This window comes from Brevibacillus fluminis (genome assembly GCF_052072235.1).
Taxonomy (GTDB): Bacteria; Bacillota; Bacilli; order Brevibacillales; family Brevibacillaceae; genus Brevibacillus_D; species Brevibacillus_D fluminis_A.
This window is the reverse complement of sequence record NZ_CM125436.1, coordinates 75,172-185,942: the sequence shown is the minus strand read 5'-3', so window position 1 is coordinate 185,942 and position 110,771 is coordinate 75,172. Positions and strand designations below refer to the sequence as shown.

General features: G+C 50.5%; 136 protein-coding genes and 1 pseudogene (2 of these 137 only partly in view). 12 read left to right on the top strand and 125 right to left on the bottom strand.

The genetic code is table 11. The features are described 5' to 3' along the window. From ACTID9_RS01040 to ACTID9_RS00900, 29 genes and pseudogenes are all read right to left on the bottom strand, one after another. A protein-coding gene (locus tag ACTID9_RS01040) for a hypothetical protein (RefSeq protein WP_441069421.1) crosses the window boundary here: on the bottom strand, positions 1–330 show its 5' portion. 108 nt of this gene lie to the left of the window's left edge; the window shows 330 of its 438 coding nt (coding positions 1–330); the start codon lies at positions 328–330; its stop codon lies beyond the left edge, outside the window. 15 nt (positions 331–345) lie between these two features. After that, the gene (locus ACTID9_RS01035) at positions 346–1,416 is read right to left on the bottom strand and encodes a hypothetical protein (RefSeq protein WP_441069419.1); all 1,071 of its coding nucleotides are present in this window, start codon (positions 1,414–1,416) and stop codon (positions 346–348) included. Next, positions 1,379–1,900, bottom strand: coding sequence for a hypothetical protein (locus ACTID9_RS01030; RefSeq protein WP_441069418.1), 522 nt, complete (start codon positions 1,898–1,900; stop codon positions 1,379–1,381). The genes ACTID9_RS01035 and ACTID9_RS01030 overlap by 38 nt, the downstream gene beginning before the upstream one ends. Further along, on the bottom strand, positions 1,897–2,175 hold the full coding sequence (locus tag ACTID9_RS01025; RefSeq protein WP_441069416.1) for a hypothetical protein: 279 nt from the start codon (positions 2,173–2,175) through the stop codon (positions 1,897–1,899). The genes ACTID9_RS01030 and ACTID9_RS01025 overlap by 4 nt, the downstream gene beginning before the upstream one ends. Further along, positions 2,172–2,717: an HK97-gp10 family putative phage morphogenesis protein gene (locus tag ACTID9_RS01020; RefSeq protein WP_441069414.1), complete on the bottom strand. Its 546-nt coding sequence runs from the start codon at positions 2,715–2,717 to the stop codon at positions 2,172–2,174. Before ACTID9_RS01020 ends, ACTID9_RS01025 begins: the two co-directional genes overlap by 4 nt. Before the next feature lie 3 nt (positions 2,718–2,720). Beyond that, positions 2,721–3,161, bottom strand: a complete 441-nt coding sequence (locus ACTID9_RS01015; protein WP_441069412.1) for a hypothetical protein — start codon at positions 3,159–3,161, stop codon at positions 2,721–2,723. Further along, positions 3,158–3,538, bottom strand: coding sequence for a hypothetical protein (locus ACTID9_RS01010; RefSeq protein WP_441069410.1), 381 nt, complete (start codon positions 3,536–3,538; stop codon positions 3,158–3,160). The genes ACTID9_RS01015 and ACTID9_RS01010 overlap by 4 nt, the downstream gene beginning before the upstream one ends. Next, entirely contained in the window at positions 3,538–3,753 is a 216-nt protein-coding gene (locus ACTID9_RS01005; protein ID WP_441069408.1) for a hypothetical protein, read from the bottom strand. The genes ACTID9_RS01010 and ACTID9_RS01005 overlap by 1 nt, the downstream gene beginning before the upstream one ends. A 34-nt stretch (positions 3,754–3,787) precedes the next feature. Then, positions 3,788–4,840: a phage major capsid protein gene (locus ACTID9_RS01000; RefSeq protein WP_441069406.1), complete on the bottom strand. Its 1,053-nt coding sequence runs from the start codon at positions 4,838–4,840 to the stop codon at positions 3,788–3,790. Positions 4,841–4,859: 19 nt separating this feature from the next. Further along, positions 4,860–5,213: a hypothetical protein gene (locus ACTID9_RS00995; protein ID WP_441069404.1), complete on the bottom strand. Its 354-nt coding sequence runs from the start codon at positions 5,211–5,213 to the stop codon at positions 4,860–4,862. Between the two features lie 14 nt (positions 5,214–5,227). Then, a complete protein-coding gene (locus tag ACTID9_RS00990; protein WP_441069402.1) occupies positions 5,228–6,358 on the bottom strand; it encodes a hypothetical protein in 1,131 nt (376 codons plus the stop codon). After that, the gene (locus tag ACTID9_RS00985; RefSeq protein ID WP_441069400.1) at positions 6,300–8,504 is read right to left on the bottom strand and encodes a hypothetical protein; all 2,205 of its coding nucleotides are present in this window, start codon (positions 8,502–8,504) and stop codon (positions 6,300–6,302) included. The genes ACTID9_RS00990 and ACTID9_RS00985 overlap by 59 nt, the downstream gene beginning before the upstream one ends. A gap of 208 nt (positions 8,505–8,712) precedes the next feature. Continuing rightward, positions 8,713–10,128, bottom strand: coding sequence for a DEAD/DEAH box helicase family protein (locus ACTID9_RS00980; RefSeq protein WP_441069398.1), 1,416 nt, complete (start codon positions 10,126–10,128; stop codon positions 8,713–8,715). After that, positions 10,121–10,966, bottom strand: coding sequence for a phage terminase small subunit-related protein (locus tag ACTID9_RS00975; RefSeq protein ID WP_441069396.1), 846 nt, complete (start codon positions 10,964–10,966; stop codon positions 10,121–10,123). The genes ACTID9_RS00980 and ACTID9_RS00975 overlap by 8 nt, the downstream gene beginning before the upstream one ends. A 630-nt stretch (positions 10,967–11,596) precedes the next feature. After that, positions 11,597–12,235, bottom strand: a complete 639-nt coding sequence (locus ACTID9_RS00970; RefSeq protein ID WP_441069394.1) for a hypothetical protein — start codon at positions 12,233–12,235, stop codon at positions 11,597–11,599. Between the two features lie 107 nt (positions 12,236–12,342). Further along, positions 12,343–12,474 (bottom strand): hypothetical protein, encoded by a 132-nt coding sequence (locus tag ACTID9_RS00965; protein WP_441069391.1) that lies wholly within the window; start codon positions 12,472–12,474, stop codon positions 12,343–12,345. Between the two features lie 12 nt (positions 12,475–12,486). Continuing rightward, positions 12,487–12,744, bottom strand: a complete 258-nt coding sequence (locus ACTID9_RS00960) for a hypothetical protein (protein ID WP_441069389.1) — start codon at positions 12,742–12,744, stop codon at positions 12,487–12,489. 14 nt (positions 12,745–12,758) lie between these two features. Then, positions 12,759–13,127: a hypothetical protein gene (locus tag ACTID9_RS00955; RefSeq protein ID WP_441069387.1), complete on the bottom strand. Its 369-nt coding sequence runs from the start codon at positions 13,125–13,127 to the stop codon at positions 12,759–12,761. Between the two features lie 88 nt (positions 13,128–13,215). Continuing rightward, complete coding sequence (locus tag ACTID9_RS00950; RefSeq protein ID WP_441069385.1) at positions 13,216–13,368, bottom strand: hypothetical protein; 153 nt, start codon at positions 13,366–13,368, stop codon at positions 13,216–13,218. A 38-nt stretch (positions 13,369–13,406) separates the two neighbouring features. Further along, complete coding sequence (locus ACTID9_RS00945) at positions 13,407–13,916, bottom strand: YopX family protein (protein WP_441069383.1); 510 nt, start codon at positions 13,914–13,916, stop codon at positions 13,407–13,409. After that, positions 13,913–14,971, bottom strand: a complete 1,059-nt coding sequence (locus ACTID9_RS00940; RefSeq protein WP_441069381.1) for a phage Gp37/Gp68 family protein — start codon at positions 14,969–14,971, stop codon at positions 13,913–13,915. The genes ACTID9_RS00945 and ACTID9_RS00940 overlap by 4 nt, the downstream gene beginning before the upstream one ends. A 14-nt stretch (positions 14,972–14,985) precedes the next feature. Then, entirely contained in the window at positions 14,986–15,291 is a 306-nt protein-coding gene (locus ACTID9_RS00935) for a hypothetical protein (protein WP_441069379.1), read from the bottom strand. Beyond that, positions 15,288–15,602 carry a hypothetical protein gene (locus ACTID9_RS00930; RefSeq protein ID WP_441069378.1) on the bottom strand — a complete coding sequence of 105 codons (315 nt, stop codon included), beginning with the start codon at positions 15,600–15,602 and terminating at the stop codon, positions 15,288–15,290. Before ACTID9_RS00930 ends, ACTID9_RS00935 begins: the two co-directional genes overlap by 4 nt. Before the next feature lie 28 nt (positions 15,603–15,630). Next, entirely contained in the window at positions 15,631–16,020 is a 390-nt protein-coding gene (locus ACTID9_RS00925; RefSeq protein ID WP_441069376.1) for a hypothetical protein, read from the bottom strand. Positions 16,021–16,049: 29 nt separating this feature from the next. Beyond that, on the bottom strand, positions 16,050–16,283 hold the full coding sequence (locus tag ACTID9_RS00920) for a hypothetical protein (protein ID WP_441069374.1): 234 nt from the start codon (positions 16,281–16,283) through the stop codon (positions 16,050–16,052). 507 nt (positions 16,284–16,790) lie between these two features. After that, positions 16,791–17,612 carry a DNA adenine methylase gene (locus ACTID9_RS00915; RefSeq protein WP_441069372.1) on the bottom strand — a complete coding sequence of 274 codons (822 nt, stop codon included), beginning with the start codon at positions 17,610–17,612 and terminating at the stop codon, positions 16,791–16,793. Between the two features lie 37 nt (positions 17,613–17,649). Next, complete coding sequence (locus ACTID9_RS00910; protein WP_441072348.1) at positions 17,650–19,332, bottom strand: DNA cytosine methyltransferase; 1,683 nt, start codon at positions 19,330–19,332, stop codon at positions 17,650–17,652. Between the two features lie 55 nt (positions 19,333–19,387). Continuing rightward, positions 19,388–19,945: a hypothetical protein gene (locus tag ACTID9_RS00905; RefSeq protein ID WP_441069370.1), complete on the bottom strand. Its 558-nt coding sequence runs from the start codon at positions 19,943–19,945 to the stop codon at positions 19,388–19,390. A gap of 39 nt (positions 19,946–19,984) precedes the next feature. Further along, positions 19,985–20,493, bottom strand: a pseudogene (locus ACTID9_RS00900) (tyrosine-type recombinase/integrase). A 96-nt stretch (positions 20,494–20,589) separates the two neighbouring features. Here ACTID9_RS00900 and ACTID9_RS00895 point away from each other — a divergent pair. Further along, positions 20,590–20,790, top strand: a complete 201-nt coding sequence (locus ACTID9_RS00895; RefSeq protein WP_441069368.1) for a hypothetical protein — start codon at positions 20,590–20,592, stop codon at positions 20,788–20,790. 1 nt (position 20,791) lies between these two features. On the opposite strand, the gene ACTID9_RS00890 is transcribed toward ACTID9_RS00895, so the two are convergent. From ACTID9_RS00890 to ACTID9_RS00805, 18 genes are all read right to left on the bottom strand, one after another. After that, positions 20,792–20,947, bottom strand: a complete 156-nt coding sequence (locus ACTID9_RS00890) for a hypothetical protein (RefSeq protein WP_441069366.1) — start codon at positions 20,945–20,947, stop codon at positions 20,792–20,794. Beyond that, the gene (locus tag ACTID9_RS00885; RefSeq protein WP_441069364.1) at positions 20,944–21,150 is read right to left on the bottom strand and encodes a hypothetical protein; all 207 of its coding nucleotides are present in this window, start codon (positions 21,148–21,150) and stop codon (positions 20,944–20,946) included. Before ACTID9_RS00885 ends, ACTID9_RS00890 begins: the two co-directional genes overlap by 4 nt. Before the next feature lie 54 nt (positions 21,151–21,204). Then, positions 21,205–21,735 carry a Holliday junction resolvase RecU gene (locus tag ACTID9_RS00880; RefSeq protein ID WP_441069362.1) on the bottom strand — a complete coding sequence of 177 codons (531 nt, stop codon included), beginning with the start codon at positions 21,733–21,735 and terminating at the stop codon, positions 21,205–21,207. A 13-nt stretch (positions 21,736–21,748) separates the two neighbouring features. Continuing rightward, entirely contained in the window at positions 21,749–21,901 is a 153-nt protein-coding gene (locus ACTID9_RS00875; protein WP_441069360.1) for a hypothetical protein, read from the bottom strand. A 13-nt stretch (positions 21,902–21,914) separates the two neighbouring features. Beyond that, positions 21,915–22,697, bottom strand: coding sequence for a phage antirepressor (locus ACTID9_RS00870; RefSeq protein ID WP_441069358.1), 783 nt, complete (start codon positions 22,695–22,697; stop codon positions 21,915–21,917). 12 nt (positions 22,698–22,709) lie between these two features. Then, positions 22,710–23,573: a helix-turn-helix domain-containing protein gene (locus ACTID9_RS00865; protein ID WP_441069356.1), complete on the bottom strand. Its 864-nt coding sequence runs from the start codon at positions 23,571–23,573 to the stop codon at positions 22,710–22,712. A 4-nt stretch (positions 23,574–23,577) separates the two neighbouring features. Further along, on the bottom strand, positions 23,578–23,931 hold the full coding sequence (locus ACTID9_RS00860) for an HNH endonuclease (RefSeq protein WP_441072346.1): 354 nt from the start codon (positions 23,929–23,931) through the stop codon (positions 23,578–23,580). After that, positions 23,915–24,100, bottom strand: a complete 186-nt coding sequence (locus ACTID9_RS00855; protein WP_441069354.1) for a hypothetical protein — start codon at positions 24,098–24,100, stop codon at positions 23,915–23,917. Before ACTID9_RS00855 ends, ACTID9_RS00860 begins: the two co-directional genes overlap by 17 nt. 3 nt (positions 24,101–24,103) lie before the next feature. Further along, complete coding sequence (locus tag ACTID9_RS00850) at positions 24,104–24,811, bottom strand: MBL fold metallo-hydrolase (protein ID WP_441069352.1); 708 nt, start codon at positions 24,809–24,811, stop codon at positions 24,104–24,106. Next, positions 24,811–25,812, bottom strand: coding sequence for a recombinational DNA repair protein (RecE pathway) (locus ACTID9_RS00845; protein WP_441069350.1), 1,002 nt, complete (start codon positions 25,810–25,812; stop codon positions 24,811–24,813). The genes ACTID9_RS00850 and ACTID9_RS00845 overlap by 1 nt, the downstream gene beginning before the upstream one ends. Then, positions 25,813–27,798 carry an AAA family ATPase gene (locus ACTID9_RS00840; RefSeq protein ID WP_441069348.1) on the bottom strand — a complete coding sequence of 662 codons (1,986 nt, stop codon included), beginning with the start codon at positions 27,796–27,798 and terminating at the stop codon, positions 25,813–25,815. It abuts the gene before it with no gap. A 100-nt stretch (positions 27,799–27,898) separates the two neighbouring features. Beyond that, entirely contained in the window at positions 27,899–28,021 is a 123-nt protein-coding gene (locus ACTID9_RS00835) for a hypothetical protein (protein WP_441069346.1), read from the bottom strand. Positions 28,022–28,191: 170 nt separating this feature from the next. Then, on the bottom strand, positions 28,192–28,500 hold the full coding sequence (locus tag ACTID9_RS00830; RefSeq protein WP_441069344.1) for a hypothetical protein: 309 nt from the start codon (positions 28,498–28,500) through the stop codon (positions 28,192–28,194). Next, positions 28,484–28,717, bottom strand: coding sequence for a hypothetical protein (locus ACTID9_RS00825; protein WP_441069342.1), 234 nt, complete (start codon positions 28,715–28,717; stop codon positions 28,484–28,486). The genes ACTID9_RS00830 and ACTID9_RS00825 overlap by 17 nt, the downstream gene beginning before the upstream one ends. A 70-nt stretch (positions 28,718–28,787) precedes the next feature. Next, the gene (locus ACTID9_RS00820; RefSeq protein ID WP_441069340.1) at positions 28,788–28,958 is read right to left on the bottom strand and encodes a hypothetical protein; all 171 of its coding nucleotides are present in this window, start codon (positions 28,956–28,958) and stop codon (positions 28,788–28,790) included. Further along, the gene (locus ACTID9_RS00815; protein ID WP_441069338.1) at positions 28,955–29,149 is read right to left on the bottom strand and encodes a hypothetical protein; all 195 of its coding nucleotides are present in this window, start codon (positions 29,147–29,149) and stop codon (positions 28,955–28,957) included. Before ACTID9_RS00815 ends, ACTID9_RS00820 begins: the two co-directional genes overlap by 4 nt. Further along, a complete protein-coding gene (locus ACTID9_RS00810) occupies positions 29,146–29,709 on the bottom strand; it encodes a hypothetical protein (RefSeq protein ID WP_441069336.1) in 564 nt (187 codons plus the stop codon). Before ACTID9_RS00810 ends, ACTID9_RS00815 begins: the two co-directional genes overlap by 4 nt. 99 nt (positions 29,710–29,808) lie before the next feature. Next, positions 29,809–30,114 carry a hypothetical protein gene (locus ACTID9_RS00805; protein WP_441069334.1) on the bottom strand — a complete coding sequence of 102 codons (306 nt, stop codon included), beginning with the start codon at positions 30,112–30,114 and terminating at the stop codon, positions 29,809–29,811. Between the two features lie 127 nt (positions 30,115–30,241). Here ACTID9_RS00805 and ACTID9_RS00800 point away from each other — a divergent pair, with 127 nt between their 5' ends. Continuing rightward, a complete protein-coding gene (locus ACTID9_RS00800) occupies positions 30,242–30,727 on the top strand; it encodes a hypothetical protein (RefSeq protein ID WP_441069332.1) in 486 nt (161 codons plus the stop codon). A 311-nt stretch (positions 30,728–31,038) separates the two neighbouring features. Here the strand turns inward: ACTID9_RS00800 and ACTID9_RS00795 are convergent, their stop codons facing one another. Genes ACTID9_RS00795 through ACTID9_RS00785 form a run of 3 tightly spaced genes read right to left on the bottom strand, consistent with a single transcriptional unit; the run spans position 31,039 to position 31,747 of the window. Next, a complete protein-coding gene (locus tag ACTID9_RS00795; protein ID WP_441069330.1) occupies positions 31,039–31,269 on the bottom strand; it encodes a helix-turn-helix domain-containing protein in 231 nt (76 codons plus the stop codon). 5 nt (positions 31,270–31,274) lie between these two features. Next, a complete protein-coding gene (locus ACTID9_RS00790; protein ID WP_441069328.1) occupies positions 31,275–31,493 on the bottom strand; it encodes a helix-turn-helix domain-containing protein in 219 nt (72 codons plus the stop codon). 14 nt (positions 31,494–31,507) lie between these two features. Further along, positions 31,508–31,747, bottom strand: a complete 240-nt coding sequence (locus tag ACTID9_RS00785; protein WP_441069326.1) for a helix-turn-helix domain-containing protein — start codon at positions 31,745–31,747, stop codon at positions 31,508–31,510. A 154-nt stretch (positions 31,748–31,901) separates the two neighbouring features. Here ACTID9_RS00785 and ACTID9_RS00780 point away from each other — a divergent pair, with 154 nt between their 5' ends. The 4 genes from ACTID9_RS00780 (at position 31,902) to ACTID9_RS00765 (ending at position 34,652) form a co-directional block, all read left to right on the top strand. Then, on the top strand, positions 31,902–32,330 hold the full coding sequence (locus tag ACTID9_RS00780; protein WP_441069324.1) for a helix-turn-helix domain-containing protein: 429 nt from the start codon (positions 31,902–31,904) through the stop codon (positions 32,328–32,330). A 95-nt stretch (positions 32,331–32,425) separates the two neighbouring features. After that, positions 32,426–33,043 (top strand): ImmA/IrrE family metallo-endopeptidase, encoded by a 618-nt coding sequence (locus tag ACTID9_RS00775; RefSeq protein WP_441069322.1) that lies wholly within the window; start codon positions 32,426–32,428, stop codon positions 33,041–33,043. Positions 33,044–33,047: 4 nt separating this feature from the next. Continuing rightward, positions 33,048–33,449 (top strand): hypothetical protein, encoded by a 402-nt coding sequence (locus ACTID9_RS00770; protein ID WP_441069320.1) that lies wholly within the window; start codon positions 33,048–33,050, stop codon positions 33,447–33,449. A gap of 6 nt (positions 33,450–33,455) precedes the next feature. Further along, positions 33,456–34,652, top strand: coding sequence for a tyrosine-type recombinase/integrase (locus ACTID9_RS00765; protein WP_441069318.1), 1,197 nt, complete (start codon positions 33,456–33,458; stop codon positions 34,650–34,652). 316 nt (positions 34,653–34,968) lie between these two features. Here ACTID9_RS00765 and ACTID9_RS00760 read toward each other — a convergent pair whose 3' ends face one another. The 24 genes from ACTID9_RS00760 to ACTID9_RS00645 all read right to left on the bottom strand — a co-directional run bounded on the left by ACTID9_RS00760 (position 34,969) and on the right by ACTID9_RS00645 (position 57,966). Beyond that, entirely contained in the window at positions 34,969–35,814 is an 846-nt protein-coding gene (locus ACTID9_RS00760) for a hypothetical protein (RefSeq protein WP_441069316.1), read from the bottom strand. Next, positions 35,811–36,716 carry a type II secretion system F family protein gene (locus ACTID9_RS00755; protein WP_441069314.1) on the bottom strand — a complete coding sequence of 302 codons (906 nt, stop codon included), beginning with the start codon at positions 36,714–36,716 and terminating at the stop codon, positions 35,811–35,813. Before ACTID9_RS00755 ends, ACTID9_RS00760 begins: the two co-directional genes overlap by 4 nt. Then, positions 36,713–38,068, bottom strand: coding sequence for an ATPase, T2SS/T4P/T4SS family (locus ACTID9_RS00750; protein WP_441069312.1), 1,356 nt, complete (start codon positions 38,066–38,068; stop codon positions 36,713–36,715). Before ACTID9_RS00750 ends, ACTID9_RS00755 begins: the two co-directional genes overlap by 4 nt. Next, complete coding sequence (locus ACTID9_RS00745) at positions 38,049–39,188, bottom strand: hypothetical protein (RefSeq protein ID WP_441069310.1); 1,140 nt, start codon at positions 39,186–39,188, stop codon at positions 38,049–38,051. The genes ACTID9_RS00750 and ACTID9_RS00745 overlap by 20 nt, the downstream gene beginning before the upstream one ends. Continuing rightward, positions 39,185–39,979, bottom strand: a complete 795-nt coding sequence (locus tag ACTID9_RS00740; RefSeq protein ID WP_441069308.1) for an SAF domain-containing protein — start codon at positions 39,977–39,979, stop codon at positions 39,185–39,187. The genes ACTID9_RS00745 and ACTID9_RS00740 overlap by 4 nt, the downstream gene beginning before the upstream one ends. Then, positions 39,976–40,851, bottom strand: a complete 876-nt coding sequence (locus ACTID9_RS00735; RefSeq protein ID WP_441069306.1) for a hypothetical protein — start codon at positions 40,849–40,851, stop codon at positions 39,976–39,978. The genes ACTID9_RS00740 and ACTID9_RS00735 overlap by 4 nt, the downstream gene beginning before the upstream one ends. A gap of 5 nt (positions 40,852–40,856) precedes the next feature. Beyond that, positions 40,857–41,648: a hypothetical protein gene (locus tag ACTID9_RS00730; RefSeq protein WP_441069304.1), complete on the bottom strand. Its 792-nt coding sequence runs from the start codon at positions 41,646–41,648 to the stop codon at positions 40,857–40,859. Positions 41,649–41,797: 149 nt separating this feature from the next. Continuing rightward, positions 41,798–42,079: a hypothetical protein gene (locus ACTID9_RS00725; RefSeq protein WP_441069302.1), complete on the bottom strand. Its 282-nt coding sequence runs from the start codon at positions 42,077–42,079 to the stop codon at positions 41,798–41,800. Positions 42,080–42,193: 114 nt separating this feature from the next. Beyond that, positions 42,194–42,814: a hypothetical protein gene (locus ACTID9_RS00720; protein WP_441069300.1), complete on the bottom strand. Its 621-nt coding sequence runs from the start codon at positions 42,812–42,814 to the stop codon at positions 42,194–42,196. 92 nt (positions 42,815–42,906) lie between these two features. Next, positions 42,907–43,389, bottom strand: coding sequence for a hypothetical protein (locus ACTID9_RS00715; RefSeq protein WP_441069298.1), 483 nt, complete (start codon positions 43,387–43,389; stop codon positions 42,907–42,909). Positions 43,390–43,394: 5 nt separating this feature from the next. Next, positions 43,395–43,799: a TadE/TadG family type IV pilus assembly protein gene (locus ACTID9_RS00710; RefSeq protein WP_441069296.1), complete on the bottom strand. Its 405-nt coding sequence runs from the start codon at positions 43,797–43,799 to the stop codon at positions 43,395–43,397. Continuing rightward, positions 43,796–44,281, bottom strand: coding sequence for an A24 family peptidase (locus ACTID9_RS00705; RefSeq protein ID WP_441072344.1), 486 nt, complete (start codon positions 44,279–44,281; stop codon positions 43,796–43,798). Before ACTID9_RS00705 ends, ACTID9_RS00710 begins: the two co-directional genes overlap by 4 nt. Next, positions 44,281–44,457, bottom strand: a complete 177-nt coding sequence (locus tag ACTID9_RS00700; protein ID WP_441069294.1) for a pilus assembly protein — start codon at positions 44,455–44,457, stop codon at positions 44,281–44,283. Before ACTID9_RS00700 ends, ACTID9_RS00705 begins: the two co-directional genes overlap by 1 nt. A 69-nt stretch (positions 44,458–44,526) precedes the next feature. Continuing rightward, complete coding sequence (locus ACTID9_RS00695) at positions 44,527–45,435, bottom strand: type II secretion system F family protein (protein WP_441069292.1); 909 nt, start codon at positions 45,433–45,435, stop codon at positions 44,527–44,529. Between the two features lie 3 nt (positions 45,436–45,438). Next, on the bottom strand, positions 45,439–46,350 hold the full coding sequence (locus ACTID9_RS00690; protein WP_441069290.1) for a type II secretion system F family protein: 912 nt from the start codon (positions 46,348–46,350) through the stop codon (positions 45,439–45,441). A gap of 10 nt (positions 46,351–46,360) precedes the next feature. Then, positions 46,361–47,851: a CpaF family protein gene (locus ACTID9_RS00685; RefSeq protein ID WP_441069288.1), complete on the bottom strand. Its 1,491-nt coding sequence runs from the start codon at positions 47,849–47,851 to the stop codon at positions 46,361–46,363. A 12-nt stretch (positions 47,852–47,863) separates the two neighbouring features. Further along, on the bottom strand, positions 47,864–49,267 hold the full coding sequence (locus ACTID9_RS00680) for a P-loop NTPase (RefSeq protein ID WP_441069286.1): 1,404 nt from the start codon (positions 49,265–49,267) through the stop codon (positions 47,864–47,866). A 144-nt stretch (positions 49,268–49,411) separates the two neighbouring features. Further along, positions 49,412–53,272, bottom strand: a complete 3,861-nt coding sequence (locus ACTID9_RS00675; RefSeq protein ID WP_441069284.1) for an FtsX-like permease family protein — start codon at positions 53,270–53,272, stop codon at positions 49,412–49,414. 260 nt (positions 53,273–53,532) lie between these two features. Beyond that, entirely contained in the window at positions 53,533–54,222 is a 690-nt protein-coding gene (locus ACTID9_RS00670) for an ABC transporter ATP-binding protein (protein ID WP_441069282.1), read from the bottom strand. A gap of 9 nt (positions 54,223–54,231) precedes the next feature. Next, the gene (locus ACTID9_RS00665; protein ID WP_441069280.1) at positions 54,232–54,771 is read right to left on the bottom strand and encodes a TlpA family protein disulfide reductase; all 540 of its coding nucleotides are present in this window, start codon (positions 54,769–54,771) and stop codon (positions 54,232–54,234) included. Between the two features lie 21 nt (positions 54,772–54,792). Continuing rightward, on the bottom strand, positions 54,793–55,350 hold the full coding sequence (locus tag ACTID9_RS00660) for a MauE/DoxX family redox-associated membrane protein (RefSeq protein WP_441069278.1): 558 nt from the start codon (positions 55,348–55,350) through the stop codon (positions 54,793–54,795). Next, positions 55,335–57,167 (bottom strand): ABC transporter ATP-binding protein, encoded by a 1,833-nt coding sequence (locus tag ACTID9_RS00655; protein ID WP_441069276.1) that lies wholly within the window; start codon positions 57,165–57,167, stop codon positions 55,335–55,337. The genes ACTID9_RS00660 and ACTID9_RS00655 overlap by 16 nt, the downstream gene beginning before the upstream one ends. A 3-nt stretch (positions 57,168–57,170) precedes the next feature. Beyond that, positions 57,171–57,692 carry a hypothetical protein gene (locus ACTID9_RS00650; protein WP_441069274.1) on the bottom strand — a complete coding sequence of 174 codons (522 nt, stop codon included), beginning with the start codon at positions 57,690–57,692 and terminating at the stop codon, positions 57,171–57,173. A gap of 79 nt (positions 57,693–57,771) precedes the next feature. Beyond that, complete coding sequence (locus ACTID9_RS00645; protein WP_441069272.1) at positions 57,772–57,966, bottom strand: hypothetical protein; 195 nt, start codon at positions 57,964–57,966, stop codon at positions 57,772–57,774. Between the two features lie 229 nt (positions 57,967–58,195). On the opposite strand from ACTID9_RS00645, the gene ACTID9_RS00640 reads away from it, so the two are divergent. Further along, positions 58,196–58,933 (top strand): LytR/AlgR family response regulator transcription factor, encoded by a 738-nt coding sequence (locus ACTID9_RS00640; protein WP_441069270.1) that lies wholly within the window; start codon positions 58,196–58,198, stop codon positions 58,931–58,933. 37 nt (positions 58,934–58,970) lie between these two features. On the opposite strand, the gene ACTID9_RS00635 is transcribed toward ACTID9_RS00640, so the two are convergent. Further along, positions 58,971–59,711, bottom strand: a complete 741-nt coding sequence (locus tag ACTID9_RS00635) for an RcpC/CpaB family pilus assembly protein (RefSeq protein WP_441069268.1) — start codon at positions 59,709–59,711, stop codon at positions 58,971–58,973. A gap of 148 nt (positions 59,712–59,859) precedes the next feature. On the opposite strand from ACTID9_RS00635, the gene ACTID9_RS00630 reads away from it, so the two are divergent. The 4 genes from ACTID9_RS00630 (at position 59,860) to ACTID9_RS00615 (ending at position 62,308) form a co-directional block, all read left to right on the top strand. Beyond that, a complete protein-coding gene (locus ACTID9_RS00630) occupies positions 59,860–60,525 on the top strand; it encodes a PspA/IM30 family protein (protein ID WP_441069266.1) in 666 nt (221 codons plus the stop codon). Between the two features lie 73 nt (positions 60,526–60,598). Further along, positions 60,599–60,985 (top strand): DUF350 domain-containing protein, encoded by a 387-nt coding sequence (locus tag ACTID9_RS00625; RefSeq protein WP_441072342.1) that lies wholly within the window; start codon positions 60,599–60,601, stop codon positions 60,983–60,985. A gap of 21 nt (positions 60,986–61,006) precedes the next feature. Further along, positions 61,007–61,513 (top strand): DUF4178 domain-containing protein, encoded by a 507-nt coding sequence (locus tag ACTID9_RS00620; RefSeq protein WP_441069264.1) that lies wholly within the window; start codon positions 61,007–61,009, stop codon positions 61,511–61,513. A 15-nt stretch (positions 61,514–61,528) separates the two neighbouring features. Beyond that, the gene (locus tag ACTID9_RS00615; RefSeq protein WP_441069262.1) at positions 61,529–62,308 is read left to right on the top strand and encodes a DUF4247 domain-containing protein; all 780 of its coding nucleotides are present in this window, start codon (positions 61,529–61,531) and stop codon (positions 62,306–62,308) included. Between the two features lie 69 nt (positions 62,309–62,377). On the opposite strand, the gene ACTID9_RS00610 is transcribed toward ACTID9_RS00615, so the two are convergent. The 15 genes from ACTID9_RS00610 to ACTID9_RS00540 form a co-directional block, all read right to left on the bottom strand. Beyond that, a complete protein-coding gene (locus ACTID9_RS00610; protein ID WP_441069260.1) occupies positions 62,378–63,295 on the bottom strand; it encodes a DUF7916 family protein in 918 nt (305 codons plus the stop codon). A gap of 78 nt (positions 63,296–63,373) precedes the next feature. Further along, positions 63,374–64,819 (bottom strand): N-acetylglucosamine-specific PTS transporter subunit IIBC, encoded by a 1,446-nt coding sequence (gene nagE / locus ACTID9_RS00605; protein ID WP_441069258.1) that lies wholly within the window; start codon positions 64,817–64,819, stop codon positions 63,374–63,376. Between the two features lie 131 nt (positions 64,820–64,950). Then, positions 64,951–66,660 (bottom strand): phosphoenolpyruvate--protein phosphotransferase, encoded by a 1,710-nt coding sequence (ptsP, locus tag ACTID9_RS00600; RefSeq protein ID WP_441069256.1) that lies wholly within the window; start codon positions 66,658–66,660, stop codon positions 64,951–64,953. Between the two features lie 27 nt (positions 66,661–66,687). Then, positions 66,688–66,951 (bottom strand): HPr family phosphocarrier protein, encoded by a 264-nt coding sequence (locus ACTID9_RS00595; protein WP_441069254.1) that lies wholly within the window; start codon positions 66,949–66,951, stop codon positions 66,688–66,690. Beyond that, positions 66,945–67,706, bottom strand: coding sequence for a glucosamine-6-phosphate deaminase (nagB, locus tag ACTID9_RS00590; RefSeq protein ID WP_441072341.1), 762 nt, complete (start codon positions 67,704–67,706; stop codon positions 66,945–66,947). The genes ACTID9_RS00595 and nagB overlap by 7 nt, the downstream gene beginning before the upstream one ends. Further along, on the bottom strand, positions 67,706–68,875 hold the full coding sequence (gene nagA, locus ACTID9_RS00585; RefSeq protein ID WP_441069252.1) for an N-acetylglucosamine-6-phosphate deacetylase: 1,170 nt from the start codon (positions 68,873–68,875) through the stop codon (positions 67,706–67,708). The genes nagB and nagA overlap by 1 nt, the downstream gene beginning before the upstream one ends. Positions 68,876–68,888: 13 nt before the next feature. Beyond that, positions 68,889–69,386: a PTS sugar transporter subunit IIA gene (locus ACTID9_RS00580; protein ID WP_441069250.1), complete on the bottom strand. Its 498-nt coding sequence runs from the start codon at positions 69,384–69,386 to the stop codon at positions 68,889–68,891. A gap of 193 nt (positions 69,387–69,579) precedes the next feature. Beyond that, complete coding sequence (gene glcT / locus ACTID9_RS00575) at positions 69,580–70,410, bottom strand: glucose PTS transporter transcription antiterminator GlcT (protein WP_441069248.1); 831 nt, start codon at positions 70,408–70,410, stop codon at positions 69,580–69,582. A gap of 229 nt (positions 70,411–70,639) precedes the next feature. Then, positions 70,640–71,404, bottom strand: a complete 765-nt coding sequence (locus ACTID9_RS00570) for a type III pantothenate kinase (protein WP_441069246.1) — start codon at positions 71,402–71,404, stop codon at positions 70,640–70,642. A 13-nt stretch (positions 71,405–71,417) separates the two neighbouring features. Continuing rightward, a complete protein-coding gene (nadC, locus tag ACTID9_RS00565; protein WP_441069244.1) occupies positions 71,418–72,266 on the bottom strand; it encodes a carboxylating nicotinate-nucleotide diphosphorylase in 849 nt (282 codons plus the stop codon). Then, positions 72,263–73,870 (bottom strand): L-aspartate oxidase, encoded by a 1,608-nt coding sequence (gene nadB / locus ACTID9_RS00560; protein WP_441069242.1) that lies wholly within the window; start codon positions 73,868–73,870, stop codon positions 72,263–72,265. The genes nadC and nadB overlap by 4 nt, the downstream gene beginning before the upstream one ends. A gap of 125 nt (positions 73,871–73,995) precedes the next feature. Then, positions 73,996–74,412: a Fur family transcriptional regulator gene (locus tag ACTID9_RS00555; RefSeq protein WP_122920277.1), complete on the bottom strand. Its 417-nt coding sequence runs from the start codon at positions 74,410–74,412 to the stop codon at positions 73,996–73,998. A gap of 21 nt (positions 74,413–74,433) precedes the next feature. Next, positions 74,434–75,273, bottom strand: a complete 840-nt coding sequence (locus ACTID9_RS00550) for a metal ABC transporter permease (protein ID WP_441069239.1) — start codon at positions 75,271–75,273, stop codon at positions 74,434–74,436. 99 nt (positions 75,274–75,372) lie between these two features. Further along, positions 75,373–76,149: a metal ABC transporter ATP-binding protein gene (locus ACTID9_RS00545; protein ID WP_441069237.1), complete on the bottom strand. Its 777-nt coding sequence runs from the start codon at positions 76,147–76,149 to the stop codon at positions 75,373–75,375. 17 nt (positions 76,150–76,166) lie between these two features. Beyond that, positions 76,167–77,159 carry a metal ABC transporter substrate-binding protein gene (locus ACTID9_RS00540; protein WP_441069235.1) on the bottom strand — a complete coding sequence of 331 codons (993 nt, stop codon included), beginning with the start codon at positions 77,157–77,159 and terminating at the stop codon, positions 76,167–76,169. A 233-nt stretch (positions 77,160–77,392) separates the two neighbouring features. Here ACTID9_RS00540 and ACTID9_RS00535 point away from each other — a divergent pair, with 233 nt between their 5' ends. After that, entirely contained in the window at positions 77,393–77,878 is a 486-nt protein-coding gene (locus tag ACTID9_RS00535) for a PCYCGC motif-containing (lipo)protein (RefSeq protein ID WP_441069233.1), read from the top strand. A gap of 56 nt (positions 77,879–77,934) precedes the next feature. Here ACTID9_RS00535 and clpP read toward each other — a convergent pair whose 3' ends face one another. The 35 genes from clpP to rsmA all read right to left on the bottom strand — a co-directional run. Beyond that, positions 77,935–78,516 (bottom strand): ATP-dependent Clp endopeptidase proteolytic subunit ClpP, encoded by a 582-nt coding sequence (gene clpP, locus ACTID9_RS00530; protein WP_441069231.1) that lies wholly within the window; start codon positions 78,514–78,516, stop codon positions 77,935–77,937. A 23-nt stretch (positions 78,517–78,539) separates the two neighbouring features. Next, positions 78,540–78,812, bottom strand: a complete 273-nt coding sequence (locus ACTID9_RS00525; protein ID WP_441069229.1) for a hypothetical protein — start codon at positions 78,810–78,812, stop codon at positions 78,540–78,542. Beyond that, positions 78,809–79,363: a helix-turn-helix domain-containing protein gene (locus ACTID9_RS00520; protein WP_441072339.1), complete on the bottom strand. Its 555-nt coding sequence runs from the start codon at positions 79,361–79,363 to the stop codon at positions 78,809–78,811. The genes ACTID9_RS00525 and ACTID9_RS00520 overlap by 4 nt, the downstream gene beginning before the upstream one ends. A gap of 255 nt (positions 79,364–79,618) precedes the next feature. Continuing rightward, complete coding sequence (gene nadA, locus ACTID9_RS00515; protein WP_354093485.1) at positions 79,619–80,563, bottom strand: quinolinate synthase NadA; 945 nt, start codon at positions 80,561–80,563, stop codon at positions 79,619–79,621. A 121-nt stretch (positions 80,564–80,684) separates the two neighbouring features. Then, entirely contained in the window at positions 80,685–81,545 is an 861-nt protein-coding gene (locus tag ACTID9_RS00510; RefSeq protein ID WP_441069226.1) for an HAD family hydrolase, read from the bottom strand. Between the two features lie 144 nt (positions 81,546–81,689). Beyond that, on the bottom strand, positions 81,690–83,594 hold the full coding sequence (gene ftsH, locus ACTID9_RS00505; protein WP_441069224.1) for an ATP-dependent zinc metalloprotease FtsH: 1,905 nt from the start codon (positions 83,592–83,594) through the stop codon (positions 81,690–81,692). A 70-nt stretch (positions 83,595–83,664) separates the two neighbouring features. Continuing rightward, positions 83,665–84,204 (bottom strand): hypoxanthine phosphoribosyltransferase, encoded by a 540-nt coding sequence (gene hpt, locus ACTID9_RS00500; protein ID WP_441069223.1) that lies wholly within the window; start codon positions 84,202–84,204, stop codon positions 83,665–83,667. Next, complete coding sequence (tilS, locus tag ACTID9_RS00495; RefSeq protein WP_441069220.1) at positions 84,201–85,631, bottom strand: tRNA lysidine(34) synthetase TilS; 1,431 nt, start codon at positions 85,629–85,631, stop codon at positions 84,201–84,203. Before tilS ends, hpt begins: the two co-directional genes overlap by 4 nt. Next, positions 85,603–86,064 carry a threonine/serine exporter family protein gene (locus ACTID9_RS00490; protein WP_122920265.1) on the bottom strand — a complete coding sequence of 154 codons (462 nt, stop codon included), beginning with the start codon at positions 86,062–86,064 and terminating at the stop codon, positions 85,603–85,605. The genes tilS and ACTID9_RS00490 overlap by 29 nt, the downstream gene beginning before the upstream one ends. A 4-nt stretch (positions 86,065–86,068) precedes the next feature. Continuing rightward, positions 86,069–86,818 (bottom strand): threonine/serine exporter family protein, encoded by a 750-nt coding sequence (locus ACTID9_RS00485; protein WP_441072337.1) that lies wholly within the window; start codon positions 86,816–86,818, stop codon positions 86,069–86,071. 98 nt (positions 86,819–86,916) lie between these two features. Continuing rightward, positions 86,917–87,924, bottom strand: coding sequence for a protein kinase domain-containing protein (locus ACTID9_RS00480; protein WP_441069218.1), 1,008 nt, complete (start codon positions 87,922–87,924; stop codon positions 86,917–86,919). Continuing rightward, positions 87,818–88,591: a hypothetical protein gene (locus ACTID9_RS00475; protein WP_441069216.1), complete on the bottom strand. Its 774-nt coding sequence runs from the start codon at positions 88,589–88,591 to the stop codon at positions 87,818–87,820. Before ACTID9_RS00475 ends, ACTID9_RS00480 begins: the two co-directional genes overlap by 107 nt. Before the next feature lie 94 nt (positions 88,592–88,685). After that, positions 88,686–91,160: a stage II sporulation protein E gene (spoIIE, locus tag ACTID9_RS00470; RefSeq protein WP_441069214.1), complete on the bottom strand. Its 2,475-nt coding sequence runs from the start codon at positions 91,158–91,160 to the stop codon at positions 88,686–88,688. 401 nt (positions 91,161–91,561) lie between these two features. Beyond that, positions 91,562–91,939 carry a S1 RNA-binding domain-containing protein gene (locus ACTID9_RS00465; RefSeq protein ID WP_441069212.1) on the bottom strand — a complete coding sequence of 126 codons (378 nt, stop codon included), beginning with the start codon at positions 91,937–91,939 and terminating at the stop codon, positions 91,562–91,564. A 21-nt stretch (positions 91,940–91,960) separates the two neighbouring features. Beyond that, positions 91,961–92,272, bottom strand: coding sequence for an FtsB family cell division protein (locus tag ACTID9_RS00460; protein WP_441069210.1), 312 nt, complete (start codon positions 92,270–92,272; stop codon positions 91,961–91,963). 25 nt (positions 92,273–92,297) lie between these two features. Continuing rightward, positions 92,298–92,870, bottom strand: coding sequence for a spore cortex biosynthesis protein YabQ (gene yabQ / locus ACTID9_RS00455; protein WP_441069208.1), 573 nt, complete (start codon positions 92,868–92,870; stop codon positions 92,298–92,300). Then, entirely contained in the window at positions 92,867–93,151 is a 285-nt protein-coding gene (gene yabP, locus ACTID9_RS00450) for a sporulation protein YabP (RefSeq protein WP_122920258.1), read from the bottom strand. The genes yabQ and yabP overlap by 4 nt, the downstream gene beginning before the upstream one ends. Positions 93,152–93,272: 121 nt before the next feature. Continuing rightward, positions 93,273–93,566: an RNA-binding S4 domain-containing protein gene (locus tag ACTID9_RS00445; RefSeq protein ID WP_354093479.1), complete on the bottom strand. Its 294-nt coding sequence runs from the start codon at positions 93,564–93,566 to the stop codon at positions 93,273–93,275. A 12-nt stretch (positions 93,567–93,578) separates the two neighbouring features. Continuing rightward, positions 93,579–95,045, bottom strand: coding sequence for a nucleoside triphosphate pyrophosphohydrolase (mazG, locus tag ACTID9_RS00440; protein ID WP_441069205.1), 1,467 nt, complete (start codon positions 95,043–95,045; stop codon positions 93,579–93,581). Positions 95,046–95,076: 31 nt separating this feature from the next. Continuing rightward, the gene (locus ACTID9_RS00435) at positions 95,077–96,711 is read right to left on the bottom strand and encodes a putative polysaccharide biosynthesis protein (protein ID WP_441069203.1); all 1,635 of its coding nucleotides are present in this window, start codon (positions 96,709–96,711) and stop codon (positions 95,077–95,079) included. A 148-nt stretch (positions 96,712–96,859) separates the two neighbouring features. Further along, a complete protein-coding gene (spoVT, locus tag ACTID9_RS00430; protein WP_441072335.1) occupies positions 96,860–97,402 on the bottom strand; it encodes a stage V sporulation protein T in 543 nt (180 codons plus the stop codon). A gap of 229 nt (positions 97,403–97,631) precedes the next feature. Beyond that, positions 97,632–98,705, bottom strand: coding sequence for a peptidylprolyl isomerase (locus ACTID9_RS00425; protein ID WP_441069201.1), 1,074 nt, complete (start codon positions 98,703–98,705; stop codon positions 97,632–97,634). A 14-nt stretch (positions 98,706–98,719) separates the two neighbouring features. Beyond that, positions 98,720–102,292 (bottom strand): transcription-repair coupling factor, encoded by a 3,573-nt coding sequence (gene mfd / locus ACTID9_RS00420; RefSeq protein WP_441069199.1) that lies wholly within the window; start codon positions 102,290–102,292, stop codon positions 98,720–98,722. Positions 102,293–102,417: 125 nt separating this feature from the next. Further along, entirely contained in the window at positions 102,418–102,648 is a 231-nt protein-coding gene (locus ACTID9_RS00415; protein ID WP_122920251.1) for an anti-sigma-F factor Fin, read from the bottom strand. 61 nt (positions 102,649–102,709) lie between these two features. Beyond that, positions 102,710–103,288 carry an aminoacyl-tRNA hydrolase gene (gene pth / locus ACTID9_RS00410; RefSeq protein ID WP_441069196.1) on the bottom strand — a complete coding sequence of 193 codons (579 nt, stop codon included), beginning with the start codon at positions 103,286–103,288 and terminating at the stop codon, positions 102,710–102,712. 93 nt (positions 103,289–103,381) lie between these two features. Next, entirely contained in the window at positions 103,382–104,005 is a 624-nt protein-coding gene (locus ACTID9_RS00405; RefSeq protein WP_441069194.1) for a 50S ribosomal protein L25, read from the bottom strand. An 80-nt stretch (positions 104,006–104,085) separates the two neighbouring features. Further along, entirely contained in the window at positions 104,086–105,036 is a 951-nt protein-coding gene (locus ACTID9_RS00400; protein WP_441069192.1) for a ribose-phosphate diphosphokinase, read from the bottom strand. A 29-nt stretch (positions 105,037–105,065) separates the two neighbouring features. Beyond that, a complete protein-coding gene (glmU, locus tag ACTID9_RS00395) occupies positions 105,066–106,445 on the bottom strand; it encodes a bifunctional UDP-N-acetylglucosamine diphosphorylase/glucosamine-1-phosphate N-acetyltransferase GlmU (RefSeq protein ID WP_441069190.1) in 1,380 nt (459 codons plus the stop codon). A gap of 162 nt (positions 106,446–106,607) precedes the next feature. Beyond that, positions 106,608–106,895, bottom strand: coding sequence for a septation regulator SpoVG (spoVG, locus tag ACTID9_RS00390; protein ID WP_122920246.1), 288 nt, complete (start codon positions 106,893–106,895; stop codon positions 106,608–106,610). Between the two features lie 112 nt (positions 106,896–107,007). Next, positions 107,008–107,394, bottom strand: coding sequence for a RidA family protein (locus tag ACTID9_RS00385; RefSeq protein ID WP_441069188.1), 387 nt, complete (start codon positions 107,392–107,394; stop codon positions 107,008–107,010). A gap of 22 nt (positions 107,395–107,416) precedes the next feature. Continuing rightward, complete coding sequence (gene purR / locus ACTID9_RS00380) at positions 107,417–108,235, bottom strand: pur operon repressor (RefSeq protein ID WP_441069186.1); 819 nt, start codon at positions 108,233–108,235, stop codon at positions 107,417–107,419. A 57-nt stretch (positions 108,236–108,292) separates the two neighbouring features. Then, the gene (gene ispE, locus ACTID9_RS00375; RefSeq protein ID WP_441069184.1) at positions 108,293–109,171 is read right to left on the bottom strand and encodes a 4-(cytidine 5'-diphospho)-2-C-methyl-D-erythritol kinase; all 879 of its coding nucleotides are present in this window, start codon (positions 109,169–109,171) and stop codon (positions 108,293–108,295) included. A 230-nt stretch (positions 109,172–109,401) separates the two neighbouring features. Further along, positions 109,402–109,593, bottom strand: a complete 192-nt coding sequence (locus tag ACTID9_RS00370; RefSeq protein ID WP_122920243.1) for a small, acid-soluble spore protein, alpha/beta type — start codon at positions 109,591–109,593, stop codon at positions 109,402–109,404. Positions 109,594–109,732: 139 nt separating this feature from the next. Further along, entirely contained in the window at positions 109,733–110,005 is a 273-nt protein-coding gene (veg, locus tag ACTID9_RS00365) for a biofilm formation stimulator Veg (RefSeq protein ID WP_122920242.1), read from the bottom strand. Positions 110,006–110,152: 147 nt separating this feature from the next. Beyond that, positions 110,153–110,771, bottom strand: the 3' portion of a protein-coding gene (gene rsmA / locus ACTID9_RS00360) for a 16S rRNA (adenine(1518)-N(6)/adenine(1519)-N(6))-dimethyltransferase RsmA (protein ID WP_441069181.1). Its footprint extends 278 nt past the window's final position; the window shows 619 of its 897 coding nt (coding positions 279–897); its start codon lies beyond the right edge, outside the window — the gene reads right to left on this strand; the stop codon is at positions 110,153–110,155.

Here is a 110,771-nt window from a genome sequence, read left to right as displayed (position 1 = left end):
ATTTCCACTTTCATCGTAGTTTGAGAAACGCAGTCCGGTGAACACAGTCTTCCACTGTCCGATGTACCGGACGATTTCCGTTCCGGGTTGACGCAAGACAAGGTATGCTGGCATCGTATCGTCAGCGTAGTCATTTGCAATCATCGACTCGATAGTAATCGTATGCTGACGTGCACCGGACGTTTGTCCGATCGACTCGCTGCTGCCGTATCCATGTACATCCTTGCTCGTCTCACTTTCGCTGATTCGGTGGCTCTGAACCGCGAAAAGCTTTTTGCCGTCCTGTTCAATGTAGACGCCACTATTGGCGCCTGCTGCAAATTGTGTCATTTGTCATCACCCACCTTACGAATTTTGGGCCGCGACTTCACCAGTCACGCCAATTTCAAGTTCTTTCAGGCCGGCGATCACCTTGAAGTGGTATCGCGCATTTGCCTTACCAAGCGTTTGTGCGTCCGGCTCCACGGAAATCTGATCGGCATCTGGCGGGAAGATTTTCTCTTCCGCAGCCTTGGCATCAAGCACCATGTAGATCGTGTCGGCGATGTCCTGCAGGCGAGACATCTTGATGCGACTATGCTTGTTGGTGATGGCCGTCTCCACGCTTTTGATGATCTCGTCTACTGTAACGACGACAGCCGGGTCCTTCAGGCCGATCTCGTTATTCGTAGCCGTAACATAGCTGGTCGCGCCTTGGAAGATGGCGATTTTTGTCCCACTTTTCACAAAGGACATTACCCCCGCTTCTGTCTGTGTCCGCAGCGTATCAATCTGCTTGACTGTCTTCAAGGTGTAGCCATTGATCAATATGCCGCCAAAAGGAATCGACAGGTCCGGTTCGTTGGTGATCGCCGCGGTTGTTGCGGCAGCGGTAACGAACGCTGGTACAGCATTGCCGGCGTAGTCAGCAAACACGTCGTCAAAAACCCAAACACGGTACTGAGCAGCTTTTGTAGCGAGCGCTGCGTTACCGCCCAGCAACACAACAGCTCCGATGGCGTTGGTATCGCACCATGCCAGAAAGTCTTTGATTTCCGCGATCGTGGCATCAGCGGTATCGTCCACCACAAAAAAGTATGCCTCTGGTGCCTCTGCGCCTTTAATCAGAGCAGCTTTGTACGAACCTGCTGTTGGTGTTGCTCCAAGCCCGATCGTATACAGCATTTTTGGCCGCTGCAGCATCGCGCCTTCGATCATCTTAGCTAGGTTCGTACCTTCACCCACATCCGTGATTGCATCGTCCTTTGAGCCGACACGGGCCAGATCGGTAGCTGTTGTAGACTTACCGATCAAAACGATACCGCGCCCGGTTCCAAAGGACAGCTGCGAGTTTGTCATCGTAAAATTGCTTCGTAGTAAGAGCAATCCGCTCTCCTCCTTATTCAAAAGTAGAAAAGAGGCTAATGCTTGTTGCACCTGCCTCTCTCCGTTCTTTCGTGATTTTTCCTTTGTACGTCAGTTCAAACAGCGCTTGCGTGGCACCCTCATCTGGCGGCAGCTCAATCTCGCGCGAGAACTTGAGGGCAAAATCGTCCTCAAAGGCGAAAGCCTGGAACAATCCATCAAAGATGCGTCGCTTGGTTAGCTGTCCGCCATACTTGCCCGCTACCGGTATCCAACAGTACAAGTTGTACCCTTGGACTAATTCGGCCGACTTTTCATAAACGAATTGTGCGTTCGCCAAATCAACCGCCTTTAACCGCTCGTTATGTCCATAGCCAGTTGGGTTATCAAATCCGGTTTCTAACTCGAAAAAGATAACTGGCTTCTCAAGTGGGATTTTGATCCGTTCGTCATCGATGTGAATGTGGTCATCTTTTACCGACGGACGCCCTGCAATGCACCGGCAAAACGATGGAAGCGCGTTGCGAATCATATCCAAAATCTGCAATTCGATCATCGAATCCTCACAAATCCTTTGAGGCCATTCTCATCAAAATCAGCAGCAATGGCACCAAATCCATCTTGTGCCACCCCGAATAACCCATTCAGAACACCAAGCATTCCCACCTTGAACGCATCCTGTGAAACTTGAACCGTCGGATGATTCGCAACCGCTTCATTGCATTCAACCCTCGCGCAGATGAGATTCTCCATAGCCGTTTTATCCTCAATCGATAGCTGATTGAGCAATTGAACAACTTCGTCTACGGAAATTGTTTCTTTAATACTCATGTCAGCCCCGCCTCCTTTAACCGCTTTTGCATCATATCTCTGCCTATCTCCTGGATGCGTCGAGATGCTTTGAACTCCTGCACAGCCTTTCCGATGGTTGGACGCCCTTTCATATGCATGGTTCCGTCATGGACGTGGGCAAAGTAGTTGGCCACATCGCTGTCACCATAAACGCGCCAGATGCCGAGCCCAATCCTCTCTGACTTATGAGCACGCCGAAATGTACCGGTGTTCACTGAAACAGGCCAAGGCGGATCGGCACGTCCTTCCGTCTTCACGAACTGATACCACAGATAGTCAAAGTTGTTTTTGAAGACCATGGATACGCGTTTGCCGCCTTGCTTGGCTGTCGTTTTCTTAGCTGTCCTGGCTTGCCGCGCCTTCCAGTCTGGATTCATCGGACCAGAAGCAAATTCGATGGATTTTTCAAGAATCTCCTCGGCAGCCTTTGCGGATGTGTCCTCTACGGCCAATTGAACGGCACTGCTCACCTTTTGAAGCTTCGAAAGCAAGCGGGAAAAATCAACGTCAAATCCTGACATCGATCATACCCTCCTTACTAACGTCAACCAGACACCAATTTCGTTTCCGACGTACACCGGTGTCGGGTTATGAATGTGCCACACGCCATTCCACTTCAGCTGTTTTGCCCCCTCCGGAAGTTCCGGCGCGATCAGAAGATGATCGTCAAACGCAGCTGGTCCCAGCTTGTCGATGTAATGACTGTACTGCGGGATTTCTCTCCGGGATGTGGCCGTATATGGCAGCACGAATGCGAATGTATCGATCGTTTCAGCTCCGGTTGTCAGATAACCATTGTCGTTACATAGTGGAGCCGTAGGATTCGATTCATGCCAACCGGCATCCGGCTGCTGAAAGTCGCTCGACCAACACGGGCAGCGGGTTGGCTCCACATCTGAAATGAATGTGACCACCTGTCCGCGCTTTCGGGCCTGCTTCATGAGGTTCTTCGTGACCTTGTTCATCCATCAACACCGCCCAAGTACACAATCACCGGAATCTCAGGCTTCAGCCATGTCTTCAGCTTTGCCCAGCCGTTAGCGACCAGTTCATTGCCGCGTTTGGCGATCTTATCCGGATCAGGCCCGAGTTTCAGGACGCTGATGTCGAGCGTGCCGTCCAATGCATTCTCGCCAGCAGCCGCCAGAAGAAACTCACCTGCGCAAATCTCTTCGGCAGCGATCGGCAGCACCACGGCAAGAGCAGGGTCTGCATCAGGCGCAACTGCAAGCCTTTGGTCGATGATGACGCTCTGCTGCTCAATAATGGTGCTGAGCCGCTCGTCATCGTCGGTGCCCACCATGGCAAAGCGTGTTTTTATCGCATCGACGGTGCAGTACATTACTGCTCACCGGCTTCTTCTTCAGCTGCCCTTTGCTTTCGACTCGGCTTCTTCTCTTCTGGCTCCACTTCTTTCAGATGCCCCATGCGGATTTTTGTGTCGATGAACCAGTCGCGTGCGGCTTCCACATTCTGCCCAGATGGAAACTCTTGTTTCGTTTCAGGGTGAATGTACAGGCGGTTATCAGCTGTTGGTGTCACGAGAACTTTTTCCATGCAAATTCGCTCCTTTCAAATCACTTGGATTGGATTACGCGCCAACGTTCAGCACTTTACGAGATTCTGGATCAAGGACTTCGAACCCACCCGAATAGGTAATTGCGCTGCGTTCAATCTGTGTGTCAATCAGTTTGTCATACTCGATTCGCAATGGATTTGCGATGATGCGGTTCAATGCGAAACGAGTGTCGATACCGACGATCTTCTTGTCTGGCACCTTATCGCAGCGCATCGGCAGTCCACCGAGAATCTTCTGCGCCTCACCGGTTGCAGCGAACTGGAAGCCGAGCAGCGCATTGTTGAACTGCTCCAATGTCACGGTATCGGTGTACAACTCTTCCGGCATCAGGAAAATGTTCGGCATGTATCCGTCTTTAAACTTGCCCTTGAACTTCACGAATGGTTTGTACGCCATCGTGTTCGCTGTTCCGCCGAGAGAAGAGATTGCGAACGTGTCCGCACCGCTCACACCGCCGTCGCCGTTCATCAGCACCTGGATTGCCACGGCCACTTCGCTAAGAGCGAGACGATAACCGAATCGCTGGAGTTGCAGTAGATACACGTTCAGACGCTGATTTTTGATGGCCTCATACGTTCCTTCCAGCATGCGACCGTACTTGAATACGGTGATTTCTTTATCCCCAAGCGTGATTTTGGTCTTCGGCAAAGGACCACCTTGTGCGACTCGACGCAGTTCCTGATCTTCTGCAACATCTTCCCAAACAAGCGTTTTGTACGTATCACTTGTATTGAGATTCGTCGTAGTCGCCACAAGTTGATTGATGATGTTGTTTTCTTCCAGCCCCTTGCGAATGCCGGTTTCAACAACAGCAGGGAACAGCAAAAGGTTGTCAGTCCCCGTCTCAAAAAACTTACTGACCTTGTCTGAGTTTTGACCGAATGTTTTGATACCGCGTGCGGCGAGTTGCCGCTGCAGTGCAGTTGTATTCTCAAATGGTGTACCCTTGTATTCGACCGTCGGGTCCTCTTTCTCCAACACATCGTTCAGGTACAGGTTTTTCACCTGCGCCTCTTGGTACATTCCCTTTTCGATCTCGACCTTTTTCAGTTCTTTCTTTGCCATACTACCATCCCCTTTCTGATTACAGTTCAATTTCTACAGTCGTTGCCGTTGAATCTACTACCGAAACGAACCCGCGACCATTTACTGCGGTCCCAGCAGGTTTCACTTTTCCGGTGCCATCTACGACCACTCGTTGCCCAACTGCTACAGCTCCGGAATAGGATGCCTTCACGTTGCCAAAGCACTCCACGCGGCATGTTCCATCCTTTTCGACGCGGCCAAGCACACCGACAAACGTGGCTCCATCAGTCCCAAGCCCTACTTCGTTGTTACCCGTCATAGCGACCGCCTTGCCGACGTCCGTAACCGTCAGATTCGTCTTGAACGTGCGCGACCGCGCAAACACTTCTTGATTGCTTACTCCACCCAACATGTCTTATGCCTCCCCTATACCTGGTAATCTTTCAGGTTGATTTCTGCTACTGCCTTGGCGTCACCGTCGCCATCCGCGCCTTTTGTCTGCGGAGTTGGCGGGAACTTTTCGTTCACGCGCCGCTCGTAGTCTTTCTTGACATCCAGCAGCGAGTTGATGTCAGTAACACCCTTCATAATGATCTCCAACGATTTCGTGCTCTCGCCAAGCAAACCGCCAAGGCGAACAATCTCGTTTCGGGTTTCCTCGAAAAACTTCTGACCAGCAACTGCCATCGCAGCATCTGGCGCGCCTTTCAACTGCTCCTGTGCTGCCTTCAGATCGGTTTCCGCTTGCTCCTTCGCTGCCTTGACAGTAGCCAGCTCTGCTTCTACCCCTTTGGCAGCATCAGCTTTCTCTTTCCACTCATTTACAATAGAAAGAGCGTGGTCATCATCTTTGACTTCCACGCTCAGTGATTTTAGATATTCCAGCAACCCTTTCACTTGTCCATCTCCTCCCAAGTTTTTCAGTTTTTCATCATCCAACTTCTCACGGTAGCCCTTCTCTACCCCGGCGCGCGGCTGGGCGGGCACAGCGACAAAGCTCCACTCATACCACTCTTTCACGCCGACGATCCAAGTGAAGCACTTCTGGCCGTCGTAATCACGCCCGCGTAAATGGGTGCAGTCGCTGCGGTAATAGCTCTGCTTGCACACGGAGCATTGTAGATCGGTGTATGCAAACCCGACACTGACTTCTTTCAGAATGCCGGCATCAATCGCATCGATGATCGGCTGTGTTTTTTCGTTGATTGGCATGTAAGCCCAGGCAATCAGTTCATATTGAGCATCATCGACTGATTCACGAACTTCTGCTTTGTACGTTCGTGCCGTCTGGCCGAGCGCGCTCCATGAGTGGTCAAAGATTCCGGTTACACCCTTTGCCATCGTCGTCATCTGATCAAGCGCTTCTTTCGTGAAACGGTCCATATCACGATCAAGTCGAGTATCGCAGCAGAGCACCGGAAAAACATAAAGCTCATCCGCTTTAAACTCTCGCCTGGTCATGCTGTTTATAATGGCAAGATCACTTTCTGACACCGATTTAACCGCTGCGCCCACAATGCCCTTCATGTTGATACTTTTGCGAAAGATATCTTTCATTTCTTTGTTTCACCCCCTCTCTACTTTTCGACGATCTGTCAAACCTGATTAAGTTGCCGGCCTGCCGTGCTTCATCCGCTGTATCCACCGTCACCGCCATTTTCCGGCAGCGACAATGCGGGTGCGTGTCCTTCACGGTTCGCGGAGATTCGCTCAGCGGAAAGATTTTATTTGCGTACTGCCGGCACTTTGAACACGCGTCAGGTGCGATGATCCACTTCACGAAAAGAATCTCTTGAGCCTGGTATTCTTCCTCCGCAGCCTGGTCAAACATCATGGCTGCTTCCGATCGTGCTAACCTCCGCCAATACCAGCGCGGTTCGTCCAATTGCTCACCGAGTTCACGCTGAAGCGATACTGACCATCGCTCCGGATTGTCGCCAACCGTGGCGTGTCGCTCCATGACATCGATGCAGGCTTCTCTGATCTCTGCCGCTCGGGTGGTGACCAGTTGCATGCCATCAGTCCGAATTGACCGTACATAAGCTGCGTTGAAGTCGAATGTGCTCTGAACGGTCGCCGTGTCATTAATAGCCCGACGAATATCCTCGACCGCCGCTTCAAATCCTGCGGTACCGGCAGCCAGCAGTAATTGATCGTATAGAGACGTGTTCGTGGCTGTCTGGCCTACCAAAGAGTTGATGAAGTTCTGCAGTTCTTCCTCAACAGCCTGCCTGATCTCTTCCGGATCGATATTTTTACGCCCTACTGACTTGGTTGCTCGTTCCTCCATAAGACGAAACAGCCGTTCTCGGATAAGTTTCAGCTTTTGTATCGTCTTACGCTCGAACGTTGCTGCAATTTGCTCTATCTTCTTGGCATCACGCTCCTTTTGCGGCAATCGCTCCGGGTCCAAGTCAGAGTCTCCATCCTTTTGCAGTCGAGCTTTCGTTCTTGCCTGCCGCTTCCCTTTTGCCCGCTGCTCGTCAACGATTTGCTGAGCTATGTCCGATTCAATATAGCCCTGTTCCTCCAGATCACGAGCCAGCATGATGTTCTGTAGGCGCTGGTTCTCAGCGCGGGCATGGGTCAGTTCGGCATTCGCGATCCCCTCGATATCTTGCAGTGATGCCTCTGCCCACTCGATCTCGTAGTCAACCGGGTAGCCATGGAATCGGCACCACCATTCCACCACCTGCTCAATGGCCGGCTGGATCATTTCGCGCCAATCATCGATCAAAGAAGTGAGGATATCCGACTGCGCCTTTGTCATTGACTCGCGGGATGACCAAGAAAACCCGAACACGAATGGCGGAAGCCCTGTTTTGGCAACGATCTGCTCCAGGATGGTACGAACCGGTACCTCCATCTCCAACTGCTCTGCATCAGCACCGATGACGGACACTTTCACGTTTGTACCGATAAAGTCCTGAACCTTGCCCTTTCGAGTTTTTTTCATGGCTTCTGTCCAAGATTTTTTGGTCATCTCAATGAATTGCTTCGCGGCATCCGAGTTCACTCCGTCAGGCAGGTTGATATCGACGTTATATTTCAAATCGCCAAATCGCTCCCAGTTTTGTCCGGTGGCGTGGAAGATACGCGCCAAGATGTCCGTCAAAAAAGGCAACCCCGTCAGTAATCCACGCCCGTACGGATTTTTTGGGCTTGCCTCGTATGCAGAGTAAACAATCCACTCCGGTATTGGGTATGGCACAGGCTCTGGCTCCAATGGCTGACGTTCAGCGAGAACCAATTCTGTTGGGTCAGGTGTTTCTTTAACACTCACGATTTCGCCATCGATCGGTATCAAAGCGTAAATGTCAGTCTTGCCACGGACAGGTAGAATTTCTGCGGCGCTGTATCCGTTCTGAATCAAAGCGTCAGTATACTGTGATACGAACGTGGCGAACCCTCTTCCGGTCTTGCCGATCTTCACCTGCTTTCGCCAGTTATCCCATTCCTTTTGCCGTCTCGAATTCTTAGCCCCCACCCGTACAACAGGCACACCAATCAGTCGGCGTAGATTTTGGATACCGACATCAAGCACCGGGAGAGCCTCGCGCATCTGTTTGTAGAGCGCTACGTTCACCTGGTTTGGAACATACTGAGCAAACGCTGTAAACGGGTGTGACGTACCGCTACGTGTTTGGAATCCGGCATGCGGCGCCGCTTTATTCCGCCGAAATAAGCTGTTCCAAAAACCCAAAAAACTCACCTCCTCTCGATCAAAGAAAATTGAAGGAAACTGGAGCAATCGGGAGATTGTTAAAAACGCCCGAAATCGCCATTTTGTCCTCATAGGGAGGACATTTAGCATATGATCACAGATGCGCAATCGCCGAAAACGGCTGAATTTGCCCAAATTTGGACTTTTGAATTGAAGGTTACATAATGCTTATTATCGGGACTCAATTTTATCGTTCTGTTGAGCCAGCGTAGAAGAAGAAACCAGGCTTCTTGATCTCTGCAAACGCCAAAACGACCGCATCTGCCCGGTCGGGTGATTGCAGGCCACGTTTTTTCATATCCTCTTTCCGCTCCAACACCAGCCTGCCTCGGCTGGTCATTTTGTACTTGCGTGTGGTCAGCTGACTGATCAGCTTTTCATCGTATGGGAGTTCCACAACCGATTTTTTCCCTTGTATATGCTCGGAGAAGTTTTCCTCCAAGATATCACGTAGAGCGGCCCACAACTCGGTGCCCAAGTTCTCATAGTGCTCATTGTCCGTTGCCTTGCTGCCATTTCGAACCGGTATGATTTCGAACGGCAAACCATCGGCCTTTACGACTTCATTGAGCCGATCTGTTACCCCACCACCAACGCCATCGTCGTCAATCTTAACGACTACTTTGGTTATTTGCGGCCTTTCCTTCATCATCGTCTTGCCGATGCTCAAGACCCATCCAGCAGTAACCATGGTGTCTTGTTTTGTGTACGTTGAAAGAGGAAAACCCTTATTGCCGATTCGCGGTGCTATGACTGTCTCGTCATCACCAAAGCGCGCTACGTCAACACCCAAGTGCAGAACTTCTCCGGTTTCTTCCACTTTTGAATCCTTTGCCAATTCCACCACTTCAAGTGCAATGAAGGTGTCCGCCTCTTTCTTGGGGAACTCGCCTTCAACTCGTACTCGCCAGACATCGGAATCACGCCTGTATTTCCTCTCAAGCATCGCAATGTTCTCTTTGCTCGTGCGCTTGCTGGATAGGCTGGATACCTTGTGGGTTTTGTAGTCAGCCCGATCTTTATTGTGGCTGTCGTAAAAAACACCACTTGTGCGTGTGGGGTTTCCACACATGAGCAGCTTGTTTTCTGGACCAGAGAGTGTACCAAGAATGGCCTCCATGATGTTGTCAGCAATACCGGATGCCTCATCCGCGATAAAAAGCATGTAGTCCTCATGAAAACCCTGCATGTTCTCGGGACGCGTCGCGGTTTTTGCAGTAGCGAACCACCGCCCGCTATACCCTTTCATATAGACCTTCGTTTTGGTCCACTCAAGCAGCCTGCTGACTTTTGAAGATGAAAGCCACTTATCAACCTCAGCCCACAGTACATCGAACAACTGCTGCCTAGTTGGAGCTGTGCAGATTACTTTTGGAAACGGTCGGCAGCATAGAAACCAGATGATTGTCCACGACTCCAGCGCTGTTTTCCCTACTCCCTGTCCAGATCGAACAGAAACGAGTCGGCTGCGAGCTAGATCGGTCAACACTTCTCGTTGCCAATCATCAGGCTCTACTCCAAGCATGTCTTCCACGAAAGCGACCGGGTCGTCCCAGTAGAGTTCCACCAGGTCTACTACCACGCTGTATGGCTTCTTACTCATCGGTAGTCTGCCTCATTTCCCTGCGCCGAGCTGCCACTGCCTGAATGCTGCTGACCCAATCTTCAACAGTCTCCTGCTCTTCGTCATCGTTTTCACTAAGCTGACGTTCCTCCAGCTCCAGTTTTCGACGATCTTTTTCATCCATGATGCCTAGGACTTGCCGTTGCATCTTTTGAAGCTTCTCCATTGCAGCTACCGTATTCAGTAGCTTGGCTTCATTCAATGCGTCTAGGACTTCAACCTCGACCTTTTCATCAAACTCACCAGGACCATAGCCAGTACGTATCTTCTCGACGTACTTGAAAAACTGCTTCTCATCACCAAGGGCTTCCTCGATCACAGCGAGCAGCTTCTCTGAAACACGGAGATGTCTGGCGGTTGCTTTTGCAATATCGGTGCTGATTAGCTCCGCTGTTTTTTCAGTGGTTTTCTGTAGGACAGTGGTACGATGACGGTCACGTTTGGCCGTCCAATCATTCCTCGCAGCATATTCCTTCACGGTTTGGATTGGAATACTGAACTTCTCGGATAGGCTTTTGAGAGTGCATGGTTTTCTTCGGATGTCGGTAACGTATTCCTTTTCGATCTCAAGCCATGAAATATCATCAGCATTACGTTCCGTTCCATTGGAGCGTTCCTTTAGTTTCGGAACGTTCCGCGCGTTTAATTGGAACGTTCCGTTGAGTTGACCTTCCCAATCATCTTTGTTTTTCCAACCTCTGACCGTTCCCTCTGAAATACCTAGCTTATCAGCGATCTCTTTCAGCTTGATATTTCCACCATACTGCTTCCAAATCTCAAAAGCTTTTTCACGACTTGGATCTCTAGCCCGCGCCATTACATATCACCCACCTCCATGAAAAAAAGCACCATAATGGTGCTTTTCTACAATCCAACTTTATCGTGATAATTAACAATCATTGCTGGTAGCCCAAATTTGACGAAAATATAAAAGCAGCCAATGATTGATAGACTAATGCAAAACGATAACGCTCTCCCCCTTAACCTGAACATGAATCGTAACAGCATCATAATTATTACGAGGGGGATGACGAAATAAATCAGTAGTGTCTCAGCTATGGCTGCTGCTCCTGCTTGCATTATATGTTGCATAAATTCTAACGGATTGCTTTGCATTCAACTTCCCCCATCACCATTATCTACCAAACATTTTGCAAGATGGAGTCAGATTTTGTCTACTAGAATTTCCCCACTTTCTCCGGCAGGGGCCTCCGCCGTGATCTGACCCTTTGCCGCTACTGTCCCGGTATAGGAGGTGGCGCAACTCGATCAAGCATTTGCCCTTGCTTGTCTCGTAAATGGCGTTGCACTTAGGGAGGGACAGAGTAAAAGCCACCCGGTCGCCCGAGTGGCTCGTTTCATATTGCTTGGCTCCATTGTAACGCACGTCGACCGAATGGTGCTCAAAACGTAAGGACTGTAAAGTTTTGTCTAAAGTGTCAACCTTTCAAGCAGCTTCATCACTACCATACATCAGCCATGCCATCTTGATGATGACAGATCGCTTTATCTCGTAGTAGCGTTGTCGACTTACTCCAATCTGTCGTGCAATGAAATTATTTTTTTCTCCGTCCATGATCGCGTCCAGAACCGTCTTTTCCTTCTCATCCGTGATACCTTCAGAAGCGCGATCTATACGCTCTACAGCCTCCTGCAGCTTCGCTAGGCGCTTCCACTTTCTTTCCCTTCTCACTACCTCAGCATGAGTCTTATCGCCGTTTTTGCCCTTACCTTTAGGCTGAGTGGCATCAATGCCGTATGCGCCAACTGTGCCCTCTCCAGCATCCTCCAAGTAGCCCTGCAACCGATCTATTTCACGCATCATGAAGTGATAGTCCCTGATCTCTTCCTCCGTCCGTTGCAGCCACTCCATTGCCGGTTCCAAATCCGTGAATGCGAGCTGCCCATCGTGTTCTTTTAACCCTTGCTGACTGACTATGAACTTGTCCCACTCCGGGCAGTCTTCGACGTTACCGACATGTAGGTTATGGACGTTGCATGTGCTCTTTTTGCCCCAGCATGTTGCTGGACACTTCTCGCACACCTTTTCGATCAGCGTGCTTTTCTCTATGGTTTTGTCGCTCATCTTCCTTCTCCCCCAGTCCGGTTACCCGTGGTATAATATGGTTGCCAAACACATATTCGGGCTCCCGGACGGGGGCTTTTCTTTTTCACTTGAAATATTAAGTAAAATCAGCGCCGCTTGATCACTTGCACCGGTTTGTCGATGAATAATGTCAGCGGGCCGAGGCACACCATCACAACGTTGCTGCCGAATGCTACGCCCCACAAAAGGCAGTTTCTCCAGTCAAACGACTTGGTCATCTGGCTCGCTCCTTATTCGCTCCAGCAAATGACCGCCGGTTTCTCGTAAACGAAATCCTTGCCCAAGAACTCGCCAAAGGTCATTTCCTGGTAGCCGCTCTCCGTTTCAAACTTGCCCGCTCTTTCCGCAGAAACTTCTTCCACATCGTTGATCGATTCGTGGAAATCTGCTTCAACGTGGGAGTTGTGCAATTCCAACGCTTCTTCTTTCGTCTGCGCGACAATGTATGTCGGGTAGTCCTCACCTACCTGAAAAATTTTGAATTCCATGCCGATCACTCCTCCTATACCAAAGCTTCCGCTCCGTATTTTTCATACAGCTGCTTGAGCGCTTGCCGCTCGCGCTGTTCTTGTTCCTGTGCATATTTCTCAGCCGCCGCTATCCTTTGTCGTTCCTTTTCATCCTTCCACCGCTGGAGATCGTCCTTTCCGATTACTCCCTTTTCAGCAAGTTCCTCAATGATCCAAGAGTTATTGCTGATGTACATGTGAGCACGTCTTTCATTGAACACATGCGTTTCGTCCTCATTTTGTTGGATAATCATGATCCCGCCGTCCATCGTTGCGATCGTGATTGCTTCCACGTATTGACCTGCATGAATGAACCCGACCTGTTTGCCTACCAACGCCTGTGCATCATCAATGTAATACATCCAGCTTCCTCCTCATCACAATTTTTCTTGACAAAGGTCACTACAACCAAATTCATCAAAAACCGAGAATTTTACAACCAATCTCACTTCAGTCGTTCAACCCGCGAGAAACCGGACTCACCAGGACAACCTCGTGGAAAATCCCGCTTTCTTCGTATGCGAATCGGCCTGCCTCATACGCTTCCTCTGGAGTGTCGAACGTCTCCACCAATAAACCGTCAATTTTGATACCGTATCTCATGTTTCTGTGCCCCTTTCCACAATTTCTCTTTTGTAAAATCACCTACTAGCTCGGCATTGATCGCAATGATGATATGGACTATCCGCTGGCAATTCAACCAGTCCGCACTTGCTGCACCAATCGCCTCCATGCTCCAGCAGATCAGGGTTCTCATACCGGTTGCCAATTATCTCAAGGTTCATATTGGCGTTCAATCCTGAGTTTCCATCTATACAGAACCGGCACCACTGAGGCACCCATTCAACAACAGTCGCCTCCAGATTGTATTCTGGCTCTGACGAGTGCCTGAACTTGACGATGTCCGCCTCGTATATCTCTCTGCCGCTCCTGTCGCTTAGGCCAGAGAATTGCCCTATGCTGTTGGGATTCACCTCGTGCATGACTAGCATTTTACCGATATGACCAATGACTGTTACGGAGTTGCCATGCGGTGCGATGTATGCTTTTCCGTTCTTTTGGATCAAGTCGCCGTACACCCATTTCCCGTTTAGCTCACCATCCGCTATGCATTTTCCCCGAAACTTGATCTCACGTCCTGCTTGCATCATTGATCGCCTCCATTCGGAAATTCGTTCCACTCTCTGCCGTCCAGCAATCGCCCAGCTCGATCCTTTCCTACCCTGCATACCGATGTGTCAGGATCAAAATTGTGCCAGGGCTTACCTTTGATGCCAGCCGTGTTGCAAAGCAGCTCGTGTGCTGGAAGCCATTCGCCCCACTGCTTGAAGAAGAACGGCACATTCCATCTCTGGCATTGATCCCGCAGGCTCGCCAGCCAATCGGGGTGAACCGGCCTCGCTTTCGGACCAGATTCTCCACCTGCTATTACCCAATCGATTCCATGAATCAATGGCGGTTCGATCGGCTGACCCATGCATCCACACATGTATCCGTTGCAGCACCACAAGTCTTTTTCTGGACCGTACAGGCTCTCAGGCCATTCCAGATCAACCCGCCCTAACAACGGCTCGCAGCTCAGGAACCGAACTGCTGCCGGCGTTTGAAGCAGCAGCGGAATCCGCTCGTCCGCTGCTTTTTGGTTCTCAACGCTTGTCCCGAGCCAGACATTCGGAAGTGGCCACGCTTCCAGCCTTTCAGGAACACCAGGCAGATTTGTTGCTTTTCCGGGGCCGTGTATAAGTCCAGCTGCCAGGCTACAATCACCTTTGCCGAACTGTTCGTATAGAAGCATGGCAGTCTGTCCAATGGTTTCATCTCGGTCAGGCATGTTCATGTACTCTTGCATGCGCTCTGGACGCTTGGTGAGAATCTGAAAGGTATGTTGAGGCGCTAGCGCAATTGCTGCGAACACCTTGTCGATGAAGTCAAATGGCACACTCGCATGGAATAAGTCGGCCATGCTGTTAACGAATACCCGCCGCGGCTTCTTCCATTTCAATGGCTGAATCAGCCGATCAGGAAAAAACTGAATCTCGCTGAAAGGCTTTGCGTACTGCTGCGGTAGCTTCTTACCCTCCATGTACGCCTTATGCCGCATGTCATGAAGTGCAAAAGCGTAGCAATTGCGGCAACCTTCCGATACTTTGGTGCAGCCTGTAACCGGGTTCCAAACAGCGTCCGTCCATTCGATTGCTGTTCCCATCCCTTTCCCCTCCATCACGCCACTTTCTCACGATTCAAAGCAACATACTGCTTCCACTTCTCTACGTTCAATCCATACAACTCTTCAAATTCCTGCCCGACTTTCTTGAAGAACTTTCTAATCTCAGTTGTATAGTCAAGCTCGTCCCATTCCTGCTCGTACCACCAAGGACGAAACTCAGTGACATACTTGCGGTCAAAGACCTTGCCCATCGTTTCTTTCACGCAACGTTCATGTTTGGCTGGCAATGGGGAGAAGTCACCGCTATTGATCTGACGAGCGACAATCTTCAAAATCTTGTTCCGTTGACGTTTTTTCATGCCATGCCCTCCCGCAACTCAACGATTGAATCTTCGCCATATTCGAAGATGATGTTGCATTCGTCCGGTTCCAAAAATTCATGTTCTTCCTTACCGTATAGGCAATATTGCAGCAAAAGTGGTTTCAGTTTCCGCAAATCAATCCTGATTGTGGATGGTTCAGGTGTGTTGTCATCAATCCATCCGCCTTCATCCACTGTCGTCGAACTGCTGATGTGTTGTACGATCGCGTTAAGGGCTGCTTCATTCTCTTCCAACTTCTTCAGTGCATTGTATCCAAGCGTAACAGTTGCTCCGCTCAAATCTGTCATTATCTCCATCCCCTTCTCAAAAGTAATGTTATGTCAAACTACCCTCAGCCTCGAAAAATCCCGGTTCATTTTTATGCTCATCACATGCTTGTACAGCAGTCGCGATTTCTGTCCCGCCTTCTGGATTTCTTGCAAACACAAAGCCTTCTGTAGTTGCTTCCCTCTCGCAATTTACATAACAGCATTTCCTCATTTGGGACCCTCCCGTTTTACAAATCGTGTGTCTTGTTAAGTGTCCGTTAGCATCCATATCGAATCTTGGCCTGTCCTCTTCGTATTGCAGCAGTTCACGCAATCGTTCATTTTCCGCTTCCAGTTCCTCGATTCGCTTCGCTGCATAAGCGTGAATAGGATCACTCGACAGTTTCAGTAAGTCAACGATCCGCGCATTCATGGTTGGATATGTCTTTGCTTCCATTGCCTATGTCCTCCTCGCTTACCGATGTGTTAAACCACCTCTTTCGCCCAGGTTGCAAATGCCTGTAGGGTAATCTCGCTTTCCCGTCCCTTGTCACCATACTTTCCCTCGGTACAGACGAATCGGACCAACGTTTCTTCTCGGTCTGTGAACCGGTAATGTCCGTTGTAAATGTCCAGCACCTTCCGAACAGTCCGATAACGACTGCCTACAGGATGACCGTTTGAATAAACTTGTCCAACCACGATGTCCGTTTTACGCATGCTACTACCTCCGCTCACTGACCGGCTGCTTGTACAAGCTTTGCCATTGTCTCCACATCTTTTTTTGATCCGCTCTATCGCTCTTGCTCACTAACGATTATGATAAACTTCTGCCTTTATCCGATTTCGATCAAACGCCATTCTTTGCCGTTTCTGCTCAAATGATCGCAATACTTTTCGGCTCGGCAGGATGAGTGGAAAGATTTTGTTTTAACAAACCATCCGGAGCAACTTTTCTTTTTCTTGTCGATGCAGACTAAAAACATGCCCTTTTCCTCCTATACATTGTGGTAAATCAAGTTTGAAACTCGTACCCAGGCGTTACCTTCTCAGCTTCTTCCTTTGTCTTAAAGGTGAGTGTCCGTTCTCCAGTCCGACCGTAGCAGTCATATTCGACCGTTACTTCCCACCAAACGACCCCTACATCTGTGTACTGATCGTTGTACCTTGGCTCTCTTAGCACTTTGGTTACAACAGCGTCAACAAGATTCATTCGTCCTCCCCCAATCAAAGATCATCGATCGTCATCTGGCCGTCATCGAAGTTCATGAGCAGCAATTCCTCTGCGATGTTATTGCTGCCATTGACCACCTGACGGGCAGATGTAAATGTCTCTCGCCGCCAGTTTGGGTAAAGTTCGTCCAAAAGTGGATGGTCGTAGTACGAGATAATCGCCTTACCCTGAATGTTGTTCAGGATCTCTGCCAGATCACGATGCATCCTTTCCGGTTCCTCTCTGTCCGCTTCTGTCAGCGCGTAATACTTTTCTCGACCGATGTACGGAGGGTCAACGTAAAACAGTGTCGTTGGCGAATCAAACACCCTCACAATCTCCCTGAAGTCACGGTTATCGATCATGACCGTCTTCATCCGTTCGGCAAACGCCTCGATTGCCTGGCAAGCTGATTGGTAAGTCCGGGCAGTGTTATGCTCCCTGCCGTGTCTCCAACCGGTGTCAGTGGAGAAAACGGAGTCGGAGTTTCCTTTCGCGATACCTGATCTGTTCACATAGAAGAATCTCACTGCCCGTTCAAAATCGTCTGCCGGCGGTTCCTCTCGCTTCCACTTCTCGTAAAGCATGCGACTGTATGGCAATGACTCGCATGCTGCCCGCAGACGTTTTGGTTCGTTTCTGGCCACCAATAAGAAGTTGACCACTTCGCCGTCGATGTCATTGTAAACTTCAATGGTTATGGGAGGCTTTTGGGCAATCACATGCGCTGCACCGCCGAACAGTTCAACGTAGCAGGCGTGCGGTGGCATTTTGCTGATGATGTGATGCGCAACCTTGCACTTTCCCCCGAACCAAATAAGTGGTGATCTTGCCACCGTTTTCACCCCCCACTTTTACTTTCTGAGCAATATGTTAAATTGACAGTGCCAGCTGCCCGACCGGCTGCTCTTTGTATCGTTCGAACACGGCCACGTTACCGGCTCCCGCGCAATGCTCTGGCAGGTTCGCCCGTACCAGTGCTTCTGCGAATGGTGGAGGCACTGAGTTCCCGCAGCGCGCGACCTGAGCTGATTTTGGATATGCTTTGCCGTCTGCATCACGATCGATGATGTAATTGCTTGGGAAGCCCTGAGATGCAAACAACTCGTGTGGCTCGAGCATGCGCATACCGATGTCAACGATTTGATATTCAGTCCCCTCGATCGTCACCAATCCGAACCGGCCCTTTGTTGTGACCGTATGCAGCGGCACGCCTAGTTGCTGGCCGTTGTCTGCACTGCCGTAATATTTGAGTAGGAAAGCTCGAACCTCTCCGACGTGTAGCCCGCCTGCAGTAATTGTCGGCATAGGTTCTGTAACCGGTTGCCCGTCCTGGCACGTTCCACGCAGTTTGATCAAGTGAGATGTGACAAGGGCGCTTTTTCCACCGCCACCGGCCGTGATGGTCCCCGCTGGCACATCGGCGGTATGCCCGACAGATTGCCCAAACTGTCGAGAAAGAAAAGCTGTGACCATTCCCATCGCGTGAGCTGCTCCTGCCGGCCGTTTGCTTCCTGCGCCGGAGGTTATTGTGTGCAATGGCTCCGTAACATCATGACCTGTCGCTCCGGTACGAAATTTTGTGATATGTGGCACTGCGAGTACCGCTTCCGCTACCGCGAACTTGTTCCCGCCTTCCGTTACTGTTCCAACAGGTTTCTCAAGGTCGAGAACGCGCGGCTCCTGCCCCGGTCGCTCGCCATAACCCATCTGAATAAGCGCTGGACTGATCAACATATGGTGGTCGCCTGTCGTGGCGGTCCGTAGAGGTTCGTTCGCTGTGATGGTTTGCAATGGTTCGTCAACCTCTTGCCCGCGAAACTGCTCCCCCTGATGATTCACCTTGATAATGAATGGGTTAGGATTGTCGATTACAAATCGCTGGATGCCGCGTGCGATCCGGCGCAGCGTGTTCTCTGCCAGTGGCTTTTTTCGCTTGAAAATGCTCGGGCACGGAAGAGTCCAGTCAATAATCTCGGCTGCCGTCCGCCACGGCTTCAATCTCCCATGCTTTACTTCTACACTGTTTGGATCTCCGTGGGTCGGCTCCGGCCATACAATTGGGCGACCATCGCGGCGTGCAATCAGAAAGAACCGTTTCCGAATCGTCGGCGCGCCGTAATCGCAGGCCCGCAGCTCCCTCCAGTCGACCTGGTATCCTTGCCTCCGCAGCGCATTGACGAATGCGTTGAATTCTCGGCCCTTGTTTTTCGGATCCGGCGTACCATCCTTGAGCAGAGGCCCCCACGTTTTAAATTCCTCTACGTTTTCTAGCATTATCACACGCGGCTTTACTGTGGCAGCCCATCGAACGGCCACCCATGCTAGCCCCCTGATGCTTTTTTCCTTTGGCTTCCCGCCCTTGGCCTTGGAAAAGTGCTTGCAATCCGGACTGAGCCAGCACAGCCCCACCGGCCGTCCCTGCGTTACCTCGCGTGGATCAACGTCCCAGACCGACTCGCAATAATGCACTGTTTCTGGGTGATTTGCCAGATGCATTGCGATCGCTGCCGGATCGTGGTTGATTGCTATATCAACGCTGCGGCCAATTGCCATCTCAACTCCAACGCTGGCCCCGCCTCCGCCGGCGAAATTATCGACAAAGATTTCTCTATCCACCTGCACTCTGATGTTCACCGCCTTTGTTGAAAGATAACTTCTTTCCACTATTCAGATATACACGATTCCAATCTCCGTACTTCACACGAACGTTACGTGCCCCGATCCGTCCAATATCGGCATGAGACATTACTGGTTGCGTAGCAGCTCTTTCGAAATCCCAACCATGCCTCATCACTCTAGCATGCAAGGTGTGGTAGGCAATCCCGTTTTGTTCAGCGAGTTGTATGATTTTGCGCGGTATTTTTCGAATCTTCTCTGTAGCTTCTGCTGCTGCAGCTCGCCTATCCTGTAGCGGTTCTGTTGCTGCCCTTTCCATACCCCATCCGTGATTGTTCACTCGGTTCATAAACGTGCTGTACCCAATACCATTCCGCTTGGCAATCTCGACCCATTTGCGCCTGTCCGTTAGCTTTCGCAGGGGTGTCTGGATCGCTTTATCCTTCGGCCAGCCTAGTAACCGTACGCGACGATTCAAGTTCTCTGAATCAACGCCATTTTTCGCCGCTTCTGCGTATTCGTCGGGTGTGATGTAGAAGTAATGACTCATCTTTCATCCCCCTGTTTTACATAATTGAGATTGTGAAAATCATAGGTTGAATCCGTTTACCGCCGCATCCATCATGTCTTGGTTCATGCCGATGTACCGGAGAGTAATCGCCGGCGCGCTGTGATTAAAAATCATCTGGAGAGTCGCCAGGTCCTTTGTACGCTGATAAAAGTGATACCCGAACGTTTTGCGTAAGGTATGTGTCCCGATATTCGACAAGCCCGCTTGCCTAGCAGCTCCGTTTATGATTTGATAGGCTCGCACTCTGGAAATCGGCTTCTTAAACTGCCCTGAGGCAAAAAGATATTCCGTCGCAGCCTTATGCTTGGTGTATTTGTTGATTGCTTTTTGCAACTTGTCGTTTAGCAAGAACTGCTTGCGCTTTCCTGTCTTTTTCTCGGTGATCAGCAAATGCGTCTTGCCTTTCACATCGCATACACGCAACGGCAATATGTCCGATATGCGCAGCCCGGTATTGATCCCAAAAGTGAACAGAAGGCGTCCCGTTTCGACTGCTTTTTCAGAAGCTTTTTCATTCGTTTCAGCATTTTTACATCTCGGATCGGTTCTACATAATTAACTGAGGCCACCTCTTTTTTTGTCCCAAAGCTGTGTGCTAGCCTGTGGACAAGGAGTGTGATCACATGAGTGCTAAGTCGTTTTATGTTCTGATCGAATGGAAACAATCTTCATCTCAGCGCGCCGCGCTTGACGCTATGGAAATCCCCTACATCGTCGAGATTATCAACGGCCAGGTTTCTCTCGTCTTTCCCGATTTGCCCGTCAGACAATTTGCAAGGCTTCAAGAGCTGTTCGGCGAGCCCGGAAGGCGTTACCCCCGATAGGTTACTTCCTGCCGTTCCAGCTTGGCAGTCCACCACCGACCTTGTAGTTGTTGATGAACGAATTGGTGGTGGAGTTGCTGATCTGCTGCCGTACCTCTCGCTTGATGATGCAGCCACGGCGCCACGGATGATCCGGTTTCGGTTTCACTACAGTCATGGCCTTCCCGCCTTCTTTTTGCGTCTATAAAAGCCTTCAAGCGTAAATTTGGACTCGTCTTTCTCGGGCTTCGGCAAGCTCTCCATCCATGCTTTTTCTTCTGGCGTCATTGGACGGGTAATGCACTCGCTTGCGTATGAAACCGCCAATTCTGGCCGTGTTTTTTCTTTGTTCTCACGGCTCGTCGGTTTGTGATAGCTCATCTTCCTCACTCTCCCGCGCGCTGGTTCCGAATATTAGCTACAGCCCCGTTCACGTTAGGCTGCCTCCCCGATTAGTTTGTCCACCCATACTAAATAGTCGAGAACAGCTCTTTTTGTCTGAGGGACAAGATAGGCGTAATATTCAAAATCATCTTTGGGGATACTTTTGCGGCCACCGCTTTGTGCATGGAGCATGTATTGCCGAACTGTTGCTAACGGAAGGAAAAACACCTCCTGGGTTACAGCGAACTCGATCAGGAAGAAGCAAATTCCGCCCTGCTTTTCAGCGTTTTCAAGATACTCAATTTGATGCCGTTCGATGTTCTTTAGCGGAAAACTCGTTTGCTCTCGCGTGCTTTTTGCTTCAAAGAAGATTGCTCGTCCTTTGTAAATGCCATCGTAATCAACCGTAGACTTCTGATCATATGCAGCCAGTACATGGAACCCCTGTTGCCGAATGGGCTTCAATGGAGTTGGCCGTTTGTTAATCAGCGCGACACCGGCATTGTTGTATTGCTTATTTGTGAAGTTCAGTAGGCCTTCAAAAGCTTGTCCACGGTTTGCCTGACTTGATTTCCGCCTCATGCCTTCTCCTCCCTTACGCTGATCGCCGTGGGTTCCGTTGCATTTCATACCGCGCCCATTCATCCTGCAGCTCCTCGATACTCGCTTCCTCTACTGGCTTACCGCAGGCCACCGTGATTCCACGGCGGAGTAGCTTGTCCACCAATACCGCTTTCAGTAGCTTCATCCTGTTTCTCCTCCTATGCCGTTTGTTTCGTATCTTTGAACTTGTTCACGAAATACATCTGCCCCTTAGCAGTTACCTTTGTTGTCTTTGTCACACGTACGCTACCGTCTGGGTTATTGATCGTCCTTGTTCTGATCTCAAACAGCCCGAGATCCATTGCGCGCTGTGTCGGCATGTTGTAATACTCACCTTTGCGCCCGAGATACCCTTGCTCCCGCAGGTGGGCGAACAAGCGGTTTTGACCGATGTCGATTCCGTTTTGCTTCAGGATTTTTGCCAACTCACCGATCAGGATGCTCGTGTTCGACGTCTCCAGAGCCTCAGCAAAGATCACTTTGGGGCGATCCAGTTCAATACGTCTTTCTGCAGCAATCCGCTTGTCCCGCTCTTCTTTGAGTTTGGACACAACATCCAGCAGCAGGTCTGGATTGTCGAGCAACTCGTCTTTGGCGTACATACCGTGCTTGCGGATCGACGGAATGACTTCATGGGTGATCCAGCGCTTGAAGGCTTTCGCTTCCGGCTTCCGACTCTTCATCACCAAGCTGTAGAGACCAGGTTCGTTAACAACCGCCATCTCCTGCGGTCCTCCAGGGGTATTGACAATGGCAATCCCCTTTTCGTCTGGATCGAGACCGCTGTCAGGACGATCGGCTCGACCATTGATTGCCAGGCTCACGTTATCTAATCCAAGTGGTTCGCACACATCTTTTGCCACGAACCACGGCTCACCGTCTCTGACTACCACCCGCACATGCCTTTCCCGAAAATTGAATACATTCTGAAGTTCTTGCATATGTTACCCTCCTCACTTAGCTTGCTGCCTTGCCCGCATTGCATCCAAGTAGCGTTTTAATTCTGGATCGTCCAGAACAGTTTTCCGAGATGTCGCTGTGTTTGGTTCGGTTTTTTCTTGTTCGCGTTGCAACTGCCGCTGCACAGAGGCTGGTAGCTTGTCCGAAAGCAGACGAACATTCCCCTTCTTCCACGACCCACGCGTTTTCTGAGTTTGTAGCTGTTCAAAGGTGTTTATTTTCTCCTTGTTCCAGCCGTTAAGAATTGATATTGCATATGCAACGCTTTTCTTTTCCGACCTACGTAGCGCTTCTTTAACCAACTCGACATCCATCAAGCCGACGAATGCTGTTAGTTCGTCCAGTTGGTAGGCACCTTTGCAGGAAATGCCTAGCTGGTTGATCAACGACAAAAGATCATCAGATTCAGACGATATATAATTATTTGTTTCGTTTCCTCTTGTATTGTTTTGTTTATTTAATGCGGAAGGATTGCAGGAAACGCTATCGGAAACAGTGCAGGAAAGAAAGTCGGAAGCACTGTCGGCATTTATTGCTGACACGGTTTTGTTGTCGGAAAGTTTGTCGGAAATAATTGCTGACAGACTTTCGATTTTGTATGTTGCCGACTTATTGCCTTTCCTTGATAAAAAATCAATGTACCCTTTTTGTTTCAACTCATTTCGAGCGTTGGTGATGGTTCTTTCTGATAGTCCAGTTTTAACGCACAACACCGATACAGCCACCGCAAACGTATCTATCCATCCAGCCTTATTGTTTATTTGCATTAGCGCATGCCACAAAGCAATTGCAGATGTCGATAGTGGGTTTGTTTCGAGCCGATCATAGAATGCGTTAATTTCTCTTATGTAGTTCATGCCATCACCACCAAGGGCTATCGCCATAGATTTTTTGGAGATATTCTTCGAACGCTTGTCGACCGGCGCGTGTGTTATGTGCCTTCCAGTGGCAAGTCCCTGTTTGCGTTGCGGGCCCGCATGCCAAGGCGAGATTGTGAGCCTCTCCTGAGCCACCTGCGCTGCGCGGAATGATGTGGTGTACTTCTAGCGTCCAAACCTCATTCTCGTTCTTTTGGCAAAGCGCGCATCGTCCTCTGTCCCGTTTCCATACTTCATCGTATGCAGCACGCGAGATTCTACCGCGTTCCTTTTGCTTCTTCACACGCCGCTTATGATTTGGCTTCGGAACAGCCCGAACCTCATTGAACAAGCCCATTTTCATCACCAACCCTTTTGGCCAGAACCCTGTAGTTATTGATCTTGATTGGTTTCCACGCCGGAAAATTGTGCGCCATATACGCCTTTGCAAACCGTTTTAATATTTCCGGGTTTTCAAATGTGCGGTATAGGTCAGGCAGCGGAAACCATTCGGTATGTTTACTCATGGCTTACCTCTTTGCGATCCAGACCGGTTTCCCTGTGAGTTCTTGAATTTCCCGTTTAAACACTTCTTCATCGCTGTTGCTATCGCTAAGATGAAGCAGCCAAACCTCTTGTACGCTGGATAGATCATTAGCGCGGAGAAAGTCTTTGACGTTCTCAAGACTGAAGTGTGATCGCAGAAGACGTTTTTTCATGACGGCCGGAACGCGTCCAGATGCGATATTCTGATCCAGAATTTGCACGCTGTAGTTACACTCGACCATGATGTGCGTTAATCCCGAAAACTTGTACCGGCAGTAATAGCTGTCCGTGATGAACACCAGCTTCTCGCCTTCCTGATTAGCCATCAAGAACCCCAGCGGTTCGGACACGTCGTGCTCCACATCGAACGGGAGGATAGTCCATGTACCAATTTTGAACTGCTGTTTGGCCCTCGCCAGCTTTGCGCGGTGGCTGGATAGCCCCAGAGCATCTAGCGTGCCCTGGGACGCATACACGTCTACCCCAGCCTTTACGATGTCCGTCACCGCCTTACAATGGTCACCGTGCTCGTGGCTGATAAGGCAACCTGCGATATTCGTCGTTTGGAAGTTCAATGCTCTTTGAATGTCTTTGTAGCGGATACCCGCCTCCAGCAACAAGGCGGTGTATCCATCGGTTATGTGATAGGCGTTTCCGGCGCTACTGGAGCCGAGTGGTCTGATCTCGATCATCAGAAGCCAGGCCCTTCGGCAGGTTGAGCAGCAAAGAGATCAGGTTGTTGATCTTCGTGCACCCTCGACGATGTATTCTCGACGACCGTTACTTCCGATTCGATGTCGATCACTTCTTTGTTGGCGTTCTCCCGGATTTCCTGAGCTACTTCCGCTGCCGCATACTCCGTTTCGAGTTGTTTCAGGCGCAAGTAGTCATCGTCGATCTTTTGGCTGTCGATGGTGATATCACTATAGGCAGCGCGGTAAACGGTTTTCCAGCACATTTTTTCGTACCAGCCCTCGACCTGTTCCTTGCCTACCTTTTGCCCATTTTCCCACTTATCTTTTTGGCCGCCCCAAAACTCCGGACTTGCGTGGTCTGGCTTGCGCTTCAAGATATCCTTGAGGCTCATCACGACCAGCTTGTTCTTTTGAGGTTTTTGTGTGTACTGGTGATAGTAAAAGCCACCGACGATCTCTCCGCGATCAAATGGATTAGTGACCTCAAACTCGTATCCTTCGCACTCGTTCCTCCAATCTTTTTTAATTGGCCGAAACTTGTCTGTGGAGTAGACCAACTCGACAATCACGTTATCAGGTACGTCTAGGCCGTACTTTGTCGCCTTGAGTTCGATACCGCGATACCCTTCGATAAAGGCGATGTCATACTTGTTCGTATTGTTGTTCTTGAAGGGGATCAGGTTTATGTGGTTCGGCTGAGCCGGGTCAAATCCAACTCTAGCCATAGCCACGACATCGCGGGCTAACTTCTCCATGTTCACATTGGGCCAAGTGACTGGCATTGGATCGCGATATTTTTCTGCTTTTTTCAAACGTTTCTCTTCGGTTGTTCTCAAAACAGCATCCAGCGCGATGAAATAGTTTTGAGCAAGGCGCTTTTGGAAGTCGGTTAAGGCAATAACTCCAACGCTTGCGCTAAACTCGGAAACAACCTTATTCATGAAGCGCTCGGACTGCGTCAGTTCTCTTTGTGCTACTGCGTTTGTTTGGTCAGTCATCTACACCGCCTCCTTCATGTCCCGATTTGACGTTTCGACCCGCAACTGCTTGTCCTTTTCGCTGACGATGAGGCGAATTTGCTGACCGGCTGTCTGGATGAGGCTCGTCACGGCCTCTGCGTTGTCGATAAAGATTGGCGCTGTGATGCCGTAGTGTTCGGATAGCGTGTTAATGATGTCCAGACCGACGTTGATCCGCGCTGCGTTGTTCAAGCCGCCAGAGTATGGGACGCCGTTGTATGTCGTCTCGCACACTTCCGCCAGTCCACCGTTGATCTGTTGCTCGAAGAGCTTGAAGCGAGCAAACTGGAATCGGCTGTTGATCTTTTCGTCCAGAAGATTGACCTTGGTACGGATAAACTCTTCGGTGAGGAACAACTCTTGTTCAAGCCGCTCGTACTCTGCGGCCAGCTCTCTTTCGCGTGTCGCCAGCTCCGCGATACGTTGTTCAGCTGCGTGCACCTGGGCAAACTTCGCTTTCTCCCGCTCTAAGGTTTGGACTTGTGCTTTCATGGTAGCGATTTCTTCCCGGACCTTCGCCGCGGCTTCCTGTACAGATGCGCGGAGTTGGTCAATCTCCTGTTGGATGACCACAGCTTCCTGCTTCTTCTGGACGTACTGCGGATCGCTTTCCACGTCTTTGATGCCTGTTTGCAGGTCAGTCAATTCGGATTCGGCGGATTGGATTTCCTTTTCTTTCACAGCGGCTTGTTGTTCCAAAGCCGCTATCGCATCAGCCAGCACGGCATTTTCTTGCTCCAACCGCTTTGCTTCCTCCGCCGCGGCTTTTCCTTTTGCTGTGATCTGTTCCAACCGCTCTGCCTTCCGGCGGTTGAAATCAGCCTGTGCCTTCTGATGAGCAGCTTGGAGTTGTTCCTCTGGCAGCGCCTGGCCGCACGTTGGGCAGTTCGTATCGTGATGATGCTCAAACGTTTCGCTGTTGACTTCATGCCATTGCTGGCGCAGTCGACTTGCTTCCTCCTGCGTAGCAATGATACGTTGGTTATTCCGGTCGACAGACCAGCGTTTGTCGCTGATTTGCCGCTGGATGTCGTCGTGCTGACCTCTTAGGGTTGATACCACTTGCCGCTTGGCCGCTACTTGCTCCAGTGTGCCGGATTGCAGTTGGTTTTTAATCTCCAGCAGTTCGCCTTCGATTTCCCGCAACCGCTTCTCCTTGACCGCTACCTCGCCGCCGGAACGGATGCGGAACGTCTCGGCCTCTTTACTGTCGATCCGCTCTTTCAAGGCGTCGATCTCCAGTTGCAACGCTGCTTCATCTAGTCCGTCCGTGTCCGGCATCGACTTCTGGACCTCGTCAATCCGTACCGGGATCTTGTCCAGCTCCTTGTTGATCTCCGCCCGGCGCGCCGCGATGACTTTCCGGTGGTCTTCGAGGCTGCGGCCGTTTAAGATAGCCGACAACTTCGCCAACGCTTGGTTTGCGGCGATAACCTCGTCGTCGGATACGTACCCGCATACTTGCAGCAAGAGTTTGCGCCGATCTTGCCACTTCAACTGCTCGTTGAAATACGTTGGGCTTGTGAGGAGTTTGAACACATCCTCGCTGACGATCTGGTCTACACGGGACTTGTACTCGTTCATCTTCACGGGCACACCATCAACAAAGTAGTCCGTCGTATGCCCCGAGAATTCGTCGGTCGCCGAACCGCGCTTCTTCGTCCACTTTTCCGAGTACACTTTGCGCAATGTTGTTTTGCAGCCATCGATCAATAGTGTTGCTTCCACCTCATGATCCAACCCGTGAAGCACACATCCGTGCGAGTTCAGCGTCTTGATCTGAAAGTCTTTCTTGTTCTGGCTGTCCTTGTCGAACAAAAGCCAAGTGAAGGCATCGAATAAAGTCGTCTTTCCGACAGCGTTATCGCCAAACACCCGAACACTGTCACCGTTAGCTTCTAACGTAAAATTACGGATGCCCTTGAAGTTTTGTAGGACCAATTTAATCAAGGAAATTCGTTTCACACTGGTTCCTCCTACTTGTTTTTTGGAGGCGAACACGCTACGCTAGATTTACCGATTCTTGCATAGCGTTTCACCTAAGACTCCGTTGCAGCGGAGTTTTTTACTTTTCATCGCTGCACTCATCGCAAGTTCTTGGATGGCCTGGTTCTTCGAAATCATCCATATATTCACCACACACTTGGCACAGCAGACCAGACAAAATCAACTCCGCTGCTTCCCCCATTGACTCCCCTCCTCTCGTGTAGTCACGAGGCCGCCAGTAGCCCAACCTCTCTACCAGCCGTTACAGCTCCAATGACTGCTCCCGCTTGACCTCGCTATGTATAGATGGTTTCGACCACCCATCGGCAGTACAAACCGTAGCTTGTACCACCTGTGCGGAGCCGAAATCTGTTATCCCGCTGTAAACCGCTCTACGATCGATTCGGCAGCGTCAGTAAACACGCCGTGATCAAGCTTCTTCCAAACCAGTTCTTTGATTTGATCTGCGTCAGCAACATCGTAATCCTCAAGTACGCTATCCATTGCCTGCTCGAAAACATCAGCTTCTTCAAGATCGATTCGACTGTCATCGATGAATCTATCGCCGGACCGTTCGTAAGTGTCAGCAATGCGTTCATATGCTAGTTCCGCCAGTTCTGCCACCAGACCGTCCAGGTGATCGCCGGCCACATCAAATGCGGTGTCAAGCTGAGATGTCATGCTTGATCGCCTCCTGTAGCGCAGCGATTTCTTTTACGCGCCAATTGATCTCATGCTCTAACTCGCGTTTGAGAACATCCAGTTCCTCGCGATGGCGTTTCAGTCTGACATACTCCACATCCGCCGTGCGCCATTCCTCATCAACCTCGCGGTATGCCTGTTCGACATTCGCAAGCTGGCGCTGCAACTCAACCAGTTGGGGCGATATACTTTTCATACTCTTGCTCCTTTCACGTAGCTGTGGTAGGCTATCTTTATCCCGATTTTTAAAAATCGTACAGGTTTGATCAGGCCGTCTGTTCGGAGCAGGCGGTCTTTTCCATTTCCTTGATCTGCTGCGACAATTCTCGTGTAATCTGCTTGTACAACTCGTGAGCGACCAGATCGCCAGCGGTTTGAGAGTACATCATCATGCGTTGGTAAAAGTGCAACTGCATGCGCTTCGTCTGGAGATTCATCCCATAGCCCCTTTCTGCTCAATATCAGCACGGAAATGAAGAAGCCGCGCCCGATAGTTTTCGTTTTGCTGCGCTGGTGTAGTGTACCGCTTGGCTATCTCCGGCAAAAGCAACTCCGTCATCGCCGCATCATACGCATACGTGCGCTCCAAGGCTTCCAACACTTGCAGGTTACGTTCGTATGCGGTCATCGAGTAGTCACCCCCACCTGGCTATAAGCCCTCTGTCTCATCTGGATGCGATACCCTCGTCGTTTACTTTTGTCCTCGTTGCGCAGCTCGATCTCTCGCGGATCAAACCCGACTTTCGTGAAGCTAACCCTTAGATACCGGCTCACCTTTTCTGCGTCGTAAACCTCATCAAGCGCTCGCATTACGCCTTCCCGTAGCTCCTGGCAAAGGAAGTCCTCGGCAGAAGTCTTGTTTACGAGCTGAGGGATCAGCTCTCGAATCGCTCCCTCGGCCTCTCGCACCTCTTCCAACCACTTAGCTGCAACATGCAGCGGCTCCAGATTTACGTTATTGAGGTGGCCGTCTTGTCGCAGCCCAATCGATCGTTCCCACTCATAGATCAGCTCCGGGCTCCGCGTAACAATCGCCCAAATCACGATGTGATCAGCCGGGATGGATCGCTTGCCGTATATGTAATCACTGATGTTTTGCTGGCTGGTACCGACATGCTGAGCCATCGCGGTCTGTGTGATGTTGCTGACGAGCAACGACTCTCGTAACAGATCGCGTAGTATATCCATGTGTCTCTTCCCTTTCCGTAATCAATCTTGCTCTTACATCGTGTTCGTGTACTTGTTCCACTACGTTCACGGACAAGCAGTTGGTAAGCTATAAGTAGCTCATCTTCCTGACTCCCTCGACGCTGCCGAGGGGTTTTCTTTATCCAAGTGGTTCAACAGCAGTCTCGCATGCCGGGCTGTTATCCACTTTTCATCGATCGAGGAGTAGCGCCCATTCTTATATGCGTTCTGTTCAAACTCTGTGAGTATGGTTGAAGAAACGATACCTACGACTCGAGTTTTTACTCTATATCCGCTGATGTCATCGAAAACGATTACTGGGTCACGGCCCTTGGCCCTTTCTATTTCCATGAACTCTGCGATACGCGCATCCAGCTCAGGAAACGTGAGTTGCTCTTCTGACATCGTGTTCACCTCGCTTTCTTTAACTGGTAGGGATTCCCACAACTTTTGTCGAACTTGTTTGTCGGAAGAACGTGTACTTTGGCGAGTGGCGTTCTTCAAATAGCAATTAGCAGAAAGGTGAATCGCTGTGGCCAAATATTTATGGGACTTGGATTTGGAAAACATACCGCTTGGTTGGGAAGAAACATTTCGCGATGCTTTACGGATATGCCCCGATGGAGAAATTACTCCGATTTCCTACAGCTCCTATCATGGAGAAAAGTTAGAACGTTACTTGTATCACCCCGTCAAATTTCGAGACAGATTGATTGAACTGTTTAATGCTGACAAGGCCAAGGCAGTCAATTTAATGGAAAGCAACACAATTTCGGATTCATTTCTAAATCAGTTGTTTAAAATAGACGTCCGCCTATTTAACATTCTTGATGCTTGGCTTACGCCTGATGACGAAATTGAAGGTGAAATGCTTGACCCAAGAGAGATGGAACAAAAATTGCTTGACTATCGAGTGTACTTTCAATGTGAGGATGAAGAGTTAGTTGAAATCTACAACGAAAAGATTAGGGAATATATTCCACTCAGGATTTTTAGTCTTTCCGGTCGTAGACTTTAGCGATAAACTCAATCGTTTTCTTAAAATCCACTTGAGCCGATCCGCCCTTTTTCATTCGAATTGCAGTTGGTACTGATATATTCAGAGCTTCTGCAATAACAATTGCGGGCATCTGACTTAGCACCTGTTGGATGTCCACCTGTTTCACCTCGCTTCCGTATCGCACAACTGCATACAGCGTCGAGTCTTGGCGGTTACCTGTTCATGTATTTTATGGCGCGGCTCCTCTCTCAGGTTTTCTCTCCTGATCAGATCGTCGCTCGCTCCCGCTCTTCGGCGCTCTATGCAGTTGTGCGGATTTCTTGTAATCATCAAGCTGTAACCTTGACGCCGTACTCACGCTCCATCCAGTTAAGCAGCTCGTGTTTCGGGACGCGGAGCATGGCCCGTTGATCGGTTCCGATATTCATAACCGGAAAACCCGCGCGGCGTGCCATTTCATACGCGTATTTGCGATCTACGCGCAGGATCTCGGCTACTTCATCCATCTTGAGCAGAAGAGGATATGCACTGAGGTCTGCTGGTACCGGTTGTTTCTGCACTATATTCACTCCTTTGATGGCCACGTCAGTTCCAACAACAGGAAATCAACGGTGACGTGAAATGCTTTTGCCAATTTTTCTACCTGAACGATGAGTGGATTGTATGGTCGGTTTGCTTCGAATCTTTTTACAACATAGAGCGAGAGGTCTGCTTTGGTAGCAAGCTGCTGTTGTGTCAATCCAAGTTCCTTTCGCTTGTTACGAACGAACTCGAAAGCCATCATCGCCGATCACCCTTTCAGGCCGGTTTAGCTCTCATCATCTCGGAAATAACGGATTCCGTTAGTTTTTCATCAAAAAAAATCGCTACATCAACCGAAAGAATAACTGCAATTACTCGTAGCCGTTCAACGTCAAGTCGAACGTTTCCTTGCTCGATATGGCTGTATCCTTGCAAAGAAATACCTAGCATGTTCGCCATATGCGTTTTGGTTACACCTTTTGCCTCACGAATCCGGCGAACATTCACATGTACCATTTCATCACCTCCAACTAACGTTATCCGTTACCTGTATATTACTAACGAATTTCGTTAATGTCAAGCGTTATATTAAATAAATTCTCAAATTTCGTTATTTAACTACCGAACTCCGTTAGTTATTGCTAATATCAATGTATCGGGAGGTGATTTTGTGTTGGAAACAGTAGGACAGAGAATAAGAAGACTTCGGAAGGAAAAGGGCTGGACTCAGGAACAATTCGCTGTTCGCGTTAATGTTTCCGCGCAAAAAGTTTCTAACTGGGAACGAGACTATACACCTCCAGGTGCAGATGATGTTGCTAAGATAGCCGAGGTTTGCGACTCCACTTCGGATTTCATTTTGACTGGCCGTACTGATGATCCAACCCCTTCCGACAAAAGGGAAAATCTCGATGATGACCTAATCGCTCTCTACCGAACTGTCGAACGCGCATTTGCTGACTATGACAGCCTTCCTGAAGACGAAAAACAGTTCATAAAGGATGAGATAGGCCAGATGCCTGAAACGATCAAATGGAAGTTGGAAGAATACAGGAAACACAAAAAAAGGTATTTGGAGATTAAAAAGAACAAGCGATGATCAAACATAAACTACCAATAAGATCCTCTATACTTTAGGGGATATTATTTTAAACTATTAACCGAACATACGTTTGCGATTCAGGGGGGATTGTTTTGTTTAGATATTACGAGCCAACAGAACTCGAACTATGGACAGAAGATTTGTACAAATCAAATGCGATTCTAAATCCTTCAGATATTACGGTTGATAACCTCTCCAGAACCCTTGGGATACCCGTATCCGTCGCTCCAGGTATTGATGAAGAAGTCATGCGTGATCCGTTTGATCAAGATTTTTTCGTAATCTATCTAAATTCATTAAAATCCGTCGTGCAACAGAAATTATCATTTCTTCACGAGTTATACCATGGACTGCGTCATGTTGGAAACCAACTTAGGATGCCAGAAGGGCTTAGAAAGCTGCAAGAAGAGCAAGCCAATCATTTTGTCCTATACGCTGCGCTTCCTTTCTTCATGATAAAGCAGATCGAGTTGCCTCAATGCGAACATGACGTTGTCAGGATTCTTGTTACGGAGTTTGGCGTTACACGCAAGCTTGCATCACGTCGCCTTGATCAAATTAAGTGTCGCAGTTTCTACGGACAAGCTCGTGAAGAGTTTGTAAATAAACTCCGCAGCCAATATACAAAGGCGGAACCTCAGCCATATTCTGCCGCAACATTACGTCTATTAGATCAATTAAAAAAACAAACGACAAAGAAAGGGGTATAAACCCATGTCCAAGCACATTAGTGTTCTGTATGATTTCATTGATGACCAATTCGTGCCGATGAAGTACGTCGTTTATCTGGGAGCTGGGTTCATCAACTGGGATAAAAACAACAGCATGTATATCCCTGTTGAAGCTCATTTTCGTCTCCAAGAACCCGACGACTTCACAAGCGATGTGGTAAGTATGTCAATTAGCTATGATGAGCTTTTACGTCATCATGAAAAACCAAATTCTTTCGGTATCAATCTGGCATTGGTTAAAAAACGGGTGGAAAAGGCTGGAGGTGATGTGTGGAGTATCGAACAATTTATACTGCTAATCTCTGATATCGAAGAAGTTATGCAGGCTCCTCTATTGAGTGAACGAATCAGACAGGTATACAAAGAGAAGCATGCGAAGGAGTGATGGCGGATGAAAACCAAGTCAGAAAAGTCAACTCTCCAGAAGACCTCTACACCTGGAGTTTACAAGCGCGGAAGTAAGTATTGTTTCATCGTGGAACTAGGCAGGGATGAAAAGTCCGGCAAACGAAAGCAAAAGTGGTTTTCAGGGTACAACACAAAAAAGGAAGCGCAGCAAGCGTTGATCGAGAAGCAACGGGAGATTCAAACGGGATTGCTTGTTGATACAAAGGACATGTCTGTCGCCGAGTATATGGACTATTGGCTAGAGAACTATGCAAAGGTATCCACCAGACACACCACACATAATGTCTACCAAAAACGAGTAAATCGTTATATTGTTCCCAATATCGGACGGGTCAGAATGAAGGACCTTAAAGCGATGCATTTGCAGAAACTGTATGCCGACCTACTCAAAGATGGCGCCATGTATCGCGATGGCGGCTTATCGCCAATTACAATTCGTCATCTCCATGGAATGATTCATAAGGCACTGGAGAATGCTGTGCGTTGGCAAATCGTCGCACGCAACGTTTCTCAAATGGTCGAACTCCCGCGCGTAGAAAAGAGAGAAACTGACGTTCTAACACGCGAGCAGGTTCAACAGCTAGTTGAAGCAGCCAAAGATCATGAACTGTATATACCTATTCTGTTGGCCGTTACGACTGGCATGCGCTATGCAGAGATATTTGGCTTGCCTTGGAAGCATGTCGACTTGGATAAGCGTATAATAAACGTCCGTCAGCAACTGGTAAGGACCAAGGGCGAGTACAAACTTACAGAACCAAAGACAAAAAGCAGCGAACGCTTAATTTCGCTCCCGGATAGCCTTGTGGCCCCGTTGCGAAAGCACAAGGCAGAACAAGGACAGAAAAAATGGCATTTTGGGAAGGATTTCAACAAAGATGATTTGGTTTGTTGTCGACCAGAAGATGGCCAACCTTACTCCGCGACACCTGTTCGCAGGAAATTTAGAAGCATACTTGAAAAAGCAGGCTTGCCAGATGTACGCATCCACGATCTCAGGCATACAGTCGCAACCCTTCTACTTGAACAGGGAGTTCATCCGAAAGTAGTGTCTGAACTGCTCGGGCATGCAAACATCGGGGTCACCTTGGATCGATATAGCCACGTCTCCATGACGATGCAAAAAGAGGCTGTTGATTCGCTGGAGTCCGTCATTTTTAGCTCTAAAAACGCGCTTTAGTACGATAAAGGTTAGCATTTGGTTTGCAAACTACCCCTATAACAGCCTCGAAACGTTGATATATCAATGTTTTACTGCCACGAAACTAAAATAAAGAACATTTTGGACATAAACGAAACACTCCTTTTTCATTTTGTAAATCATCGATCATTTGGCAGGGATTGCTTTCTCTATCCACTGAACCGATTTCGCCCGCAATCCATCTTCCTTCACAACGGCGTGGTTCACTTCCCCCATACTGGCCACGATGATTCCCAAGGTAAATATCAAACACGCGAAGATGGACAGCAGCTTTGTCACATGAATCGGTTCCTTTCTATACCAAATATTTATCGAGGATTTCGGTGAGCAGCTTATACCACGGAAACATCGCAACAATCAAACCGACATAAAAGGCGGGATAGACAATAACGCTATAGGCAAGCCCCAACGATTTGATTTTCTTTCGATGCCTGTACATTCTCCGGTTATCGATAGCCAGCTCCATACGCTGCATGGTGAGGTTGATTTGTTCATCCGTCAGCTGCTCCAGCGTGCGCATATTGGAGACCAGGATAACCCCATCATCAACGCCAATCCGCTGCTTCAACATCTCCAATGCCTCAACGCGGCTCTTGTTCCATTCAGACAAGCTAGGGATATATTTTTTCAGCAATCGGGTAGGACGAGCCGCTTTTACCATTGCTTGGTAAGGAGGCACCTGATTTTCCAGCAGCGTGATGAAACGGTTGATAAATCTCGCAATATCTACGCTAAGCAGTTCTTCGCGCAACCCTTTCCACCATCGCAGCAAAAAGTAAGGAGTGAGATAACCGGCCGCAGGCAATATGACAAAACTGAGAAACGGGAAGGACCCCGCAGGTTTGACCAAAGCCACCAGCAAAACGAGCAGTAAAGGAATGAGCCCGCATATCCACTGGACCGTTACCCACTCCAGCTTACCCCAACCAAATGGTTTACCTGCCGCCAGCAACAGTCGCTCCCATTTGTCACTGGTTTGAGTTCCGACAAGTTGCTTCCATGATTTTTTGATCATCCGCGACAAGCCAATCTGTCGCTTCCAATTAAGCTGGAGCAAATAGAGACCGGTCAGGAACAAAGCGATGAGGATAAAAATCGCACCGCACAACAGAAATACTAACCGAATGGAAATCATCATCATTCATGCCTCTTTCCCCAAATAAACGCAAGCAGGATGCAGAAGCACCAGATCGTCAATGCGATCGCAAGCAATGTCTGCCCGTCAGGAGTAAAAAAGTATAGTCGCAGAGAGTCCTTCAAAAGAGCCTGGTTATACGGAATCAGCAGGATGCAGATCACGATGACAATAATGAGACTGATCCAGATGCTATGTATCTCGCTCTGGCGTTCCTCGCGCTCGTCTTCCAGTACAAACATTTCGTTTGTCAATCGATTCAAGGAAGCCTGGATATCCTTTGTTTCCCCTTCTAACCCGCTAATGACATACGTGGCAAAATCCTGTGCCCATCCATGGTTCACCCTTTCCGCAAACTGCTCGATTGCTACGGTCGCATTGCCCCCGTCCGTCAGCTTGTTGATAAGCAATATCAGCTCATTTTCCAGCTGCTTCGGACATTCTTCCACCATGTCCCGAAAAGCGGGTAAAATGCTCTTCCGATTGCTGTAATGGCGGGAAAAAAGATCAACGAATTGGCCAAACGATTTTATCATCGCATTCATCCGCACGGTGTATCTCGCGTATAGCAAGAGAGTCGGGAGAAGCAGAAACAATAGAAACAGACATAGCGACATCGTCAGGTTGCCAAGGCATAGCCCACCAATAAAGCCAACTACAGCACCAATTAGCGAAATAACCGCAAAATCTTCTGGTAAGAGCTTGCCCCCGGCGATGCTGCACCAGGTGGAATAGTGCCGATACAGATATCCTGCATTCGCGTCGGCAAGCATCCGGTTCCTCAGTGCGAGCAATGTTTTCGGATAAAACACCCTTGGTGTCGACCAAGTCTTAGCAGCTACCATTCCCCACGTGACAAACCCTATGAGGAGGCAAAGCGACATCGGCACAAACAATAAGCGAATCATAGCTGTCTCCCTGCTTTGGTGATCCCCAAATCCTGCAGAACAGCCAGATCGGCGTCACCCATCATGCACATGTGCTCCACCAGTTCATCCGGCAGCTGCTTTCCCGTCCACTCATACTCTCCAGTTGTCATGTTGCGATAGACCAATGGCACTGATTCAACTCTAGCCATCACATCATTCCACTCCGTAACCGTTATTTCATCAATATACCGATGCCCATTGCTGCGATATTTTAACGAATTGACAAAGTTGACGGCTCTGCTGATGCGCTCCTGTGTTAATTCGATGCTCCTCCCTCCATACTGAAACACCAGATCGGTCAAATCATTTAATGCCTGTCGTGGAAATCGCTCGTGCAATGCAGCGATTGTCGCATCCGTCCCGCGAATACCGGCGTTGATAAAATGATGGGCTTCAATCGGTTCCCGGATTTCACCTATCAATACCGTGTTGGCCGTGGAGCGGTAAATATCTTTAAAGCTGTTTGCCAGCTCGATGCCGATCTCCTCGACATTTTGCAGCTCGATCACTTCTCCCGGCCAAACGTCGGCGAATCGCATTTCATGTTCGCTCTCATAGATGGTGATATAATCGGTTTCCGGATTTTTCAGTTTGAGCATGCAAATCATCAATGTTGTTTTTCCCGCAGCCATCGGGCCGATCACCAACACGTTGCTGCGCCCATAAACTTGTTGCTCGATCAACAACTGAACTTTTTCATCAAACGTAGGCAATGGCTGCAGCCGCAGTTGCTGGAGAGAGAAGCTCACCGTTGAGAATCGCCTGACAATAATCGTCGGTGTGCGCGAGTATGGAAAGGTAAACATGGTCAGCCGAGCCTTCAGCTTGTCCAAATAGCCGCTAAGCCTTGGCTTTTTTTCATTGAAGGTAAGCTGCGCAGAATTGGCGAGCTTCTGCTGAAGCATCACGACCTCATCCCAGCTCGGAGTATAGGCGAGAAACTTTTTTATGCCGCGCTCCAAGTAAGCAACTCGGCGATTGGCCGAAACCCGGACTTCCTCAACAAAAGGTGAAAGGTGCAAAACGACATCGAGGATTCCCCATCCATAGGTAGCAAAAGTTATGCCTTCATACGCGTTCACATGTGGAAAGATTGATTCCGTTACCGGTCGTCCCAACTCCTCCTCAAAATAATGCTGGAGTCGAAGCGTAATGTGGCTATGGCTGTTGCGATCGCCGTTCTCAGCCAGCTCCAAAATCTGTTGCATGGACAGCTTCTCTTCTTTTGTGCTGCCAAAGTAGTTCAAATGGTCGCGGGCAGCCTGTTTCACATCTTCTACGCTTTGAATATCGGCTCTTGTCCAATTTCGTCTATCCTTGTATGTCAGCATAACGCAGCTCCCTCATTACACTCCTTTGCTCCGCCTCGACCAGCTGCAGCAAACTGCTCTTGTACTTTTTCGGCGGTAAAAACTCCTCCACCAATATGCTCCTCTGCCGATGGGAATGACTGACGCGCGCGTCTGGCACATGGGGCAGCACACCGTAAACCTGCCCGTTTTCCCGGACGCGGTAGCTGCTTGATTCTTCCCGATCCAACTGGCTGATCAAAATATGCTGCTTGATCCCTTTTATCTCCCATTTTTGCAGCCATTGATTGGCATGTTCGAAGCTGAAAGGATCAGCTCGGACAAAAAACAAATTTTGATCCGCCTCCCCGAGCAATCTGTGCAGCCCCTCCGTTTCCGGGAAACAAAAACCCCAGTCGACGTAGATGTAATCGAACCTGGAACGCAAGACGTTGAGCAGAGACGAAATTTCGTATGCCTTCCATTTGCACGCCCCTCCAGCATAATAAAGATTTTTCGCGATCTTGCTTTGGGTAAACAGACTCATCCAATTCCGTTTCTCCGCAAAATTAGGTTCGATAAGATCGGGCCGAAAAAGAGCCAGTTCTTTCAACTGAAAAAACTTGGTTAAATCAGGCTTCTCCACATTCATATCGATGACTGCAATTTTGGCAGATGGCAGCCGTCTCGCCAGCAATACGGGATAGTTGATGCTAAATGTGGTGACTCCTGCTGATCCATAGCTGAGCAGCGCAACCACTTTTCCGTTTGCCTCCTCCATCTGTTGATGGGTCACCGTTGAAAGGCGATCTTCCAAAATGATGGCCAACTGCTCCTTGATTTCCGCATAAGTCAACCCGGCCGGCAGTACATAGGCTCTCTGCTCACCCTTATCCTCGACGATTTTTTTGACAAAGGCATGGTCGTGATGGGTTGCCACAAATACTTTCGGTATCTCTGGCAAGAAGATGCTGAACACTTCCGGCACCCACTCCCATACTTGTCGGGTGAATGCGTCGGTGAAAAATACGGCCACTTGCGGCTGATATCGCGCTGCGATCGATGCCAGCTCGGTTTCCTTTTCTACTGTTAACACATCACAATAAGCAGGAATGAACGAATTGACTAATGTCTTGATCGGATAACAGACAAGAACCCTCAAAGCGCCTTCTCCCCTTTCACATTCAGATAGGTGCCGATTTGAATGACTCCGTACTGCATGGCTTCCGTTAGCATGACGTACTCTTTATCTGTCAGATTGAATCCAATAAAAGCGGGAATCGCTGATGGTTCCGCCCGGTAGTCCCGGTAACGACGTTCGCTTTCTAAAGGCTTGGTTGCTTCTGCGGCATGAAAAAATGGATTTTCGATTTGATCCGCTTTTGTAAGAATCGATGGCTTTAACGTATAAATTTCAATTCCATTGCTATCTTTCACCGTCGCGAGCTGTCCTTCAAACAACAACTCAGCAGACTGACTGCTTTTCGTAAAAGTCACTGGCGCCGGCATAAGTTGAAGCTCGGCAGGCGATTTATACTTTACCCAGACCTTTACATAGTCGCCTTTTCGCACCTCCGTTGTCGGCATCATCATCGTAAGCGGAAACTCGTACCTGGCTTTTTGCGGCCCTGGGAGCAATTGATTATCCTCAAGCTTTCGCTTCAACAACTGCTCCCCCGCAAAGATTGGCTGCACGCTTCGTTTCCCCAGCACATCCTCAATCCGACGGTAAGAATCCGGCAGAATCTCATCTACTTCCTCTTGCTCAATCACGACATCATCACTTGTGATCGGCTCAAAAGGCATGATCTCCCTGCCTGCAACAACCTTTACCACCGGAGCGTACAACTTTTCCTGAGCAAGCTCATCGAGATAATGGGTCGCGGCATAAAAGCAGCCTCCCGCAAGAGCAAACGAAACAATTCCGATGGTGAGCAATGTCTTCTTCTTCATAAAAACCTTCCTTTGTCCAGGCAAGCCAGCTGGTCGATCAGTTCCTTTTCATTGGGATACATTTCAAGATATAGACGTGCCGCCAGTCGGGTTTTCAAAACCGCTTCCTCGTCCATAGGGGGCACGCAGCAAAAGACTGAAGGTATACTCACTCGCTCATCCCAGATTGCGAGCGTCCCCTGAACCTTTCGCCAAACGCTTCCTTTCGAACTGTTCAGCGGCCATTTGTTTAGAATAATGCGAATTTTACTTGTTTCAGTAAGCCACCAGGAAGGAGTTGGCTCATCAAAAACCGTTTGTGCCAATCGTGGAAAATCGGTATCGACAACAACCCAGATTTGATCAGCCAATCCCATAAGCCAGGCAGCAGTTGCTGAATTCCAATGGGACGAAATATCTACAACCAAAAGCTGTGTGCTTTTCAATAATGGGTAAAACCAACTCATCGTGTCTGTATGGTTTGAATGTTCTACTTGTCGAGGCTGCTGCGCATGTATTCGCAGCTTTCGTCCCTGCAGAAGCAACGTTTTGTTGGTTTGTTCGGAACCGCTCGCCCGTTTTTCAAAGTCGAGGGAAATGTAATAGGAGGAAAAGATTCCTGGTAATTCGCATAAAGTCGTCGTCACAGATTTTCCAGAATGATAATAGGCATAATTGCTCGCAATAAAGCTGGAACCGGTTCGAGGATATAAACCTGTAACAACGATTGTTTGCAGTCCCCTGTGGGGTGATTCATCTACGTCCGAATCGGACGGTGAAGCCAGTTTCTCTTTTAGCTGTTTCCACGATTCTTGCTGTTCGGTTGAGAGCTCGAATTCCTTTTTCTCCAGCTCTCGAAAGGCTGAAACAAACCTTTGCACCTGCTGGTACATACGTGTTAGACCACCTGAATGGAGTTGGGTTGTTTGGGCGAGGTAAATTGCTTATCTTGCGCTTCTTTTGCTTTGGCAAGCAGGTAGCTGCGGAATTTCTCGATCATTCCTAGCATGTCTAAGCTTTTGCGGTAGTAATAGTAGATTTTGCGGATTCTCTCTTTTTCCTGAGGTGTGAGCTGAGGTTTGATCTCCTGTGCATGTTTGATCAATTGCGATAACTCCCGATTTTGGGGCCTTCCTCTGCCTTTTCGTTTTGCCAGAAGTTCCTGTTGCTCTTCTTTGAATGCTTCCGGATTTTCAATGGCCCAGACATCAACCAGTGCCTCAATGTCCTTGTATGTCCGAATGCCCATTTTCGAAACGTAATAAAAATAGCTGCCAACGCTTCGTTTGGTGTCGTTCATCCACCTTTGCATAAAGCCTGTCGGCGCGGTGAAAAACTTCGTCAGGCTATTGATCAGGTGTTCCTTTGTGGTAGCCCCTTGTTTTAGCAGAACCTCTTTTACGATGGTGAACAACCGGTCGTGGAACGTCCCTTCCTCGCAAAAAAGCTCGTACTGTCTTTGGTACCACCGATCGACAGCGAGATCAAAATCGATCCGGCATCTTCCAAGCTGAATGCGGTTCAAATGTTCATAGAACATGTCCAAATCGTACTGCTGAAGCACCTCTTCCTGATATTCAGTAAACACGTACGAAATAAAGCGATCCTTGCACGTATCCTTGTCCAACATCATCTCACTGCTTTCATGAAAACGTTGGACAAGCTCTAACGCATCATGTACCAACACCATTTCAAATTCCTCCCTTTTTATACAATTTTATACATTTAACGCCATTTTGCTATATGTCTTGTTGTGCCGTCAACAAAACATTTCTATGTTAAGTAATAAATCTTTTTTTATCTGCCCGGCACGCAGCCGTGCAAGGCAGACACTGGAGGCTACTCTACAACAAAAAAGTAGAGTTCTTCTCCTGTCGGCAAGAGAAAGGCTGCCCTTCCCCCGCGCATGATGACGGCTGGAACATCTTCCATCACAATGATACCGTCATTGATAACCACACGTTTCCCGAACCGATGAACGCTCTCGATCCGAAATACGTCTCGGGGCAATCTCTCAACATTGAGATTGGCCCCAGGCTTGTGCTTCTGATAGCGAACTGTCAGTCCCACAAGCATCTCCATCTCTGTGTACTCCTCTTGGCGAGACTTTACTGTTGCCATTTGCAACGCCTCCCTTTCTCACCAGAAACATAACGGCCGTTTCATCTGCTTATAAGCTTATGAAACTAGCTTAACTGTAGAAAAAGACAGAGGGTCACTGCAAATATTTTTACATCAAAAATTTTCACCCCATAATTTCGGGTCATTCAGCTCCGGATACATTTCTGTCACCATGTCAAACGGTGAAAAATAGAGGGTATCCACCAGGATCTTCAGCTTGTATTTTCGTAAGAGCTGGTAAGCGTCTTCCGTTCTGGTGAAGAGCGCTGGGAGATCGTTCACGCTTTTTATACCCAACAGCTCCTGCCACATGTACTCGAAGCAAATCTTTGCCCGCTCTTCTCCCTTAAGCGTCTGAAAATAATGCAGCGGAAAATGCCGGCGTTTCCCAGCTAGCACCTCTTTATACACGACCAGCGCTTTTTGCTTTTCACCCGGCCGCGGAAGGTACGGATACGCATATTCGACCAGATAGTACACATCGTCAGCCTTGGCCTCGATCGGCGGCTCAATGAATTCCTTTACCAAATGCAGCTTTAAATCCATGACATCCTTAGGGCTAAGATGTAACCGCGCCTCTTCCGGCGTCCACTTTTTCACCTGCTCGATCGCATACCGCAGAACAAGCTGCACCTTTTGCTTCCGGTACAACAGCTCCTCGAACTCGTAGGGAGAAAATCGTTTTTGTTCACCGCTTAGTATTCTTTTATATCTTTCAATAATTTGCGAAGGCATCCAGCGTCACTCCTGTCCCTCAACTGATATGCCCATACCCTACCATGTCGATTTGGGACAAAAATAATCGCAAAATCCGAGAAAAAAGAAGATTATCGATTCAGCTCGGATTGTGACACCCTCCGCACTTTCATGATCAACGTTTCCCAAAGCGATGGCGCTTCCTGCTCTACCGTAATCTCCAAATGGTAAATGCCCTGGTTGTAAAGGTAATGCTTCTCCCCTTTTTGGTGCGTAATATCGACCCGATGGGCGGTCTTTTCCAATGCATCCCGATTTAATTCAAAAAGCTTTTCGGCTTCTTCCCTGGCCCCCCGGATGATACTCGCATTTTGCTCTCTTGCCTCCTGCGTTGTCGCAAACAGCCTGCTTTTTGTTTCACCTGTCTCAGGGTCTGTCTTTGTCCATTTGCCTGCTGCTCTCGCCCCCTTGGTGATCAGGTCGGCTGTTTGCTGTGTTCGCATGCCTGCCAATGCTCCTTGCCCCAACAACAGGACAAGGGATGAAAAGGCAAATAAGCAGATGAGAAAAAACAGGGAGATCAGCATCACCGTCCCGTTTTCCTGTTTCAGCATGGCGCTCACTCCTCCGCATTCTCCACCATCATGAAATACGACTCGTCAATCTGATACGGTCGATTGGATGCCAGCAGTGAAAAGGTCATTGATACTCTTGCCTCCAGGTGTTCTCCTTTACGCCATCGCCTGTTTACGATCACCTCTACATCGCTCGACTTCAAGCCAATCGCCTGCTCCAGCTCATCATCCGCACGCAGACCCGCATAATACCTGGCAAGTCCGGCATTTGGCTGCAAAGATGCTGTACGCCCCGCTTCAAACGCTGCTGCCAGCGCTACCTGCTTGTTATACATGATCGTGAACTGATCCATCGCAAAAATCAGCAAAACCCAAATCAGTGGAAAAACAAGCACAAACTCTACCAATTGGCTGCCCGTTTCCTCGCGCCACACTCTCCATCGCTTCATAGCCAGATTCCCGCAGCTTGCCGGAGCCAAAATGCGCCACAGACATATACGGCAAAAGGGACCGTTAATGCGGACTGCTGCATGTCGGGGAGCCACAGCCTGCGATGTGCTGCCAATCCCATCGCAGACAAATACAGATGCCTGCCTAACCGCCTGATTCGCTGCGGTCGACAGAGCACTGCGCACATGCAAAGAAAAGCTGAGAGTACAACCAGCCAATATATGTCCGCAGCGCTTGTCCATGCCCCGACCGCCATCAGCAATTTTTGATCGCCCATCCCCATTGCCCTCAGCGCTACCGGCACCACCGTAATGGCAAACCCGCTTGCGAGGCCGCCTGCCGCTGTCCACCATGTACCTTCTGCCGTCTGGTATGCCAAGCCAGCCAGCATGACAGGAAACAACAACCAATTCGGCAGCTTCCGCCACTTCCAATCAAACCAGGCCGCGATCGCCAAAAAGACACCCAGGCAAACGTCCATCACTTTCTCAGCTTGCTTTCCATCTCTTCCAACCGCTCATTCTCAGCCGAACCAAGATTTTGCAAGGTCGGCAGGACAACGATCAAAATGACGGCGACGATGATCACCATCTCAACAATCGTTACTGCATCCTCCTCCCTCATAAACCGCTGTACATACCCGGTAACTGCGTTCATGTTCATCCCTCCTTTGGCTATATCCTGAATTTGCCAAAAGACAGTGGGGTGGTGCAAAAATATTTCTCGCTACAGCTTTTCTCCAATTCCCATGAATGCAGGTCCCATCACCAAAAACATCAAGGGAATGCCCATAAACACGATGAGAAAAGGCAATAATCTCACCTGAAGCCGATTGATCCCGGCCTCTGCCTCGCTCTCCTGCTGCCTCAGCTGCTCTTCCACCTGATCGGCAAGCAGCTTGGAAATGCTGATGCCTTTCGTCAGCGCCTCATTAATCTCCAGCGCAATCGCCACAAATCCGTCGACCTCCCAGCGATATGCAGTCTCCTCGAGCGCTTTGCGCCAGTTTCCGTATTGCCTTTCCTCCACTTCCATCCAGGCCAGCTCGCGACCGAGACGAGAAGGATCGCGCCGCGCCGTAGCCTTCACTGCCGAATGGACCGGCATGCCTGCCTCTACCAATGCTTGGACAATGCTAAAAAAAACCGGAATCTGCTGCCGGATCTCCTGTTTGGCTTTTTTGTCCGACCATTCAAGGTATTGCGTGGGCAAAAGAAAAGCGACCAACGCCGCAATAAGCGGCCATAATTGGTCGTAGGAAACATTTTGCCCCATTTGAAAAGCGAAATACAAATAAATGAGCGCCGCGATCACCAGAAAGGCGCCGCACAGTTTGGCCAGCACAATCTCCTCAAGTGTCGTCTTCCACCGCAGTCGCGCCAGACTAGCCGAGACCTGCTGCTTGTCCACCCCAACATATCGGATCAGCCGTTCCATTACATGCGGGTTGCGTGTCAGCAGCGACAGGCCGGGCAGCTTCCGCCTGTTTTTGGCAAAACTGTCTGTAAAACGCGCATTCTGTTCAACTTCAATGCGGTCGTGCAACCCAGCCTGCTGCACGCCGCTAGATCGAAATGCGCTGGGTAAACACACCAGCAGCACGGCAACTCCCAACCCAACCACTGCGATCAGCATTTGTCACCCTCCTCGGTAAGCTTGTTTCAGCGCGATAAATCGAATCAATTCGCCGCCCAACAATATCATGAGAAACGCGCCCAAAATCAAAAATCGCCCGCTTATGGTCGCCAGCAGCGGGTCAAAATGGTGAGGGTTATTGAGAAACAGCGTTGCGACAAACACAAAAGGCATGGCTGAGAGCAGGTTAACCTGCGCGAGGATTTGAGACATCGCCGCTCGTTGCTTGCGAAACAGCTGTTTTCTGCGCAAAATGGCACCAGCGGCTTGATCCAGCGTTTTTGCCATATCCCCGCCAAGCTCACGCTGAACCTGCACAATTGTCGAAAGATAGGCGATGTCCGCAGAACCGGTCCTGGCATGGAAATCCGCCATTGCCTTGTCCAAAGGCACCTGACCGCGCAGCAGCTCAACCACGCGCAAATATTCTCGCGCCACACGCTTTTCCACGAATGCGTGATGGGCAACCTGCTCGAAGGCCACCAAATAAGAAGGAGACGTGCGAAGGGAACTGGCCATAATACGCACCGCCCTCAAGTTTCCGGCTTCAAACCGCTCCTTGTGCTTTGCACTCCTGTATCCGACCACCCTCTCGCTGAAAATGATCCCGGCAAAAAAGGCCGGGATCGGCATCCACCACGATTGCAAAACCATTCCGCACAACAGATAAAAAGCCGTTCCGGAAAAAACTCCAATCAGCGCATACTGTCCCAGCGTCACATTCGCCTGGGACTGGCGAAGACGTCTCGCCAATTTTTCGCGCACTGAAAGTCGCCCCTGCTGCACTTGCATCATCACAGCATGGTCTTTCTGTGGATCAATCAGCCTCGCCCATAGAGAGCTTGGCAGACAAATGAGGCAAATGGCCGCCGCCAACAATCCCACACATAAGAACGGCATCGCTTCAGCAATCATCGGTATCCCCCTAGGCGCGAATCGGCGTGGTGAAAAAGACTTTGTCCATTTCCTCCGGGCGCAGTCCTTTTGCGATCCAGCTTCGAATCAGCCGTTCCGGTTTATATCCTGTCCATCGATAGTGACCGACGACCCGGCCGTTCACAACATCTGTCGGCTCATACACGTAAATATCCTGAAGATAGACCCGCTCAGGCACCACATGCTTGACGTTGCACGTTCGCCGTATGCGCTCCTCATGCGATTCACCCGTTCCTACCACCTCGGTGATCGCTACCACTTTGCGGCTTCCGTCTTCCTCAAATCGTTTTACCTGTACGATCAGCTGCAAGGCTGAGCCGATCATGAGATTGCGCTCAAAGCTGCTATATTTTTCATCCGATTTCGCAAACAGAATAGGCAATGTCGAATCGACCAGAGCCCGCGGGGAATTGGCGTGAGCGGTGCTCCAGCTTCCCGGGTGATCGGTATTCATGGCCCAAAACAAATCGACAATCTCTCCTCCACGCGACTCGCCCACGATGATGACATCTGGCCTTTTCCGCAATGACAAGCGCACGCAATCTCGGATCGAATAGCCCCCTTTTCCCTCGTGGTTGGGCGGCTTTGCCAAAAAACGGCGGACATACGGATGCTGCAGCTTCAGCTCCAGCACATCTTCAATGGTAATTACGCTCAAATGATCGGGAATGAACGCGGAAATCAGGTTCAGCAAATGAGTTTTACCGGAACCCGTCCCCCCGCTGACAATGCCGGAAGCCCGGCCCAAGCCAACCGCCCATTTCAAAAATTGCAGCATCGGCGGACAAATGGACCCATATCTGACATAATCCGCTTCGGTCAGCAGATCGCGGTGCTTACGTATCGTCAGCATATGACCGTCTGGTGAAATGACGCGATGGGAGGCGGCGATGCGCGAGCCGTCCGGAAGCTGGGTATGCAGCTCCGCCTTCGTTTCATTAAACTCGCGCCCCATCGATGAGGCGATTTGCTCGATCAGTCGCAACAACTCCTCTTCATCTCGAAAAACTTTCCCTGAAATAGCTTCCAGTCTGCCCAAGCTTTTGCGTTCAACGACAAGCTGATCATAGCGGTGAAACATGATTTCGGTGATGTCGTCATCAGCCAACAGCGGGTCGAGCGGCCCCCAGCCGACCAGCTCGTGAAGCAGCTTATGTGCGACTTGCTCCAGCTGATAACCTGCTATCGGTGCTTTCATTTCCAACAGCAGGCGAATATCCTTTCCCAACTCATCCAGGAACTCCCCGCTCTCTTTTTCTTCCCACAGCCTTGTCCCGTATTTTTCCACAATCTGCACCTTCACGGCCGATTCGATATCCTTCGATACGATCCCCTCTGCCTCATGCGCACCCCCGCCAAAAGCAGATTCGCCGATCATCGCCGGGACGCGCCCGCTTTGCCGTCCCGTTTGTCGCAGATCGTACAGCATGGATGGTGTCTGCTGCGTAAGGCCCAACAATCGATTTCGGTAAAATGACATGCAAACTCCCCCTTATCTGCGCAGCCAGCTCCACATGGAAGAACGCGCTTTTTCCTTCGGCTTAGGCGTTTTTTGGGACGCTGTTTCATCCTCGATCGCCACGATCGATTTGGCCAGCTTCTCGATGGCATCCCTGGCCGCTGACCGTTGCTGCCCCAGCATGATCGGCATACCCGCATTGATCGACCGTTTCACTTCATCGTCATCCGGAATGGAAAAGATCGTTTTCCCCGGATGCAGCTGAAAATACGCGCGAATCTCCTCGAGCGTGAACATTTCCTTGCGTTGGAGTCGGTTGATGCATACTTGAATGCGTTCCTCAGGGTATTCCGCTTCGCGCAAAAGCTTGAGCAGACGCTGGATGTTTTCGATCGCATCCACGACAGGCGTCCCCACCAGAACCACCCGCTGCGAAAAAAACAGCGCTTGAATCGTCGCATCCGATGTATCCGGCGCCGTATCGATCAGAATGACATCGTAATCGCTCTGTTTCAGCGTTTCGAGCATCACATACAAATGGTAATCCTTGATCTCAAAGCTTTGCCTGATCTCTCGCGGTGAAGTCAGGATGTGGAGGCCGGACTGCTCATGCACCACGATGAACGGCTCGACCTCATCGGCACCCAGGCGAAGGGAGGTGGCATACTCCTGCCATTCCTGCGGGCCTGCTGTCTCGCTGTCGACTCCTTCCCGCTGCATCATAGCTATGATCTGTTGATCGATCGCTTGCGCCCACGTGAACAGATTGGGCGTCCGCGGCAAATTCAGCGAGGTCGCAAATGTCCCCAAATCCAGGTTGAAGTCGATCGCCAGCACCTTCAACGGACGTCCATTTTGCTGTACCTGCCGGAAATACACAGCCAACTCCCGCGACAGAAACGTCTTGCCCACGCCCCCTTTTGGCCCGTACACCGTGATCAAATGCTTTGGCTTTTCCCTTTTTGCCGGATATGCAGGCGTCGCAACCGGGGATTCAGCGACTGCATATGCGGACGGCGATGATTGCACCGGTACGAGGGGCGCGCCTGTCCCCATACCGGATTGCATATAGGAAGCAGGCGACGGCTGCATGGAAAGCAGTTCTACCTGCTCCGGCTGAACCGGTTTGGCCAACACCCAGATTTGCAAATTGCGCAAAAATGGCTCCCAATGCAGTTCTTTTGCGGAACATGTTGCAATGACCGTCACTTGCGGGCACATGAATCGGATCTGCTGGCACAGAACCCCGATCTCCGCTTGGCGCAAGCTGCCGACCAGAACCAGATCCGGTTGTTCCGTTTGCAGCACCTTCCACACGTCTTCGATTTGATGCGCCTCGCCGATCACCGATAAAAACTGACTGGCGGCCATTCGCTGCTTCAATTCCGTGAGGGCAAGCACATCTTCATCGATCAGCACCAAACGTTTTTTTATCATTTGGGTATGGTTCCCCCCTTTTTTTCCGTTACGACCAGTTTACTATCGGCATTTGGGACAAAAAAACCGCAGCCATCAGACGTATGACTACGGAAAAAAAGGTTGCCGTCATGTTCCAAACGACAACCTGATTATTACCTTTCATCACTCTTTTACTTGTAACCAACTTGCGAAATATTTCTTTTCGACAGGGAAATATGCTGTCACAAAACGCAAAAATTCGTCTGTATCGACCTGTTTGTATGCATACGTCTCAAAATAGGCTTTCAGGAACCGCCATCCTTCGTCTATATCGCCGTAGAGAGACAAGAGATCCCATAGCCTCACTGCTGGCTGAGCGTATAGCGGACCGAGAACTTTTGTCTCCTGGTACTGGTCCAGTGGCAAATTGGATGCTTTCCCTTTTGCCAACGGGACCTTCTCGGCCCATCTGACAAAGCTGCTGTTATCCGCCATCGCGTCATAAAAATACATGGAAGTTGCCAAAGTGACAATCCCTTCGTCAAGCCAACCATCCGTGTAGGGGTCATTCGCCACAACACCATAAAACCATTGATGAGCAAGTTCATGGACAACGGTCTCCTGAAAATCGCGAATCCGATTAGCCGGTTGATCCGAGCCAACCGTAACAATGCCAGGATACTCCATCGCGATCCCGCCTAAGACAAGATCCAGTTGATTGTTTGCATATTTTCCAATCCGTTCTTCAAAAAATGGCAAAGCCTGCCCCGCGGTCTCCATAGCCAGCTGCATTTCCTGGCGTTGACCTTTTTTCCCAATCACGCGTACCTCCACTTCGCCTACCTTTGCAGTCATGACCTCCACATTTTTCAAAATGGCGATGAACATTTCGCGTGAACGGTTTACGGTAACCGTTCCTGTCTTTACATTTCCGGCTGGGTCCTGGTCGGAAGAGCTGAACACCGAGTACCCGTCAGGAATGCGGAACGACACCGTAAAGTCGGAAAATCCCGTATTGTATGACTCACTGAACGACATGTACTCTTTCTTTTTCCAGCCTTGATGATAGGTTGCGAGCATCGGATATGCCTGCGCCAAGTAATAACCTTCCTCTTCTTGCGTGTATCGAAGTCCTTTTTGCGGAACATCAAACTGATAGCGAATTGTAATCGAGACTTTATCGCCAGGGTGCATGACTTCAGGCAAGTGAACCTGTAACGTATCGTCGGAAACGGTGTATGCAAGTGTTTTTCCATGGAGCATAATCGAATTTATCTCAGCCTTCCCTTTACGCCAAGTACCCTTTCCCTCTTTGTTAAACACATTCGGTATGAAATAAAAAACGAGCTGGTCCCATTCGTCACTCGAGCGATTTTCCGCCGTGACGGTGAGATTTGACCGAAAATGCCCTTTATCGTCCATGTCGATTGACCAATCGTACGTTGCATGGCTTCCCTCACTGACAGGTTGGGGTTCAAAAGCTGCGAGCTGCGCCTGGTTATGGAAAGGGTTCGATCTGTTTGCTGCAGGAAAACTGTCGCCGACTGTTGGGCCGTGTTGATCATCTGCCTGAAAAAGATACACTCCACTAGTGGCTGCCCCCACAAGCGCAATTGCAACGAAGCTTGCGATCGCAATACGTAGGGCATTTTCCGTTGATTTACGAGTGGTAGTACGGCGAAGCCCTTGCTGCGGATATAAGCGGACCGCCTTTTCCGCAGGTATCAGTGCACCGACAGCTCCCGTGACGACAGAGATTGCCCCAAGAGTCGCCAGGATTGCGAGGTCTTTCCATGGAAACGTGCGATACAAACAAACGATCATCACAAACCCGATCCCAACGCCAAGAAGTGCGGACAGCGCTCCGCATTGGATGCCTTCCCATAAAATCAGCCGCCGCAACGCATTGCGAGGCCAGCCTAGAGCGACCAACAGCGTGAGATCTTGCTTGCGATCCGCTACGTTTTGCCACATCATTTCCGCTGTAATAAGTATCGCCATACCAAAACAAAGGACCATCGCGATATACGGCGTTTGGCCAATTTCCACTGCAACGTATTTGCCAAACCAGCTCGCGTACAGCACGCCGTCCAATCGGAAGGTTACAAAGACATAAAAGACCAGCAACCCTAGCGGAATGGCCATCGCAATGACAGAGAGCAAATTGCGCCGCCAGCATCTCCACAGCTGGTTATACGCCAGCGCAAACGTATTCGTAACCTCCTGTCCAATGCGCGGTCCTCCCTGCTGTACCTCCCCCGTCGTTACCAACGTGTACGGCGAAATGCTCCTCAGCATCGAGATCGAAGGAATTGTTCCTACCAGGTAGGTAAACCATCCGGTTAGCCCTATGGAGAGATACAATAGCACCGGAATCCTGGTATTGCTTTGCACCAAAGCTGCTCCCGCAATCGCCCACGAAATAACCGCTACAAACCCGCCCATCAGCAGCGCTTCAATGAACAAAAGCTTCCGCAGATCACTTTGCCTCCACCCTGTTGCAAGCAATACCCCGAATTCCCGCGTCCTCGATAAAAAGGTAACGGTGTTGGTCGTTAAAACGTACGTAAAGACAAGCAAAAATACAAACAGGTAAACCCCGCTTGTCCCGATTTCGATTTCGCCAAGAAGCGGTACAGCTCCACCGAGGTGCATCCAAAATTGCTCGATCCAGCCTACCGGAGAATTCGATGTATTGGCAGGGGTGTGAATCAGGACAGGCTGCGGCACTGATCCAACCGTTACGTCGGCGACCAAGCCGGTCTCTGATTCGATCCTTTTGGCAAGCTCCGAAATCTTGCCGATGCGCTCCTGATATCCCCCGTCGCCCTCCACTACACGAATGCGAATAGCAGATATGGCCTGCTCTCCGTTATACGCTTTGGCCGCTTCAAGAGTCGTCAGCGCGACTGAGGCAGTTGGCAACATAGAGAGCGGATTGCCTGTCGATCGCAGCCTCACAGGTGGATTTACGGGCAGATTTCGGGGATCCAAAACCATCCGCGCAGTGGATGTCCCGTACGTTTCCAACGGCCAATCGCCGCCGGGATTTTTCGCCGTTTGCAATTTTTTCGGGTCGTAAAACCCGACAAAAACGGGATTTAATAAGCGCTTGAACGTATCATCATAGTGGAGATCTTGAAACGTTTCGGAGCCGAAAGCACCGGAAATATTCTTGATCTTGTCAGATAAATGAATCGGTAACGGATTCGCTTGAAATGCATACGGCCACCGTTCGGAATAAGGACTGTCGGTTATGGAAACTTGCAGCTTGCCTGGCTTGAATAAAGCATCCGATAATTCAACACGCTCATTTTTCTTTCTCTCAAACGCGCTGTTCGTATCCGGATCGATACCTGACAAGGCCCCTACGATGACACGATTGGTGTCTTTGCTTGTGAATGTGGCGGAAAAAACCGTTTGGGTCCCTTGTTCCTGCTGGTCGAGGAACTGCTCTCCGCCATTCTTTTTCACCAGCTCCATCGTCTGTTTCGCTTGGCTTTTGTCTGCGAACGGGAAAGGCAAACGCTCGATGGTCACTTTATGCGTTACATCAATGCCCGCATCTTCGCTCAGTAAAAGCGGGATGGCTGTCGACGTATAGTTTCCGGCAGGAGTCTCCATCACACTGCTAAGCGGCCGATCAGCACGTGTAAAGTAACGGCTGGAACCGAGCGACAACACCGCCTGCTCCAAACCCACAAGCTGATTTTCCGCCGAAGGATCGATGCCGATCACCAACTGGGACACCCCGTCAACGAATGAGAACTTTGGGTCCAGCGGATACGCTTGGTAGGGATTCTGATTGGAAGGGGCCGAGTTGTACCACTCCCCTATCGTCCCGTAATACCGCATCGTTCTGATTGGCTTCCCGTCACCTTTGCTGTTGTCGAATTGCTCCCTCGTGACCCGATACACCCCCGGCTGATCCATGAACGGAAGCTTTTCTTCCCCTACGGTCACCAGTGTGTTGATGTAACCCAAAACAGCTATGGGGGCGGCGACCTTCACCCCATCCATCTGTTTGATCTTTTCGTATTGCATGAAACTGATTCCGCCTGAACCAGCATGCAAAAAATTGGGTTCGACCAACTTTTGTGATTCCGTTATACCTCGCGCGCCTGCGGGACGCACCACGATCTCATAAGGGAGTCCCAACTGGTCCTGACTTTTTCGGGCCCGATCTTGTGCGGTTTCCGTCAGACTTACGAATGTGCTCAGAGCGCTTCCGGTAAGAAGCATCCCGATCAGGAGCAATATGAATCGGGCAGGATGCCGCCACCAGCTTTTCCATATATAGCGGATCAATGAGAATCACCTTCATCCGTCGTCAATGTCGCGCGGCCATCCCTCATGCGTATGCTTCGGTCTGCTTGCCTGGCGAAAGCAGGATCATGTGTAATCAGGATGATCCCGGTTTGGTTATCCGTTTGGAACTGCCTCAGCAGATCAAACACCAATCTTGCATTCGCCGTATCCAAATTTCCTGTCGGCTCATCCGCAAGCAGCCATCTCGGCTTGTTTACCATCGCTCGGGCAATGGCGATCCGCTGCTGCTCACCTCCGGATAACTGCGAAGGCAGCGCGTTTATTTTTTTGTGCAGCCCAACCTGCTCCAGCAGTTCCAGCGCCCGTTTTTTCTTGTCGTACCCGACCTTTCTTGGCAAGAGTGGCAGCATCACATTTTCCAATGCAGTCATGGTCGGGATCAAGTGAAAATGCTGAAAAATAAACCCGATCTCACGAAAGCGGAAATCTGCCAAACCGTTCCCTTTTAATTGGGTGACTTCCTGTTCCTCGAAATAAACACGCCCCTCCGATGGGCAATCGAGCGTACCGATAATGTTTAATAGCGTGCTTTTCCCCGAACCCGATGGGCCGACGATGGCCGTCATATCGGATTGGGAAAAGGTCATGTTGATCCCGTGCAGGACATCCATGATCACGCCATCGCCATGGTATGATTTTCGTATCTCTTCCAGTCGAATTGACATATCCGGCTCCTAGCTTGCTTGTTTCGATTGCTTTTTCAACAAGTTCGTGAATTGTGCAATCGATGAAATCGCTTCAACATTTTTTATGATACCTTGGCTGTTTATGAATACAGCTGTCGGAACATTTGTGATGAAATAGGTCGTAAAAAGTGAATCGGACCGAATAAGCGGAATTGTCGATGGGAGTTCCAGCGATTGTTGGTAATAAATTCTCCCGGAAACCGCCACAATCCTTACATCAGGATACTCTGTTTGGAAATGATGCAAGGAAGGTATGATCGTCTTGCACGTTGGACAAGTATCGTTGATAAAAAATAACAAAGTATCCGACTCGTTTTCCGAAATAGGCTGGATGATCACTCCATTTTGATCCTTTTCCCGAAATGCAGGAGCCCCTTGTCCAACTTGCAAACTAAGCATTTCGACTTTATGATTGCTCAAGCGAAACCGATTAAGAAACTGAACAACCAACCGAACCAGAAAATACATAACAGCCATCTGAATCAATGTTACGATCCATAACAAGATGTGTGACAAATCTTGGAACATCTTCTGCTTTCTCCTCTTCTTTTAGTTTTTCTCTTTGCCATCGAATAGAGCGTTCACCCGTTGATATAGCTTCAGCACCTCGGTAACGACTCTCACAAATAACAAAACCACCCAGCACATGAAAAGAGACTGTATCCAATTGTTTGAAAAGAGAGGGAACCGATTCCCGGTCTCTCCTGCTCCCCAAAACAGCAACACGCAAATGAACACGAATATTCCATTTCTCATAACCAGAGTCCACGACAGCTTGTGATTGCCTACAACCCCTCCGCATCCGCAGTCAAGGTCTTTTTGTCCCCTGACTAAATTCATGCTAATCGCAATCGAGTACATAACGAACAAACTGGCTGCCAAGATGTAAGGAATTTCCCGGAGATATCCTGTGAACAACAAGATTCCAGCTACGAATTCAGCGATAACCTCTGCCCACACGAACCATAAAATCCAAGTATCTGGCACGATCTTATATGCTTTTACAACGACGATATGCCTGTCAATTTTAAAGATTTTCCCCAATCCGGCGCTCAACAGAATCGTCCCCAGAGAAAACCGCAGAACCAGGGCTACGAATTCGTACATGGCATGTATTCTCCTTGCATCTGATTTGCTGAGGGATTTTCGAACCACTGTGCTTGTGCCTGATACATTCTGTAATATTCGCCTCGCTTGTCCATCAATTCCAGGTGGGTGCCTGTTTCGACAATTTCCCCATCCTTCATGACCACAATGCGATCCGCCAATTTGGCAGATGCCATTCGATGCGAAATAAAAATAGCAATCCGATCCTTTGCTACATCTCGAAACTTTTGGAAGATCTCCTGCTCCGTAATCGGATCTATCGCTGCTGTTGGTTCGTCGAGAATGATCATTTGGCTATCCTTGTACAAAGCTCTGGCGAGTGCGATCTTTTGCCATTGCCCGCCCGACAGTTCCTCTCCGTCGACAAGCCATTTACCAAGCATCGTCTGGTATTGGCTTGGCAGCTTGCTTATGAATGAATGGGCTCCGCTGACCTCGGCTACAAGAACCGCCGCTTGATCAGATTCGGGCCTATTGATATCACCGATCGTAATATTCTCTTTTACCGTCCAGTGATATTTGACATAATCCTGAAAGATTGCCGTTATGTTTTGCATAAGTGACTGCTCGTCAATCTTCCTCATATCGATTCCATCAATGGTTATTGTTCCTGTTGTCGGATGAAACAGGCCCATTAAACATTTCACCAGTGTCGTTTTGCCGGACCCATTCGCTCCCACGATCGAAATGCTTTCCCCGGGTTTGATTGTCAGTGTAATTCCTTTTAGTGCCTTCCTCTCGCTATTGGCATACGAGAAGCTGAGGTTATCAATCATGATTCCGCTGCAAATAGGGGAAGGGAACGTACTTGTTTTATCCATTTTAGGTACATCAGGAACCTCAAAATGTTTTAATTTGAAAAATTCCTCTATGTACAGCTTATCTTCGACCAGCTTTGCAAGTGCTCCAGACATGCGCACCAGCGTTCCTTGCGTGCCTTGAATTGCCTGACCGATTGAAATGAAATCGCCAATCGTCATTCTTATGGTTTTTGATAGCAGGATGATGATGCAGATTGCCCCCATATAAAAAAATGCTGAAAGTGTGTCTACTCCGACGCCAGCAAGTTGGTTTTTTCGCTCCAATCTCAACGTTTCATCCCGGTCAATCTGATACCTTTGGGCCCATCTGTTTAAAAAATAGGCAGCCAAATCAAAAAGCCGCAATTCCTTTGCCGACTGCTTTTCCTTCAGTAAAAAAGCATAGTAAGAGATTTCACGCTTTAATGGTGTTAAACCAACATGCAGATTGTACCTTTTTTTACCAAAATAAACATCAGCCCAAAATACCGGGAAAACAGTCATAAAAATAAACAACAAACTCCAATGGACGGAAACTAAAAAAATCGTATAGGAGAGAAAACTAACAATTGATTCAAGGATCGTCAAAATACTCGTTACAGGTGAGAGAAAACGCGCGCTGCTTTCCGATACCCGATCGACCTGATCGTAAAATTCCGGAGATTCGAAGTACACCAACGGAACGGATGTTGTCTTCAAGTAAATCTCTTTTTGTATCAAGAATCCAATGTGCAGCTGCATTTTTTGATCTACATACTGTTGCAATCGAGGTACGAGCGATTGAAACAAAGTAATCATTAACTGATAGAGAAGCATCACAGCCAATGCTCGATAATCATCGTCAAGCGGATTTTGGAATATCCGCGAAATCCCATTTATTAACTCCTTCATAACCAACAGGGAAAGTAATGGCACGATGCCAGCAAGAAGTTTGATCAGCAATGTGGCAAGAACCCACGTCTTTCCGTTCTTCCATACGAACTTGAATGATTTCACTAAGGATGAATTCATCGGCATTTTTTACACCCGTCTGTTTCCATATAATTCACGATAAAATTTGATGGCATGCTCAAGTAAATGAAGCTCTTTCGCAACTGTTCCTTTTTGATCCAGAATCCAAATCATCGGAAACGTATTGATTTCCATCCTGTTTAACGTATCACTGCTAATGGCAACGATCGGCATTTGCTCTCCATACTCCTTTATGAATGGCAGATGGCTTTTATCAGAAGAAGCTTCAACGAGCGTAAAAAATGGAATATCGAGCTTTGGCAGCATATTGATAGACTCATGGATCAGATCGTGGCAAAATGCGCAGGTAGGTGATGAAACAAGTACCACAACAGGCTGTTCAAGCAGTTGTGCCGGCACGGTCATAAAATCATGAATGTTTTTTCCGTATGCGCTTCCGAGCAAACGGTTACTTTGAGACATAGATGGCAAATATGCCAGTTCTGCTTTTAGCTTCATGAGCCTGTTTATCGTCCCTCCCAAACATACTCCCCAAAATAGCAAAAGACCGGCAACTGAAATACTTGTCATGTTATCACCCGTTCTTTGACACTGATGAATAAAAAAAGGAGGCCTGTTGTGCGGACTCCTTTTTTTATCGATTTCGTTACTAGCAGCAATTTCCCAACCAAGCGCCTTCTTTGCAAATCTCACCGTTTCGCGAATCGATCTGAACAGTGCGCTTCATCGTTTTTGAGCAATACGTATTTGGCATGCATTTATCTACCCACTTTTTGAATCCTTCATCAGTGCATGCAGCATATTGCGGTTTTACACCAAAGATAGTTGCAACTTTATCAAACATATTTCCACCTCCTTTTACAATTATTGTATTTGATTTGGGTATTATTTACAGATTTTTGCTACCAATTGTCGTATTTTTGCTACGTATGGACCAATTCTCTATTTTTCAGGACATGGATACTATTATTTTTCATAATTTGACAAATTATTCCTGTTTTTATATAGTCTGATTGATGTATTTTATTTAATTTTGTTGATATTTACATATTGTTGAAAATGAGCGAGGGACTATGAGCCATAAAATGTTAATTGCTATTACGGACCAGAAAACGCGCACCACCCTTAGCACATATTTTCAAAAGTATGATTTTGAAATTGTTGCTGAAGTTTCGAATGGACAACACGCACTTGAAAAAGCCCTTCTGTTAAAACCGCATCTGATGATTTTAGACACAGGACTGCCTGAAACAGATGGTATAGCCTTATGCAAAATGCTCCGCGATCAATTATTTCAAACCCACTTCGCACTTGTTTCCACAACGACTGATTTTGCCTATACTGCCTTTGAGTTGGGGGCGATTGACTATTTAGTAAAGCCCATTCAATCGGATCGTCTCTTACAGAGCTTGCGGAAATTCCGTTATTTTACGGAAGGGGAGCGACATTCGTCTCAAAACAAGTCAGCCGGGCGAATCATTGGCCTTAAGCATCACAACGCGATTGAGGTCATTCAACAAAATAAAATCATCTTTATCTCATCCGAGAATCGCGAAACGAAAGTGTTCCTTGATGCTGGCACCACTATCAAAACCATTACAACGAAAGAAAGTCTGAAGGAATTGGAAACAAAGCTTGATTCGTCTTATTTTGTGCGTACACACCGCAGCTTCATTATCAATTTGATGTATGTGAGCAAGATTTACCCATCCGGCCAAACTTATTTAGCTACGTTCAAACACGTAAAAGAGTTCGCTTATATCAGCAAGCAATCCATTGCCAAAGTTCATCAACACTTAAAAATGATCTAGCCCAATATAAGGCTAGATCATTCCCCATCGCGCTGCTTTACTTGCTAAACCCGCCGTCCCCTTCGCTCCACCGCTTCTTCGTCCGCATCAACGCCGCAGCAAATACCTCATCACCGATTCCGGCCCCTTTTTCATCCAACGCCGACGCCCTTCCCAGATGAATTTTCCCGTAATGCAGCGCATGTGTTAAAAGAACCGCTTCCTTCACTTTCAGCGCGATGGTCACGCCGCTGAGCTGCGGTTCCGCCGTCTCGAACTCCCGCTGCAGCGCGATGACCGGCATCTCCCGCAGCAAAAGCCCGCTGTGCGCCCCCTCCTCATCCTCGAATGAGGCGTACAGGTGGACTTTGTCACCAACCATCAGCTGCGGCGAGATGCCGACGATGTTGTCGACCGGGATGCTCATCCCTGTCATCCCCTCCCCCAGCGCTGCACTTCCATCTCCGCTTGCCGCAAAATCGCTCTCCATGAGCGGCGTCTCCCCGCTCAGCCGGCGCACGACAGGCATCGCCAAAAAAGCCGATGCCCTGGAATACGGGAGCAGCCCCGCGATTGGCGCCGTCTCGCCGGGGAACAGCCGATTGAGCGGCAAAGAGACAGCCTCAATATCTTTTGCCTGCAAAAAAGCGCCGCTCTCCACCACCACGCCTGCTTTCAGCTTGGCGTACACAAACAGCTGCGGCTTCACGTATACATACGCCCCGTAAGCGACAACAAGGGCCAGAATCATGACGCCGACCAGCCGGATCGGATGAATGGCCGGCATGCGAAAGCTCATACGCATCCCCCTCCCTTTTCGTGTCTGTTTCGCTAGTTTATCTCCATCTTTTGGGACAAAAAAATTCTTTGCATTTCCGAAACCATTTTAAAGCCCCCTCGTATTACAATGATAAATGCAGGTAACCACCACAAGGAGGGTGCTCGATATGTCTATCTTTAAACGTTTGCGTGATCTCACGATGTCCAATCTGTATGCCCTGATCGAAAAAGCAGAAGATCCGGTGAAATTGACGGATCAGTATTTGCGCGACATGCAGGATGACCTGGAAGAAGCGGAAAAAGCGGTAGCGGCGCAAATCGCGCTGGAGAAAAAATTCAAGCAGCTGTACGAGGAGCAGGAAGCATTGGTTGCGAAGCGCGAAGAGCAGGCGCACATCGCCGCACAAGCGCAAAACATCGATCTGGCTCGCCGCGCGCTGGAAGAGAAGAAAACAGCTGCCAGCAAAGCTGCCGAGTACAAGGCAAGCTACGAACAGAACAAATTGGCTGCTGACAACCTGAGAGAAAAACTGGAGGAAATGCGCAAGCAAATCTCCGAGCTGAAAAACAAGCGCGAAACACTTGCTGCCCGCGTGAATGCAGCGAAAGCGCAAAAGAAAATCAACCAAACCATGTCGGGCTTCAGCAACGATTCGGCTATGGCCGGTCTCAAGCGTATGGAAGAAAAAGCGCTTCAGCTCGAAGCCGAGGCAGAAGCAAGCGGCGAGGTTTACAAAAAGGAAAAATCGCTGGATGACGAAATCGCATCGCTCAGCAAAGACAAGCAAGTGGAAGATGAGCTTGCAGCCTTGATGAAAAAATACCAGGGGTAAACCGCTGCGGCGGTTCCCCTTTTCTTTTCAAAAAAAGGAGTGAACGCGATTGTTGGGGATTGATTTGTTGCGAATGCTCGTATGGACTGCTTGCGGAGCAGTGCTTCTTTTTATTCTCATGTGGATTGATTCATTTTTTACCAAGTACAAGGATTTGGATGAAATCAAGCGAGGCAATACCGCAGTCACGACCCGATTTATCATGAAATTATACGCGCAAGGTTATATTTTGGCGCAATCATTGGCAATCTCCAGCGATTTGTGGACCGCATTGTTCGTATCCGTCGCTTCCTTCATCATCTTGTTTATCCTGGAGAAGCTGGTGACGCTCTTATTGAAAAACATCGCAAAACTTGATCTGGATGAAGGCACGCAAACCGGAAAGGTGGCGCACGCCCTTGTTGCCGGTTCGCTGCATATCACCGGTGCCTTGATCATCACATCGAGCTTGAGCTTGTAGGTAGAGACAGGAGGCCATGCAATGAGCTTGTTTGAACGAGTGAAAAATATTTTTAAAACACCCGAGCCCCCGAAGCCGGAAAAAAGCATCCTGACTGTCGGCGTAGGCGACGTGGTCGAGGTCTCGCTCGTCACGTACCAGGTGATCGGGAATGTCCGCAACTTTCAGCGCAAAGCGGTCGTGCTGACCTTGCAGGACGGGAATACCATCCGTTATCTGAATATCGAGGACCGGGAGCGCACGATTTATCACTTGTATACGCCCATCGATGGCCGCCTGGATTCGCCTGACGAAGTGCCGACAACCATCGAACTGGACGACGTCATGTACCACCTTGAGGAGCAGTTCTCAGGCAATGTAACAACCACCGGGAAAGCCCCGTTCTCTGCCGCAGGTGAGCAGTACGTCTGGCAATTCCAGGCAGATAATCGCAAGCTGCTTCGCATCGAATGGCAAGATGGCCGGTTTATGCTGTATGAAGGAGAGTTCGTGCTCCCTGCCGACGTGCAAGTGTTGCGCGGAACTTAAGGGGGGATTTCGTTTATGTGGAAACGGCTGTTAAAAGGGATGAAAGCGGCGCTGGCCGTCTCGCTGGCGGTCACTGTGCTGGCAGGCTGCGGCGGACAATCGGTCAGCTCCACGTACCCGCTTGAATCTGTCGTCGATAAGGGCGGCGAAACCTCCCGCGTCTATCGCGCCGAGAACAAAACCGTCCCCGAGGTCGCCAAAGAGCTGGCGGATCAGAAAACACCGAAGGAAATCTCCAAAGAAGACAATGACCACATGTTTCTGGTCTATTCGGATGAATGGTACCACCTGCAAAAAGACCCCCAGAAACCGGAAGACACGCTCATTGAAGTCGACAACCAAAAGTTTGTTCAGCAAAATTACAGTTCGTCCTTTTTACAAGGATACATCACCGCCACGGTAATCAACGGCTTGTTCGATCTGGCGAAAAGCTACTCCGGCAATTATCGCGGCTATGGCAGCAGAGACACGTATAAACCGACCGTCGTCTACCATACGCCAACGAAGCAGGAGAAAAAAGCGGCACCGCCGATCACGACATCGGGCAGCGGCTCGATCATCAAACGCAGCTCGTCGGCGGATACCTCGTCCAAATCGAGCAGCGGCAGCATTTTTAAAAAGAGCGACGCAACGTCCTCGTCATCGGGCAGCGGAAAGATCATCCACAATTCATCGGATAGTTCCTATTCCAGCTCCTCCTCAAGCAACTCAGGCTCCTCGATTTTTTCGCGGCCAAAAAGCAATTCACCCCCGAAAACATCGAAAGGCTTCGGCAGCTTGAAAAGACGAAGATAACGGAAAACAAACAAACCAAAAACCTCTTCAAGCGACTGCTGCCTGAAGAGGTTTTTGGTTTGTTTGGGATCATCGATTGACCGATGCAGCCATTCTTATGTAAGTGTGGCGTTTGCCGCGCAAAACGATCGAATATTGCATGATGTTTTCCGGCAGGGCGATGCCGCTTATGCCAGCGTCGCCGATGTGGTACAGATCGGCCCCGGCCATCTTGCTGAACAACGCGATTTGCCGCACGGTCGCTTCATCCGCCCCTTCCTGGCTGGTGCCGATGGCAAGCAGGCTGAGCGCGCCGGCTTTGCGTACGAGATTCACCAGCTTTTTGCAGCTTTCTACGGTAATTCCCGGAATGGTACCTGGAGCTGGCAGCAAGATGACATCCGCGCCCGCTTCAACAAAATTCTGAATCTCCTTCTCGCTGACGATCTCCTCGCCCGCTTCGCCTTCCACGCCTGCGCCGTGCATTTTCCCCGCAATAATCAGCATGTCTTCTCCCATGATCTTGCGCGCTTTGGCGATCGCCTGCGTAATCTGGCTGTTCGTCACGCCCGTTTTCGGATTTCCGGTCAGGCAGACAAAGTCAAAGCCCAGCTCCTTCGCTTTGTGAAACGTCTCTTCGGTTGCAAGCCTGCCGACGGGAAGCTCGATCAGCTGTTCCGCCTGCGTTGCGTTCGGGTCAACCGGCTCCAGATTAAGTCCGATCGGGCGTCCCGTATATCGCTTCAGCTGGCTGATCATGTCGCCGTCCTCCGTTTGTCCAAGCCCGGTAATCTGCGGGTGAAACACATCGAAAAAGTTGAGCAAAAGCAAATCAGCCCCAAACGCTGCGGCCATTTCTGCATTTGTCACATTCGGATACAGCGCCATGTCCTCGCAAATAATTTCGGCGATCAACGTCCTGCCTTCCGCCGCCTTGATCGATTGCTTCAATTCTTTTCCTGTCATTTGGCGAAAATCCGACGCGCGGCAATCCAGCAATCTCTTCATTACATTTACTCCCCTTTTTTTAAAAAACTGGAATCAAGGAGCCGTGATATGCCACGGCCCCTTGTTGGTAAGGTGGTTTTATAGCTTTTTGATCTCGTCTTTGAGCTGCTCGGACTGTGTGCCGAACACAACCTGGACGCTGCCCTGGCCTAAGCGCATGATACCTGCTGCCCCAAGTGCTTTCAGCCCCTGATCATTCACCAGCTTCTCGTCTTTGACCACCAGGCGAAGGCGCGTGATGCACGCATCCACATCGACGATATTGGCTTTGCCGCCGATATTGGAGAGCACGTTGACCGCTTTGTCGCGCATGGAAGACGAACCGCCGCCGCTCACTGCCGCTACTTCCACATCGTCATCTTCGCGACCCGGCGTTTTCAGGTTGAGCTTGACGATCATGATCCGGAACAGGAAGTAGTACACAACCGCGAACACAAGGCCAACAGGGATCATCATCCACGGATTGGTGGCCAATGGGAAGTTCACCACATAGTCGATGAGACCAGCGGAGAAGCCAAAGCCCAGCTTGATGCCCATCGAGGTTGTAATAAAACCAGCCAACCCGGTCAAAATCGCATGGACCACATACAGCATGGGTGCCAGGAACATGAAGGCGAATTCGATCGGCTCCGTAATCCCTGTGAGGAACGATGCCAGTGCCGTACCCATGAAGATGGCGGAAATCGCTGCGCGTTTTTCCGGTTTTGCCGTATGAATGATAGCGAGCGCTGCACCAGGCAAAGCAAACATCATGATCGGGAAGAATCCTGTCATGAACATACCTGCCGTTTTGTCGCCAGCAAAGAAACGAGTCAGGTCACCGTGAACCACTTTACCCGCCGCATCTGTATAATCGCCGATCTGGAACCAGGCGATCGCGTTGAGCACATGGTGCAAACCAAATGGGATCAGCAAACGGTTGAAGAACATGAACAAGCCAGAACCGACGGCACCCAGGCTGACGATCCAGTTACCGAATGTATCGAGCGCTTCCTGGATCGGTCCCCAAACCAGACCGACCAGCAAAGAAATGATAACCATGCTGAGCGAGGTGACGATCGGGACAAATCGTTTTCCACTGAAAAAGCCTAGCCAATCCGGCAGTTTGATATCATGGTATTTCTTATAGAAGAATGCAGCCATACCACCGGCGAGAATCCCGCCGAGCACACCCATGTTCAGTTTCAACTCATCCGGAATAAAGCCAAACGCGGCAGGTACTTTCGCCTGCACGGTGGTCAGCACTTGATACGCGATAACAGCCGCCAACGCAGCAACCGCATCTCCGGCAAAACCAATCGCGACACCGACAGCAAAAATTAAAGGTAAATTATCAAAGATTGCACTTCCGCCTGCCGCCAAAAAAGGTGCCACATATTGATTCAAAAATCCGCCAAACGACTCACCAAAGTGAAACTCCTTGACGTAGTCAATCGCACCGAAACGCAAAAGCAAGGACGCGGCCGGTAGCGTTGCGACTGGTAGCATCAACGCTTTACCAATCTTTTGCAAAAAAGCCAGCATAGTGAGACCTCCCTTATCATGAATGTAATCTATCAGAAGCCCACCTTGAGCATATGGAGCATGATGCCCAAGGTGAACGTTTCTGAACCAAGTGAAACCGCTTACGTCTCTTGTGAAAGAGACTAGCCTTTTTACAGGCTAGCGAGATACGTTTTTACTTCATCCGGCGTACTGAGCGAAAGCGCGTTCTTTGCAACTTCTTGTGCAAGCTGGTAGCTCATGCGGCGAATCTGCTCTTTTACGCGAGGCAAGGAATTGGCATTGCAGCTGAATTCATCCAGCCCCATTCCCAAAAGCAGCGGTGCTGCCAGCGGGTCTGCTGCCATCTCTCCGCACATGCCGGTCCAGATGCCGTTTCGATGGGATGCATCGATAACCTGTTGGATCAGGCGGAGCACTGCCGGATGGAAATAGCTGTAGAGATCGCTCAGCCGCTCGTTCATCCGGTCCACCGCCAATGTGTACTGCACCAGATCGTTCGTTCCGATGCTGAAAAAGTCGACTTCCGCCGCCAACGCATCGGCAATCAGGCATGCCGCCGGGATCTCGATCATGATGCCGAGTGGAATCGCTTCGTCAAATGCGATTCCTTCCTGACGTAGCTCCTGCTTCGCTTCCTCCACAAGCCCTTTGGCGCGGCGGATCTGCTCCACATGGGAGATCATCGGAAACATGATCAAGGCTTTCCCAAACGCACTGGCGCGCAGAATCGCGCGCAGCTGCGCCTTGAACAAGTCGATGCGGTCCAGCGAGATGCGGATCGCCCGCCAACCGAGGAACGGGTTCTCTTCCTTCGGCATATCGAGATACGGCAGATGCTTATCGCCGCCGACATCAAGCGTTCGGATGATGACCGGTTTCCCCGCCATCCCGCTTACCGCATCGCGATAGGCAGCAAACTGCTCCTCCTCGGTCGGCAGCTGTTCGCGATCCATGAACAAAAACTCGGAGCGGAATAACCCGACACCCTCTGCTCCCTTGGCAAGAACTGCTTCCGTCTCCTCCGGTCGGCCGATATTGGCAACCAGCTCGATCCGTCTGCCGTCGGTCGTTTGGGCTGGCAGATCGCGCAGCTTTTCCAACTGCTCCATTTCCACCCGCTCTCTTTCCGCCTGCTTCTGGTAGCGGGCAAGCGTTTCTTCATCGGGATTGATATGGATGCTGCCAGACGTACCGTCTACGATCACCAGGTCGCCGTTGGCCGTCTGTGCCAAAAGCTCTGCTCCGGCGCCCATTACGGCAGGAATCCCGAGCGACCGGGCCAAAATGGCTGCATGTGAGGTCGCTCCGCCTTTTGCCGCCACAATCGCGCGTACAAGCTGGCGAGGAAGCGAGATGGTATCAGAAGGCGTCACGTCTTCGGCTACGAGCACGAACGGCTCCGTATACGCTTCATGTACGTCTCCTTCAGGATTGTTGATGTTTTTGATCATCCGTCTGCCCACATCGCGCACATCTGCGGCACGCTCGCGCATGTAAGGATCATCGAGGCTCTCAAAGATCGCCGCAAAATGCTCCATGACCTGCTGAACCGCTTGCACGGCATACAGCTGCTGCTCCTGGATCAGGGTTTTCATCTCTCCTGCAAAAGCGGGGTCCTGCAAAAACGCGAGGTGCGCATCCAAGATGGCCGCTTCCGCTGCGCCGATCTCTTGGGTCACCTGCTTTTGCAGCCGATTCAGTTCCGCTGTGGAGCGCTCGATGCTATCGTGCAGCTTTTTCAGCTCCTGCTCGACATTTGCTGGTTGGCCATCGGCTTGGACAGCCTGCGGTTCCTTTGCAGACAAGCAGACCGCACGCGCGATGCCCACTCCGAATGAAACGGGTATTCCTTTTACCATGAGAGACGTTCACCTGCCTTCAAGCGTTTACACTTCAAAATTGTTTGCAAAGAGGTTTTGCAGCTCAGCGGATGCAGCCTGTTCGTCCGCGCCTTCAATTTGAATCGCCAAGGTTTCGCCTTTTTTGGCGCCGAGCGTCATGATGTTCAAAATGCTTTTGGCATCGGCGATTTTGGTGTCCTTCACGATTTTCACCGAGGACGAAAATTTGTTAGCCGTGTTTACCAGGAGGGAAGCGGGGCGTGCGTGCAATCCGCCCTCCGCGTTGACTGTTACTTGAATGTTTACCATACACTTACGCCTCCCGTTTGAAATTCTTTTTTGAGCAGGGATGCCGCCTCCCGATCGACCACCAGCGTGACGTCCGGATGAAGCTGCAGAACCGTGGCCGGAACCTGCGGATCAACCTTTCCGCTGAAAATTTGCTGTACGGCTTCCGCTTTGTTGCGGTCGCTTGCCAAGAGCAGGATCGAGCGCGCATCCATGATGCTTTTGATGCCCATTGTGATCGCGCTGCGCGGCACTTCATCCTCACTGCCGAAAAAGCGCGCATTCGATTCAATCGTCTTTTGCGCCAGCTCGACGATGTGTGTATACAACGTGAAATGCTGGTCCGGTTCGTTGAAGCCGATGTGCCCATTGACGCCGATTCCGAGAATTTGCAGATCGACGCCGCCCGCAGCTTTCATGGCGTCTTCATACGACTGGCAAGCTTGTTCGGCATCGGAAAAAATGCCTGGCGGGAACGATATTTTTTCCGGACGCACATTGATATGAGAGAATAATTGCTCCTGCATGAAATGGTAATAGCTTTGCGGATGCTCGCGGGTCAGCCCGACATATTCATCCAGATTGAACGTGCTCATTTGGCTGAAATCGATTTCCTTGCGATTGTAGCTTTGGATCAGCTCTTTATACATGCCGATCGGCGTACTTCCGGTTGCAAACCCAATCACCGATTCCGGCTTTTTCTGCAATTGTGCGCTCAGCAATTGCGCTGCTTTATGGCTCAGTTCCTGATAATCTTCCGTTACGATCACGCGAATCATACTGATTCTCCCTCCTGATAAACCATTCGTCCTTTCACTACGGTTGCGCGCACGCTGTAATCCGGTGCCATTACGACCAGATCCGCATCCTTGCCTGCCTCCAGGCTGCCTTTTCGCTCGCTTACGCCCAGCTTCACCGCCGGTGCTGTAGCGGCCATATAGACAGCGTCCGGCATGGACAGATGCAAGGTCTCGACCAGATGGCCGATGGCCCGATTGAGCGTCAATGTGCTTCCTGCCAGCGTTCCGTCTGTCAGGCGAGCAATGCATTTGTGCACATGTACGGTTTGACCACCCAGATCATAGGTTCCGTCAGGCATGCCAACCGCACGCATTCCGTCGCTTATCAGAAGCAGTCGTTCTCGCCCTTTCATCCGATAGACCAGCTCTACGGCGTTCGGGTGAACGTGAATAAAATCAGCGATGATGTCGCATGTCATACGATCATGAACCAGCGTCGCTCCGACGACGCCCGGTTCACGGTGATGCAGCCCGCGCATGCCATTAAACATGTGAGTCGCATGGGATGCGCCCCGTTCCACGGCCTCGTTCACCTGCTCGATTGTCGCATCGGAATGCCCGATGGAGCAGATGACGCCTTGACCGGCCAGCTTTTCAATCGCTGCCATGGCTTCCGGCATTTCCGGTGCGATGGTTACGACGCGCAAATTCTCGCCGATCAGCCGCAAAATCGCGTCCACCCGCTCTTCGGTTGGATGAACGATGTTTTCCTCCGCTTGGGCGCCTTTCATCTTCGGGTTGATCCACGGTCCCTCCAGATGAACGCCCAGCACCTCAGCTGCCAATTCCGGACTGCCCACTGTCTCGACTACCGCGTTCAACGCTCTCTCTATCTCTGCGAACGGGGCCGTCATCGTCGTGGCCAAGAAGCCGGTTATGCCATAGCTGCTCAGGCTTTTGCTGATCGCGACCAGCGCTTCCCTGGTTCCATCCATGACATCATGACCGGCATTGCCGTGTACATGGATGTCAATCAGGCCCGGAATGATCCACTGACCGCTGTAATCTCGAATCTCTTCGTCCCCGGAATAAGCATAGCCGCCTTCTTCGCCCGCATACAGGATGTGCTCCCCTTGCGTCACGACGATGCCATTCTCAACGACTCGTGTGGTCTCCACAACACTCCCACGATATACGGTGCGCATCGCAAACTCCTCTCTACTTCAAAACAAGTTCCATGATCTTGTCAGAGCCTGCTGTCACGCTGTTCCCCACCATAAATTGTTTTTGTTCAACTTTATCCAGGTTGGTGATCAAAACCGGTGTAACCGTTTTGTAGCCGGCTTGCTCCAATGCCTGTAGGTCGAACTCGATCAAAACGTCTCCCGCCTTCACTTCATCCCCCGCTTTCACATGCGGTGTAAAGCCTTGACCGTTCAGCTTGACGGTATCCAAGCCGATGTGGATCAGCAGTTCCAGCCCTTCCTCACTTTGCAAAACCAGCGCATGCGCAGTGTGAAAAATATGCCCTACTTTTCCATTCACGGGAGAGACCAGTTTTCCCTGCGTAGGTTCGATTGCAATTCCGTCACCCGCGATTTTTTGCGAGAAAACCGGGTCGGGAACCGATTCCAAAGGAACCGCTTTACCTGTCAACGGGGCGATCAGCACTGCTTCCTTTTCTTGCTTATTCTTGGAAAACCATTTTGTAAACATAGTGCCCTCCTATTCTCCAAAACCGTTATCTTTACTATATCCGAATCGGCAGTTCAAAAACTTTTTCGAGCCTAGCTTTTTGGCGGAGCCGCGGTTGTACAAAAAAAGCATGAGACAAGATCAGCCGGAAAGCCAACAATGCTTTCCTTGCGCCAATCTTGGCTCATGCCTAGTCGAACTAGTAACACGCCATTTATTTATCCGGTTGTAAACGAAACAGGTGCATCGCGATGTAGCCGATCTCATCTTCAGGCACGACGACATCCATTCGCTCGGAGATGAGCTGTGCCAGCTTCACCGCCAGCTCATAGCTGTCCGGCAGCGTGATTTTGATCCGGTCCAGGAGCGGGTTTTTGATCGATTTGTTCTGGCGGATCCGCTCGACGGCAAAGCGCAGATGCGTAATCAGCCTGACATAGTCGATACTGTCGCGCTCAATGGTCGTCGAGATCGACTCTTCAATCATTTTGACCATTTCGCTGATGATATTGGTGAACTGAACCGCCTTCGCCACGGGAATATGGCTCACAGCGGAGTGGATATGCAAGGCGAGAAAACCGACTTCACTCTCCGGTATATGGATCGGGAAGTTATCCGTAATCATGTCCGCCGCCTTTTGTGCAAGCGTGAACTCTTTCGGATAAAGCGTCTGTATCTCGAACAAAAACGGGTTGACGATCTCCAGGTTATTGCGCAACCGCTGGATCGCAAAATGAATGTGGTCGGGCAACGCGACATGGACATGCTCGTTTACCACCGGCCCAATCTCTCTACTAATCAATGCGATGATCTCTTCCGATATGCCAATCACCGCTTGGTCCACCTGATTCATCAGCGAGCGATATTGCTTGATGTGCTTCTCATCTTCGAGCCGGAACTTTTTTTCAATATCGGCGTGATCCCCGGATATGGTGTTGCCAATCTTTTTGCCGAATCCGATGCCTTTGCCAAGCAAAATGATTTCAACGTTGGACGGAGGCTCGTGGACAAGCACAACGTTATTATTGAATATGCGTTGAATCACATATTGCGCTTCTGCAGCCACCCTTCGTCACCAACTCTCTACCAAATAAATAAAAGCCAAAAAAGTATCTTTTCCACATAAAGAATGAAAGATCCTTTTCGGCTCATGCCTGGCAAACCAGTAACACGCCTCAAAAATGTAAGCGGTTTATTTAATTGACTTTATTCTAATTCATGATTACGGGGATTGTCAAGAACCCCAATTGCTGTTCGACAGCTGGAAAATGACGCTATGTGTTGCGTTGGTATATCAAGCAAAGCCCTTTGAGCGTCAAATTCGGATCAACCACATCGATGCAGGTCGCCTCGTTTGCAACCAGCGGGGCGAGCCCTCCAGTCGCGACCACTTTCGGCTTCGTGCCTGCCTCTTCCATCATTCGGCGTACGATCCCTTCGACCTGACCGACGAATCCATAAAAAATGCCCGATTGCATGGAAGCGATCGTATTGCGTCCGATTACCGCGGCTGGCTTGGCAATCTCGATGCGCGGCAGCTTGGACGCACGGCTCACCAACGCCTCCGTGGAAATGCCGATGCCCGGCGCAATCGCGCCTCCCCAATATTGGCCCTGCTTGTCGATATAGCAAAAGGTAGTCGCCGTACCGAAATCGACGACGATCACTGGCGAACCGTACTGATGCATCGCCGCCACAGCGTTGACAATCCGGTCGGTTCCGACTTCACGCGGATATTCCGCTTTGATGTTCAGCCCGGTTTTGATCCCCGGCCCGATCACCAGCGGCTTTTTGCCAAAATATTTCGTGCACATTCTGTCGATAACATGATTGAGCGGCGGTACGACGGAAGAATAGATGACGCCTTCAATCATCGAAAAAGCGAGGCCTACGCTATCGAACAGGCTGCGCACCAGCATCCCGTACTCGTCTTCCGTTTTATTGCGGTCAGCGGAGACGCGCCAGTGATGCGCCAGCGCGTCCCCTTCATACAGACCGAATACGATATTGGTATTGCCAACGTCGATCACCAAGAGCATGGCAGTTCCCCTTCTACCGTTTCCGCTGGTTAAGATCAAGGCTGATGTCCAGCGCGCGAACCGAATGCGTCAGGGCGCCGACGGAAATCACATCCACACCTGTCTCCGCAATCGCCCGCACTGTCTCCAGCGTCACGCCGCCGGAAGCCTCCACGATCGCGCGGCCATTGATCAGCGCCACGGCCTCGCGCATCATCTCCGGCGACATGTTGTCGAGCATGATGATATCGGCTCCGGCAGCAAGCGCTTCCTTCACCTGTTCGATCGTTTCGCACTCCACCTCGATCTTCATCGTATGCGGAATGTTTGTGCGCGCCGCTTCGACCGCCTTGGTAATGCTCCCCGCACCTTTGATATGATTGTCCTTGATCATGACTGCATCATACAGCGCGTAGCGGTGATTGTGCCCTCCGCCGATGCGAACCGCATATTTTTCGACCAGACGCAGGCCCGGCGTTGTTTTGCGCGTATCGACAACGCGTGCCTTCGTTCCTTCCAGCACGTCCACGAACTCGCGCGTACGAGTGGCAATTCCGGAGAGGCGCTGCAGCAAATTCAGCGCCAGGCGCTCACCGCTCAAAATCGATTGCACAGAACCGGAGACTTCCACAATCGCCTGTCCTTTTTCGACGCGCTCGCCTTCTTTCACCAATGTCTTGAACGACAGCCCCGCATCCACCGTTTCAAAAACAAGCTCCGCCACCGGCAAGCCGGCGATGATTCCTGCCTCTTTTGCATACAGAATGCCTTTGCCCTGCTCATCTTCCGGAATCGTGCACTCCGTAGTAATATCGCCCGAGCCGATATCCTCCATCAGCCAATCTTCAATTTTTGCCCGCAGCTCCCGTTTGCTCCACATCACTCATTGCTCTCCTCTCGTACTCCATGCTCTAGGGACAATACAATATGCTTGCGCCAAATCAAGTCGTCCTTGCTCGGATAATCGATCCGATAGTGGCCGCCGCGGCTTTCCTCCCGCATGAGGGCCGCTTTCGTCGTCAATCCGGCGGCGGTCAACAGGTTGAGGCATTCAAACGCTTGTGTCGACCGATGCTCATAGCCAAAAAGGCGATCCATCCGCTCAATCTCTTTCAGTGCCTTTTCCAGACCGTCCTCGCTGCGCTTCACGCCCACGTTGCGCAGCATCAGCTTTTGCAGCTTGAGGCGCTGTGCCACCATGTCCGGCGGATTTTGCTTGCGCTCGATGGAAAAAGACAGCTCCGGCACATCCGCCAGCGGCTGCAGCTGCTTGATACGCTGAACGATCCGGTGACCGAACACGACCGCCTCGGACAGCGAGTTGCTCGCCAGACGATTCGCTCCGTGCACGCCCGTGCAGGACGCCTCTCCACACGCAAACAGACGCTTGGTAGACGTTTCGCCGTGCAAATCCGTACGCACCCCGCCCATGATGTAGTGGCACGCCGGCGCGACCGGAATCCAGTCTGTCACCATGTCGAGCCCATACTGGAGGCAAAACTTGTAGATCGTCGGGAAGCGGTGCTTGATCAGCGTCTCCGATTCATGCGTAATATCCAGGTACACAAAGGACGAGTTGGTCCGCTCCATCTCTGATACGATCGCCCGGGCCACAATATCGCGGGGCGCCAGTTCTTTTTGCGGATGGTAGTTCGGCATGAAGCGCTCGCCGTCAATATTGCGCAAAATCGCACCCTCTCCGCGCACCGCCTCGGAAATCAGAAAACGAGGCGCACCGGGATAGTAAAGCGCAGTCGGATGGAATTGAATGAATTCGACGTCCTTGATGTCCGCGCCCGCCCGGTATGCAATCGCGATCCCGTCGGCCGTTGCGATATCCGGGTTGGTCGTATAACGGTACAGCTGTCCCGCGCCGCCGGTGGCCAGCACGGTCGCCGAGCATTGCACGAACAGCAGCTCGCCATCCGGCTGCATCACCAGTGCCCCGATGCATTCCCCATGATCCGTAATGACATCGATGACAAAGTGATCTTCCATCACTTTGATGCGCGCATTGTTTTTCACCTTGGCGGAAAGAGCGCGGACGATCTCTGCTCCTGTCGCATCCCCTTGCGCGTGCAAAATGCGCCGCTGGCTGTGCGCACCCTCCTGTGTCAGCTCATAACGGCCCTTTTCGTCCTTGTCGAACCGCGTGCCGTAGGCGATCAGCTCCTGCAAACGCTCCGGGCCTTCGTGAACCAGCACGTCGACAGCATCGTACGCGCAAAGTCCGGCTCCGGCAATCAGCGTATCCTGGCGGTGCAACGCAGGCGAGTCGGTCTTCGCAGTGACCGCTGCAATCCCGCCCTGCGCCCAACGCGTGTTGCTGTCATCCAGCCCTCTTTTGCTGATCAGCACAACATCCGCAAACTCGCTTGCCTGCAAAGCCGTGTACAACCCGGCGATCCCGGCGCCGATGACGGCCACATCGGTCTTCAGCCGCGGCAAAGCCTTCAGGTCAAAATCTATCACGTAACGGGGAACCATCTGTTTACCTTCTCTCTTCGTTTTCAACGTCAGGTAGTTCTTTCTCGTCCCATTATAACAAATGGCTCCAAAAAGGAAAAAGCTCCCGCACACGCAAAACAGGCCGCATGTAAGGAAGCTTTTCATCATTGACTGCACTCTTTGCAAGTGCCATATACTTCAAACTTGTGTCCCGTCACCATAAAATCAGACGGAATCGTCGCCATCAAATTCATGGGGCAACCCGGCAACGACGATGTTTTGCCGCATTCCGTGCAAATGACGTGATGGTGGTGATGACCGTTGTTGCTGCAAGCCAGGCGGAACTTGCCCTCGCCATCCAGCTCGGTCTCCTCCAAGATCCCCAGATCGACAAACGTGGATATATTCCGATATACGGTATCAAAACTAAGATTCGGATAATGCTCTTTGATTCTCTCCAAAATATCTTTAGCGGACAAATACCGCTTTTCGTCGGAGCAGATGCGAATGATTTCTTCGCGTTTTCCCGTATATTTATATCCCCGTTCCTTCAAAATCTGCAAAGCTTCTTCGACTGTCATGACGAAAGCCTCCTTGCTGATTTACCTGCGCCATACCCGCAGCTTTTTTACACCCAAGACGATCAGCAATATACCGACCGATACTAAAACAATTGTACCGCCTGAAGCCCAATCGAGCAAATAAGCAAAGTAAAGTCCGATCAAAACCGATGCTTCCGCAAACAGAATCGCGTAAAGAATCGCCTGGCGAAAGCTTCCGGCAATTTGCAGGCTGGCCGCAACAGGCAGCGTGATCAGCGCCGAGATCAAAAGAACCCCTACGATGCGCATGGATGCCGCGATCGTGAGCGCCACCAAAACCATAAACCAGAGATTGATCGTTTTCCGCGCAACACCGGAGACGCGGGCGAACTCCTCGTCAAAGGAGACCGCAAACAGCTCTTTGTAAATCAACAGCACGGTTCCCAGGACGACCACCGCCACTCCGATCAGCGCAAACAGATCCTCTTTGGTCACCGTCACGATTTTTCCGAATAAGTATGCGTACAAGTCCGTGTTGAAGCCTTTTGCAATGCTGACCAAAACCGTAAACAGCCCTAAGCCTGTCGATAGGATGATCGGAATCGCCAAATCCTGATACGACTTGTAGAGCTTGCGCAGCCGTTCAATAAACAGTGAGCCGATGACGGAAAAAATCATCCCGAAAAACAGCGGGTTCACCGCTTGGAACAACGGGAACTTTTTCGCCAGCAGCATGCCTGCCGCGACACCCGACAGCGTCACGTGAGACAGGCCGTCCGCCATCATGGACAAGCGCCGAACGATAAGAAACGTACCGAGAATCGGGCAAATCAGACCGATCAAGATACCGGAAAACAGCGTATACCGCAAAAAATCATAGTTCCACCAATCAGCCAGCATGGGGACCCCTTTCTTTCGGTTCGAAAACTAGACTGCGCCAAACGGGTGACGGAGCCTTCGTTGGTCACAGCAAAGATTTTGCCTGAGACACTCTTACCTCTAATGGTTATGTGCAAGCAGGTGGACATTGCTGCCGTACATCTGCTGCATGATTTTTTCCTGATTATGCACGAACTCGTGCGCCGTTCCGTGGAAGTGGAGCCCTTTTTGCAAGCAGGCGACCTTGTTGACCCACTGTGTCATGACGCCGACATCATGGCTCACGATCATCATCGTCAATTCGCTCTCTTCTTTCAGCGAACGAAGCAGTTCGTAAAACTGATCGATCGACTCCTGATCGACGCCCACCGTCGGCTCATCCAAAATCAAAAATTGCGGTTCGGCGACGAGAGCCCGGGCAATGAAAACGCGCTGCAGCTGGCCGCCGGACAAAATGCCGATCCGTTTATCCAGCTTATCGCCGAGGCCGACGCGCTCTGCCGCTTGCGTCACCAGCGCTTGGTGCTGCCGTGTGATGCGGCGGAACAGACCTACTTTTCCTACCAGCCCGGACGCGATGACCTCGCGCACGGTGGCAGGGAAACCGCCGGCACCGTGTGCTACCTGCTGCGCGACATACCCGATCTTGGACCATTCGCGGAACTTGTTGATCGGCGTACCGAACAGATCAATCTGCCCATGCGTTGCGGGCAAAAGCCCCAGGATCAGCTTCAGCAACGTGGATTTCCCCGAGCCGTTCGGACCGACCAGCCCTAAAAAGTCCCCTTTTTGCAGCACAAAGTTGACATGGTCCAAAACCGTTTTCCCATCATCATATTGAAATGTAACGTTGGACAGCTGCACGATCGCATCCTTTGTACCGTTTGCATCCTTCAAGACTCATCATCCTTTGTCTATTGCAGAGCCGTTTTTAACGTCTCCAGATTATCACGCATAATCGACAGGTAGTCTTTCCCCGCCTGCTGGTCAGCTTCCGTCAAGCCTTCCAGCGGATTCAGCATCGCCGTTTTCGCACCGGTCTCCCGGGCAATCACGTCGGCAACCTTGGTCGAAACCAACGTTTCAAACAGGATATATTGAATATGATGCTCTTTTACGCGCTCCACCAATTCCTTCAAGTCGGCTGGAGTAGGCTCATCAGCAGGCGATACGCCGGAAATGGCGATTTGCTCCAAGCCGTAGTGGTGGGCCAAATAGCCAAAGGCACGGTGCGAAACCATGAATTCTTTCCTGGGCGCAGCAGCGACCATTTTTTTGAAGTCATTATCAAGTGTATCCAGATCAGCGGCCAATTTCTCATAATTTTTCCCAAATTCCGCGGCATGTGCCTGGTCTTTTTTGGCGAGCGCATCCTTCACTTTTTCAGCCTGCGCCTTCAACAGTGTAGGGTCCAGCCAAACGTGTGGATCGAACTCGCCGTGATCATGAGCCTCGGCTGATTCGCCGGCATGCTCATTGTGCTGTTCTTCCGCGTTTTTGAGCAATTGCAGGCCATCCGTAGCCTTCACGACCGTCATTTGACTCTGGTCGAAGCCTTGCAGCGCTTTCTCCACCCACGCCTCAAAGCCGCTGCCATTGTAAATGAACAGATTGGCTTTGGACATATCTACGATGTCTTTTGCCGTCGGCTCGAAATCATGCGGTTCCACACCAGCCGGAACGATATTTTTCACATCGACGTACTCCCCGCCAATCCGCGTCGCCACGTAATAAAGCGGGTAAAAGGATGTGAACACTTGCAGTTTGCCATTCGTTTTCGCTTCTGATTGATTTTGGGCGGACCCTGATGTATTCTGTGATGGTGCTGTTTGTCCGCATGCCGACAGCAGCATCATTGTTGCAGTCAGCACGGCTATCATCGAAAACATGGATCGTTTACGAATCATATGTCAACTCTTCCTCTCCTCAAAGCTCTCCAATCATAACGATTCCGATTTATCTGTACATGAACCTATTATAGTGATATGCATCCCAAAAGTAAATAAGACTGATTACGATTTGCTTTTTTTGTTATTTCCAGACTTGGTTCAATTGAGCGTATTTTGTCACATACCCCCCCTCCGTTTCCTTTGGGCAAGTATGGTATAATCGCTTCGAAGGATAAGGAGGTTACCCAGACATGAAAAAGCGTTCCCGTTTTGTTTACGCCGGACTCGTTGCCCTTTCGCTCTTAACCGGCTGTGCTGGCCAGGATTCGGCTGCGCAACATCAGTCTCACCAATTGCCCAACGGTGACTTGCAAGAAGTGACGGCATCCATTACGACGCTCCCCACCTTCCTGGACAAGGTCGAGCCGCAGATCAAGGACATATACCAGATTGCCGCAGGCGTTCAGGATGTGCTTAAGTCGATACCGTGCTATTGCGGCTGCGGCGAGAGCGCGGGGCATTTGCACAACGGCAACTGCTTCATCAAGGAAGTGAAACAAGACGGCTCCGTTGTCTGGGATGACCACGGTACGCGCTGCAACACCTGCATGGAGATTGCCGTGATTTCCGCGAAAATGACCAAAGACGGCAAGACGCCAAAAGAAATCCGCACATACATCGACCAGCAGTATAAAGAAGGCTACGCCAAGCCGACGCCTACACCAATGCCGATGTGACCGTTTTCGCATGAGAAAACCGCAGGATAGATACCCTGCGGTTTTGTTTTGCTTTTTTACAGCTTTTCGATGATCTTGTCGATGAGCCCGTATTCCTTCGCTTCCCTGGCGTCCATGAAATAATCCCGCTCGCCGTCTTTCATCACTTGTTCCAGCGTCTTCCCGGATCGTTCCGCTGTGATGCGGAACAACTTCTCCCGATGGCGCAAAATGCGGTCGGCCTGGATTTTGATGTCGCTGGCCTGCCCTTGGCTGCCGCCCCATGGCTGGTGCAGCATGATTTCCGCATTCGGCAGCGCATAGCGTTTCCCCGGTGCCCCAGCTGTCAACAAAAATTGTCCCATCGATGCCGCCATGCCGATGCAGATCGTCGATACATCCGGCTTGATGAATTGCATCGTATCGTAAATGGCCAAGCCCGCGGTAACGGACCCACCTGGAGAGTTGATATAGAGACTGATATCCTTATCCGGGTCTTCCGAGGCCAAAAACAGCAGCTGGGCAACGATCAGGTTCGCGATTGTGTCATCGATCGCACTCCCGATGAAGATGATCCGATCTTTGAGCAGCCGCGAATAAATATCGTAGGACCGCTCACCTCTGCTCGTTTGCTCAACAACAACAGGAACCAGATTCATTTCGCTTTCCCCCTCCAAATGAGTTAGGCTGCCAAACGCATTTGCGTCGTGCCCGCAGCAGATTGTGGAGCAACTGCTCTGGCTTTCGTCGTGAAGCCAGAAGAAACCATCGTGATCGTGACAGGCTCCTCGGAGCCATCGCCGTTTGTACCGGAGCCTGCTTTCCACTCCGTACGAATCGACTCCTGCTCCACGACCTCCCCTGACCGATTGCGCTCAAACGGGATTACATTTCCCGTACGCTCTCCAGGTTCCGCCTTTTTGCGATTTGTCTCCCAGACCAGAACAGGTTTCATTTCGTTTCCCCTCCCAGGTTGAGTTGCGGGTACACCGCCAGCACTACATGGAACGCCTCTTCTTCCTTGCTGCCAGATCTCGCCTGATACTTCTCGACCAGACCTTTCACCAGCGACACATACTCCTCTACAAAAGCTTGCCGCTGCTCCTGATTTTGCAAGCGGATGCTCGTTTCGAGCGTTGCACTCGGGATCTCTGCATTTTCATCAGACCGCTCCATCAAAACGAGCGCATCCCGCTTGATTCGTTCCGTCATCGTGATCAGATGCGACAATGAGCCCTGATCCTTCATTTTTTGCACGGTTTCCGGGTTCCAATTAAGCGACTCGGACAAAACAAACGTCCGCGCGATCGCCTGGTACAGCACCTCCACCAGATTGCGCACCTGGCGCGTGCCAACCCGGCGGGCCAGCCCCACTTTCTCTAGGGCTTTCAGATGGTAATTGATCCGTTGTGGGGTCTCATTAATCATACGCGCCACCTCTGCGGCTGAAGCCGGTTCCGTCAAACGGCCCAAAATTTCCGCGCGCAGCGGATTGAGCAGCACCATCGCATGCTCCGGCGTTTCCACCACAAAGGTCTCCAAAATATCGGGTTGCAAGGAATCACCTCTTTTCATAAAACGATTGATTAACGTAAAAACATATTATTACGTAAGATTTCTTTTGTCAAATGGCCCCGCACATCGGTCGCAGCTCTTTCTATCCCGTCGCTACAGCATTTCAGACACTACTCTGTAATTTTGCAACAAAAAAAGGGCAGTGCCCAATTGGTTTGAGCTCTGCCCTCTCGATCCATCTTATGATTAAGCCGGTGCAACCGCCAGCATGCGCTCCAAGGAGGCACGAGCTGCGTCTGCCACATCTTCCGGAACATAAATTTCCGGTTTCATGTTTTCCAGCGCTTCTACGCATTTTTTCAAGTTGTTCACCTTCATATTCGGGCAAACCAAATATTTCGATGCAAACACAAAGGTTTTGTCTGGACTGTCTTTCTCCAGCATGTATCGCGTACCATCCTCGGTACCGATGATGAATTCTTTGTGCGACGATTCGCGGCAATATTTCAGGATGCCTGTCGTCGAACCGACATAGTCAGCCAAAGCAACCACTTCCGGACGGCACTCTGGATGAACGACCACAAGCGCGTTTGGATGCTGCTGCTTCATGTTCATAATATCTTCAACGGAAAGCTGGTCATGCGTATTGCAGTAGCCTTCCCAAATGATCATTTTCTTGTCCGTAAACTGGGATACGTAGTGACCCAGGTTTTTATCCGGAACCCAGATGATTTCATCGGTATCGATCGACTCGATGACTTTGCGGGCGTTCGACGACGTACAGCAAATGTACGTTTCCGCTTTCACATCTGCAGACGTATTGATGTAAGCAACAACTTTGGCATTCGGGTGCTGTGCTTTCAGCTTGCGCAGCCCATCGACATTCACCATGTCTGCCATCGGACAGCCGGCACGCTCATCCGGGATAATCACCGTTTTGGAGGGATTGAGAATTTTTGCACTTTCTCCCATAAAGTGAACCCCGCAGAACAAAATCACGTCTGCATCCGTTTCTTTCGCCTTTTGAGCCAAACCGAACGAATCCCCGATAAAGTCCGCTACTTCCTGAATTTCCGGGCGCTGATAAAAGTGAGCAAGAATAATGGCGTTGCGTTCCTTCTTAAGCTGCAAAAGCCGTTCGCGTAATTCGGCGTCACGTAACGCCTTTTTTTCCAACGCTAAGGCATCCATAGTGATATCCTCCTAGTGTATAGTCGCTCATTGACGAATAGGTCAGCATGTACGGTCATTGTATCCCCTGTTGATTTGCCTTGTCAATCAGCACAAACTGGTCAAACTTTTTTCTTGTGACTTATTTCACGATATACTGGTTGATGAATTGCGCGACCCCGTTTTCTATATGATTCCCGGCGCGAAACTTGGCAACCCGCTCGATCGTGGCAGAACTGTTTTCCATCGCCACGGATGCACCTGCATACGTCAACATTTCCAGATCGTTGTCGGAATCGCCGAAGGCCATGACTTCCTCCGCAGACAGCTCCCATTTGCGGCAAAAGTATTGCAGCCCTTCCCATTTGCTGACCCCAGGTGGAATCATCTCCAGATTGTGCGGGCCCGAGGTGGTAATCAGCGCCTTTGACGCCCAACGCTCCAATTCATGCCGCACCCCGATCAACGCTTCTGGCCGAGCGTGCCAAATGAAAATTTTCACAATCTCCAGCTCGCCCGATCGAATGCGTGCGAATAATTCCTCCCGGCTGGCCGATGCTGTCATAGTGTAAAACGTGAAGCGGCGCCAATTGATTCCCTCGATCAGCTCGTCTTCGCCGATCATCTCCTCCATCCGCTGCCGATCTTCCTTCACGATCCATCGGTTGCTCTTGATGTCATGCATCTCGTAGTACAGGGGCAACTCATGCAGCTTCTCCAGAATGCCAATCACGGCCTCTGCTTCCAACTTGTGATAATGAACCATCGATCCGTCGGCTTCATACACGGTCGCTCCATTGCTGCACACATACCCGTCAAAAGCGAAGCCGTCCAGCGGAAGCTGCGCGGACTTGTATGTACGTCCGGTCGAAATCAAAATCTTGCGTCCACTTGCCCGCAACGCTTCACAAGCTGCCCGATTTTCTTGGGATAGCTCAGAACGCCCATCTAAAAGAGTGCCATCCATATCAAACGCAACTGCTTTTATGTGAGAAAATGTCATCCTGATCCTCCTCTCGTTATGATGCCTATTATACAGAAAAACGAGCGCTTTGGAGCGATTCGGCAAAAACTTGGACGTTCCAAACTGTTTTTCACATAGGAACAAAAAAGGAGCGCATTTGCACTCCTTTTTGCTTGCCTCTTATCATTCGTTCTTGTTCTCTTCCGCTTTTGGCTGGATATGAACAACCACGTCTTTGTTATCCGTTGGTTCTTTGTCAAGTTTGCCGTTTTCGATCAGCTGTCTAATCTGTTCAGCATCGAGCGTTTCCACGCGGAGCAATGTTTGAGCGATCAATTCGAGCTGGTCGCCATACTTGGTAAGCAGCTCTTTGCATCGATCATACTGCTCGGTAATGATACGCTGCATTTCCTGGTCGATCTCATATGCGATCTGTTCGGAGTAGTTCCGCTCATGACCGATATCGCGGCCCAGGAAAACTTGGCCTTGTCGTACACCGAATTGCATTGGACCCAAACGGCTCATCCCGTATTCGGTAATCATCGCGCGGGCGATGCCGGTAGCGCGTTGGAAGTCGTTGTGGGCACCTGTACTGATGTCTCCCAAAACCAATTCCTCGGCAACACGTCCGCCAAGCAGACCGACGATTTTATCCAGCAAATCGTTCTTGGTAGCAAAATAACGGTCTTCTTTTGGAAGCATTACAGTGTATCCGCCTGCTTGGCCGCGAGGAATGATCGTTACTTTATGTACCATATCGGCATTTTTCAAATGATAGCCAACGATTGTATGTCCTGCTTCATGGTAAGCGACCAGACGTTTTTCATCCTCGGTGATCACGCGGGATTTTTTCGCCGGACCTGCGATGACGCGGTCGATGGCTTCGTCGATCTCTTCCATGTTGATGGTTTTCTTGTTTTTGCGAGCTGTGAGCAGTGCCGCCTCGTTCAGCAGGTTTTCCAGATCAGCTCCGGTAAAGCCTGGCGTACGGCGAGCAATGACATCGATGTCCAAGTCATCGCCCAGCGGCTTGTTGCGCGCATGTACTTTCAGTACGGCTTCGCGTCCTTTTACATCCGGACGGTCTACCGTGATCTGGCGGTCAAAACGTCCTGGACGCAGCAGCGCAGGGTCAAGAATGTCAGGGCGGTTCGTAGCGGCAACCATGATGATTCCTTCGTTGGCACCGAAACCGTCCATCTCAACCAGCAACTGGTTCAGCGTCTGTTCGCGCTCGTCGTGTCCGCCGCCCAAACCGGCGCCGCGTTGACGACCAACCGCATCGATCTCGTCGATGAAGATGATGCACGGAGCGTTTTTCTTTGCGTTCTCAAAGAGATCGCGCACGCGGGATGCCCCGACCCCGACGAACATTTCTACGAAATCCGAACCGGAAATGCTGAAGAACGGAACGCCTGCTTCACCAGCGACAGCGCGCGCCAAAAGCGTTTTACCGGTACCCGGAGGACCCACCAAGAGAACACCCTTAGGAATACGGGCGCCCACCGCAGCGAATTTGCGAGGGTCTTTCAAGAATTCAACGACTTCCACGAGTTCCTGCTTCTCTTCATCAGCGCCCGCCACGTCGTCAAACGTAACCCGTTTCTTCTCGTCGTTGTACAGCTTCGCACGGCTTTTGCCGAAGTTCATGACACGGCTTCCGCCACCCTGCGCCTGGTTCAACAAAAAGAAGAAGAGAATGAAGATGATTACGAAAGGAATGATCGAGGTCAGGAAGGTGAGCCAAATATTGTTTCCTTCCTGCGGTTTGAACTCTACCTTATTCACTTTCTTATCATCAATTTTTGCATTTAGAATGGACACGATGTCCGTCTCATAAAGCGGGACGTTGGTGGTAAAGGATTCTTTACCTGCCTCCGCCTTACTCAACTTACCTTCCACTCGGTATGTACCGCCTTCAGGGCGTAATGCAACTTCAGAAACATTGTCGTTAATCAGCTGTGAACGAAATTCTTGATACGTGAGCTGTATCGTCTTGTCGGTTCCGGAGAGGACGAAATTGACAATCCCTACCGTGACAAGAAAAATGAGTAGATAGAAGCCTGTATTGCGGAAAAAGCGATTCATTCCTTACCTCCTCTCGCGAAAAAGACACTTTTCATATTTTATCATATGCAGTGTGTTCTTCACAACTTGACTACTTGGCATAAACCTCTGGTTTCAGCACGCCGATGTAAGGCAAGTTCCGATAGTTCTCTGCATAATCCAAACCATAACCGACGACAAATTCATCCGGAATGTCATAGCCGCTGTAATCTGGGGTGATATCCACCTTGCGACGGTCCGGTTTGTTCAAGAGCGTAACCACTTTTACGGATGCTGCCTCGCGGTGACGCAGAAGCTCTACCAGGCGACTCAAAGTAAGGCCGCTGTCCATGATGTCTTCCACCACAATGACGTGGCGATCTTGTACGGACGTGTCCAAATCCTTTAGAATACGCACCATGCCGGAGCTTTCAGTGCCGCTGCCATAGCTCGATACCGCCATGAAATCCATCTCGCAGCGAATGTCCATTTGCCGGATCAAGTCAGCCATAAAAATGATGGCTCCCTTCAGCACGCAAATGAGCAAAGGATTTTTGTCCCGATATTCCTCAGCCAGAATGCCGCCCAGCTCTTTCACTTTGACAGCGATCTGCTCCTCACTGATCATAATTTTCTCGATGTCGCCGTTCATTCAAAAACCTCCTGCCACTCTTCTCCATACTCTACTTCCACTTGCAACACGCGTGTCGTGTTCCCGTCCACAACTGCAACGGATGATCTGCGCACGCCCGGAACCCATATGATCTCGTCGCCGCTCACCACAACAGGCAAGCGATCGCGGAGATGTCGTGGAACCTTTGCATCAATCATTGCTTCCTTTAGTTTGGTCGATCCGGCCGATCCTAATAAAGAAATTCGGTCACCATTTTGCCGATTGCGCACGGCAAGTGCTCCCGGTAAACGGTCCAAATCGAACAGGGCTGTGCATTTTCCCGGACGGGGCAATGGCTCGATCGAGCTCTGTATCGACAGTCGGAACTCCAGGCCGCTTTCTTTGATAAAAGTCACACCAGGCTTATCCAAATCGTATCGGAATGGACCTGTATGCTGCTCCAAAAGAAGGCTGCCTTCGCTAAAATGCAATTGATTGTACACCCGCTTGACAGCGAGCTTGTTCGGCAAATAATACACGGCTGAAGGGTTTTCCCCCGTACCAACACGTAAAACGGCCTCCACATGCTGCGAAGACCACTCTATTCTACTTGACAGATAACTTAATATTAGTGTAATCATTCTCCTTTGTAAAGCAAGGTCACAACTTTGAAACTTGTTAAGGGAGACGACAATTCGATCGGGCTCCCATGTTTCCGCCACCTGCGCAAGCGCCTCTCTGCTTTTCTCCATTAGATATGTATCTTCTTGGCGGATCGTATACGCCAATTGCAAAATATGTTCGCGATACCGCGGATTGATCGAATCAAACATCGGCAGGACATCGAGACGCAGCCTGTTGCGCTGATATTTGCGCGAGCGGTTGCTGCTGTCCTCGCGCGGAACGAGTCCCACCTGATTACTGTATGAAATAAGCTGCTCCTTATAGAACGGCAAAAGCGGTCGAATCAGCTCGACATCGTCGAAGAGCCGCCTGCGCATCGGCATGCCGGAAAATCCGCTTGCGCTCGTCCCCCGCAGCATCCGGTACAAAATCGTTTCCACCTGGTCGTCAGCATGGTGGGCGACCGCCACCTTTGTCGCCTGTACGTTACGGGCAACTTGTTGGTAAAGCTCGTAGCGCAAATTGCGGCTTGCCTCTTGTGCGCCCAGCCCCGTCTCTTCCATGTAGGCGGGAACGTCCTTTTCAAACAGATGGACATCGATCGAAAGCTCCTCACAGAAGCTTTTTACATAGGCGGCATCCTGTCTGGCTTCCTCTCCTCGAAAGCAATGGTTCAGATGGACAGCATGCAGCTTCCAGCCGTACTGATGCATCACATTGAGAGAGTGCAGCAGATGCAGGAGCACCATGGAATCGACGCCGCCGGAGACGCCGATGACAATCGTTTCCCCGGGGGCGAGCAACTGTTCCGTCTCAAGTTGCTTTTGCACGCTTCGCAGCATAGCGGGTCACGATTCCTTTCCAAACCGAGAAAATGGAGATGCCAAGAATCAGGCCAGCAGCGATCGCTCCCGCCGCGAATGCGGTCAACGTGACCAATGTCACGCCGTCGAGGTTTTCGCCGTTTACGAACGCCAGCATCGCCTTGTAGGCTTTGGAGCCGGGAACGAGCGGAATGATGCCGGAGACGCTGAAATTGGTCGATGGCACGCGCAAAAAGATCGAAAGGAACTGGCTCAACAAAGAGACTGTCGTCGCCGCGCCAAACGTGGCCAGCGTGAGCGAAGCGCCGTTCACCGTCATCACCTGGAACACGACCCATCCGGTCATCCCCACCATGCCCCCCGCAAACAAGGTGCGAATCGGCACATTAAACAAAATGCAATACGCTACCGTCGACATCAAACTAAAACTTAACCCTTGCCACCACGGCATCGTATCACCTCAAAAATGAAATAATGATAACAGTCGCCACCGCCACCGAAAGTGCGGTAAGCATCGCCTCCACGCCTCTGGCCATCCCGGCCATCAAATCCCCCGCCATCAGATCGCGCAAGGAATTGGTTACGGCGACGCCGGGAAATAGCGGCAGCATGGCGGAAATGATCATGGAATTGAAGTGCAGCGAGGGGAACAGCACATAACTGAGCAGCACGAATAAACCGCCGATGAACCCGGCTAAAAATTCCGCGAAAAATTTAACCTGCAAAAAAGACGGGATCAGCGTAGCTCCGATGTTCACCAACGTCCCTGCGATGGCCGTCGGAATGAAATCGTATAAATCGCCGCCGATCAAAATGGCAAAAGAGCCGCTGGCTAAGCCAGCCGCCGTGTGTTGGAGCCAAACGGGATAAAGCGGCCGCTTTTGGTCAATTTCGCGCAGCCGCTGGTATGATTGAAGTAATGTTATTTTACCCGAGACATATTGTCGGGAAACCTCGTTGATCAAGGTTACCTTGTTCAAGTCAAATGTCCGGTCATAAATGCGAATCATCCGGGTATGATCCCTGTCCCCACAACGGTACGAGAGGATAATGCTCGTCGGAGTAACCGAACTGTTTACGCTTTCCATACCGGCCGCTCTGGCGATCAACGCCATCGTTTCTTCCGCCCGATAGGTTTCACCCCCGTTTTTCAGCATCGTTTCCCCGGCCAACAGGCACGTGTCCATTACGAGATCATCTGTGATCGCCATATCAATCCCTCACATCCGCGCAACATATTCGAAAAACTAAGCTTCTCGCGAGGCCAAATTGCGAATGTGGCAGCTTTTCTTATCCTTTCATCCTACATTCTCTGAAAGTACAAAAATCCGGCTGCCAGGAGCATCATTACGATCGCTGCACTGCCAAGCCATCTGCCTGCCTTGCTTTTTTTACGCAATTTGGTTCCCTGCATGCGGACAAATGAATCCATGAGATCCTGCTTCATTGTTTCCGCGCGGGTGTATTTACCGTTCAGCGCTCGAACCAAAATGTACCGATACGGTTTGAGTAGCAGATTTTCTTGTATTATATCACAGAGCGTATGGACATGGCGTGTCCCCTTCTTAATTCTCCTCCATTCTTCTGCCGGCAAAAGCAGACGTATCATCACCATCGCTGCCGCAAACAAATCGTAGCCTACGTCTGCTCGTCGATCACCTGCATACCAGGCAGCCCGATCATAATCCTCTGTAAACTGGCGCACGGCATTCCCGATTTTGGTGACTCCGCCGAAATCAATCAGCCGCAGTGACTTTTCCGGCCGTGCCATGATTGTATTTTCCGGCTTCAAATCCCCGAAAATCCAGCCTTGTGCATGCAACACCTCCAGTCGCGAAAGCAATTGGACCATCGCGACAGGGGTCCAATCCCTTCCTACGCGTTCGATATACAAATCCAGCCGTTCGCCAGCCAAGTATTCCATGCTGTAAAAGGTATACGTCCGATTGTTGATGACCACATCATCCACGTCGCACAAGGCCGGGCCTACCTGTTGGCCGGGCCGTTGCCGGACGCTCTTGAGCATATTCACCTCCATCAGCAAATCCATCGGGTCCACTCCGATCTTAAGCGCTTGCACCTTCCCTTCATGTATGACCTGGTAAACGACTCCGTTCGCTCCTTTCCCGATTTCATGAAGCACCCGGTAGACGCGACGATTCCATTTTCCGCTGAACTGGTGCGGCAGTGCCGGGATGTTGAGGTTAGAATACATGATCTTGCAGATACCCATCGTTGTCGTTTTGCGCTCTGCGCCTTGGCTCTGCTTGCTGCCAATCCGTTCCTCCGGCAGATTGCTTGTTCTGTTCAAACAATGCCATCGCTTCGATGATCGCCGGCCCCGTCGGCGTAATGCCGCTCATGACCAGTCCGGTCGTCAGCTGGTGCGCTTGATCAATTTGGTCCGTCCATGGAATCCGCACCTCCATATGCGAATGTTTCCCAGGAAATGTGCACACCGCCATTTTGCTCGATCCGTGACGCGAACGCAGGCTGATGCTAAAATCATGAATCGCCAGCTGGACTGACGGCAATTTCGGTTTCATGCTTCCGGAGCTGTCGACGAGCATAACGACCTCCAAATTGCTTTCCTCACCCAGATCGTCCACCATCCCTGCCACCTGCATCCGTTTTTCCGGAGCCAAATCATCCAGCGGCACTTCTCCAAGAATCGCCTTGAGTTCCTGATTGACGACTTGATGAATCGTCCTCGTCATCGCCTTGCGCGTCAGCATCTGCACCGTTTGGGCCAATTGCGTCGGATAGACGATATCGCTTAAGCCACCTCCCGCCTGTGCGATTTCGCGAACTTCCTTCTCACCGGAAGCTCCCATCTCTTCTCGCTCCACCACCCCGATCACGTTGACGGTAATTCCTTGCTCGCGCGCCATCGCGGCTGCTGCCACCGGACTGATCCCGGAATTGGAGCACCCATCGGTGACAACCAGAATTTGACGTAAACTCCCTAATCGTTTCATAAATACAGCCTCCCCGCTTTATTCTGAAATCCGTTACTTTTCTATCAGTATCGACGGGGGGACGTGCGTTCATACTTGCGATTTCGCTCCTCCTTTAACTTACGACTCGCGGCCGTTCGATCCGTTCCATTCCCTGCACATGGATCGCCGACCATTGCGGCACAAAGCGGTCCACTCTGGCGACAAGCACGGTCATATCATCAACGATGTTGCCGGAGTGCTGGCGAATCACCCGCTCCAACAATAAATCTGCCACCTCCTGGGGGTCATTCGTAGCCAACTCGGAAATAATCCGCTTCATCCACAGCTGCCTGTTTTCAATATGGCGCGGCGCCTCATAAATCCCGTCCGACATCATCACCAAAAGATCGCCCGGCTTTAACGTGCGCGAGACCACGTCCACCTCGATCTCCTCGAGAATGCCGGCAGGCAAATTGTTGGCCGTCACCGAAATCACATCCGACCCGCGCTTGATGAAGCTAGGCGTGGAGCCGATTTTGACAAATCTCGTATGCGCCGACTTCAAATCGATCAACGCCAGATCGACTGTCGCAAACATCTCCTCGGTGGAGCGCAAGGCCAATACGGAGTTAACCGTCTTGATGGAGAGCTTTTCATCGATGCCTGCCTTGAGCAGCTGCTGCAACATATCCAATGCTGACTGACTTTCCATAAACGCACGCTCGCCATTGCCCATACCGTCGCTAATCGCCAAAGCCATCCTGCCATTGCCGAGATCCATCGTTTTGAAACTATCGCCAGACAACAATTTCCCATCCTTCGCCGCCCCTGCTACTCCGATTTCGATTTCATACGTGCGGGCAGAGGTTAAGCACATTTTGCAGTGGCCATCCTTGAACGCCTCACACTGACGATCCTTCACTACAATGTTTTCGCCTAAAATTTCCGAGAGCATGGGGGCCACGATTTTGGCGCACTCATCTCTTCCATAGCATGTAGGCTGACTGATCTCGATGTCCACATTGCCTTCATCCAAACTGTGTATGTCAACCCTTCGCACGGAGAGGCCCAGCCCCTCCAACGCATGGGATACCTGCTTTTCCTGCAAACTCAGCTCCAGCCCTTCGCGCTGGATCTCCTTGGCGAAATCGCTCATCACCCGCGATACGCCGGAAAGCTGATCCGCAACAAGCATGCGGCTCTCCAGCACCTGCTTTTTCAGCTGGTCATACGCATGGTTTCGCTCATATTCCTGTTCCATCAGCTCGATCATTTTGTCCGACTTGACGCATTTGCGTTCCCAATCGCGAGGAACCGCCTGCCCTTGCAGCGTGCCGAACTCGTAGACGGTCTCCGCCAGCGACTTCATCGAATCATACGTCGATTTGGTTTCGCGCTCCCAGCACTGCTCCTTCTTCCAGCAGCGCTGGCATGAAAACCCGCTTACCCTGCTGATGAAATCATCGATCTGTTTTTCTTTCAGCTCGCTCGTTGCTGCCGTCTGCGCAAAACTGCGGGATAATTGCGTAAATAAATCGGAAAACTTTTGAATCTTGCCAGCCGTCACATCACGTATCCGCCTCATGTAATCCTGATGAGACTGCAGGTTCTCGGGCGTTCCAGGAATGAAGCGGGCGATTTTTTTCCAGATAACCGCCGGTGTGAGAACAAACAAAAGGATTGCCAAGCTGCTTTCCACCAAGGAAATATACAGCATGTCCTCCGCTCCGCCGTATATCGCCAAGATCGAAGCGCCGATCAACAGACCGGTAGAAACGCCGACTTTCCCGCCTTCCCGAAGCAAGCCTGCCAAAAGCCCGGCGAAGGCCAGCAAATTGATTTGCTGCAGTGCATTGACGTTGGCCAAGCTCAGAATCAAACCGGTAACCACGCCAACAGCCGCGCCGATCGTGCCGCCTCCTGCGAATGCGAACAACAAGAGCAAATAGCGGGAGAGCACATGCTCCATCGATACGCCGCGAATCGTCCAGTCCACGGTGCCGGTCATCAAGGAAGCCAGCAATATGACCAGGCAGACGATTTCCTCATTTTTCAGAGGCTCATACGGCTTGGACAGGTGAATGATGGAGAGCGACTGTATGAAGATCAAGGTGAGTACAAAGGAGAGGACTCCCTCTACACCGATCATCACCAGATTGTACGTGGTCACCTGGCCCGTCACGACATCGAACAACAGGTGGCTCACGAATAGCGATACCAAGACGATTAGGGGTAATCGGGAGAAATCCTTTCGTCGGAACTTCCCCGCCACTCTGCACGCCATATAAGCGATCACGATGCTTAAAATCGATTCCAGCCCCAAAGGGACCGAATGCGTAAAAGCCCCTGCCAAAAGCGCGATCGTACTCACGAACAAGCTGTCTCGTTTCAAAAAAAACATCACCATAAAATAGGGGACGATAAACGGGGAGATTTCATCGAGGATTAACGCTCTTCCCAAAAGGAAGCCCATCATCAACGGGAGCAGATGCCATTTTTGTGCGGTGGCGGCCAGCCCGTCTCCCAATTGGGACCATTTGCTCGCTACTTGATTTTGATTCCAACTGAATTGCGTTGCGGAGATTACTTGGTTTTTGCTTGCCATCATACATGCACCACCCGTTTTGGATTTGTTAAGCGTGAGACTCATTATACGAATGGATGCTTGTAAATTTTGTCAAAAGATTGAAATGTATTCCAAAAATCGTCCGACAAATTATCTCCTGCGATACCTCGCGTGTCGGTACGTGCGCGTTCATCTCCCGCCAAACAGCACCAGTCTTGATCAGAACCGAATAAGCCATTTAAAAAAACCAGCCTCTCAAACGGCTGGTCTCGCGCAAACGTTGCATGCTGTTTCCTCCAAATGGACAAAAAAATAGCCGACGTTTGGCGTTCAACGTCGACTATCAGGTGATTCGCGCTTAGCGAAACGGGCTTACTTTATTATATTCGCCATTGCCCCAAAATGCCCTTCTCATTTTAAAAAGAGATTTTTTTTGATTTTCTTTACCGCCCTCGCCCTTTTTTGTCCATGTTTTTGCGAACGGAGGATAGGCGGTCTTCACTATCTTTCAGAAATCGGTTCAGCCTCTCTTCAAAGCCTTCGGTTCGCTCTTTGGCTTGGCGGGGAGGCTTGGCTGCCGGACGCGGTTGTTCCACTGCTTTCTTGATGGAAAGGCTCACTTTGCCTTCACGGATGCCCAACACTTTCACCGTAACCGTATCGCCGACTTTCAGATGCTGCTGAATGTCGGTGACGTACGTTTCGGCAATCTCACTGATGTGAACGAGACCGGTTACGCCGTCTGGCAATCGCACAAATGCTCCAAACTTGGTGATTCCCGTCACTTTCCCTTCCAGCTTGCTCCCGATTTGGACAGTCATTCAGACCGCTGCTCCTCCTTTTTATTTTTGCTCAGGCAAGATATAGATGATTTCACCCGGCCTGGTTAAATACCACTGTTTGCGCGCCAGCTCGGCAAGATATTCTTTGTCGTTTAACCGATTTGCCTTATAGGCAAGCTCGGCTTGCAGCTTCTGCTCCGCGGCGGAAGCAGCCTGCAGCTGTTTCAGCTGTTCTTCTTTTTCCGTTAACAAACCGCTTTGGAGATACGCCGTATAGCCCGTCCAGATGGAAAAAAGCAGCACAAAAAACATGAAGATGCGCATTCTGCGCTTTTGCCCTTTGTTGTTGGCGGGAGCCCGATTCTTACTCATCTATTAATCCATCCTTGGATAAAATTTACTCTCGTTTCGTCCTCTTGTGGATCCACTGCTTCAATAGTAGCCAAAATGCAGTGAAAGGTACATGCAATCTTTTCGCCATTTTCCTCCATATGACGATAAACGGATAAAGGAGGAAATAGACAATTTTCCAAACGATCCGCAAGATTGTCATGATGATTGTTACGATAAAGCCGAGTATCATCACGATCAGTCGATAAATGAACTGAATCGGTTTGATGAGAAAAATGTCTATAATTCGCACAATCAGTCTATAGAGCCACTGTGAAAATCTTATCACGGCCAGTAGGAATTGAATATAATACTTACTTCCTACTACGAAATAGAGCCACGCTCCTACAATGACACCGAGATAGACGGGAAACCGAACTATGCCGTCGTTCACCTTCACAAGAATAATGAAGACCATGCCTGCGCTTGCGATCCAAAAGGCGAGGTCGCAGAGGAAAATCAGCCAGCGGGGAATGCTGATTTTGCCCCGGAACACTTGATAGGTATCAAAACCGGTACCCATCAAGGCGCCGCAGGCACACATGAGCGCGACGGTTTGAAGCTGTGTGGCGATGCTCACTTGAACAGCTTACCGAAAAATCCTTTGGACCGGTCCCCGCCGTGCCCTTGCTCCAAATACGCCATTTCATGGACAAGCCCCTCGATCGCCACTTCGCCTGTTTCCAGGCTCAAGTTTTTCATGTGCAGATTTTGGCCCTTGATCGTGAGGAACCCGCCTTCCGTCTCCAGCAGAAATTCCTCGTTGTCAAAGCTCTCCACTTTTTTCACACCGGAAATCGCCAAGCTGCGGCGATTAATCATGACAACCTCGTGGCGAGGCCTTCTTGTATGATCGTTCATGCCAAGCCCTCCTACCCGCAATTTTACGTACGTTCACCTGACAAAATCGTATTCTTGTACAAGGTATGGATGGAGAGGGCGAATTAGAACCTGACGCCGATGTTGTATTAACAAAAAAAGACTACCCTTTCAGGTAGTCGTCTTCTTCCTTCTCATCGCGCGGCACCGGAATTTCGCCGACCAGGCTGTACAGCGAGGCCGCCTCTTCCTTGCGCGGATTTTCCTTGATGTCCTCGATTTTCACAATGACGCGTTTTTGACCAAACCGAATGGACAGCGTATCCCCGATCTTGACGTTGCTCGAAGCTTTTGCCGGTCGATCGTTAATCTCCACGCGGCTTTGGTCGCAAACATCCTTCGCCAGTGTGCGGCGTTTGATCAAGCGCGACACTTTTAAAAATTTATCGAGTCTCATGTTTATCTCCCCTTATTCCGTAGCTTTCGCTTCGTCCCACCATTTGTCCAGCTCAGGCAGGCTGGACTCCGAAAATGTCTTTCCGGTTTCCTTCAGCTTTTTCTCGATGTATTGAAACCTGCGCGTGAACTTGCGGTTGGTCAGCCGGAGCGCTTCTTCCGGATCGATTTTGTAAAAGCGTGCCAAATTCACGACAGCAAACAGCAAATCGCCCAGCTCGCCAGCGCGTTCCTCCGCAGTCGCCTGCTTCACTTCCTCATATTCCTCTTCAATCTTCTTCTCGACATCCGCCACATTGTCCCAGTCAAATCCGACCTCCGCCGCTTTTTTCTGCAGCTTGTATGCGTACATGAGCGCAGGCAGCTCCCGCGGAATGCCGTGCAGTTGGGAAAGCTCCTGCGGATCGATGCCTTTCGCCGCTTTTTCGGCTGCTTTTACTTCCTGCCACGTAGCAAAGGCTTCATTTGCATCGTCTGCATGACGTTCGCCGAATACGTGCGGATGGCGTCGAATCAGCTTTTCGTTAAGCCCCAAAATGACATCGTCGATGCTGAAATCGCCGTTCTCCACCGCGATCTGCGAATGGAGCAGCACCTGCAGCAGCAAGTCGCCCAGCTCCTCGCACATCCCGTCCGGATCGTCCTCGTCGATCGCTTCAAGCACTTCAAAGCTTTCTTCGATGAGGTTTTTGCGCAGGCTTTGGTGTGTCTGTTCACGATCCCACGGGCACCCTTCGGGACTGCGCAAGATCGCGACGATTTCGCGAAGGCGGGCGAATTGTCGATTGCGCACCGTATCATCCTGTGTCGGCTGGACATAAACGAGGCTCAAATTGCCGAACCCTTGATGGTGATCCAGCTCGTACAGCGGCACCGTTTCGACATGCTCCATTCCGGCTGCTCCCACCGCTGTGACAATTGTGACCGGATGCTCATCCGGCAGCACTTCCATCAGCGTCAGCTTCACGTCCGACGCTGTCAGCTGGTCGTACACTTGCGCAATGACCGTGTGCAGCTCAGGATTGATCTGTTGTGCGGTCAGCCGAGTGGCGTCGAGCAGCGCAAATCCTTCGATCGGGTCGATTGCCAGGCGCGCAAACAGCGGATCGAGAAAGCTTTGCCCCCCCAGCACCTGAACCTCCACCTGCTGGGATCGGGCTTTCTCAAGCAATAGCTGCACCGTACGCTCCGCAACCAAGGGATGGCCGGGAACCGCGTATAAAATTTCTTGCTCCTGCTCCGCCTTGTCCAGCAATTCGCGGCTGATTTGCTCATAGACTTCATCAAATCCTCCGTGCTGGAGATACACATGGTCAAACGACTCCACCTGTACACCCTCGCGGACAAGCTCGTCGATAACCGGATGCTCTTTCGTGCGAACATACAGCTTTTGCACTTTTTTTATTTGCTTGTACATGCCGAGCGGCAACTGTTCCAGATCGCCAGCCCCCAGCCCCAATACTTGAATCCGTGCAGCCATTGCGGCAGCCTCCTTTTTTCGATTGCCTGTATCAACGAACCAAGCGCAGCTTGGCGAACAGCGCATGAAGTTTTTGCCCTTTTGGCATCAGCTTCAGGTCGTCCCCGGTAATGCCTCCTGTCATCATCAACGCGACAACGTACACGATCCCGCCTGTCCCGACTGCAAACAGTCCAACCAGCGTATACAGCATCCGCTCGCTTGCGATGAATGCCCCGAAGAAATGAGTGGTTACCCATTCGACGACGATGACCAATACCGACATAACCAAGACGGCGATTGTCGGCTTCACGAGGAAATGCTGGACATTCCATTTCATCTCGATATGGCGGCGAATCGCCATCATATTCAAAGCCATTGCGACTGCGTAAGCCAAAACCGTCGCCATCGCGGCGCCCGAAATTCCCCAAAGCGGGATCAACGCCAAATTCAGCACGAGCTTCACGATCACACCGATGAACAGATGGCGGGCAGGCAGCGTCACTTCCCCCAGCCCTTGCAAAATGCCGGACGTGGCAATGCTCAGTGTGGCAAACAAAATGGTGAACGATTGGATGGCCAATGCCTCGTTCCCGTTCGTATCGCCGTACAGCATGATATTGATCGGTTCGGTCAAAAGCGCCAGGCCGAATGAAGCCGGCAGTCCGAGCAGCATGGTGAGGCGGATCGCCACCTCGGTCCGCTTGGCAATCACCTGCATCTGCTTTTTCGTAACAGCCTCGCTGATCGCCGGCACCAAGGCCAATGACAGCGATGTAGCGAAAAACGTACCGAATTGAATCAAAGGCTGGCCGCGGTCGTAAGCGCCCTTGAGCAGCTTGGCCAAATCCTCGGACGTGCCGCTCCACTGGAGCAGGTTCACGACGGTCATGGAGTCAACCAGCGGAATGAGCGGCAGCACCAGCGCACCCAAGCAGATCGGCAGCGCATAGAACAGCAGGCTGCGCACAATTGCCCGGTTGGACCATGTTTGTACGCTCGAAACATGCGCAGCCGCGCTTTCTCTGCTTGTTTGGCCCAAATTGTTGCGGCGCCAGTAAAACAGAAGCACAAAAATTGCACCGAGCGCACCGGGCAGTGCAGCAAATACCGCACCCGTCCCCGCCAAATAGGCATCATGATAAGCGGCCATCATCCAATACGCGGCAGCCAAAATGAAAATGACCCGAAACAGCTGCTCCACTACTTGCGACACGCCCGTCGGCATCATATTTTGCTGGCCCTGGAAATACCCGCGCAAAATCGCTGCAATCGGCACGAACGGCAGCGACCACGCGACAGCCTTCAGCGGCAGCGTCAAATGCTCGTCCCCCATCATCCGCGCAACCAAAGGCGCTCCGAAATAGAGCAGTAAAAAGAAAAAGAGCCCCAGTATCACCAGTGACACGCTTGCAATGCGAAAGGCTCTGCGCGCACCGTCGGTATCTCCCAAGGCTAATCGCTCGGATACAATCTTGGAAATGGCGATCGGGAACCCGGCTGTAGCCAAAATCAGCAGTGTTGTGTACAGCGGGTACACCTGCATGTATACGTATAAACCGATATCACCAGTGATGTTCTGATAAGGTATGCGGTAAAGCGCACCCAGTAGCTTGGACAATAACCCGGCAATGCCCAAGATGGCGGCTCCTTTGACAAAGTGGTTGGAACCTCGTTCGCTTGACATCGTATGTACGTTCTCCTCTCGAACCCGAAACTGCGTACATTATACCACAAGCAAACGCAAAACTCCCAGCAGCCGATGACGAGCTGCCAGAAAACGCGGTTCTGCCTTACACGAAAAAACAGCCCCGCTCTTTTGCGAGGCTGCCTCTTCATTGCTCCATTTGTTTTGCCAGAAAACCGGCTGCGGTTTCCGCCATTTTCATTTCCAGCTCAGCCATTTTCGTGGCTTCGTTTTTGTTGATCAGGATGACCGCACCGATGGGATCTCCGCCCGCCACGATCGGAGCGACGACGAAGGAAGAGTATTGCTCATTCATGTCGCGAATGATCTCGTATTGGCCTGAGTTCTTTTCCAATCGCGTTTTGCGTTCTTCCAGACTTTTTTCCACAATGCTGCCGATCGCTTTTTCCATGTATTCCTTCTTGGATGCCCCAGCAACAGCGATCACCGTGTCTCTGTCAGAAATAAGGACCATATGATTCATGCTTTCGTACAAGGAATCCGCATATTCTTTTGCGAAATCACCCAACTCACCGATAGGCGAATACTTTTTCAGAATAACTTCCCCATCACGATCGACAAAAATCTCAAGAGGATCACCTTCGCGAATGCGCAGAGTGCGGCGAATTTCCTTTGGAATCACCACTCGTCCGAGGTCGTCGATGCGACGAACAATACCGGTTGCCTTCATAGTCATGTTGCCTCGCTTTCTTGAGAAATTATTGTTAGTTGAGGGTTACCTGTATGTTGTCCCAAAAGCCTATATTTAACTATTGATCAACCACTGGAAACTTTGCCAACTTTTTGGTGCTCTCTCCCCCGGCGGTAGTGAGTGGTTATAGTATTCACTGTGAATTGAAGAATATGCGACAAAACGAAAAAACAGGGAATCGGCTGATTCCCTGTCAGTTCTTCCAATATTACTTAGCCGCAGCTGGTTTGACCTCTGGAATGTTCCACTTGGTTACCAGCTTGTCCAGTTCAACCGAAATGAAATTTCCGTATGCCTTATTCAGCTCTTGCTGCTTCATTTGCTCTTTCGCTTTTTCAAACGGTTGTACTTCCCGTTTTTCTACGCGGATGATGTGGTAGCCGTAATCGGTTTTTACAGGCGGATCGCTGATCTGGTTGATCGGCTGGGTCAAAGCCGCCTTTTTAAACTCCGGCACCCAATCGTTCACATTGGCATTTTCGTACAGGCCGCCGCTCTCTTTGCTGCCTGGGTCGTCGGTGTATTCTTTCGCCAGCTTGGCAAAATCCTCGCCTTTTTTCAGGCGCGCGAGCAAATCGTCAGCCAGCTTCTTCGCTTCTTCCGGTTTCCGGCTCTCTGTGGAGATCAGGATGTGACGCACAGAAGCGGTCGTGAACTGGGATTTATCCGCTTTCTCATACGCTTGCTTCAAGGCGTTTTCGTCGATGCCTTTTTCCAGCACGCCGATGGAGCTGTCGATCAGCTGCATTTGCTTCAGCAATTCGTCTTTGGTCAAGCCTTGCTGCTCCAACAGCTTGGTGAAGTTTTCTTCTTTTTTGTCGAGACGCTCCACATATTGCTTTTTGTAGCTCTCAAAGCGCTCTTCGGCCTGTTTCATCGCCGCTGCTTTCATGGTGTCATCAGCGCGATCGTACAGGATTTTGGTTCCGGTATACTGGCGCACATAGTCCTTGATCGCAGCGCTGTCCGCGAATTGCAGCGATGCGCCTTGCTGCGGATTGAGGAAGTTGATCGTCCGCAGGAACGTTTCAAATTCCTTCTCCACCAGCTTGCCGCCTTTGTATTCAGCTAACACCGCATTTGGATCATTGGTATAGGGAATCTTGACTGCTGGAAATTGCGCCAAAACGTCTTTTTTCTCTGCTTCCGGTTTCGCTGCCTCATTGCCGCCCGCTGCCGGTGTGGTCGTCTCCGGCTTCGGTTGTCCAGCGGCTTGGCCGCACCCTGAGAGCAGCGTCAGTGTCAATACGGTGGTCGATAAAACAGCCACGAATTTTTTCATGAATGGTCTCCCTTCTACTGACTGACTCCGAGCTGGTTTTCAATTTGGCCATTGGAGTCTTGTTGCACCTGATCAAATTGGCTGAGCAGTTTTTCAACGATCTTCATGCCTTGATCACTGGTCAACCCTTTTACTTTAACAGTTACAACCAGATGTTGTCCACTCGGCGCCACGGAGACCCCGATGCGACGGCTGTCCTCTCCTGCGATTTCGTAGATTTTCCCCGCATTGATTTTCTTGTTCTGGCTTGGGTCCAGCATCAATTTGATGACGTCCGGGTCCTTTTGGTTAATTTCCGTAATATGGTATTTGAGCGCATAGACACGCAGACGAGAAATGGTCAGCAAGTTCTCCACCGGCTTCGGAATATCGCCAAAACGGTCGCCCAGCTCGTCGGCCAAATCCATGACTTCCTCGAGCGTGGAGGCTGCCACGAATTTTTTGTACATCTCGATCTTTTGCCGGCTGTCCACGATGTACAGCGACGGGATATAGGCATCGAGCTGCAGATTGATCTCCACCGGGGACGTGATTTGCTGACGCGGCTCTCCGCGCAGCTCATCGATGGCATCCTTCAGCATTTGGGTATACATGTCGAAACCGACCGAGTTGATGAATCCGTGCTGCTCCGCACCAAGCAGATTCCCCGCGCCACGGATGGACAAGTCGCGCATGGCGATTTTGAAACCGGAGCCAAGCTCGGTGAATTCCTTGATCGCCTGCAGGCGCTTTTCCGCCACTTCGGTCAGCACTTTGTCCGGCTGATAGGTGAAATAGGCATAGGCGATTCGATTGGAACGACCAACGCGTCCGCGCAGCTGATACAGCTGGGACAGACCCATCCGGTCGGCATTGTAAATGATCAGCGTATTTACGTTCGGGATGTCCACACCCGTCTCAATGATCGTCGTGCTGACCAGTACATCGTAATTCCCGTCAAGGAAGTCGAGGATGATGCTCTCCAGCTCGCCCTCGTTCATCTGGCCATGGGCCACGGCCACTTTGGCGTCTGGCACCAGCATGGACAGCTGCTCGGCCATCTGCTCGATCCCTTGCACCTGATTGTACAGGAAAAAGACCTGGCCGCCGCGGGCGAGTTCTCGCTCAATCGCTTCGCGCACCAAAAGCGGGCTGTACTCCATCACGTACGTCTGCACAGGGAAGCGGTTTTCCGGCGGCGTTTCAATGACAGACAAATCGCGCACGCCCAGCATCGACATGTGCAGGGTACGCGGAATCGGCGTCGCGGTCAACGTGATGACATCGACATTGTTTTTCAGCTGTTTGAGCTTTTCTTTATGGCTTACGCCGAAACGCTGCTCCTCATCGACGATCAGCAAGCCCAGATCGCGGAAAATGATGTCTTTGGACAGCAGCCGGTGCGTCCCGATGACGACATCGACGGTCCCTTCCTTGATCCCTTTCATGGTCGCCGTCTGTTCCTTGCGGGAGCGGAAACGGCTCAACACCTCGACACGGATCGGATAATCGGCAAAACGCTCGCGGAACGTCTCGTAGTGCTGCTGGGCCAAAATCGTCGTCGGCACCAGCACAGCGACCTGCTTGCCATCCATCGCCGCTTTGAAGGCAGCACGGATCGCCACTTCCGTTTTCCCGTAGCCTACGTCACCGCAGACCAGTCGGTCCATCGGACGCGCACGTTCCATATCCGCTTTCACCTCAGCGATCGCGCGCAGCTGATCGGGCGTTTCCTGATACGGGAACATCGCCTCGAATTCACGCTGCTCCAGCGTATCGGGGTTGAAGCCGTACCCTACCGCCTGCTCGCGTGCCGCATACAGCTTGATGAGGTCTTCCGCGATGTCTTTGACGGAAGACTGCACCTTCGTCTTGACACGCTTCCACTCGCTGCCGCCCAGACTGTACACCTTCGGCTCGTTTTCCTCGCTGGCCACATACTTTTGCACATGGTCAATCTGCTCGATCGGCACGAACAGGCTGTCGCCGCCGGCATAGCGGATATGCAGGTAGTCTTTATGGATGCCGAGAATTTCCTTCGTCTCGATGCCCAAATACTTCCCGATCCCATGGTTGATATGCACGACATAGTCGCCGGCTTTCAGCTCCATGTAGTTTTTGATCCGCTCGGCATTGCTCATGTTTTGCTGCACCTTGCGCGCTTTACGCTGCTTGGCGGTGAAAACCTCGCCTTCCGTGACAACGACGAGCTTGTTTAACGGCAGCTCAAAGCCGGTCTGCATGTTCCCCATGATGATGACGGGACGTCCCGGCGGAACCACGTCGACCGACCCAAGCAGCAAATCGGCTTCCATCTCGTAATCGCTCAAGACGCGCTCCAAACGCTTGGCGCGCTCCTGATCGGCGGCGACGAACAAAATCTGGTTTTGCCCTTTCACCCAGCGAGCCAGTTCGCTTTTCAGGACATTCATCTGTCCATGGAAATTCTGCATCGTCCGACAATTAATATTCACAATGTTTTGAGGCTGTGTTTTCGGCGATTGGCGCAGGAACAGCGACAAATACACAAGCGGACGCTTGTGGGACAGGATAACCTCATCATACGTACAGGAAAACGGCAAATTGGCCATGAACTCGCCTTCCAGAATGCGTGCGGTCTGCCACTCGCCCTCTTCCTTCTGCAGCTGTGCCGCCGTCTCCAAGACACGCGACGGCTCATCGATGATCAGCACCGTGTCCTCTGTCAAATAATTGAGCAGTGTCGCCTGCTCCGGATAAATGGCGGATATATAGGTAGACAGGCGCGGAAAGCGCTGTCCTTCTTGCATAAGCTCGATGTCTGCACCGATGTTGTGCAGCACTTTTTCCTTCGATTGCCCCTCTTTGAGCTTCGCCAGCGTTTCGCCAAGCTTGCGCTCCAGTCGGACAGCCGCTTCTTTCAGCAGCTCGTTTGTCAAAATAAGCTCCTTCGCCGGGCCGATCGTATATTCGTCGACTTTGTCATAGGAACGCTGCGTCACCATGTCAAACGTGCGGATCGAATCGATCTCCACATCGAAAAGCTCAATGCGCACAGGCCATTCAGAATCATGCGGAAACAGGTCGATAATTCCGCCGCGCACGCTCAGCTCGCCTTTGCGCTCCACCATCTCCACACGTTCGTAGCCCAGCTCAATGAGCCGCAGCAAAAAGCTGTCGACATCCAGCTCCTGATCCTTGTGCAGCGTGATCTGCGCGTCTTTCCACACATTCTGCGGCACGACCATGCGGCGCAAACCGGCAAAAGGCACAACCAAAATACCCGTAAAGCCCTTGGCTAAACGGTTGAACACCTGTATGCGCTGCGCCAGCATCTCTGGACTGGCTACAGCCAGCTCTGATCCAATCAGTTCATTGGCCGGAAAGAGGAGCACTTGATCAGCTGGCACCAGCTCCGCGAGATCCTCGTACACTTTCTGCGCCTGAAACATGTTATGGGTCACGACGCATAGCGGACGGCCCAGTTGCTGATACAGCCCAGCCATCATGACCTGACGCGCTGAACCAGCGAGCCCGGAGATCAGCTGTTCCTTCAGACCTCGAGCGATTCCCGTCGCAATTGTTCCGAATTGGGAATCTTGTTTAAATGAATTGATAATGACTTGCATGCACCCTAGCTCCTCTCCAACCCTTCTCTCATGCGAAAATAAGCCTTGGCTTAGACAATAAGCCAAGACCTCGTCCGTGCAAGCCGTTTGCGGACATCTATCGCCTATCTCCCTTTGCCTGACGATTACTGCAAAGGACTCCCCACCAACGAAAGCTCCGGATGTTCATTGAAAGCATCGCGGCAATAATCGCAGACGATGCGGATAACCGTATCTCCATTTTGTTCTTTGGATATTATATGGTGGCGTTCTTCAGGGGTCAAGGCATCAAGCCCCAATTGAACTTCCGTCACCATGGATTGATCAAACTCGACAATTTTCATGCCGCAGCAGCGACAAACATAGCGAAAACTCATCTTTTTCCACCCCCGCTTGATACTCCCTAGTATCCCCAAAAGGTGGAAAATCATACGATTGCTATTTGTCGCCCAGCTTGACGGAATGGATGTGATTCATCACCTTGACGAAGCTTTCCTTGAGCCACATGACGCTCGCCTTTGCCGACAATTCAACCGCTTCGGCAATCAACGGCTGCTCGCTTTTGGAAAATTCGCTCAACACGTAATCGCTTACACTCCGGCCAGGCAACGGACGGCTGATTCCGATTTTGGCCCGTTTAAATTCTTGGGTACCGAGATGAGCGATCAATGACTTGATCCCGTTATGGCCGCCGGCGCTGCCTTTTTCCCGCAAGCGGAGCTGCCCTACCGGCAAATCAAGATCGTCGTAGATTACAAGTATATCGTCTGGAACCAATTTATAGAACTTCATGATTTCCGCGACTGACTCTCCGGAGAGATTCATGTATGTAAGCGGCTTTACCAAAAGCACGCGCTCCCCTTCGATTCGGCCTTCTCCAACCAGTGCGCGGAATTTTTCTTGCGCGACTGGGATACCCCACTGCTCGCTAATTTTATCAATGGCCATAAAGCCTACGTTATGTCTGGTGTCTTCGTACTTCTTACCGGGGTTTCCCAGCCCGATGATCACTTTCACGATTTGCTCCCTCCCATTTTTTCTATTGTACCGCATGGGAAACCCACCCGGCTACAGCCAACGCTCGACCGGGTGGTCTCTCTTTCGACTTGCCTATACTTTGTGCGCTTCCTGGGTCTTGGCGGCTGCATCCTCCGCCTGCGCTTTGGCTTCCAGCTCCGCGTCTTGCGCTTCTTCCGATTTTGCCTTAGGCGGCAGAATGCTGATCACGACCTCCATCTCATCGATTCCAAGCTCGATATTTGCTGGAATATGGAGATCGCTCACCAAAATGACATCGCCGATATTGAGATCATCGACGTTGACAGAGAATACCTCCGGAATCTCGTTTGGCAGGCACTTCACCTCGACGCTGTGACGCACCAAGGTGGCTACGCCAAGCTCCGGCGCACCCGTAATCACAATCGGCACGGATGTATGTACTTTTTCATTCATATTGATTTGTTTGAAATCCGCATGAAGCACATTTCCTTTTACAGGATGACGCTGCAGCTCGTACACCATCACCTGATATTGCTGTCCATCAATCTGCAGACTGAATGGCTTGTTCGTCGTCTGATGGCGAAGCGCCTGATCCAAAGCAAGCGCATCCATTTGGATCGAAAGGTTATTCACTTCTTTGCCGTAGACTACGCCCGGAACCATCCCGCTGTTACGCAATCTCAGGTTGGCCCCTTTGTTGCCTGTTTGTCGAACGGTTGCCTGAATCGCTTCCATATGAAAAAGCCTCCTTATAGACAAGCTTGAAGTCCATTCCTTTTCTAGCTTGTCCAGTGGAGGCTTTTTGAATCCATTTTTTAGTCAAACAGTTTGCTTACCGACAACTCTTCATGAACGCGGATGATCGCTTCACCGATAATCGGTGCAACAGACAGCACTTTGATTTTGTCGATGCGTTTTTCTTCCGGAAGCAGGATCGTGTTGGTTACGATCAGTTCCTTGATATTCGAATTCTCGATACGGGAGATTGCTGGTCCGGACAGGACAGGGTGTGTACAGCATGCATAGACATCACGTGCGCCCGCCTCCACCAATGCGCTGGCAGCCAGCGTGATCGTACCCGCAGTATCGATGATATCGTCGATGATGATCGCCGTTTTCCCTTCGATATTGCCGACGATGTTCATGACTTCCGCGACGTTTGGTTCAGGACGGCGCTTATCGATGATCGCAATCGGCGCTCCCAGGCGCTCCGCCAATTTGCGCGCACGCGTAACCCCGCCGTGGTCAGGCGACACGACGCAAATGTCTTTGAGACCTTTTTCTTCAAAGTATTTTGCCAGAATTGGCACACCAAGCAGATGATCAACCGGGATGTCGAAGAAGCCTTGGATTTGGGTTGCATGCAAATCCATCGAAATGATGCGATGTGCACCTGCGGTCTCGATCAGATTGGCAACAAGCTTGGCTGTGATCGGATCGCGGGCACGCGCTTTACGGTCCTGGCGCGCATAACCATAATAAGGAATAACTACGTTGATGCTTTTTGCGGAAGCGCGTTTCAATGCGTCCACCATCACGAGCAGCTCCATGAGGTTCTCGTTGACAGGAGCGCTTGTTGGTTGAATGACATACACGTCACAGCCGCGCACGCTTTCATTCAGTTTGATTTGGCATTCGCCATCGCTGAATTGAATCGCCTTGGCGTTTCCAAGCGGCAGTCCAATATGCTCCGCGATTTCTTGGGCGAGCTGCGGATTTGCGTTACAAGTAAAGACCTTCAGTTTCGGGTCGCGGTAGTTAGCCATTATCTTAAAGAACCTCCCGTAATTATTCCTTATTTCTTTGCTTTTCGCGGCATTTTGGCCGCGTAGCCAAGCTTATTGGTTTGCCGTTCACGCGCGATTGCCAGCGCATCTTCAGGCACATCCTGGTTAATGGTGGAGCCTGCAGCAACATAGGCATTGTCGCCGACCTTCACAGGCGCGACCAAGTTGGTGTTGCAGCCGATGAAGGCGTTGTCGCCCACGATTGTCTTGTGCTTCTTCTCGCCGTCATAATTGACGGTAATGGAACCGCAGCCGATATTGACATTATCGCCGATTTCAGCATCGCCCACATAGCTCAGATGAGGCACTTTCGATCCTTTGCCGATCTTGGCGTTTTTCAACTCGACAAAATCGCCGATTTTTGCGCCGGCGCCAATGTGAGACTGCGGACGCACATAAGCGAATGGCCCTACGTTCACGTCGTTTTCGACCACCGAGTCAACCAGCACGGAATAGGCGATTGATACACCGGCACCAACCTGAACATTTGTTAAATCCGCTTGGGGACCCAGCACAACATCTTGCCCGATCACCGATTTGCCGCGCAAATGCGTGCCCGGCTGAATCACGGTATCTTGACCAATCACGACATCTGCTTCAATATAGGTCGAGCTTGGATCGATAATGGTAACGCCGTTTCTCATATGATGCTCGTTAATCCGTCTGCGCATATAGGCCTCGGCAAAAGAGAGCTGCACGCGGTCGTTTACGCCCATTGTTTCGTCCGGGTCCGCCGCTTCAAATGCCAGCACCTTCTGCCCTGCCTGGCGCAAAATTTCTACGCAATCGGTTACATAATATTCCTTTTGCGCATTGTCATTTTTGACCTGGCTGATCGCCTTGAGCAATTGTTCATTATTATAACAATATATGCCCGTATTTATCTCACGGATCGCCCGTTCCTCAGGGCTCGCATCCTTCTGCTCGACAATACGAACGACTTCCCCTGATTCATTCCGTACAATACGTCCATACCCGGTCGGGTCAGGCAGCACAGCCGTTAGGACCGTTGCTGCAGCCTGCTGTTCCAGATGGTAATCCAGCAGCTCTTGCAGCGTCTCCTTGGATAAAAGCGGTACGTCGCCGTATAGCAAAAGCGTCGTTCCTGTCTTTCCCGTCAAGAACGGAATCGCCTGTTGGACGGCATGAGCCGTTCCCAATTGTTCCGCTTGCAGCGCATACGCGACGGAATCCCCCAAGGTTTCCTTGACTGCATCTGCACCATGGCCTACCACAACGACAACATCCTTCACCTGCATGTCCGCCAGCGTATCAACGACATGTTGCACCATCGGCTTTCCGCAGACAGGGTGAAGGACCTTATACAGCTTCGACTTCATCCGTGTTCCTTGACCAGCAGCAAGAACCACGGCATGTATATTTGACATGGTAACCCTCCAGCATATAAGTTCCACAATGACTATATCTTAATCGTATGTTGTTTTCAAGAGAAGTTTGACGGGCAAACGTTCGGGAAATGATCATATTTGCGAAGATGGGCTACCTGTCGGCCGCAAAAAAAAGCACTCCGCGGAGTGCCTTTTTTCATGTTATGCGCCTGCTTCTACTTTTTCTTCTTCTTCCAAACCAACGCGCTCATATTCATTCAGGACAGCCGCTTGTATTTTCTCACGAGTGGCAGAGGAAATGGGATGAGCGATGTCACGGAATTCACCATCTGGTGTGCGCTTGCTCGGCATTGCGACAAACATGCCGTTGTTGCCATCAATCACGCGGATATCGTGAACCACGAATTCGTGGTCGATCGTAATAGAGGCAATCGCTTTCATTCTTCCATCCGTATTGACACGGCGGAGTCGTACGTCTGTTACTTCCATCATGTTCACTCCCTTTATCTGTATAAGGATGTAGAAGTATTTCCACATGATGGTTAAATATTCCTTCTCTGGTTCCGAAAATTTGTAAAAAAAATAAAAAATATTTTTCCGGTTATTTGCCCAGGTACGCGACGATTTCGATCTCAACCAAAACGTCTTTCGGCAAGCGCGCTACTTCTACGGTAGAACGTGCAGGGCGATGGTCGCCGAAATATTCGCCGTACACCTCGTTCAGCTTGGCAAAATCGTTCATATCTTTGATAAAGACAGTTGCTTTGACGACGTCGCCGAGCGACAGGCCTTCCGATTCCAGCACGCCTTTGATGTTGGAAAACACTTGGTGGGTTTGGACGGTAACGTCTCCTTCAACCAGAGTGCCGTCCGGACGAAGCGGGATTTGTCCGGATGCAAACAGGAAATCCCCTGCCTTTACCGCCTGGCTGTAAGGTCCGATCGCTGCTGGTGCATTTTCCGTTGCAACATACGTAAGCTTACTCATCAAAAATCATCCTTTCCCTCTATTATTGAAAGTAACTGCCCAATTCGATCTGGATGTGTTTTTCTTTGATGTCAACTTCGTTCAGTTTTGCCAGTGATATGTATTCGTCGACCAAGCGCTCAGAAACATCCGCTGTTTCTACCATAACACCGCAGCCGACAACGGTCGCACGGAATTCTTGCAACAGATCGATCATCCCGCGAACGGTTCCGCCCGCCTTCATGAAGTCGTCGACGATCAGCACCCGGGACTGTTCTGGCAATGCGCGGCGAGCCAGCGACATCGTCTGGATTCGTTTGCTCGAGCCCGATACATAATTGATGCTCACGACGGACCCTTCCGTCACTTTGTTATCACGACGCACGATCACGACAGGCACATTCAAATAAGCAGCCGTTGCGTAGGCAAGCGGAATCCCTTTGGTTTCCACCGTCATGACAACCTCTACATCCTGGTCGGCAAATGCGGTCGCAAACAGTTTGCCGATTTGAGCGAGCGTGGTCGGATGGCCCAAAATGTCGGACATGTACAAATAACCGCCCGGCAAAACGCGCTCCGGCTTTGCGAGCTGCTCGATCAGCGTTGCCATGAACACCTTCGAATGCTCTTGATTGACCTGAGGAATATACTTCACACCGCCTGCTGCACCGGCTACCGTCTTGAGTACACCGACACCTTGGCTTTCGAAGGCTTCCTTAATGATCGACAAATCCTCGCTGATCGAGGATTTTGCCGAACCGTATTCCTCTGAAAACAGGGTGAGCGGAATTAAGGTGTGAGGATGAGCGAGCAAGTATTGCGTCATATCGACCAAACGCGCACTCCTGCGTAATTTTTTCATTTCTCTTCCTCCGAAAATCCGAATATTATGATGTTAATTTAACACTTATGTGCGGAATTAGGCAAGTACCTTAACTTCTGCCCCACCTAACATTCGCGCTACGTACACTTCTTTCACGAAACCGCGCAGCGCATTGTAGATTCGGTGCACCTTTGCTTCCTTTTGCACAAGCGCAAAAACGGTCGGACCGCTGCCTGACATCAACACGCCATCGGCTCCGGAGGCGAGCATTAATTCCTTGATCTGTCGTACTTGCGGATAGCGAGAGAGAGTAACCTCCTCGAGCACGTTGCCAAGCGAGCTGCACATCAAGCCAAAATCTTGCCCGGCGATGGCACGCACCATATCTTCCGTGCGCGGATGCGACTGGATGCGATCTACCGCCAAGTTTCCATATACATCTGCCGTCGATACGCCGATCGGCGGTTTGGCCAACACCACCCAGCATGGAACCGGCGTCGGAAGCGGCGTCAACTGAACCCCTCTGCCGCGAGCCAGGGCTGTCCCTCCGTACACGCAAAAAGGTACGTCAGACCCGATCTGCGCCCCAACCTCTGCCAGCTCATCCAGACTCAAACCCAAATTCCACAATCTATTCAATCCGCGCAGCGTTGCTGCTGCATCGCTGCTGCCGCCTGCCAATCCTGCCGCGACGGGAATCTGCTTATCTATGTATAAATGTACGCCCTGCGAAACATTGTACTGCTCCTGCAAAAGCTGCGCCGCTTTATATGCATGGTTTCTCGAGTCATCCGGCACAAAGCTCGCCGAACACTCCAATTGAATTCGTCTGTCGGACAAGAGCGTCAGATCGATTCGATCTGCCAAGTCCACAGTGGTCATCACCATTTCCACTTCATGATAACCGTCAGGCCGCTTGGCCAGCACGTCCAAGGTTAAATTGATTTTTGCCGGCGCCTTTTCGGAGAACTGCACTGGACGTTCACCCCTGCCTACTTTAAATAATTGTGAGCTTTCTCCTGATCTGTTCTAGTAGTCCATTGTATCATAGGGAGAAACTGCCTGCTACTAACCTAAAAGAAAAGCTACTTTTTCAAATTCTCTTTACGAAAACCTGCTTTCATCAGTATCTCCCATGTTGCTGGAAAACGTACCCCATCCCGGCTGTACAATAGAAAAAAGCCGGGTTTCCCCAGCTTTCTTATTTAACGAGATGAATTGGAATTTTGATTGGCCAGCGCTTCCTCCGCAATCTGGATTGCCCGCTTCACGAGGTTTCCGGCGTCGCGTGTGGTAATGCCGCCCCACCCTTCCTTTTGGACGGTGTCATAAATTCCTAAATCCTTGGCGATTTCCATCTTAAACTGATCGGACATGATGCCGCGTCTGCGACCCATCTGAACAGCCCCCTTTTCTCGTTAAACAACCGTAGTATGCGCCAAAATGCTATCCCTCACTCCCGCGCCCAAATGTCGCTTCTTTTCAAACTTCCGGATTATTCGTTCACAAATGAAAAAACAGCAGAGCCACTAGGCTCTACTGTTGGATGTAGGTGATGCGGATATGTTCTTGTTCACGACAAACAGTAAGCTCAACTGTTTCCGTCAGGATGTCAGCGTAACTGTAAGAGACCCTTTCAAAAAGTTGATCATCGTCCAGCTTTACGATAAAAACAGATGGGTACGTTTCTTCGAGGATGCCTGATCGCTCAACGGTCTTACGGCGGCCGCCATTCGCCTTGAGCATGATGCGTTGACCAATGTGCCCGTCCAAACAGCGTTTAATATCAAGTAACGCGTTCCTAGCCATTTGTTTCATCCACCTCGCTTAATCCTATTGTAACAGCTCCTTACTATTTTGTCAAACAAATTTAAAATTATAGCAACGAAATTGAGTTTTTGTCAACGGTCATTTTTGCAAAAACCATGCTGTAGCTTGTCGATTTTTTCATATTTTTTAACTATTTAGGTGCAATCCGGTACGGACAACTTCATTTGCCAGCTTTGCATACTCGTCTAATGAAAGCGTTTCCCCTCTGCGTGCGGGATCTATACCAATCGAATCCAACAGCTGTATTACTGCTTCCTTTTGATCTTTCCTAAACAGATTGTGCTGCAAGTTATTCAGCAACGTTTTGCGCCGCTGGGCAAACGAGGCTTTGACCACCCGGAAAAACATCGCCTCATCCAGGACATCGACGGCGGGCTTCTGGCGGATCGCCAGCTTGATCACGGCAGAGTCGACGTTGGGCTTGGGCACAAACACGCTGGCAGGCACGATCATTTCCACGCTTGCTTCTGCATAAAACTGCGCAGCCACGCTGAGCGACCCGTAATCCTTCGAACCGGGCTTGGCCGCAATTCGCTCCGCCACCTCCTTCTGAATCATCACGACGATGTTCTCGATCGGCAGCCGCTCCTCCAGCAGCTTCATCAAGATCGGTGTGGTCACATAGTAAGGGAGATTGGCGACGACGCTGAATTTGTCATAGCCGGCGAATTGCTCGCGAACGACTTGGTGCAAATCGAGTTCAAGCACATCGCCATGCACGACGCTGACATTGGAGTATGGCGAC

Excerpts from the sequence above, each read along its gene's own strand:
- yabP (WP_122920258.1), bottom strand. The coding sequence starts at position 93,151 with ATGAACGATCATACAAGAAGGCCTCGCCACGAGGTTGTCATGATTAAT.
- ACTID9_RS00445 (WP_354093479.1), bottom strand. The coding sequence starts at position 93,566 with ATGAGACTCGATAAATTTTTAAAAGTGTCGCGCTTGATCAAACGCCGC.
- ACTID9_RS00765 (WP_441069318.1), top strand. The coding sequence starts at position 33,456 with ATGAAAACCAAGTCAGAAAAGTCAACTCTCCAGAAGACCTCTACACCT.
- ACTID9_RS00685 (WP_441069288.1), bottom strand. The coding sequence starts at position 47,851 with ATGTCATTTTACCGAAATCGATTGTTGGGCCTTACGCAGCAGACACCA.
- ACTID9_RS00790 (WP_441069328.1), bottom strand. The coding sequence starts at position 31,493 with ATGATGGCTTTCGAGTTCGTTCGTAACAAGCGAAAGGAACTTGGATTG.
- ACTID9_RS00980 (WP_441069398.1), bottom strand. The coding sequence starts at position 10,128 with ATGAGTAAGAAGCCATACAGCGTGGTAGTAGACCTGGTGGAACTCTAC.
- ACTID9_RS00850 (WP_441069352.1), bottom strand. The coding sequence starts at position 24,811 with ATGATCGAGATCAGACCACTCGGCTCCAGTAGCGCCGGAAACGCCTAT.
- nagA (WP_441069252.1), bottom strand. The coding sequence starts at position 68,875 with ATGCGCACCGTATATCGTGGGAGTGTTGTGGAGACCACACGAGTCGTT.
- ACTID9_RS00770 (WP_441069320.1), top strand. The coding sequence starts at position 33,048 with ATGTCCAAGCACATTAGTGTTCTGTATGATTTCATTGATGACCAATTC.
- ACTID9_RS00955 (WP_441069387.1), bottom strand. The coding sequence starts at position 13,127 with ATGTATTACATTGATGATGCACAGGCGTTGGTAGGCAAACAGGTCGGG.
- ACTID9_RS00870 (WP_441069358.1), bottom strand. The coding sequence starts at position 22,697 with ATGCAAGAACTTCAGAATGTATTCAATTTTCGGGAAAGGCATGTGCGG.
- ACTID9_RS00640 (WP_441069270.1), top strand. The coding sequence starts at position 58,196 with ATGAGCCATAAAATGTTAATTGCTATTACGGACCAGAAAACGCGCACC.
- ACTID9_RS00720 (WP_441069300.1), bottom strand. The coding sequence starts at position 42,814 with ATGCCTTCGCAAATTATTGAAAGATATAAAAGAATACTAAGCGGTGAA.
- purR (WP_441069186.1), bottom strand. The coding sequence starts at position 108,235 with ATGAAAAAATTACGCAGGAGTGCGCGTTTGGTCGATATGACGCAATAC.
- ACTID9_RS00845 (WP_441069350.1), bottom strand. The coding sequence starts at position 25,812 with ATGACTGACCAAACAAACGCAGTAGCACAAAGAGAACTGACGCAGTCC.
- ACTID9_RS00830 (WP_441069344.1), bottom strand. The coding sequence starts at position 28,500 with ATGACATCTCAGCTTGACACCGCATTTGATGTGGCCGGCGATCACCTG.
- ACTID9_RS01030 (WP_441069418.1), bottom strand. The coding sequence starts at position 1,900 with ATGATCGAATTGCAGATTTTGGATATGATTCGCAACGCGCTTCCATCG.
- ACTID9_RS00885 (WP_441069364.1), bottom strand. The coding sequence starts at position 21,150 with ATGAGCTATCACAAACCGACGAGCCGTGAGAACAAAGAAAAAACACGG.
- ACTID9_RS00910 (WP_441072348.1), bottom strand. The coding sequence starts at position 19,332 with ATGGCAATTGGCCGCAGCGTTGATATAGCAATCAACCACGATCCGGCA.
- ACTID9_RS01010 (WP_441069410.1), bottom strand. The coding sequence starts at position 3,538 with ATGTACTGCACCGTCGATGCGATAAAAACACGCTTTGCCATGGTGGGC.
- ACTID9_RS00865 (WP_441069356.1), bottom strand. The coding sequence starts at position 23,573 with ATGAACTACATAAGAGAAATTAACGCATTCTATGATCGGCTCGAAACA.
- ACTID9_RS00750 (WP_441069312.1), bottom strand. The coding sequence starts at position 38,068 with ATGCTGACATACAAGGATAGACGAAATTGGACAAGAGCCGATATTCAA.
- spoVT (WP_441072335.1), bottom strand. The coding sequence starts at position 97,402 with ATGAAGGCAACCGGTATTGTTCGTCGCATCGACGACCTCGGACGAGTG.
- ACTID9_RS00965 (WP_441069391.1), bottom strand. The coding sequence starts at position 12,474 with ATGACCAAGTCGTTTGACTGGAGAAACTGCCTTTTGTGGGGCGTAGCA.
- ACTID9_RS00785 (WP_441069326.1), bottom strand. The coding sequence starts at position 31,747 with ATGGTACATGTGAATGTTCGCCGGATTCGTGAGGCAAAAGGTGTAACC.
- ACTID9_RS00615 (WP_441069262.1), top strand. The coding sequence starts at position 61,529 with ATGTGGAAACGGCTGTTAAAAGGGATGAAAGCGGCGCTGGCCGTCTCG.
- ACTID9_RS00555 (WP_122920277.1), bottom strand. The coding sequence starts at position 74,412 with ATGACAGTCGAAGAAGCTTTGCAGATTTTGAAGGAACGGGGATATAAA.
- ACTID9_RS00735 (WP_441069306.1), bottom strand. The coding sequence starts at position 40,851 with ATGTACCAGCAGGTGCAAAGGTTTGTTTCAGCCTTTCGAGAGCTGGAG.
- ACTID9_RS00960 (WP_441069389.1), bottom strand. The coding sequence starts at position 12,744 with ATGGAATTCAAAATTTTTCAGGTAGGTGAGGACTACCCGACATACATT.
- ACTID9_RS00935 (WP_441069379.1), bottom strand. The coding sequence starts at position 15,291 with ATGAAAAAACGTCAACGGAACAAGATTTTGAAGATTGTCGCTCGTCAG.
- ACTID9_RS00950 (WP_441069385.1), bottom strand. The coding sequence starts at position 13,368 with ATGAGATACGGTATCAAAATTGACGGTTTATTGGTGGAGACGTTCGAC.
- ACTID9_RS00535 (WP_441069233.1), top strand. The coding sequence starts at position 77,393 with ATGAAAAAGCGTTCCCGTTTTGTTTACGCCGGACTCGTTGCCCTTTCG.
- ACTID9_RS00820 (WP_441069340.1), bottom strand. The coding sequence starts at position 28,958 with ATGAATCTCCAGACGAAGCGCATGCAGTTGCACTTTTACCAACGCATG.
- ACTID9_RS00645 (WP_441069272.1), bottom strand. The coding sequence starts at position 57,966 with ATGTTTGATAAAGTTGCAACTATCTTTGGTGTAAAACCGCAATATGCT.
- ACTID9_RS00855 (WP_441069354.1), bottom strand. The coding sequence starts at position 24,100 with ATGAGTAAACATACCGAATGGTTTCCGCTGCCTGACCTATACCGCACA.
- ACTID9_RS00660 (WP_441069278.1), bottom strand. The coding sequence starts at position 55,350 with ATGTACGAATTCGTAGCCCTGGTTCTGCGGTTTTCTCTGGGGACGATT.
- spoVG (WP_122920246.1), bottom strand. The coding sequence starts at position 106,895 with ATGGAAGTAACAGACGTACGACTCCGCCGTGTCAATACGGATGGAAGA.
- spoIIE (WP_441069214.1), bottom strand. The coding sequence starts at position 91,160 with ATGATGGCAAGCAAAAACCAAGTAATCTCCGCAACGCAATTCAGTTGG.
- ACTID9_RS00875 (WP_441069360.1), bottom strand. The coding sequence starts at position 21,901 with ATGAAGCTACTGAAAGCGGTATTGGTGGACAAGCTACTCCGCCGTGGA.
- ACTID9_RS00510 (WP_441069226.1), bottom strand. The coding sequence starts at position 81,545 with ATGACATTTTCTCACATAAAAGCAGTTGCGTTTGATATGGATGGCACT.
- ACTID9_RS00400 (WP_441069192.1), bottom strand. The coding sequence starts at position 105,036 with ATGGCTAACTACCGCGACCCGAAACTGAAGGTCTTTACTTGTAACGCA.
- ACTID9_RS01025 (WP_441069416.1), bottom strand. The coding sequence starts at position 2,175 with ATGAGTATTAAAGAAACAATTTCCGTAGACGAAGTTGTTCAATTGCTC.
- ACTID9_RS00540 (WP_441069235.1), bottom strand. The coding sequence starts at position 77,159 with ATGATTCGTAAACGATCCATGTTTTCGATGATAGCCGTGCTGACTGCA.
- ACTID9_RS00525 (WP_441069229.1), bottom strand. The coding sequence starts at position 78,812 with ATGAAACCTGTTCTGGTCTGGGAGACAAATCGCAAAAAGGCGGAACCT.
- ACTID9_RS00715 (WP_441069298.1), bottom strand. The coding sequence starts at position 43,389 with ATGCTGAAACAGGAAAACGGGACGGTGATGCTGATCTCCCTGTTTTTT.
- ACTID9_RS00460 (WP_441069210.1), bottom strand. The coding sequence starts at position 92,272 with ATGAGTAAGAATCGGGCTCCCGCCAACAACAAAGGGCAAAAGCGCAGA.
- ACTID9_RS00835 (WP_441069346.1), bottom strand. The coding sequence starts at position 28,021 with ATGGGGGAAGCAGCGGAGTTGATTTTGTCTGGTCTGCTGTGCCAAGTG.
- ACTID9_RS00550 (WP_441069239.1), bottom strand. The coding sequence starts at position 75,273 with ATGCTGGCTGATTGGTGGAACTATGATTTTTTGCGGTATACGCTGTTT.
- ACTID9_RS00990 (WP_441069402.1), bottom strand. The coding sequence starts at position 6,358 with ATGAAAGATATCTTTCGCAAAAGTATCAACATGAAGGGCATTGTGGGC.
- ACTID9_RS00370 (WP_122920243.1), bottom strand. The coding sequence starts at position 109,593 with ATGGGTCGCAGACGCGGCATCATGTCCGATCAGTTTAAGATGGAAATC.
- ACTID9_RS00700 (WP_441069294.1), bottom strand. The coding sequence starts at position 44,457 with ATGAACGCAGTTACCGGGTATGTACAGCGGTTTATGAGGGAGGAGGAT.
- ACTID9_RS00630 (WP_441069266.1), top strand. The coding sequence starts at position 59,860 with ATGTCTATCTTTAAACGTTTGCGTGATCTCACGATGTCCAATCTGTAT.
- glmU (WP_441069190.1), bottom strand. The coding sequence starts at position 106,445 with ATGTCAAATATACATGCCGTGGTTCTTGCTGCTGGTCAAGGAACACGG.
- ACTID9_RS00465 (WP_441069212.1), bottom strand. The coding sequence starts at position 91,939 with ATGACTGTCCAAATCGGGAGCAAGCTGGAAGGGAAAGTGACGGGAATC.
- ACTID9_RS00385 (WP_441069188.1), bottom strand. The coding sequence starts at position 107,394 with ATGAGTAAGCTTACGTATGTTGCAACGGAAAATGCACCAGCAGCGATC.
- ACTID9_RS00620 (WP_441069264.1), top strand. The coding sequence starts at position 61,007 with ATGAGCTTGTTTGAACGAGTGAAAAATATTTTTAAAACACCCGAGCCC.
- ACTID9_RS00635 (WP_441069268.1), bottom strand. The coding sequence starts at position 59,711 with ATGAGCTTTCGCATGCCGGCCATTCATCCGATCCGGCTGGTCGGCGTC.
- ACTID9_RS00975 (WP_441069396.1), bottom strand. The coding sequence starts at position 10,966 with ATGGCGCGGGCTAGAGATCCAAGTCGTGAAAAAGCTTTTGAGATTTGG.
- ACTID9_RS01005 (WP_441069408.1), bottom strand. The coding sequence starts at position 3,753 with ATGGAAAAAGTTCTCGTGACACCAACAGCTGATAACCGCCTGTACATT.
- ACTID9_RS00580 (WP_441069250.1), bottom strand. The coding sequence starts at position 69,386 with ATGTTTACAAAATGGTTTTCCAAGAATAAGCAAGAAAAGGAAGCAGTG.
- ACTID9_RS00810 (WP_441069336.1), bottom strand. The coding sequence starts at position 29,709 with ATGGATATACTACGCGATCTGTTACGAGAGTCGTTGCTCGTCAGCAAC.
- mazG (WP_441069205.1), bottom strand. The coding sequence starts at position 95,045 with ATGGCTGCACGGATTCAAGTATTGGGGCTGGGGGCTGGCGATCTGGAA.
- ACTID9_RS00805 (WP_441069334.1), bottom strand. The coding sequence starts at position 30,114 with ATGTCAGAAGAGCAACTCACGTTTCCTGAGCTGGATGCGCGTATCGCA.
- hpt (WP_441069223.1), bottom strand. The coding sequence starts at position 84,204 with ATGAACGGCGACATCGAGAAAATTATGATCAGTGAGGAGCAGATCGCT.
- ACTID9_RS00670 (WP_441069282.1), bottom strand. The coding sequence starts at position 54,222 with ATGTCAATTCGACTGGAAGAGATACGAAAATCATACCATGGCGATGGC.
- ftsH (WP_441069224.1), bottom strand. The coding sequence starts at position 83,594 with ATGAATCGCTTTTTCCGCAATACAGGCTTCTATCTACTCATTTTTCTT.
- ACTID9_RS00860 (WP_441072346.1), bottom strand. The coding sequence starts at position 23,931 with ATGGGCTTGTTCAATGAGGTTCGGGCTGTTCCGAAGCCAAATCATAAG.
- ACTID9_RS00570 (WP_441069246.1), bottom strand. The coding sequence starts at position 71,404 with ATGCTCTTGGTGATCGACGTTGGCAATACCAATATCGTATTCGGTCTG.
- ACTID9_RS00825 (WP_441069342.1), bottom strand. The coding sequence starts at position 28,717 with ATGAAAAGTATATCGCCCCAACTGGTTGAGTTGCAGCGCCAGCTTGCG.
- ACTID9_RS00995 (WP_441069404.1), bottom strand. The coding sequence starts at position 5,213 with ATGTTGGGTGGAGTAAGCAATCAAGAAGTGTTTGCGCGGTCGCGCACG.
- ACTID9_RS00490 (WP_122920265.1), bottom strand. The coding sequence starts at position 86,064 with ATGCCGTGGTGGCAAGGGTTAAGTTTTAGTTTGATGTCGACGGTAGCG.
- ACTID9_RS00710 (WP_441069296.1), bottom strand. The coding sequence starts at position 43,799 with ATGAAGCGATGGAGAGTGTGGCGCGAGGAAACGGGCAGCCAATTGGTA.
- ACTID9_RS00435 (WP_441069203.1), bottom strand. The coding sequence starts at position 96,711 with ATGTCAAGCGAACGAGGTTCCAACCACTTTGTCAAAGGAGCCGCCATC.
- ACTID9_RS00655 (WP_441069276.1), bottom strand. The coding sequence starts at position 57,167 with ATGCCGATGAATTCATCCTTAGTGAAATCATTCAAGTTCGTATGGAAG.
- ACTID9_RS00725 (WP_441069302.1), bottom strand. The coding sequence starts at position 42,079 with ATGGCAACAGTAAAGTCTCGCCAAGAGGAGTACACAGAGATGGAGATG.
- ACTID9_RS00425 (WP_441069201.1), bottom strand. The coding sequence starts at position 98,705 with ATGAAAAAATTCGTGGCTGTTTTATCGACCACCGTATTGACACTGACG.
- ACTID9_RS00695 (WP_441069292.1), bottom strand. The coding sequence starts at position 45,435 with ATGCTGATCGCAGTGGTTGGGTTGGGAGTTGCCGTGCTGCTGGTGTGT.
- veg (WP_122920242.1), bottom strand. The coding sequence starts at position 110,005 with ATGGCTAGGAACGCGTTACTTGATATTAAACGCTGTTTGGACGGGCAC.
- ACTID9_RS00475 (WP_441069216.1), bottom strand. The coding sequence starts at position 88,591 with ATGAAACGATTAGGGAGTTTACGTCAAATTCTGGTTGTCACCGATGGG.
- mfd (WP_441069199.1), bottom strand. The coding sequence starts at position 102,292 with ATGCAAGTCATTATCAATTCATTTAAACAAGATTCCCAATTCGGAACA.
- ACTID9_RS00740 (WP_441069308.1), bottom strand. The coding sequence starts at position 39,979 with ATGAAGAAGAAGACATTGCTCACCATCGGAATTGTTTCGTTTGCTCTT.
- nadB (WP_441069242.1), bottom strand. The coding sequence starts at position 73,870 with ATGGTTCCCCGTTACGTGATAGATTTTGACCTGAAGGCTTTGCCGCGG.
- ACTID9_RS00610 (WP_441069260.1), bottom strand. The coding sequence starts at position 63,295 with ATGAAGAGATTGCTGGATTGCCGCGCGTCGGATTTTCGCCAAATGACA.
- ACTID9_RS00595 (WP_441069254.1), bottom strand. The coding sequence starts at position 66,951 with ATGGTAAACATTCAAGTAACAGTCAACGCGGAGGGCGGATTGCACGCA.
- ACTID9_RS00920 (WP_441069374.1), bottom strand. The coding sequence starts at position 16,283 with ATGCGTAAAACGGACATCGTGGTTGGACAAGTTTATTCAAACGGTCAT.
- clpP (WP_441069231.1), bottom strand. The coding sequence starts at position 78,516 with ATGAATCTGGTTCCTGTTGTTGTTGAGCAAACGAGCAGAGGTGAGCGG.
- ACTID9_RS00405 (WP_441069194.1), bottom strand. The coding sequence starts at position 104,005 with ATGGAAGCGATTCAGGCAACCGTTCGACAAACAGGCAACAAAGGGGCC.
- ACTID9_RS00930 (WP_441069378.1), bottom strand. The coding sequence starts at position 15,602 with ATGACAGATTTGAGCGGAGCAACTGTTACGCTTGGATACAATGCACTG.
- ACTID9_RS00625 (WP_441072342.1), top strand. The coding sequence starts at position 60,599 with ATGCTCGTATGGACTGCTTGCGGAGCAGTGCTTCTTTTTATTCTCATG.
- ACTID9_RS01015 (WP_441069412.1), bottom strand. The coding sequence starts at position 3,161 with ATGAACAAGGTCACGAAGAACCTCATGAAGCAGGCCCGAAAGCGCGGA.
- ACTID9_RS01000 (WP_441069406.1), bottom strand. The coding sequence starts at position 4,840 with ATGGCAAAGAAAGAACTGAAAAAGGTCGAGATCGAAAAGGGAATGTAC.
- ACTID9_RS00880 (WP_441069362.1), bottom strand. The coding sequence starts at position 21,735 with ATGAGGCGGAAATCAAGTCAGGCAAACCGTGGACAAGCTTTTGAAGGC.
- ACTID9_RS00675 (WP_441069284.1), bottom strand. The coding sequence starts at position 53,272 with ATGCAATACGAAAAGATCAAACAGATGGATGGGGTGAAGGTCGCCGCC.
- ACTID9_RS00895 (WP_441069368.1), top strand. The coding sequence starts at position 20,590 with ATGAGTGCTAAGTCGTTTTATGTTCTGATCGAATGGAAACAATCTTCA.
- ACTID9_RS00650 (WP_441069274.1), bottom strand. The coding sequence starts at position 57,692 with ATGACAAGTATTTCAGTTGCCGGTCTTTTGCTATTTTGGGGAGTATGT.
- ptsP (WP_441069256.1), bottom strand. The coding sequence starts at position 66,660 with ATGGTAAAAGGAATACCCGTTTCATTCGGAGTGGGCATCGCGCGTGCG.
- nadA (WP_354093485.1), bottom strand. The coding sequence starts at position 80,563 with ATGGATGCCTTAGCGTTGGAAAAAAAGGCGTTACGTGACGCCGAATTA.
- ACTID9_RS00890 (WP_441069366.1), bottom strand. The coding sequence starts at position 20,947 with ATGACTGTAGTGAAACCGAAACCGGATCATCCGTGGCGCCGTGGCTGC.
- ACTID9_RS00940 (WP_441069381.1), bottom strand. The coding sequence starts at position 14,971 with ATGGGAACAGCAATCGAATGGACGGACGCTGTTTGGAACCCGGTTACA.
- ACTID9_RS00520 (WP_441072339.1), bottom strand. The coding sequence starts at position 79,363 with ATGGTGCTGCTCAATCCGCTGCGCGCGGAAATTTTGGGCCGTTTGACG.
- ACTID9_RS00680 (WP_441069286.1), bottom strand. The coding sequence starts at position 49,267 with ATGATAAAAAAACGTTTGGTGCTGATCGATGAAGATGTGCTTGCCCTC.
- ACTID9_RS01020 (WP_441069414.1), bottom strand. The coding sequence starts at position 2,717 with ATGTCAGGATTTGACGTTGATTTTTCCCGCTTGCTTTCGAAGCTTCAA.
- ACTID9_RS00705 (WP_441072344.1), bottom strand. The coding sequence starts at position 44,281 with ATGGACGTTTGCCTGGGTGTCTTTTTGGCGATCGCGGCCTGGTTTGAT.
- ACTID9_RS00690 (WP_441069290.1), bottom strand. The coding sequence starts at position 46,350 with ATGATTGCTGAAGCGATGCCGTTCTTATGTGTGGGATTGTTGGCGGCG.
- ACTID9_RS00970 (WP_441069394.1), bottom strand. The coding sequence starts at position 12,235 with ATGAGCGACAAAACCATAGAGAAAAGCACGCTGATCGAAAAGGTGTGC.
- ACTID9_RS00755 (WP_441069314.1), bottom strand. The coding sequence starts at position 36,716 with ATGATTCGCTTATTGTTTGTGCCGATGTCGCTTTGCCTCCTCATAGGG.
- ACTID9_RS00415 (WP_122920251.1), bottom strand. The coding sequence starts at position 102,648 with ATGAGTTTTCGCTATGTTTGTCGCTGCTGCGGCATGAAAATTGTCGAG.
- ACTID9_RS00760 (WP_441069316.1), bottom strand. The coding sequence starts at position 35,814 with ATGATGATGATTTCCATTCGGTTAGTATTTCTGTTGTGCGGTGCGATT.
- ACTID9_RS00925 (WP_441069376.1), bottom strand. The coding sequence starts at position 16,020 with ATGGAAGCAAAGACATATCCAACCATGAATGCGCGGATCGTTGACTTA.
- ACTID9_RS00815 (WP_441069338.1), bottom strand. The coding sequence starts at position 29,149 with ATGACCGCATACGAACGTAACCTGCAAGTGTTGGAAGCCTTGGAGCGC.
- ACTID9_RS00665 (WP_441069280.1), bottom strand. The coding sequence starts at position 54,771 with ATGTTCCAAGATTTGTCACACATCTTGTTATGGATCGTAACATTGATT.
- ACTID9_RS00905 (WP_441069370.1), bottom strand. The coding sequence starts at position 19,945 with ATGAGTCATTACTTCTACATCACACCCGACGAATACGCAGAAGCGGCG.
- ACTID9_RS00730 (WP_441069304.1), bottom strand. The coding sequence starts at position 41,648 with ATGGTGTTGGTACATGATGCGTTAGAGCTTGTCCAACGTTTTCATGAA.
- tilS (WP_441069220.1), bottom strand. The coding sequence starts at position 85,631 with ATGCTGCGAAGCGTGCAAAAGCAACTTGAGACGGAACAGTTGCTCGCC.
- ACTID9_RS00945 (WP_441069383.1), bottom strand. The coding sequence starts at position 13,916 with ATGATGCAAGCAGGACGTGAGATCAAGTTTCGGGGAAAATGCATAGCG.
- nagE (WP_441069258.1), bottom strand. The coding sequence starts at position 64,819 with ATGCTGGCTTTTTTGCAAAAGATTGGTAAAGCGTTGATGCTACCAGTC.